Origin of the sequence: Pseudomonas sp. EL_65y_Pfl2_R96 (assembly GCF_963970905.1) — a bacterium.
In the GTDB taxonomy this organism is placed as follows: domain Bacteria; phylum Pseudomonadota; class Gammaproteobacteria; order Pseudomonadales; family Pseudomonadaceae; genus Aquipseudomonas.
This window is the reverse complement of the sequence record NZ_CAXAQH010000019.1, coordinates 1-115,343: the sequence shown is the minus strand read 5'-3', so window position 1 is coordinate 115,343 and position 115,343 is coordinate 1. Positions and strand designations below refer to the sequence as shown.

The 115,343-nt window shown below is 59.8% G+C and carries 99 protein-coding genes, 1 tRNA gene and 1 pseudogene (1 of these 101 running past the window's edge); 51 read left to right on the top strand and 50 right to left on the bottom strand.

Annotation, left to right across the window (positions count from 1 at the left end):
- The 5 genes from AACY49_RS19345 to coq7 all read left to right on the top strand — a co-directional run.
- A protein-coding gene (locus tag AACY49_RS19345; RefSeq protein WP_258698821.1) for an NAD(P)H-dependent flavin oxidoreductase crosses the window boundary here: on the top strand, nucleotides 1-117 show its end. It extends 852 nt beyond the left edge of the window; only the last 117 of its 969 coding nucleotides appear in the window; the start codon falls outside the window, past its left edge; it ends in the stop codon at nucleotides 115-117.
- Between the two features lie 92 nt (nucleotides 118-209).
- Entirely contained in the window at nucleotides 210-1,166 is a 957-nt protein-coding gene (locus tag AACY49_RS19340) for a DUF805 domain-containing protein (RefSeq protein WP_258698820.1), read from the top strand.
- Between the two features lie 62 nt (nucleotides 1,167-1,228).
- The gene (locus AACY49_RS19335) at nucleotides 1,229-2,017 is read left to right on the top strand and encodes an SDR family NAD(P)-dependent oxidoreductase (protein ID WP_258698819.1); all 789 of its coding nucleotides are present in this window, start codon (nucleotides 1,229-1,231) and stop codon (nucleotides 2,015-2,017) included.
- Between the two features lie 79 nt (nucleotides 2,018-2,096).
- Entirely contained in the window at nucleotides 2,097-2,435 is a 339-nt protein-coding gene (locus tag AACY49_RS19330; RefSeq protein ID WP_007906873.1) for a histidine triad nucleotide-binding protein, read from the top strand.
- Nucleotides 2,436-2,637: 202 nt separating this feature from the next.
- On the top strand, nucleotides 2,638-3,285 hold the full coding sequence (gene coq7 / locus AACY49_RS19325) for a 2-polyprenyl-3-methyl-6-methoxy-1,4-benzoquinone monooxygenase (protein WP_258698818.1): 648 nt from the start codon (nucleotides 2,638-2,640) through the stop codon (nucleotides 3,283-3,285).
- 104 nt (nucleotides 3,286-3,389) lie between these two features.
- On the opposite strand, the gene speD is transcribed toward coq7, so the two are convergent.
- Nucleotides 3,390-4,184: an adenosylmethionine decarboxylase gene (gene speD / locus AACY49_RS19320; RefSeq protein ID WP_258698817.1), complete on the bottom strand. Its 795-nt coding sequence runs from the start codon at nucleotides 4,182-4,184 to the stop codon at nucleotides 3,390-3,392.
- 237 nt (nucleotides 4,185-4,421) lie between these two features.
- A complete protein-coding gene (locus tag AACY49_RS19315; protein WP_007941657.1) occupies nucleotides 4,422-4,844 on the bottom strand; it encodes an OsmC family protein in 423 nt (140 codons plus the stop codon).
- Between the two features lie 221 nt (nucleotides 4,845-5,065).
- Between AACY49_RS19315 and crp the strand changes: the two genes are divergently transcribed.
- Complete coding sequence (gene crp / locus AACY49_RS19310) at nucleotides 5,066-5,710, top strand: cAMP-activated global transcriptional regulator CRP (protein WP_258698816.1); 645 nt, start codon at nucleotides 5,066-5,068, stop codon at nucleotides 5,708-5,710.
- A 48-nt stretch (nucleotides 5,711-5,758) separates the two neighbouring features.
- On the opposite strand, the gene AACY49_RS19305 is transcribed toward crp, so the two are convergent.
- The 4 genes from AACY49_RS19305 to AACY49_RS19290 form a co-directional block, all read right to left on the bottom strand.
- Nucleotides 5,759-6,457, bottom strand: coding sequence for a lipoate--protein ligase family protein (locus AACY49_RS19305; RefSeq protein WP_258698815.1), 699 nt, complete (start codon nucleotides 6,455-6,457; stop codon nucleotides 5,759-5,761).
- Between the two features lie 145 nt (nucleotides 6,458-6,602).
- Nucleotides 6,603-7,439, bottom strand: coding sequence for an indole-3-glycerol phosphate synthase TrpC (gene trpC, locus AACY49_RS19300; protein WP_258698814.1), 837 nt, complete (start codon nucleotides 7,437-7,439; stop codon nucleotides 6,603-6,605).
- Complete coding sequence (gene trpD, locus AACY49_RS19295; RefSeq protein WP_258698813.1) at nucleotides 7,436-8,485, bottom strand: anthranilate phosphoribosyltransferase; 1,050 nt, start codon at nucleotides 8,483-8,485, stop codon at nucleotides 7,436-7,438. The genes trpC and trpD overlap by 4 nt, the downstream gene beginning before the upstream one ends.
- A gap of 9 nt (nucleotides 8,486-8,494) precedes the next feature.
- A complete protein-coding gene (locus AACY49_RS19290) occupies nucleotides 8,495-9,088 on the bottom strand; it encodes an aminodeoxychorismate/anthranilate synthase component II (protein ID WP_008067458.1) in 594 nt (197 codons plus the stop codon).
- Between the two features lie 409 nt (nucleotides 9,089-9,497).
- On the opposite strand from AACY49_RS19290, the gene estP reads away from it, so the two are divergent.
- Nucleotides 9,498-11,405: an esterase EstP gene (gene estP, locus AACY49_RS19285; RefSeq protein ID WP_258698812.1), complete on the top strand. Its 1,908-nt coding sequence runs from the start codon at nucleotides 9,498-9,500 to the stop codon at nucleotides 11,403-11,405.
- Between the two features lie 183 nt (nucleotides 11,406-11,588).
- On the opposite strand, the gene trpE is transcribed toward estP, so the two are convergent.
- The 10 genes from trpE to AACY49_RS19235 all read right to left on the bottom strand — a co-directional run bounded on the left by trpE (nucleotide 11,589) and on the right by AACY49_RS19235 (nucleotide 24,067).
- Complete coding sequence (trpE, locus tag AACY49_RS19280; RefSeq protein WP_258698811.1) at nucleotides 11,589-13,070, bottom strand: anthranilate synthase component I; 1,482 nt, start codon at nucleotides 13,068-13,070, stop codon at nucleotides 11,589-11,591.
- A 70-nt stretch (nucleotides 13,071-13,140) separates the two neighbouring features.
- A complete protein-coding gene (locus AACY49_RS19275; RefSeq protein WP_258698810.1) occupies nucleotides 13,141-13,959 on the bottom strand; it encodes a phosphoglycolate phosphatase in 819 nt (272 codons plus the stop codon).
- Complete coding sequence (gene rpe / locus AACY49_RS19270) at nucleotides 13,956-14,630, bottom strand: ribulose-phosphate 3-epimerase (RefSeq protein ID WP_007941649.1); 675 nt, start codon at nucleotides 14,628-14,630, stop codon at nucleotides 13,956-13,958. Before rpe ends, AACY49_RS19275 begins: the two co-directional genes overlap by 4 nt.
- 79 nt (nucleotides 14,631-14,709) lie before the next feature.
- Nucleotides 14,710-15,858 (bottom strand): iron-containing alcohol dehydrogenase, encoded by a 1,149-nt coding sequence (locus AACY49_RS19265; protein ID WP_339525763.1) that lies wholly within the window; start codon nucleotides 15,856-15,858, stop codon nucleotides 14,710-14,712.
- Between the two features lie 220 nt (nucleotides 15,859-16,078).
- Complete coding sequence (locus tag AACY49_RS19260; RefSeq protein WP_258698808.1) at nucleotides 16,079-16,903, bottom strand: ABC transporter permease; 825 nt, start codon at nucleotides 16,901-16,903, stop codon at nucleotides 16,079-16,081.
- 12 nt (nucleotides 16,904-16,915) lie between these two features.
- Complete coding sequence (locus AACY49_RS19255; protein ID WP_258698807.1) at nucleotides 16,916-18,163, bottom strand: ABC transporter permease; 1,248 nt, start codon at nucleotides 18,161-18,163, stop codon at nucleotides 16,916-16,918.
- Between the two features lie 139 nt (nucleotides 18,164-18,302).
- Nucleotides 18,303-19,346, bottom strand: a complete 1,044-nt coding sequence (locus AACY49_RS19250) for an ABC transporter substrate-binding protein (protein ID WP_258698806.1) — start codon at nucleotides 19,344-19,346, stop codon at nucleotides 18,303-18,305.
- Nucleotides 19,347-19,392: 46 nt separating this feature from the next.
- Complete coding sequence (locus tag AACY49_RS19245) at nucleotides 19,393-20,517, bottom strand: ABC transporter ATP-binding protein (RefSeq protein WP_339525760.1); 1,125 nt, start codon at nucleotides 20,515-20,517, stop codon at nucleotides 19,393-19,395.
- 369 nt (nucleotides 20,518-20,886) lie between these two features.
- Nucleotides 20,887-21,528 (bottom strand): response regulator, encoded by a 642-nt coding sequence (locus AACY49_RS19240; protein ID WP_258698804.1) that lies wholly within the window; start codon nucleotides 21,526-21,528, stop codon nucleotides 20,887-20,889.
- Between the two features lie 142 nt (nucleotides 21,529-21,670).
- On the bottom strand, nucleotides 21,671-24,067 hold the full coding sequence (locus AACY49_RS19235; protein ID WP_339525758.1) for a PAS domain-containing sensor histidine kinase: 2,397 nt from the start codon (nucleotides 24,065-24,067) through the stop codon (nucleotides 21,671-21,673).
- Nucleotides 24,068-24,140: 73 nt separating this feature from the next.
- On the opposite strand from AACY49_RS19235, the gene AACY49_RS19230 reads away from it, so the two are divergent.
- Entirely contained in the window at nucleotides 24,141-25,133 is a 993-nt protein-coding gene (locus AACY49_RS19230) for an alpha/beta hydrolase family protein (RefSeq protein ID WP_258698802.1), read from the top strand.
- A gap of 141 nt (nucleotides 25,134-25,274) precedes the next feature.
- On the opposite strand, the gene AACY49_RS19225 is transcribed toward AACY49_RS19230, so the two are convergent.
- From AACY49_RS19225 to AACY49_RS19215, 3 genes are read right to left on the bottom strand one after another with little or no spacing between them, the layout of a single operon-like run.
- The gene (locus AACY49_RS19225) at nucleotides 25,275-26,042 is read right to left on the bottom strand and encodes a TerB family tellurite resistance protein (protein ID WP_258698801.1); all 768 of its coding nucleotides are present in this window, start codon (nucleotides 26,040-26,042) and stop codon (nucleotides 25,275-25,277) included.
- Between the two features lies 1 nt (nucleotide 26,043).
- The gene (gene murU / locus AACY49_RS19220) at nucleotides 26,044-26,715 is read right to left on the bottom strand and encodes an N-acetylmuramate alpha-1-phosphate uridylyltransferase MurU (protein WP_258698800.1); all 672 of its coding nucleotides are present in this window, start codon (nucleotides 26,713-26,715) and stop codon (nucleotides 26,044-26,046) included.
- Nucleotides 26,712-27,731 (bottom strand): aminoglycoside phosphotransferase family protein, encoded by a 1,020-nt coding sequence (locus AACY49_RS19215; RefSeq protein ID WP_320393134.1) that lies wholly within the window; start codon nucleotides 27,729-27,731, stop codon nucleotides 26,712-26,714. Before AACY49_RS19215 ends, murU begins: the two co-directional genes overlap by 4 nt.
- A gap of 130 nt (nucleotides 27,732-27,861) precedes the next feature.
- Between AACY49_RS19215 and AACY49_RS19210 the strand changes: the two genes are divergently transcribed.
- From AACY49_RS19210 to AACY49_RS19160, 11 genes are all read left to right on the top strand, one after another.
- Nucleotides 27,862-30,636, top strand: a complete 2,775-nt coding sequence (locus AACY49_RS19210) for an LPS-assembly protein LptD (RefSeq protein ID WP_258698798.1) — start codon at nucleotides 27,862-27,864, stop codon at nucleotides 30,634-30,636.
- Nucleotides 30,617-31,933, top strand: a complete 1,317-nt coding sequence (surA, locus tag AACY49_RS19205) for a peptidylprolyl isomerase SurA (protein ID WP_258698797.1) — start codon at nucleotides 30,617-30,619, stop codon at nucleotides 31,931-31,933. Before AACY49_RS19210 ends, surA begins: the two co-directional genes overlap by 20 nt.
- Nucleotides 31,930-32,919 carry a 4-hydroxythreonine-4-phosphate dehydrogenase PdxA gene (gene pdxA / locus AACY49_RS19200; RefSeq protein WP_258698796.1) on the top strand — a complete coding sequence of 330 codons (990 nt, stop codon included), beginning with the start codon at nucleotides 31,930-31,932 and terminating at the stop codon, nucleotides 32,917-32,919. Before surA ends, pdxA begins: the two co-directional genes overlap by 4 nt.
- Nucleotides 32,916-33,734: a 16S rRNA (adenine(1518)-N(6)/adenine(1519)-N(6))-dimethyltransferase RsmA gene (gene rsmA, locus AACY49_RS19195; protein WP_258698795.1), complete on the top strand. Its 819-nt coding sequence runs from the start codon at nucleotides 32,916-32,918 to the stop codon at nucleotides 33,732-33,734. The genes pdxA and rsmA overlap by 4 nt, the downstream gene beginning before the upstream one ends.
- A gap of 115 nt (nucleotides 33,735-33,849) precedes the next feature.
- Nucleotides 33,850-34,230, top strand: a complete 381-nt coding sequence (gene apaG / locus AACY49_RS19190; protein WP_339525752.1) for a Co2+/Mg2+ efflux protein ApaG — start codon at nucleotides 33,850-33,852, stop codon at nucleotides 34,228-34,230.
- Entirely contained in the window at nucleotides 34,230-35,111 is an 882-nt protein-coding gene (locus AACY49_RS19185; protein ID WP_339525749.1) for a symmetrical bis(5'-nucleosyl)-tetraphosphatase, read from the top strand. Before apaG ends, AACY49_RS19185 begins: the two co-directional genes overlap by 1 nt.
- A 33-nt stretch (nucleotides 35,112-35,144) precedes the next feature.
- Nucleotides 35,145-35,474 (top strand): thiosulfate sulfurtransferase GlpE, encoded by a 330-nt coding sequence (gene glpE, locus AACY49_RS19180; protein ID WP_258698792.1) that lies wholly within the window; start codon nucleotides 35,145-35,147, stop codon nucleotides 35,472-35,474.
- 296 nt (nucleotides 35,475-35,770) lie between these two features.
- Complete coding sequence (locus AACY49_RS19175; protein ID WP_007904259.1) at nucleotides 35,771-37,693, top strand: PrkA family serine protein kinase; 1,923 nt, start codon at nucleotides 35,771-35,773, stop codon at nucleotides 37,691-37,693.
- Nucleotides 37,694-37,895: 202 nt separating this feature from the next.
- Nucleotides 37,896-39,167, top strand: coding sequence for a YeaH/YhbH family protein (locus AACY49_RS19170; RefSeq protein WP_258698791.1), 1,272 nt, complete (start codon nucleotides 37,896-37,898; stop codon nucleotides 39,165-39,167).
- Nucleotides 39,164-40,726, top strand: coding sequence for a SpoVR family protein (locus AACY49_RS19165; RefSeq protein WP_258698790.1), 1,563 nt, complete (start codon nucleotides 39,164-39,166; stop codon nucleotides 40,724-40,726). Before AACY49_RS19170 ends, AACY49_RS19165 begins: the two co-directional genes overlap by 4 nt.
- A 63-nt stretch (nucleotides 40,727-40,789) precedes the next feature.
- On the top strand, nucleotides 40,790-42,013 hold the full coding sequence (locus AACY49_RS19160; protein ID WP_339525746.1) for a multifunctional CCA addition/repair protein: 1,224 nt from the start codon (nucleotides 40,790-40,792) through the stop codon (nucleotides 42,011-42,013).
- A gap of 80 nt (nucleotides 42,014-42,093) precedes the next feature.
- Here the strand turns inward: AACY49_RS19160 and folK are convergent, their stop codons facing one another.
- Both folK and folB read right to left on the bottom strand, forming a co-directional pair.
- Entirely contained in the window at nucleotides 42,094-42,612 is a 519-nt protein-coding gene (gene folK / locus AACY49_RS19155) for a 2-amino-4-hydroxy-6-hydroxymethyldihydropteridine diphosphokinase (RefSeq protein ID WP_339525744.1), read from the bottom strand.
- Nucleotides 42,603-42,956 (bottom strand): dihydroneopterin aldolase, encoded by a 354-nt coding sequence (folB, locus tag AACY49_RS19150; protein ID WP_258698787.1) that lies wholly within the window; start codon nucleotides 42,954-42,956, stop codon nucleotides 42,603-42,605. The genes folK and folB overlap by 10 nt, the downstream gene beginning before the upstream one ends.
- 74 nt (nucleotides 42,957-43,030) lie before the next feature.
- Between folB and plsY the strand changes: the two genes are divergently transcribed.
- The gene (gene plsY / locus AACY49_RS19145; protein WP_339525742.1) at nucleotides 43,031-43,600 is read left to right on the top strand and encodes a glycerol-3-phosphate 1-O-acyltransferase PlsY; all 570 of its coding nucleotides are present in this window, start codon (nucleotides 43,031-43,033) and stop codon (nucleotides 43,598-43,600) included.
- Between the two features lie 23 nt (nucleotides 43,601-43,623).
- Here the strand turns inward: plsY and tsaD are convergent, their stop codons facing one another.
- A complete protein-coding gene (gene tsaD / locus AACY49_RS19140; protein ID WP_019650330.1) occupies nucleotides 43,624-44,649 on the bottom strand; it encodes a tRNA (adenosine(37)-N6)-threonylcarbamoyltransferase complex transferase subunit TsaD in 1,026 nt (341 codons plus the stop codon).
- A gap of 199 nt (nucleotides 44,650-44,848) precedes the next feature.
- Here tsaD and rpsU point away from each other — a divergent pair, with 199 nt between their 5' ends.
- From rpsU to AACY49_RS19115, 5 genes are all read left to right on the top strand, one after another.
- Nucleotides 44,849-45,064 (top strand): 30S ribosomal protein S21, encoded by a 216-nt coding sequence (gene rpsU / locus AACY49_RS19135; protein WP_002551877.1) that lies wholly within the window; start codon nucleotides 44,849-44,851, stop codon nucleotides 45,062-45,064.
- 482 nt (nucleotides 45,065-45,546) lie between these two features.
- Nucleotides 45,547-47,514, top strand: a complete 1,968-nt coding sequence (gene dnaG / locus AACY49_RS19130; protein ID WP_339525738.1) for a DNA primase — start codon at nucleotides 45,547-45,549, stop codon at nucleotides 47,512-47,514.
- Between the two features lie 67 nt (nucleotides 47,515-47,581).
- Nucleotides 47,582-49,429: an RNA polymerase sigma factor RpoD gene (rpoD, locus tag AACY49_RS19125; protein WP_258698783.1), complete on the top strand. Its 1,848-nt coding sequence runs from the start codon at nucleotides 47,582-47,584 to the stop codon at nucleotides 49,427-49,429.
- Between the two features lie 122 nt (nucleotides 49,430-49,551).
- Complete coding sequence (locus AACY49_RS19120; RefSeq protein ID WP_339525737.1) at nucleotides 49,552-53,298, top strand: bifunctional diguanylate cyclase/phosphodiesterase; 3,747 nt, start codon at nucleotides 49,552-49,554, stop codon at nucleotides 53,296-53,298.
- 15 nt (nucleotides 53,299-53,313) lie between these two features.
- Nucleotides 53,314-53,390 (top strand) — tRNA-Ile (locus AACY49_RS19115).
- A 63-nt stretch (nucleotides 53,391-53,453) separates the two neighbouring features.
- On the opposite strand, the gene AACY49_RS19110 is transcribed toward AACY49_RS19115, so the two are convergent.
- On the bottom strand, nucleotides 53,454-53,639 hold the full coding sequence (locus tag AACY49_RS19110; RefSeq protein ID WP_320393124.1) for a hypothetical protein: 186 nt from the start codon (nucleotides 53,637-53,639) through the stop codon (nucleotides 53,454-53,456).
- Between the two features lie 454 nt (nucleotides 53,640-54,093).
- Here AACY49_RS19110 and AACY49_RS19105 point away from each other — a divergent pair, with 454 nt between their 5' ends.
- The 3 genes from AACY49_RS19105 to AACY49_RS19095 all read left to right on the top strand — a co-directional run bounded on the left by AACY49_RS19105 (nucleotide 54,094) and on the right by AACY49_RS19095 (nucleotide 56,222).
- Nucleotides 54,094-54,390: a DUF3077 domain-containing protein gene (locus tag AACY49_RS19105; RefSeq protein ID WP_339525736.1), complete on the top strand. Its 297-nt coding sequence runs from the start codon at nucleotides 54,094-54,096 to the stop codon at nucleotides 54,388-54,390.
- 282 nt (nucleotides 54,391-54,672) lie between these two features.
- Entirely contained in the window at nucleotides 54,673-55,416 is a 744-nt protein-coding gene (locus tag AACY49_RS19100) for a HipA family kinase (protein WP_258698777.1), read from the top strand.
- Nucleotides 55,413-56,222 carry a DUF3037 domain-containing protein gene (locus tag AACY49_RS19095; protein ID WP_339525735.1) on the top strand — a complete coding sequence of 270 codons (810 nt, stop codon included), beginning with the start codon at nucleotides 55,413-55,415 and terminating at the stop codon, nucleotides 56,220-56,222. Before AACY49_RS19100 ends, AACY49_RS19095 begins: the two co-directional genes overlap by 4 nt.
- A gap of 98 nt (nucleotides 56,223-56,320) precedes the next feature.
- Here AACY49_RS19095 and AACY49_RS19090 read toward each other — a convergent pair whose 3' ends face one another.
- On the bottom strand, nucleotides 56,321-56,965 hold the full coding sequence (locus tag AACY49_RS19090; RefSeq protein WP_258698775.1) for a peptidase M41: 645 nt from the start codon (nucleotides 56,963-56,965) through the stop codon (nucleotides 56,321-56,323).
- A 126-nt stretch (nucleotides 56,966-57,091) separates the two neighbouring features.
- Between AACY49_RS19090 and AACY49_RS19085 the strand changes: the two genes are divergently transcribed.
- From AACY49_RS19085 to AACY49_RS19040, 10 genes are all read left to right on the top strand, one after another.
- Nucleotides 57,092-57,553, top strand: coding sequence for an Lrp/AsnC family transcriptional regulator (locus AACY49_RS19085; RefSeq protein WP_258698774.1), 462 nt, complete (start codon nucleotides 57,092-57,094; stop codon nucleotides 57,551-57,553).
- Nucleotides 57,554-57,774: 221 nt separating this feature from the next.
- Nucleotides 57,775-59,457 (top strand): flavin monoamine oxidase family protein, encoded by a 1,683-nt coding sequence (locus AACY49_RS19080; RefSeq protein WP_095052657.1) that lies wholly within the window; start codon nucleotides 57,775-57,777, stop codon nucleotides 59,455-59,457.
- Nucleotides 59,458-59,469: 12 nt separating this feature from the next.
- Nucleotides 59,470-60,264, top strand: a complete 795-nt coding sequence (locus tag AACY49_RS19075; RefSeq protein ID WP_339525732.1) for a carbon-nitrogen hydrolase family protein — start codon at nucleotides 59,470-59,472, stop codon at nucleotides 60,262-60,264.
- A 38-nt stretch (nucleotides 60,265-60,302) separates the two neighbouring features.
- Nucleotides 60,303-62,741: a pyrroloquinoline quinone biosynthesis protein PqqF gene (gene pqqF / locus AACY49_RS19070; protein ID WP_339525729.1), complete on the top strand. Its 2,439-nt coding sequence runs from the start codon at nucleotides 60,303-60,305 to the stop codon at nucleotides 62,739-62,741.
- Between the two features lie 156 nt (nucleotides 62,742-62,897).
- Nucleotides 62,898-62,972, top strand: coding sequence for a pyrroloquinoline quinone precursor peptide PqqA (gene pqqA / locus AACY49_RS19065; protein WP_009045898.1), 75 nt, complete (start codon nucleotides 62,898-62,900; stop codon nucleotides 62,970-62,972).
- Nucleotides 62,973-63,056: 84 nt separating this feature from the next.
- Complete coding sequence (gene pqqB, locus AACY49_RS19060; protein ID WP_258698770.1) at nucleotides 63,057-63,968, top strand: pyrroloquinoline quinone biosynthesis protein PqqB; 912 nt, start codon at nucleotides 63,057-63,059, stop codon at nucleotides 63,966-63,968.
- Nucleotides 63,969-64,099: 131 nt separating this feature from the next.
- Entirely contained in the window at nucleotides 64,100-64,852 is a 753-nt protein-coding gene (gene pqqC, locus AACY49_RS19055; protein ID WP_339525726.1) for a pyrroloquinoline-quinone synthase PqqC, read from the top strand.
- Nucleotides 64,849-65,124: a pyrroloquinoline quinone biosynthesis peptide chaperone PqqD gene (gene pqqD / locus AACY49_RS19050; RefSeq protein WP_052967135.1), complete on the top strand. Its 276-nt coding sequence runs from the start codon at nucleotides 64,849-64,851 to the stop codon at nucleotides 65,122-65,124. The genes pqqC and pqqD overlap by 4 nt, the downstream gene beginning before the upstream one ends.
- Complete coding sequence (gene pqqE / locus AACY49_RS19045; protein WP_339525723.1) at nucleotides 65,096-66,271, top strand: pyrroloquinoline quinone biosynthesis protein PqqE; 1,176 nt, start codon at nucleotides 65,096-65,098, stop codon at nucleotides 66,269-66,271. Before pqqD ends, pqqE begins: the two co-directional genes overlap by 29 nt.
- Nucleotides 66,237-68,069 carry a S9 family peptidase gene (locus AACY49_RS19040; RefSeq protein ID WP_339525721.1) on the top strand — a complete coding sequence of 611 codons (1,833 nt, stop codon included), beginning with the start codon at nucleotides 66,237-66,239 and terminating at the stop codon, nucleotides 68,067-68,069. The genes pqqE and AACY49_RS19040 overlap by 35 nt, the downstream gene beginning before the upstream one ends.
- Nucleotides 68,070-68,370: 301 nt before the next feature.
- Here the strand turns inward: AACY49_RS19040 and AACY49_RS19035 are convergent, their stop codons facing one another.
- Nucleotides 68,371-69,654, bottom strand: a complete 1,284-nt coding sequence (locus tag AACY49_RS19035; RefSeq protein WP_339525720.1) for an aspartate aminotransferase family protein — start codon at nucleotides 69,652-69,654, stop codon at nucleotides 68,371-68,373.
- A 169-nt stretch (nucleotides 69,655-69,823) separates the two neighbouring features.
- Between AACY49_RS19035 and AACY49_RS19030 the strand changes: the two genes are divergently transcribed.
- Nucleotides 69,824-70,744, top strand: a complete 921-nt coding sequence (locus tag AACY49_RS19030) for a LysR family transcriptional regulator (RefSeq protein ID WP_258698765.1) — start codon at nucleotides 69,824-69,826, stop codon at nucleotides 70,742-70,744.
- Between the two features lie 225 nt (nucleotides 70,745-70,969).
- Here the strand turns inward: AACY49_RS19030 and AACY49_RS19025 are convergent, their stop codons facing one another.
- The 10 genes from AACY49_RS19025 to bioB form a co-directional block, all read right to left on the bottom strand.
- Nucleotides 70,970-72,748, bottom strand: coding sequence for an acyl-CoA dehydrogenase C-terminal domain-containing protein (locus AACY49_RS19025; RefSeq protein ID WP_339525719.1), 1,779 nt, complete (start codon nucleotides 72,746-72,748; stop codon nucleotides 70,970-70,972).
- Nucleotides 72,749-73,017: 269 nt separating this feature from the next.
- On the bottom strand, nucleotides 73,018-74,814 hold the full coding sequence (locus tag AACY49_RS19020) for an acyl-CoA dehydrogenase C-terminal domain-containing protein (protein WP_339525718.1): 1,797 nt from the start codon (nucleotides 74,812-74,814) through the stop codon (nucleotides 73,018-73,020).
- A gap of 90 nt (nucleotides 74,815-74,904) precedes the next feature.
- Complete coding sequence (locus AACY49_RS19015; protein ID WP_258698762.1) at nucleotides 74,905-76,194, bottom strand: GGDEF domain-containing protein; 1,290 nt, start codon at nucleotides 76,192-76,194, stop codon at nucleotides 74,905-74,907.
- 226 nt (nucleotides 76,195-76,420) lie between these two features.
- The gene (locus tag AACY49_RS19010) at nucleotides 76,421-78,226 is read right to left on the bottom strand and encodes a phenylacyl-CoA dehydrogenase (protein WP_007936490.1); all 1,806 of its coding nucleotides are present in this window, start codon (nucleotides 78,224-78,226) and stop codon (nucleotides 76,421-76,423) included.
- Nucleotides 78,227-78,503: 277 nt separating this feature from the next.
- The gene (locus tag AACY49_RS19005; RefSeq protein ID WP_339525714.1) at nucleotides 78,504-78,800 is read right to left on the bottom strand and encodes a pyrroloquinoline quinone biosynthesis protein PqqE; all 297 of its coding nucleotides are present in this window, start codon (nucleotides 78,798-78,800) and stop codon (nucleotides 78,504-78,506) included.
- A gap of 120 nt (nucleotides 78,801-78,920) precedes the next feature.
- Complete coding sequence (gene bioD / locus AACY49_RS19000) at nucleotides 78,921-79,601, bottom strand: dethiobiotin synthase (RefSeq protein ID WP_258698761.1); 681 nt, start codon at nucleotides 79,599-79,601, stop codon at nucleotides 78,921-78,923.
- Nucleotides 79,598-80,410, bottom strand: a complete 813-nt coding sequence (gene bioC, locus AACY49_RS18995) for a malonyl-ACP O-methyltransferase BioC (RefSeq protein WP_320393109.1) — start codon at nucleotides 80,408-80,410, stop codon at nucleotides 79,598-79,600. The genes bioD and bioC overlap by 4 nt, the downstream gene beginning before the upstream one ends.
- Entirely contained in the window at nucleotides 80,403-81,134 is a 732-nt protein-coding gene (locus AACY49_RS18990) for an alpha/beta fold hydrolase (protein WP_258698759.1), read from the bottom strand. Before AACY49_RS18990 ends, bioC begins: the two co-directional genes overlap by 8 nt.
- Nucleotides 81,127-82,305 carry an 8-amino-7-oxononanoate synthase gene (gene bioF / locus AACY49_RS18985; protein WP_339525710.1) on the bottom strand — a complete coding sequence of 393 codons (1,179 nt, stop codon included), beginning with the start codon at nucleotides 82,303-82,305 and terminating at the stop codon, nucleotides 81,127-81,129. Before bioF ends, AACY49_RS18990 begins: the two co-directional genes overlap by 8 nt.
- A 239-nt stretch (nucleotides 82,306-82,544) precedes the next feature.
- Nucleotides 82,545-83,600, bottom strand: a complete 1,056-nt coding sequence (gene bioB, locus AACY49_RS18980) for a biotin synthase BioB (protein ID WP_008008198.1) — start codon at nucleotides 83,598-83,600, stop codon at nucleotides 82,545-82,547.
- A 90-nt stretch (nucleotides 83,601-83,690) separates the two neighbouring features.
- Between bioB and AACY49_RS18975 the strand changes: the two genes are divergently transcribed.
- The 5 genes from AACY49_RS18975 (at nucleotide 83,691) to rarD (ending at nucleotide 89,545) form a co-directional block, all read left to right on the top strand.
- A complete protein-coding gene (locus AACY49_RS18975; protein ID WP_258698757.1) occupies nucleotides 83,691-84,431 on the top strand; it encodes a ComF family protein in 741 nt (246 codons plus the stop codon).
- Nucleotides 84,432-84,494: 63 nt separating this feature from the next.
- The gene (locus AACY49_RS18970) at nucleotides 84,495-85,259 is read left to right on the top strand and encodes a TOBE domain-containing protein (RefSeq protein WP_258698756.1); all 765 of its coding nucleotides are present in this window, start codon (nucleotides 84,495-84,497) and stop codon (nucleotides 85,257-85,259) included.
- Nucleotides 85,260-85,400: 141 nt separating this feature from the next.
- Nucleotides 85,401-87,302, top strand: coding sequence for a PhoX family protein (locus AACY49_RS18965; RefSeq protein ID WP_339525707.1), 1,902 nt, complete (start codon nucleotides 85,401-85,403; stop codon nucleotides 87,300-87,302).
- 206 nt (nucleotides 87,303-87,508) lie between these two features.
- Nucleotides 87,509-88,483 carry a serine/threonine protein kinase gene (locus AACY49_RS18960; RefSeq protein WP_258698754.1) on the top strand — a complete coding sequence of 325 codons (975 nt, stop codon included), beginning with the start codon at nucleotides 87,509-87,511 and terminating at the stop codon, nucleotides 88,481-88,483.
- Between the two features lie 174 nt (nucleotides 88,484-88,657).
- On the top strand, nucleotides 88,658-89,545 hold the full coding sequence (gene rarD / locus AACY49_RS18955; RefSeq protein WP_339525704.1) for an EamA family transporter RarD: 888 nt from the start codon (nucleotides 88,658-88,660) through the stop codon (nucleotides 89,543-89,545).
- A 215-nt stretch (nucleotides 89,546-89,760) separates the two neighbouring features.
- On the opposite strand, the gene AACY49_RS18950 is transcribed toward rarD, so the two are convergent.
- Nucleotides 89,761-90,279, bottom strand: coding sequence for a glycine cleavage system protein R (locus AACY49_RS18950; RefSeq protein ID WP_007936467.1), 519 nt, complete (start codon nucleotides 90,277-90,279; stop codon nucleotides 89,761-89,763).
- Between the two features lie 485 nt (nucleotides 90,280-90,764).
- Here AACY49_RS18950 and AACY49_RS18945 point away from each other — a divergent pair, with 485 nt between their 5' ends.
- Nucleotides 90,765-92,957, top strand: coding sequence for a malate synthase G (locus AACY49_RS18945; RefSeq protein WP_339525699.1), 2,193 nt, complete (start codon nucleotides 90,765-90,767; stop codon nucleotides 92,955-92,957).
- Between the two features lie 220 nt (nucleotides 92,958-93,177).
- Here AACY49_RS18945 and AACY49_RS18940 read toward each other — a convergent pair whose 3' ends face one another.
- Nucleotides 93,178-93,624, bottom strand: a complete 447-nt coding sequence (locus AACY49_RS18940; protein WP_258698751.1) for a response regulator — start codon at nucleotides 93,622-93,624, stop codon at nucleotides 93,178-93,180.
- Between the two features lie 252 nt (nucleotides 93,625-93,876).
- On the opposite strand from AACY49_RS18940, the gene AACY49_RS18935 reads away from it, so the two are divergent.
- The 3 genes from AACY49_RS18935 (at nucleotide 93,877) to AACY49_RS18925 (ending at nucleotide 97,352) form a co-directional block, all read left to right on the top strand.
- Nucleotides 93,877-95,817 (top strand): putative nucleotidyltransferase substrate binding domain-containing protein, encoded by a 1,941-nt coding sequence (locus tag AACY49_RS18935; protein ID WP_339525697.1) that lies wholly within the window; start codon nucleotides 93,877-93,879, stop codon nucleotides 95,815-95,817.
- Complete coding sequence (locus AACY49_RS18930; protein ID WP_339525695.1) at nucleotides 95,814-96,521, top strand: 3'-5' exonuclease; 708 nt, start codon at nucleotides 95,814-95,816, stop codon at nucleotides 96,519-96,521. The genes AACY49_RS18935 and AACY49_RS18930 overlap by 4 nt, the downstream gene beginning before the upstream one ends.
- Nucleotides 96,522-96,722: 201 nt before the next feature.
- Nucleotides 96,723-97,352, top strand: a complete 630-nt coding sequence (locus AACY49_RS18925; RefSeq protein ID WP_258698748.1) for a glutathione S-transferase — start codon at nucleotides 96,723-96,725, stop codon at nucleotides 97,350-97,352.
- A gap of 210 nt (nucleotides 97,353-97,562) precedes the next feature.
- Here the strand turns inward: AACY49_RS18925 and creD are convergent, their stop codons facing one another.
- The 4 genes from creD to rloA2 all read right to left on the bottom strand — a co-directional run bounded on the left by creD (nucleotide 97,563) and on the right by rloA2 (nucleotide 101,719).
- Nucleotides 97,563-98,933 (bottom strand): cell envelope integrity protein CreD, encoded by a 1,371-nt coding sequence (creD, locus tag AACY49_RS18920; protein WP_339525692.1) that lies wholly within the window; start codon nucleotides 98,931-98,933, stop codon nucleotides 97,563-97,565.
- Between the two features lie 112 nt (nucleotides 98,934-99,045).
- Nucleotides 99,046-100,473, bottom strand: a complete 1,428-nt coding sequence (gene creC / locus AACY49_RS18915) for a two-component system sensor histidine kinase CreC (protein ID WP_339525691.1) — start codon at nucleotides 100,471-100,473, stop codon at nucleotides 99,046-99,048.
- Nucleotides 100,473-101,153 (bottom strand): two-component system response regulator CreB, encoded by a 681-nt coding sequence (gene creB / locus AACY49_RS18910; protein ID WP_258698745.1) that lies wholly within the window; start codon nucleotides 101,151-101,153, stop codon nucleotides 100,473-100,475. The genes creC and creB overlap by 1 nt, the downstream gene beginning before the upstream one ends.
- A gap of 59 nt (nucleotides 101,154-101,212) precedes the next feature.
- Complete coding sequence (gene rloA2, locus AACY49_RS18905; protein WP_339525690.1) at nucleotides 101,213-101,719, bottom strand: retropepsin-like aspartic peptidase RloA2; 507 nt, start codon at nucleotides 101,717-101,719, stop codon at nucleotides 101,213-101,215.
- A gap of 187 nt (nucleotides 101,720-101,906) precedes the next feature.
- Between rloA2 and AACY49_RS18900 the strand changes: the two genes are divergently transcribed.
- On the top strand, nucleotides 101,907-102,791 hold the full coding sequence (locus AACY49_RS18900) for an acyltransferase (protein ID WP_339525688.1): 885 nt from the start codon (nucleotides 101,907-101,909) through the stop codon (nucleotides 102,789-102,791).
- A gap of 1 nt (nucleotide 102,792) precedes the next feature.
- Here the strand turns inward: AACY49_RS18900 and AACY49_RS18895 are convergent, their stop codons facing one another.
- The 9 genes from AACY49_RS18895 to AACY49_RS18855 form a co-directional block, all read right to left on the bottom strand.
- Nucleotides 102,793-103,407 (bottom strand): DUF2780 domain-containing protein, encoded by a 615-nt coding sequence (locus tag AACY49_RS18895; protein WP_258698743.1) that lies wholly within the window; start codon nucleotides 103,405-103,407, stop codon nucleotides 102,793-102,795.
- A 248-nt stretch (nucleotides 103,408-103,655) separates the two neighbouring features.
- Nucleotides 103,656-104,855, bottom strand: coding sequence for a formaldehyde dehydrogenase, glutathione-independent (gene fdhA / locus AACY49_RS18890; protein ID WP_320393095.1), 1,200 nt, complete (start codon nucleotides 104,853-104,855; stop codon nucleotides 103,656-103,658).
- Between the two features lie 207 nt (nucleotides 104,856-105,062).
- The gene (gene purU / locus AACY49_RS18885; RefSeq protein WP_339525686.1) at nucleotides 105,063-105,920 is read right to left on the bottom strand and encodes a formyltetrahydrofolate deformylase; all 858 of its coding nucleotides are present in this window, start codon (nucleotides 105,918-105,920) and stop codon (nucleotides 105,063-105,065) included.
- Nucleotides 105,921-106,071: 151 nt separating this feature from the next.
- On the bottom strand, nucleotides 106,072-106,704 hold the full coding sequence (locus AACY49_RS18880) for a sarcosine oxidase subunit gamma (RefSeq protein WP_320393094.1): 633 nt from the start codon (nucleotides 106,702-106,704) through the stop codon (nucleotides 106,072-106,074).
- 155 nt (nucleotides 106,705-106,859) lie between these two features.
- A complete protein-coding gene (locus AACY49_RS18875; protein WP_339525685.1) occupies nucleotides 106,860-109,877 on the bottom strand; it encodes a sarcosine oxidase subunit alpha in 3,018 nt (1,005 codons plus the stop codon).
- A complete protein-coding gene (locus tag AACY49_RS18870) occupies nucleotides 109,874-110,203 on the bottom strand; it encodes a sarcosine oxidase subunit delta (protein ID WP_007907563.1) in 330 nt (109 codons plus the stop codon). Before AACY49_RS18870 ends, AACY49_RS18875 begins: the two co-directional genes overlap by 4 nt.
- 14 nt (nucleotides 110,204-110,217) lie before the next feature.
- Nucleotides 110,218-111,468, bottom strand: a complete 1,251-nt coding sequence (locus AACY49_RS18865) for a sarcosine oxidase subunit beta (protein ID WP_007947735.1) — start codon at nucleotides 111,466-111,468, stop codon at nucleotides 110,218-110,220.
- 23 nt (nucleotides 111,469-111,491) lie between these two features.
- A complete protein-coding gene (gene glyA, locus AACY49_RS18860; RefSeq protein WP_223485487.1) occupies nucleotides 111,492-112,745 on the bottom strand; it encodes a serine hydroxymethyltransferase in 1,254 nt (417 codons plus the stop codon).
- 312 nt (nucleotides 112,746-113,057) lie between these two features.
- The gene (locus tag AACY49_RS18855) at nucleotides 113,058-113,774 is read right to left on the bottom strand and encodes a TraX family protein (RefSeq protein WP_339525781.1); all 717 of its coding nucleotides are present in this window, start codon (nucleotides 113,772-113,774) and stop codon (nucleotides 113,058-113,060) included.
- 132 nt (nucleotides 113,775-113,906) lie between these two features.
- Here AACY49_RS18855 and AACY49_RS18850 point away from each other — a divergent pair, with 132 nt between their 5' ends.
- Together AACY49_RS18850 and AACY49_RS18845 are read left to right on the top strand one after the other, a co-directional pair.
- On the top strand, nucleotides 113,907-114,947 hold the full coding sequence (locus AACY49_RS18850) for a threonine aldolase family protein (RefSeq protein ID WP_258698738.1): 1,041 nt from the start codon (nucleotides 113,907-113,909) through the stop codon (nucleotides 114,945-114,947).
- Nucleotides 114,948-115,096: 149 nt separating this feature from the next.
- Nucleotides 115,097-115,255 (top strand): annotated as a pseudogene (locus AACY49_RS18845) (threonine aldolase); the annotation flags it as partial.
- Nucleotides 115,256-115,343 lie beyond the last annotated feature (88 nt).

The following is a 115,343-nucleotide window of genomic DNA, read 5'->3' as shown; positions in this document are numbered from 1 at the left end:
GGCGTCGGAGAAATCGATGATTTGCCGAGTGTCGATCAACTGGTCGCACGTCTCGAAGCCGAATACCGCAAGGCGCTGGAACTGGCAGCTGCACTGCCAAAGCGCTGGCCGCGTTGACAGGAAAACTTGGCCAGTCCCTCCCGGCTGGCCCTACACCGCCCCTTGCAACATCTTCTATTACAAACTCTCGCGACAAGGATGCCTCGGCCATGAGCGAAAACCGTTTCAAGATCGTCTTCGATGGCGCTCTGCTGCCAGGTGTTGACGCCACCACCGCGAAGCTCAATCTCGCCGAGCTGTTCAAAAGCGATGTCGCAGCCATCGAACGCCTGTTCAGCGGCCGCACGGTTGCACTCAAACGCGACCTGTCACACGCCGACGCGCAGACTTACCTTCAGGCGCTGACGAAAACCGGCATCGATGCACGAATCGAAACCGAACCCTCGATCGAGCTGAACCTGGCCGACGTTCATGCCAGCCCCCTATCGGCAGAACCAGAGTCCCCCTACGCGCCACCCCGCGCCGCTGTCGGCGAAGCACTGCCGGAGTTCGCCGCACTCAAGGCATTCAGCTTCGATGGCCGCATCGGCCGGCTGCGCTTTCTGGCCTGGACGATGGCGCTGACGCTGGTGACACTGGGCATTGGTTCCGTGCTCGCCGTTTTCGGCTTCGCCCTCATCAGCACCGACTCGACTGCCGGCCTGATTCTCGCGGGTCTGCTGGCCGTTATCCTGGTCGTGGTACTTGCGTTCATCAGCATCCAGTTCAGTGTGCAACGCCTGCACGATATCGGTTGGTCCGGCTGGCTCTGGCTGCTGAACCTTGTACCGTTCGTGGGCAGCGCTTTTCCGTTCGTCATCATGATCGTACCGGGGAACAACACTGCCAACCGGTATGGCGCACCACCACCGCCCAACAGCAACGCGGTCAGGGTACTGGCTTCGCTGTGGCTGGTGTTTATCGCGATCATGTTCGTTGGCGGGCTGACCGGAGGTCTCACGGCGATTCAGGATGAGTATGAAAGCGCCACTGATAGCGCCTACCAAAGCAGCTCCGTGACCACCGATGGAGTCGAAGCTGTGCCCGTCGAGGTCGACTCGGCAGCGGATTCAACCGATGATGCAGCCGAAGCAGCCAAGCCCCCTGTAGACTCTGCGAAAGAATGAACAGCGCTCCCCGCCCGTGACACCTGCGTCGCCGGCGCGGAGCCGTTGCGATGGAGAACTGCATGACCCGTTACGCTCTGATCACTGGCGCTTCCAGCGGCATCGGCCTGGCGATGGCCGAAGCGCTGGCCCGGCGCGGCCGCAGCCTGATTCTGGTGGCCCGACAGCGTGATCAGCTGGAAAGCATTGCGATTGAACTGACTCAACGTTTTGGTGTGGAAGTGTTGTTTCGTGCCTGTGACCTGGGCGAGCCGTTGCGCCTGTCCGGGTTTCTGCTGGAACTGGAGGAAGGCGACCGACAGATCGATTTGCTGGTCAACTGTGCCGGCATCGGCACCTGCGGCCCATTCCTGGCCCAGGACTGGATGACCGAGCAGGACTTGATCGAAGTGAATATCCTGGCCCTCACTCGCTTGTGCCATGCCATTGGTAACAGCATGGCCTTGCAGGGCGGTGGGCAGATTCTGAACGTCGCCTCGGTCGCGGCGTTCCATCCCGGCCCCTGGATGAGCACTTACTACGCCAGCAAGGCTTATGTGCTGCATTTTTCCGAAGGTTTGCGTGTTGAACTGAAAAAATGCGCGGTCAAGGTGTCGGTGCTCTGCCCTGGTCCGACACGCACAGCGTTTTTCCGCACCGCGCAACTGGACGCCGACAAACTGGGCGAGAGCAAACGGCTAATGAGTCCAGAAGAAGTCGCGCTCTATACCGTACGGGCCCTGGAGAAAAATCGCGCCATTATCATTCCCGGCCGCCTGAATCGCTGGTTCGCCTTCCTGCCGCGGCTCGGCTCGCGCTGGCTGACCCGGACAATCGCGGGCATGGTCAACAAGGCGTACTGCCCGCGCTGACCGCCCTCAAGGTAAAAAACTGGGCTCAGGCAGGGCCCATGCGTACACTCAAGCCAGCCAAACAACGGAGAAAACAGCTGTGGATACTCTGTTCACCAAGATCATCAACCGGGAAATCCCGGCGAAGATCATTTACGAGGACGACCAGGTACTGGCCTTCCACGACATCGCGCCACAGGCCCCCGTGCACTTCCTGGTGGTCCCGAAGAAACCGGTTCGCACCCTGAACGACCTCACCGAGGACGATAAGGCACTGGCCGGGCATATTCTGTTCACCGCGCAGCGCCTGGCTCTGGAATTGGGCTGTGAAGAAGGTTTCCGGGTGGTCATGAACTGCAATGAATTGGGCGGGCAGACCGTTTATCACATTCATATGCACGTGCTGGGGCAGCGCCAGATGCACTGGCCGCCGGGCTGATGTGGCGAGGGAGCTTGCTCCCGCTGGGCTGTGCAGCAGCCCCAATCCATGAGTCGTATTTTTCAGCCCGACCGATGGGCTGAATTTACGACCGCTTCGCGGTCGAGCGGGAGCAAGCTCCCTCGCTACAGATGACCCAGCGAAAACCCTCCCCCCGCCGATTGGGTTAAACTGGCCGCCGAGATTCTTCCCGGAGGTCAGCATGACTACCCAACGTCACTACTCGCCAATTGACCGTCTTCTGCTGCAAGCCGATGCCGCGATGCGTACTTTGCTGCCCTTCAGCGGTCAGCCCTACCGTCCGTCGCCTGCCATCGTGCAGCCGGATGCGCAAATGAGCGACGAGGACACCCGGCACGTCGCCGGTTTGATGCGCATCAACCATACCGGCGAAGTCTGCGCCCAGGCGCTGTATCAAGGTCAGGCCCTGACCGCCAGGCTGCCGCAAGTGCGCGCCGCCATGGAACATGCCGCCGAAGAAGAAATCGATCACCTGGTCTGGTGCGAACAACGCATTCACCAGTTGGGCAGCCACACCAGCATCCTCAATCCGCTGTTCTATGGAATGTCATTCGGGATTGGCGCGGTGGCCGGGTTGATCAGCGATAAAGTCAGCCTGGGCTTCGTTGCCGCCACCGAGCATCAGGTCTGCAAACACCTGAACGAACACCTTGAGCAACTGCCCGCCGAGGACGAAAAATCCCGTGCGATCCTTGAGCAAATGCGCATCGATGAAGAACACCACGCTGAAAGCGCGCTCGATGCTGGGGGGTTCCGCTTCCCGACACCGGTGAAGTTCGGGATGAGCCTGTTGGCCAAGGTCATGACCAAGAGCACTTATCGGATCTGACGCAGCGTCGTCAGATCGCGAAGGCCATCACACGGTCTATCTGACAGACAGCAATAAAAAAGGCGACTGCCGCAAGGTAGTCGCCTTTTTCGTACCCGAAAATCTTAGCTCGGCATGTTACGTGCGTAGAAGATTTCAAGCATTTCGTGTTTCACACGCTCAGTCACCTGGGCACGTTGCTCAGAGGACAGGTTGTTGGTAGCGTCGCCGAACAGGTAGTTATCCAGTTCGAAGTTCTTCAACAGCATTTTGGTGTGGAACAGGTTTTCCTGGTACACATTCACGTCGGTCATCTGGTACGCGTCGCGGGTGTCTTCGGACAAGTAGTTCTGGATCGAGTTGATCTCGTGGTCGATGAAGTGTTTCTTGCCTTCAACGTCACGGGTGAAGCCGCGCACGCGGTAATCCACAGTCACGATGTCGGAATCGAACTGGTGAATCAGGAAGTTGAGCGCCTTGAGCGGTGAAATGACGCCACAGGTCGACACGTCGATGTCCACACGGAACGTCGCGATACCGTCCACCGGATGGATTTCCGGGTAGGTGTGCACCGTGATGTGGCTCTTGTCGAGGTGGGCCAGGATGATTTCGGGCAACGGGCCCGGAGACTCTTCGATCTGACTGTCGGTCGGGGTCACCGGCTCTTCAGAGATCAGAATCGTGACGCTGGCGCCTTGGGGTTCATAGTCCTGACTGGCGATGTTCAGGATGTTGGCACCAATGATATCGACAACTTCTGTGAGGATCTGCGTCAGGCGCTTGGCGTTGTACTCTTTATTGATGTACTCGACGTAAGCCTGTTGGTCTTGCGGGGTTTCCGCGTAGCAGATGTCATAGATGTTGAAGCTCAAGGTCTTTGTCAGGTTATTGAACCCGTGGAGCTTGAGTTTGCTTTTCACCGTTAAAAACTCTCTATGTATGCGGGCTGGCCGCGTGATCAAGCATGCCCGTCAGATGCGAACGACGCACCTGCGTAGGACGGTTAACACCTCTTCGCGATGGCGATTTTGGTTGTCTGTTCAGGCAAGCGACCTGTCGGTTGACCGATCACTGCCCTGAAAAAAGTGGCGCATTATGCAGACGTCAGCTATGGATCGCCAGAGTCTGCACCGCTTTTATGATAGTTGAATGTCGACTCAACCGAGTTCAATGATCTCGTAGTCGTGGGTAATCGCCACGCCGGCCGCGCCGAGCATGATCGAGGCCGAGCAATACTTCTCGGCCGACAGCTCGATGGCGCGCTTGACCTGAGCTTCTTTCAGCCCACGGCCCTTGACCACGAAATGCATGTGGATCTTGGTGAACACCTTCGGATCTTCGGTCGCACGCTCGGCTTCGAGAAAGGCTTCGCAGCTTTCGACGGCCTGACGGGACTTCTTGAGGATGCTGACCACATCGAAATTGCTGCAACCGCCAACACCCAGCAGGAGCATCTCCATCGGCCGAACGCCCAGATTACGACCGCCGGCATCGGGCGGACCGTCCATGACCACGACATGACCGCTGCCGGATTCACCGAGGAACATGGCTTCGCCAGCCCATTGGATGCGTGCCTTCATCGCCAAGACTCCACTGTATAAAAAAGGGTCGCCAGCTTAGCACAGGGCCCTTGATTGGCAGCGCTTCGCCTTCCTAAGACATAACCATCTGCGGCGTAGGGCAAATTCTCGAATCCTGAAGGAATGCGTCTGTTAAGCTGGCGTCAATTCACTGGCGCACAGTGCTGCGCCAACCCCTACAAAAAAACAAACACACCGTGCAGTCTTTTCGGGATACAACCATGGTTGCTATTACCCCCACACCCAGAATCAAGAACCTCGACAAGCTGTTGATGCACTGCCAGCGTCGTCGCTATGCCGCCAAGAGCAACATCATCTGTGCCGGCGACCGCTCGGACACGCTGTTCTTCATCATCAAAGGCTCGGTGACCATCCTGATTGAGGATGACGACGGCCGTGAAATGATCATTGCCTACCTCAATTCCGGCGACTTTTTCGGCGAGTTGGGCCTGTTTGAGCAAGCCGGACTGGAACAGGAGCGCAGCGCCTGGGTACGCGCCAAAGTCGAATGTGAAGTCGCGGAAATCAGCTACGCGAAATTCCGCGAGCTGTCCCAACAGGATCCGGACATTCTTTACGTGCTCAGCGGACAAATCGCACAACGACTGCGCAATACCACGCGTAAGGTCGGCGACCTGGCGTTCTTCGACGTGACCGGGCGCGTTGCGCGCTGCCTGCTGGAGCTGTGCAAACAGCCAGACGCCATGACTCACCCGGACGGCATGCAGATCAAAGTGACCCGTCAGGAAATCGGCCGGATTGTCGGTTGTTCCCGTGAGATGGTCGGCCGCGTGCTCAAGGATCTGGAGGAACGCAACCTGGTCGACGTCAAAGGCAAGACCATGGTGGTCTTCGGTACGCGCTAAGCTCGGAAACTTAAGTTCGAAAAGCTCAGAAAGCTTAAGCTCCGAAACTTAGGCCCCGAGCATTTCCGCCAACTGGCGATACAACGCATCGAGCCGTTCCAGCGCATCAGGAGCGGCAAACTTTTCGTGCAGGGCGATGTGGCTTTCAGCGCGAACCCGCTGGTCCAGGCCGCAGGCTTCGTTAAAGCGATTGACTGCCGCGACCATCGAGTCTCGTTCGTTATCGATCAACATCGCCCCATGCACCAGGCCGACCGGACGCTGACCGCCTTTGCTCTGGCGCCAGCGTTGAGCCGTGCCGACCATCTTGCGACCATCGAGGTTGACATTGAAACGGCCGTCGCAGAACGCGCCCTCAATTTCGCCCAAGGACGACACGCCGCCCAACTCATCAAGCAGCTGACAAATCGGGTCGCAGAGTCGGCGATAGGCGGTTTCGATCCGATTCTGGTCACCTTCGCTGCGCGGTGGCGCATAGACCAGAGCGATGTTGAGGGTGGACGCCGATTGCGGCACCGGCTCACCGCCGGTTTCGCGCAGCAGTACCGGCCAACCGGCGGCCGCGGATATTTCGCATGCGGCGTCGAACTGTGGCAGACGATTCAAGCGCCGGGGCATGACCAGCGCGCGGTCAGTGGGTTGCCAGAACAGCAGGCCGAACTCCGACTCACCGGCGCACACATGGGCCAACAGGTCCTGTTCGGCGAGCAGGCCGGCTTCGATGGTCAGTAGGGTTGGTGAGGTCATAAGGTATTCCGTTGGGCATGAAGTCCGTGGCGCTACTTATGCCGCCATCGCGAGCAGGCTCGCTCCCACATTGGATCTCTGATGTTAGTAGATCTCTTGTGGGAGCGAGCCTGCTCGCGATGGGGTCGACTCTGTCTGCGTGTAATCAGTCGAGCGTAGAACCGCTCACTGGAGTGCCCCGCTCGGGAAAGAACAAGCGCTGCAGTTCGGAACCCGGGCTTTCGGCGCGCATGAACGCTTCGCCGACCAGGAACGCATACACATCGCTGATTTCCATCAACTCGACATCGGCCCGGTTAAGAATGCCGCTTTCGGTAACCACCAGACGATCGCGGGGAATACGTGGCAACAGGTCGAGGGTGGTTTCCAGGCTGACATCGAAGGTGTGCAGGTTGCGGTTGTTCACGCCCACCAGCGGCGTGTCGAGGGTTTTCAAGGCCCGCTCCAGCTCGTCGCCATCGTGGACTTCCACCAGCACATCGAGGCCGACGCTTTTGGCCACGGCCGCCAGCTCGGCCATTTTCACGTCGTCCAGAGCAGAGACAATCAACAGCACGCAGTCAGCACCCAAGGCACGAGACTCGACGATCTGGTACGGATCGATCATGAAATCCTTGCGGATCACCGGCAGCTTGCACGCCGCCCGGGCCTGTTGCAGATACACATCGGCGCCCTGGAAGAAATCGATGTCGGTGAGCACCGACAGGCAAGTGGCACCGCCCTTTTCGTAACTTCTGGCAATGTCCGCAGGCATGAAGTTCTCGCGAATCACGCCCTTGCTCGGTGAAGCTTTCTTGATTTCAGCAATGACCGCCGGCTGCTTGAGCTTGGCCTGAGCGATCATTGCCTTGGCGAACCCCCGGGTTGCATCGGCTGCCTTGGCCAAGGTTTCCAGTTCGGCCAGGCTTACGCGGGCGCTACGCTCGGCGACTTCCTGAACTTTGCGGGCCAGAATTTTTTCCAGAACCGTCGGTATACTCATCCCTCATTCTCCACTTTGAATACCGCGGTAAATGCACCCAATTCCTCAAGCTTTTCCCGAGCGAGGCCTGTGTGCAGCGCATCGTGCGCCAGGGCAACGCCTTCTTTCAAACTGCTGGCATGGTCGGCGGCGTACAGCGCGGCACCGGCATTGAGCACGATCATCTCGGCCGCTTTCTGACCGCTCTCGGTCTTGCGCTTGCCCAGGGCATCGCGAATCAGCTCAAGGGAGGCCGCCGGGCTTTCCACCGCCAGACCGTGCAGGCTCTGGCTCTTCATCCCCAGATCTTCGGGTTCGACCCAATACTCGGTGATCTGATCATTCTTCAATTCAGCCACAAAGGTCGGTGCCGCCAGACTGAATTCATCCAGGCCATCCTTCGAGTGCACCACCAGCACGTGCTTACTGCCCAGGCGCTGCAAGACCTCGGCCAATGGCCGGCACAACGCCTGACTGAACACCCCCACCACCTGATGTTTCACACCGGCCGGATTCGTAAGCGGGCCGAGCATGTTGAACAAGGTGCGCAGGCCCAGCTCGCGGCGCGGGCCGGCAGCGTGCTTCATGGCGCTGTGGTGGGTCTGGGCAAACATGAAACCGATGCCGACGTTATCAATGCAGCGCGCCACCTGGACCGGGGTCAGGTTCAAGTAGATACCCGCAGCCTCCAGCAGATCCGCGCTGCCGCTTTTGCCCGACACCGCACGGTTACCGTGCTTGGCCACGGTGCAACCGGCCGCGGCGACGACAAACGACGACGCAGTGGAGACGTTGAAAATGTTCGCCCCGTCGCCGCCGGTACCGACCACATCGACCACGCCATCGAGGGTGTTGAGTTCAACCTTGTCCGCCAGCTCGCGCATCGCCGTCACGGCACCGACGATCTCGTCGATGCTTTCGCTCTTCATGCGCATGGCCATCATGAACGCGCCGATCTGCGCATCCGTGCATTGCCCGGTCATGATTTCGCGCATGACATCGCGCATCTCATCGGTACTGAGGTCGAGGTGGCCGACAATACGGCTCAGGGCTGTCTTGATATCCATGGAAAGTCCTTAGCGCGTGCCGCCGGTTTGTTTGAGGAAGTTGGCGAACAGCTCGTGGCCCTGCTCGGTGAGGATAGACTCAGGGTGGAATTGCACACCTTCAATATTCAGTGTCTTGTGGCGCAGCCCCATGATCTCGTCCACCGAGCCGTCTTCGAGCTGGGTCCAGGCGGTCAGCTCCAGGCAATCGGGCAGGGTCTCGCGCTTGACGATCAGCGAGTGATAGCGGGTGACCGTCAGCGGGCGATTCAGGCCTTCGAACACACCCTTGTCCTCGTGAAACACCGGACTGGTCTTACCGTGCATGACTTGACGGGCACGGACCACATCGCCACCAAAGGCTTGGCCGATGGACTGGTGCCCCAGGCAAACGCCGAGAATCGGCAGCTTGCCGGCAAAGTGCTTGATCGCTTCGATGGATATACCGGCTTCGGTCGGGGTGCAAGGACCGGGAGACACGACGATGCGCTCAGGGTTGAGGGCTTCGATTTCGGCAATGGTGAGCTCATCGTTGCGCACGACTTTGACCTCGGAGCCCAGCTCACCAAGGTATTGCACAACGTTGTAAGTAAAAGAGTCGTAGTTATCGATCATCAGCAACATGGCGTTAAGAACCTCTTGAATTCACTGACTTTTAATACGGCCTTCGAATGATTTACCCGCAGCGCACTGCGCTTTGTCAGGTGCTGGAGTGGCGCCAGCAAAGCGGCATTTCATACAGGTAAAGAAGGCAAAGCGGTACAGGTCCGGCCAGGCCGGCAGAAAAGATTCAGACGCGCCAACGCCAACGGGCGTGTGCCTTGATGACTTGATCCAGGAGTTTGCTGACGATCAACACGGGGAAGGTCTCATTCATACGTCTGGGCACAGTAACTTAGCTGGGCAGAGCGTGCAATAAGGCCGGGGCGACAGCTCGTGAAACAATCGAAGGGTTCGCGACGGATGGCAAAAGGCCGAAAGTTTTTGGTACTGTCGTTTCGTTTACCACAACAATAAATAAATGGACTTGCTCATGATCAAACAGAGATTGTTTGTACCGCTTGCCGGCTGCCTGCTCACCATGGCCTGCGCCCAGGCGATTGCCGCGCCCAATCCTTATTCGAATTTCGTTGTTTTCGGCGACAGCCTCAACGATGCCGGGCAGCTTACCGACTCGGGTGGCCCTGCCGGCGCGACAGAGCGTTTTACCAACCGGACCGGGCCGCTCTACCTGGATGGCAGTGGTGAATTACGCTCGCTGAACTCCACGCAACTGCTGGGTGGACGATTCGGATTTACCTCTGACCAGACAGCCGCTTCAACCTCGGCTGCGCGAGCCAACCAAGGGCTGGCGGACGGCAACAACTGGGCCGTCGGCGGTTACCGTACCGACCAGATTCTGGACTCGATCACCAGCGAATCCGCCACGGGCGAACGTACTCGGGCAGGTTATTTGCCAACGAACAACTTCCGCGCCGATCCAAATGCGCTGTATTACATTTCCGGGGGCGGCAACGATTTCCTTCAGGGCCTCGTGCTCAATACCACCCAGGCTAACGCCGCGGCGAATCGACTGGCCGACAGCGTGCAGACTCTGCAAAGCGCCGGCGCCAAATACATCGTGGTCTGGCTGCTGCCCGATCTGGGACTGACTCCCGCCGTCAATGGCACCTCATTACAAGCCTCGATCTCACAGCTGAGTACCGACTTTAATCAGCAGTTGGTCACCCGCCTCGCGGGGATCAACGCCGAAATCATTCCGCTGAACATTCCACTGCTGTTGCAGGAAGCAGTCGCCGACCCGACGCGCTTCGGCCTCGCCGCTGGCCAGAACCTGACAGCCACCTGCTTCAGCGGTAACAGCTGTACGGAAAATGCTGTCTATGGCATCAACAGCGCTACCCCGGACCCGAGCAAGCTGATTTACAACGACTCGGTCCACCCCACTGAAGCCGGGCAAAAACTGATATCCGATTACGCCTATTCCTTGCTGTCAGCACCTTGGGAGCTGACGCTGTTGCCGGAAATGGCCCACGCCACCTTACGCGCCCACCAGGATGAACTGCGTAGCCAGTGGCAATCCGACTGGGAGAACTGGCAGGCCGTCGGCCAATGGCGCGCGATTGTCGCCGGCGGCGGTCAGCATCTGGATGTCGATAGCCAAAGCAGCGGCGCCAGTGCCGATGGCAGCGGCTACAACCTGAATATCGGTGGCAGCTATCGCCTGAATGAAGCCTGGCGCGTCGGCGTGGCAGCCGGCTTCTATCGTCAGAACCTCGAAGCGGGCAACAACGATTCGGACTACAAACTCAACAGCTACCTGGCGACCGCCTTCGCCCAGTTCCAGCAAAATCGCTGGTGGGCCGATGCCGCATTGACCGGTGGCAAGCTGGATTACGACAACCTCAAGCGCAAATTCGACCTGGGTGTCAGCGAAGGGGCGGAAAAAGGTGATACCGACGGCCATCTCTGGGCCTTCAGCACTCGCCTTGGCTACGACATTGCCCAACCGGGCAGCGAATGGCACCTGTCACCGTTCATCAGCGCCGATTACGCAAAGGTGGAAGTCGACGGTTACTCGGAGAACAGCAACCGCTCCACCGCGCTGACCTTTGATGATCAGACCCGAGACTCGAAACGTCTGGGCATCGGTTTGCAAGGCAAATACAACTTCACCCGTCAGACCCAGGTGTTTGGCGAATATGCCCATGAGCGCGAGTACGAAGATGACGCTCAGAAGGTCAACATCGCCCTCAACAGCCTGCCGTCCCTGGACTTCAATCTCCAGGGCTACACGCCGCAAAGCCATCTCAACCGCTTAAGCCTGGGGGTCAGCCACAAATTGACTGCCGACCTGGCGCTGCGTGGCGGCTATACCTTGCGCAAGGATGATGACTTTACCCAGCAGGGCATCAACGCTGGGGTAACGCTGGACTTCTGACCCTTCACACGCCAAAGGACGCATCGGCTCGTGTAGGAGCTGGCGCAGCCTGCGATCTTTTGGCGGCATTGGGAGCGACCGAGGTACAAGATCAAAAGATCGCAGCCTTCGGCAGCTCCTACGGGGGAAATGGCAGGCACAAAAAAACGCGGCGCCCTCACAGGCGCCGCGTTTTTTTATGGATCACTGGTCCGGCGTCTGCTCGGCCAGGGCCACGGCGCGGAACATGGCGCGACGCTTGTTCAGGGTTTCTTCCCATTCCAGTGCCGGCACCGAGTCGGCGACGATGCCGCCACCGGCCTGTACGTGCAGTTCGCCGTTCTTGATCACCGCGGTACGGATCGCAATCGCGGTGTCCATGTTGCCGTTCCAGGCGAAGTAACCGACCGCGCCGCCGTAGACGCCACGCTTGACCGGTTCCAGCTCGTCGATGATCTCCATCGCGCGAATCTTCGGCGCGCCAGACAAGGTGCCGGCCGGCAGGATCGCCCGCAGTGCGTCCATCGCTGTCAGCCCGGCCTTCAATTGGCCGGTGACGTTGGACACGATGTGCATCACGTTGGAATAACGCTCGATGACCATCTTCTCGGTGAGTTTCACCGAACCGATTTCCGAGACACGCCCCGTATCGTTGCGGCCCAGATCGATCAGCATCAAGTGCTCGGCGATTTCCTTGTCGTCCGACAGCAGGTCTTTTTCCAGCGCCAGATCAGCCTCTTCATTGGCGCCCCGTGGACGGGTGCCGGCAATCGGGCGCACGGTGATCAGGTTGTCTTCGACCCGCACCAGCACTTCCGGCGAACTGCCGACGACATGGAAGTCGCCGAAATTGAAGAAGTACATGTAAGGCGTCGGGTTGAAGCAGCGCAGCGCCCGGTACAGGTCGATAGGCGCAGCCTTGAAGTCGATCGACATACGCTGCGACGGCACGACCTGCATGCAGTCACCGGCCAGGATGTATTCCTTGATGGTGTCGACGGCTTTTTCGTAATCGCTCTGGGTGAAACTCGAACGGAACACCGGATCAGCCGATTGCTGCTTGCTGAAGTCCAGGCCACGGCGTGGGGTGATCGGCTGACGGAGTTGTTCCAGCAGCGCTTGCAGACGCGCTTGCCCTTGCTCGAAGGCGTCTTCCTGCGACGGATCGGCCAGGACAATCGCGTGCATCTTGCCGGCGAGGTTGTCGAACACCACTACCGCGTCGGAGACCATCAGCAGAATGTCCGGCACGCCCAGCGGATCCGGGTTCGGGCATTTGCCCAGACGCTTCTCCACATAACGTACGCAGTCATAACCGAAGTAACCCACCAGACCGCCATTGAAGCGTGGCAGACCGGCGATGGTCGGCACGTTATAGCGCGCCTTGAAGGCTTCGACGAAGGCCAGCGGGTCTTCAACATCGTGACTTTCGATCTCGACGCCGTCGTGGGTCACGCTGACGTGGTGATCATGAACCCGCAGCACGGTACGGCACGGCAGGCCGATGATCGAATAACGGCCCCACTTCTCGCCGCCCTGCACCGATTCCAGCAGATAGGAGTTGGGCTCGTCGGCCAGTTTCAGGTAGATCGACAGTGGCGTGTCGAAGTCGGCCAGGGTTTCGCAGGCAAGCGGTATGCGGTTGTAGCCGGCAGCGGCCAAACGCAGGAATTCTTCGCGGATCATGAGGTGCCTCGTGGCTTGAGGGTCTAACGGTCAGGTATGCAAACGCGCCGGTACGCCGGCCAGGAACAAGTCAGGCGCGCCAACGCCAGCGGGCCAGGGCCTTGATGACTTTCATCCAGAGTTTGCGAGTGACCACCACGATGGCGTTTCCAGGAGGGGATTGAACAGCGTCGGGCAACGTTATCCCAGCGGCCGGATCCAGGCAACCGGGAATTAGTTTGCGTAGATCATCGATGACCAGCGTCGGCGACTCTTCGGCAATCGGCCGGCCGTGGTTATAGCCATAACTGAGGGCCACGCATTTGACCCCCGCCGCTTTCGCCGCCAGCACATCGCTGCGCGAGTCGCCGACGAACAACGATTGCGACGCCGGAATGTTGGTCATTTTCATCACGAAAAACAGCGCGGCCGGGTCCGGTTTTTTCTGCGGCAGGGTGTCACCGCCGATGATCAGGCGGAAATAACGACCGATCTTCATCTGATCCAGCAGCGGCGCGACGAAGCGCTCCGGTTTGTTGGTGATCAGCGCCATCTCGACACCCTGCTTGTGCAGCCATTTCAGGGTATCGCGCACGCCGGGGTAAACCACGGTCAGCTCGTGACCGTCCTCATAAAAGCCGTTGAACAACTCCAGGGCATGTTCGGCCTCGACCTCATCGACACCCTCGGCATCGATGTGATTGGCCAAGGCCCGGCGCACCAGCATCTGCACGCCGTTGCCCACCCACTCACGCACCGATTCGATGCCGGCAGGTTGGCGCCCGAGTTTGAGCAGCATGTTATCCACAGCCGCCGCGAGGTCGGGGACCGAATCGACCAGCGTGCCATCCAGATCGAACATCACCAGCCGCGGCAGACGCCCGGGGAACAGCTGCTCAAAACCACTCATGGGCGAGCCAGCGCCAGTTCGGAGCGCATTTTTTCAATCACTTCCTGGTAGTTCGGCGCATTGAAGATCGCCGAACCGGCCACGAAGGTGTCAGCGCCGGCAGCCGCGATTTCACGAATGTTGTTCACGTTCACGCCACCGTCGATTTCCAGGCGGATGTCACGACCGGAGGCATCGATCAATGCCCGCGCTTCACGCAGCTTGTCGAGGGTGGCGGGAATGAACTTCTGCCCGCCGAAGCCCGGGTTGACGCTCATCAGCAGGATCATGTCGACCTTGTCCATCACGTACTTGAGCACGTCCAGCGGGGTCGCCGGGTTGAACACCAGACCGGCCTTGCAGCCGCCTTCGCGGATCAGTTGCAGGGAACGGTCGACGTGCAGCGTGGCTTCCGGGTGGAAGGTGATGTAGGTCGCGCCGGCCTCGATGAAGTCACCGACGATGCGATCCACCGGGCTGACCATCAGGTGCGCGTCGATCGGCGCAGTCACGCCGTACTTGCGCAGCGCGGAGCACACCATCGGGCCGATGGTCAGGTTGGGCACGTAATGGTTGTCCATGACATCGAAGTGCACGAAGTCGGCGCCGGCGGCCAGGACGTTGTCCACTTCCTCACCCAGGCGGGCGAAATCGGCGGAGAGAATCGACGGAGCAATAACGAAGGGCTGCATGACGCACCTTTTTTGAGCAGAATCACGATGGCGCGCATTGTATACCTCATGCTTTGACGCGCGCACCGTGCTGCGATGATCAGTAGGCCGCTCGGTAGATCTTCTCGATATCGACGGCCGTCAATTTGCGCGGATTGTTGCGCATCAGCCGTTCGATGCCGGCGGCTTCCACGGCCATGGCCGGGATCGCATCCTGGGGCACTCCGAAACTGCGCAACCCCAGCGGGATTTCCACCACCGCACACAGCTCGGTCATCGCCTCCACGGCTTTGTCCGCCGCTTCGTTGGCGCTCAGATGAGCGGTCTTCACCCCCATGGCCTCGGCAATATCCTGCATGCGTTCAACGCAGGCCATCTTGTTCCAGGTCATGACATACGGCAGCAACAAGGCATTGCTGACGCCATGGGCAATGTTGAAACGCCCACCCAGGGGATACGCCAACGCATGCACCGCGCCAACCCCGGCATTACCGAACGCCATGCCGGCCATCAGGCTGGCGGTGGCCATGTCTTCGCGGGCTTGCAGATGGGAAGGATTGGCGTAGGCCTTGGGCAGCGCCTTGGTAATCAGCTTGATCGCGCCAATGGCCAGGGCATCGGTGATGGGCGAGGCACTGAGCGACAGGTAGGACTCGATGGCATGCACCAGCGCATCGACGCCACTGGCGGCGGTGACACTGCGCGGGCAGGTCAGGGTCATTTGCGGGCTGACCAGCGCCACGTCCGGCAACAGGTAATCGCTGATAATGCCCTTCTTCAGCTGCGCGAGCCTGTCGGAAAGAATCGCCACATTGGTCACTTCCGAACCGGTGCCGGCAGTGGTCGGAATGGCGATCAGCGGCGGGCCTTTGCGCGGCACCTGATCGACGCCGAACAAATCCTCCAGTGCGCCGTGATAACCGGCGTAGGCCGCAACACTCTTGGCGATGTCGATGGCACTGCCGCCACCGAGGCCGATCAGCCCGTCATGCCCGCCTTCGCGGTAAACCCGCATGCAATCTTCGACGATGGCAATTTCCGGGTCCGGCAGCACCCGGTCGAAAATCTCGTAACTGCGCTCACCCAACTGCGCCAGCGCCAACTCTACCGTGCCCGACTTGACCAGTGCGGCGTCGGTGACGATCAGTGGGTTGTCGATGTCCAGACGCGTGAGCTCAGCCGCCAGTTGCTCGATGGCCCCTGCACCAGTGATCAGTTTGTGAGCGATTTTGAAAGAGGAAAGACTCATGTGCGCAGCCTCTTATAGATAGGGGAGCTGGGCACAATAGTAGCTGGGGATTGGGGTTTGTCTGTTATTCAAATCATGAATCACCGCAGATTCCGAAATCACCCTAAATCCCTGTGGGAGCGGGCTTGCCCGCGATGGCGTCATGACATCCAACATCAGTGCTGACTGATGCACCGTCATCGCGGGCAAGCCCGCTCCCACATTTTCACCGCCTATGGCTTCAGACCTGCGCGGTGCGCAGTTTTTCGCTGCGCCCACGCAGCCATTCCAGCGTCAGCAACAGGATCACCGAGAATGCGATCAGCAACGTCGCGGCAGCGGCGATCGTCGGGCTGAGGTTTTCGCGGATGCCGCTGAACATCTGCCGAGGCAAGGTCGCTTGTTCGGGGCCGGCGAGGAACAGCGTCACCACCACTTCATCAAACGAGGTGGCGAAGGCAAACAGCGCACCAGAGATCACGCCCGGCGCAATCAACGGCAAAGTCACCCGACGGAACGTCGTCAGTGGCGAAGCGCCCAGGCTTGCAGCGGCTCGCACCAGATTCTGGTTAAACCCCTGCAAGGTCGCCGATACCGTGATGATCACGAACGGCACGCCCAGCACGGCGTGCACAACGATCAACGAGATATAGCTGTTGCCGAACCCCAGTGGAGCGAAGGTCAGGTAACTGGCCACACCAATGATCACCACCGGCACTACCATCGGCGAAATCACCAGCGCCATCACCAGCGCCTTGCCCGGGAAGTCCCCCCGGGTCAGGCCGATGGCCGCCAGCGTACCGAAGATCATCGCCAGTACCGTCGCTGCCGGGGCGACGATCATGCTGTTCTTCAACGAACGCATCCATTCGGCCGAAGCAAAGAAGTCCTGGTACCAGTGCAGCGAGAAGCCTTGCAGCGGATAGACCAGAAAACTCCCCGAGTTGAACGACAACGGAATGATCACCAGCACCGGCAGGATCAGGAACAACAAAATCAAGCCGCAGAGAATCCGCAAGCTGTAGAACCACACCCGTTCGATGGGCGACATATAAGGACTCAGCATTTCACTCTCCCCTTAGCTCAGGCGCAGGCGACTGGCGCCCACCAGCCAGCTGTAAATCAGATAAAGCACCACGGTCGCCAGCAGCAACAGCCCACCGAGTGCGGTCGCCATGCCCCAGTTGATGCTGGTGTTGGTGTAGAAGGCGACGAAATAGCTGACCATCTGATCGTTCGGGCTGCCCAGCAACGCCGGGGTGATGTAGTAGCCGATGGCGAGGATGAACACCAACAGGCAACCGGCGCCGACACCGGCATAGGTTTGCGGGAAGTACACCCGCCAGAAACTGGCGAACGGGTGGCAGCCGAGGGAAATCGCTGCTCGCATGTAGGTCGGCGAAATGCCTTTCATCACGCTGTAGATCGGCAGAATCATGAATGGCAGCAGGATGTGCACCATCGAGATATAAACCCCGGTGCGGTTGAATACCAGCTCCAGCGGCTTATCGATGACACCCATGGCCATCAGACCACTGTTGATGAGGCCACCCGATTGCAGTAGCACGATCCACGCCGCGACCCGCACCAGAATCGAGGTCCAGAATGGCAACAGCACCAGAATCATCAACAGGTTGCTTTGCCGCGATGGCAGGTTCGCCAGCAGGTAGGCCAACGGGTAGGCCAGCACCAGGCAGATCATGGTAATGATCAGGCCCATCCAGAAGGTCCGGGCAAAGATATCGAGGTAGATCGCCTGATCGGGAGTGGCCCGGGCCAGTTCGCCGAGGTCGTCGATACGGTGGTCGACGGCGGCCAGCAGGTAATAAGGCGTCACGCCACTGGTGTTGCGACGCACGACCTGCCAATAGGCCGGATCGCCCCAGCGCTCGTCGAGCCCTTCCAGCGCAGCTTTATAAGAAGCCGGCTCCGTGGCGAACGGCAAGGCGCGTGCGGTTTTGGTCAACAGGCTGCGGTAGCCGGCCAACTCCATGTTCAAGCGCTTGGACAAGTCGCCCAAGGTCTGATTCTTGCGGGCTTCGGCAAGGTCTTCGCTGGCTGCCTTATAGACTGGCTCAGCGGGCAGGCCGCGGCCATCCCAGCTGGCGATGGCCGCCACGGTGCGCGGCATGACGCCGACCACTTCCGGGTTGCCGACGCTTTTGAAGAGCAGCGCCACGATCGGCACCAGGAACACCAGCAACAGAAACAGCACCAACGGCGCGATCAAGGCTTGTGCTTTCCAGCGGTTGACACGCTCGGCGTGCTTGAGCCGCTGCTTCAAGGTGGGGTCGGTGCCCGCGTTCACGGGAACGGCGATAGCCATGGCGTACTCCGGAAATCGATCTTTCTAATTCGAACAACCTGTGGGGGCGAGCTTGCCCGCGATGACGATGTATCAGTCAACATGAATGCTGAATGTGATGACGCCATCGCGGGCAAGCCCGCTCCCACATTAGTTGTGGTTACTTCGCAGCCCAGGAATTGAAGCGCTGCTCCAGTTGCTCGCCGTTGTCAGCCCAGAAGCTGACGTCGATCTGCACCTGGTTGGCGATGTTTTCCGGGGTGGTCGGCATGTCTTTCAGGACATCCTTGGCCAGCAACGGCACGGCTTGGATGTTGGCCGGGCCGTAGGCGATGTTTTCCGAGTAGGTCTTCTGTTGCTGCGGTTGCACCGAGAATGCGATGAATTTTTTCGCCGCTTCGGCACGGGTCTTATCCAGACCTTTTGGAATCGCCCACGCGTCGAAGTCGTAGATGCCGCCGTTCCACACCACTTTCAGGTTGCTTTCTTTCTGTACCGCCGCGATCCGGCCGTTGTAGGCCGAGCTCATGACCACGTCACCGGAGGCGAGGTATTGCGGCGGTTGTGCGCCGGCTTCCCACCACTGAATGTTTGGTTTGAGCTCATCGAGTTTCTTGAACGCACGATCCTGACCGTCCTTGCCGGCCAGCACTTTGTAGACGTCTTTCGGCGCCACACCATCGGCCATCAAGGCGAATTCCAGGGTGTACTTGGCGCCTTTACGCAGGCCGCGCTTGCCCGGGAATTTCTTGGTGTCCCAGAAGTCGACCCAACTGGTCGGTGCGGATGCCAGCTTGTCGGCGTTGTAGGCCAACACTGTCGACCACACGAAGAAGCCTACGCCGCAAGGCTGGATAGCACCTTTGACGTAGTCTTCGGACTTGCCGAACAGCTTCGGATCCAGCTGCTCGAACATGTCTTCGTCGCAACCACGGGACAGTTCTGGCGATTCAACTTCCACCAGGTCCCAGGACACGCTCTTGGTATCGACCATGGCTTTGACCTTGGCCATCTCGCCGTTGTATTCGCCAGCGACGATTTTGCCGTGGCCAGCCGCTTCCCACGGTGCGTAGAAGGCTTTGACCTGCGCCGCCTTGTTCGCCCCGCCAAAGGAAACCACAGTCAGGTCCGGACCCGCCGCCATCGCGTGCGCCGCACCCATCATGCCCACGACCAGGGCGGTGAATTTCAGGGATCTCAACATTTATTGTTCTCCAACTGCAGGGTTAGTGTTGGTGAAGCGGGGGCGATCAGTGCGCCTCTAGAAGCGGGTCGAGCGCGCGAACGTGTTCGACCTGCCAGCCAAGCGGTACCACGTCGCCGACAGCCAGCGCGGGATCGAGCTCGGCAATCGGTTGTTTCACGAAGAAGTCGGTCTTGCCGCAGACTTCCAGGCGAACCCGGACGTGGTCGCCCAGATAGATGAATTCCGCCACCCTCCCTGAGAAGCGGTTGACACAGGACTCGCTCGAGCCATTAAGGCTCACGCGCTCCGGACGAATCGACAGCGTGACGGGTTCGCCGGTCTTGCCGACGTTGACCGCCAGCGCCTCGACCTTTTCACCGCGACCGAGCTCGACCACGCAGCGGTCGCCGGTATGGCTGTGCAAGCGACCGTTGAGGCGGTTGTTCTCGCCGATGAAGTTGGCGACGAAGGTATTTTTCGGCTCTTCGTAGAGCGTGCGCGGCGGTGCAATTTGCTGAATCTCGCCCTGGTGGAACACGGCGACGCGGTCGGACATGGTCAGGGCTTCGCCCTGGTCGTGGGTCACGTAGACCACGGTCACGCCGAGGCGCTGGTGCAGGTGCTTGATTTCCATCTGCATGTGTTCGCGCAGTTGTTTGTCCAGTGCGCCGAGGGGTTCGTCCATCAGCACCAATTGCGGTTCGAACACCAGGGCGCGAGCCAGGGCCACACGCTGCTGCTGACCGCCGGACAGTTGCGCCGGATAGCGCTGGGCGAAGGCGTCGAGCTGAACCATGCTCAGCACACGTTTGACCCGGTCACTGACGTCGCTTTTGTTCAAGCCGCGTACGGTCAGCGGGAACGCCAGGTTCTCGGCCACAGTCATGTGCGGAAACAACGCATAGTTCTGGAACACCATGCCGATATCGCGTTTATGCGGCGGCACGTTGTTGATGGAACGCCCGGCCAGTTGAATCTCCCCGGCAGTCGGCGTTTCGAAGCCGGCGAGCATCATCAGACTGGTGGTCTTGCCGGAGCCGGACGGCCCGAGCAAGGTCAGAAATTCGCCTTTGCGAATATCCAGGTTGAGGTCTTTGACGATCAGGTTCTCGCCGTCGTAGCTCTTTTGCACTCCACGAAAGCTGACCAGAATGTCGCTGGCCCCTGCGCTTGAATCAACCTGGCTCATACCCACACCTTTGTTATTGATGACTGCTGTGGACTAAGCCTAGTGGACGCTGGGAGCCGCGCAAATCGGGGCGCAGGAGAGAATCGCCTCAGCCGGATGGAAGGTTGGGGGTAGGGATTGCCCTACAAGGATGGCGGGGATGGATATGTCGATTCGTGATGGCGACAGGCGGTGAGCTGCAAGCCTCAATAACCGGTAAAAGTGTTCAGTAGCGCTTGTCGTTATCGGATATGTCCACGACTGGACGGTTGATGGAAATACCTGTGGGAGCGAGCTTGCTCGCGATAGCGGATTGTCTGCCAACATCAATGTTGACTGATACGGCCTCATCGCGAGCAAGCTCGCTCCCACAGGGGACGGCGGTGTTCTTTAGAGGAGTTTGTGTTCCATCGCGTACTTCACCAGTTCGGCCAGGGAGGTGATGTTGAGCTTCTGCATCAGCCGCGCCTTGTGGGTACTGATGGTTTTGCTGCTCAGGGCCAGTTGCTGGGCGATGTCGTTGACGTTGGCGCCCTGGGCCAGGCGTTCGAACACCGAGAATTCACGTTCCGACAGCAACGAGTGCAACGGCCGCGCATCGGTCAGGCCGACTTCGAAGACCATGCGGTCGGCCAGGTCCGGGTCGATGTAGCGCCCGCCCGCCGCCACCTTGCGGATCGCCGTCAGCAGCAATGCCGGATCGCTGTCCTTGGTGGCGTAGCCAGCGGCACCGACCTTCAATGCCCGGGCGGCCATCTGCGCCTCGTCGTGCATCGACAGCACCAGAATCGCCGGCGGGTTGTTCAAGGCGCGAATCCGCGGAATCGCTTCCAGACCGTTGACCCCAGGCATGGAGATGTCCAGCAACACCACTTCGCAGGGAACATGGCGCAAGGTCTCGAGTAACTGCTCGCCATTGCTCGCCTCCCCTACCACTAGCAAGTCCTTGGCCAGGCCGATCAATTGCTTGATGCCTTCGCGAACGATGGTGTGGTCTTCGGCTACCAGTACACGGATCACGTTCTTCTCCATTCTTCTTATGTCAGAGCCAAGATCATCGCGAGCAGGCTCGCTCCCACATTGGATTTCGGTGTGTCAAAGATCTGTGTAATTACCCCATCCCCGTGGGAGCGAGCCTGCTCGCGAAGGCGTCAGCACAGACACCACAAACTCTTCAGGCTTCATCCAGCGGCACTCGCACACTCAGGGTCGTCCCCTCCCCCGGCTCACTCTCGAGTGACAACTGCCCGCCCATGATCAACACCCGCTCACGCATACCGACCACGCCAAACGATGTCGGCCTGCCAGGGGCAGCGACAAATCCTACGCCATCATCGCTGACCGTCAGGCAGAGTTCATCGCCCTCGAGGGCCAGCGTCAGTTCAACAGTATGCGCCTGGGCGTGGCGCATGACATTGGTCAGCGCCTCCTGAAGGATCCGGAACAGCCCGATGGCCTTGGCGTCGCTGAGCACCGGCAAGTTATCCGGCACCTGCACCAGGCACGGGATCTGCGTGCGCGCCTCGAACCGCCGCGCCTGCCACTCGATGGCCGAGGCGATCCCGGCATCGAGAATCGGCGGCCGCAGCGCCGTGGCCACATCGCGCACCAGTTGAAACAGCTGAGCGATCAAACGCTTCATGCTGTTCAAGCGCTCGTGCAGGCCCGGATCGAGCTGGGCGTAAGCCAGTTCGCACATTGACGTTTCCAGCTTGAGCACGGTCAGCATCTGCCCCAGCTCGTCATGAACTTCCCGGGCAATCCGGGCCTTTTCCTCTTCCCGCACGCTCTCAAGGTGCGCGGACAACTCGCGCAACTGCTCGCGGGAGCTGGCCAGTTCCAGTTCGATGCGTTTGCTCTCGGTGATGTCCCAGACAATCCCGTCCCAGACATAGGTGCCGTCTTCAAGTCGACGGGTGATGGCCTTGATCTCGGCCCAGCGCTGTTCGCCCTGACGGGTCAGAATCCGCCCCTGCCACGACCAGTCGCTGTCGGTATCCAGCGCATGATCCTGAGTCTGGTGGTAACTGGCCTTGTCATCCGGATGCACCAGGCTGCGCAGGCCTTTGTCCCGATGGGCCAGGGTGGCCGGCGAGTACCCCACCAGGCTCTCGCTGCCTTCACTGATGTAGGCAAAGTCGATCTGCCCTGTCACCGGCGCGCGCTCCAGACGAAAGACCAGTCCGGGGACATTGGCGGCGATCCCTTGCAGCCGCGCTTCGCTTTCCTGCAAGGCGGCCAGGGCACGCCGACGCTCGGTGACGTCATTGAGGTAAACCACCAGGTATTCGCCCTCACGAAAACGCAAGAAGCTCAACGAAACATCCGCCGGCAGAACACTGCCATCGGCCCGCACGCAATTGGTTTCGAAACTTAGCGGCCCTTCCTCGCTGGCTCGGGCGCGCTTCCACAGGTTCAGCCAGCGGTCCATGTGCAAGCCGGGCTCGAAATCGATCAATGGCCGATCAATGATCCCGCCCACCGGGTAGCCGAGCATGGTTTCGGCTGCGCGGTTGGCGTAGCGCACATGGCTGTCCCAGTTGACCCAAAGGATGCCGACGGTGCTTTGGTCGATGGAAAACTGCGTGAGGCGCAAGGCCTCTTCACTGGCCTCGCGCAGGGCAATGTCTTCGCGCGCCGCCAGCAGTCGTTGCTCCAGACTGTGTTGCTGACGACGCTGCCAGAACACAATGGCCATGCTGCTCAGCAACAACACCAGCAAGAGCAGGCAGAGGTTTTTCCAGAATCCCGGCGACTCGGACAGCCGCGGGTACTTGGGTTGCAGCCACTGATTGTGCAGGTGCTCCAGGTCCTTGGCCGGGATCGCCCGCAGCGCGCTCTCGACGATGCCGGCCAGTTCCGGCCAGTCCCGGCGCGTGGCCACTCGCAGCAGTTGCGGGAAACCTATATCGCCTACCACGACCAGCCCGGAGAACTCAGTCTCGGCAGACAGGCGCCCGAACTGCGCTTCATCGACCACCGCGTAACCGGCCTGCTGACTCAACAACAGTTGCAGCGCCTGGCGCTCCAGGGGCACGCCTTGCAGGTTCAGATGGGGATAGTTGCTGCGCAAATAATCGGCAGTGGCGCTGGGCATGCGCACGGCGACGCGGGTCTGGCTGTCGAGTTTTTCCAGTTCCACCGTGCCGGTGCTCTTCTGGTCGCTGACGACCAGTTGCGATACCCGCATATAGGGATCGGAAAACTGCCAGAACCGCAAACCGGCAGGGGTTTGCGTCAGCCCCGGCGCGATATCGATATCGCCTTCACGGGCGGCGGTTTCCAGTTGCGCAAGATCAGGATAATTACGCCAGCTCAGCTCGACCTTGAGCGCCTTGGCCAGCCATTTCATCAACTCGACGTTAACCCCGGACAGTCGCTGCAAGCGGCGATCGTATTGGGCATAGGGCGCTTGCAACACCACCCCGACCCGCAATTCGCCATGCTGCGCCAGCCATTGCTGTTGCGCTGGCGACAGTTGCGCGACATGCGCCGGTGGCGCGGGCGCCGCCCAGCCCATCAAGGGAAACCACAAACAGCCGATAACCCACAGGCAGCGAAAATGCATCATCGAAGTCTCACACACTGACAAATACTGACCAACCCATTAGGCTGCCGGAATAACTTCTGGCCTGGAATATCCGATGCCCCCTGTCTACCGCCTGGCGCTGCCAGCATTGTGCCTGTCGCTGATCCTGCCGTGCGCCTTTTCCGTCGAGGCGGCCGACCCCGCACCTGCCGCTGCGGAAAAGCCCGCCGAAGAAAAACCGGTCGAACGCCAGCCGCTGCTTGAGCGTAGTCAGGAAGAAGCGACAGCACTTGAGCGAAAAATCCCTGCTCAGGAACAGCAACAACTGCAAGCCGGCACCGATAGCTTTCTCGCCTTGTGGAAACCGGCCAATACCGCCGAACCCAAAGGCGCGGTGATTATCATCCCGGGCGCTGGCGAAACCGTTGACTGGCCGCAAGCGATCAGCCCATTGCGCCGCCAATTGCCAGACGCCGAGTGGAGCAGCCTGAGTATCACCTTGCCAGACCTGCAAGGCGAAGCCATTGCGCCACGTATCGTCGAAGTGGCGCCAGCACCCAAATCGCCTGATGCCGGCAGCAAAGACTCCACGACCGCGGCACCCATCGAACAGGCGGCCGGCGGCGAAGCGGAGGTGGCCGACAAGGCCATCGCCGAAACCACCGAAGAACAGGCCAAAGCCAACGCCGAGCGAATCTTCGCTCGCATCGATGCCGCCATCGCCTACGCCGAACAGCAAAGCGCTCGCAGTATCGTTGTGCTGGGCCATGGTACCGGCGCTTACTGGGCCGCGCGTTATCTGAGCGAAAAGCAGCCATCGCAAGTCGGTAAATTCGTGATGGTCGCCGCCCAGACACCCATTACGGCGAAGCCCGGGCTGGCCGAATTGACGCCGACGATCAAGCTGCCCGTCGCCGACATGTTCTACATCGACAAACCGCTGGATCGAAACGCGGCACTGGAACGCTTGCAGGCCAACAAACGCTTGAAGACTTCGGCGTTCAGCCAGGTATCGCTCAAGGCCCTGCCGGGGAACGCCAAGGCAGAGCAAGAGCAGTTGGTTCGCCGGGTGCGGGGATGGTTGAATCCGCAGCCTGCGGCGAACTGACAGATCGCGTCGCCCCAATCGCGAGCAGGCTCGCTCCCACATTGATCTCGGTCGTACACAAATTCTGTGTCCCCTAAAGATTTAATGTGGGAGCGAGCCTGCTCGCGATGGCGGCATCACAAACAACCCATACCTATCCTGCTACCGGAAATCCCGCCGCTCACGAATCAACGTGTAGGCATTGTGCAGTTCACGAGTCTTGTCCGTCGCCTCACGAACCTGCAACGCCGTCGCGCCACTGCCGGCAATCTTGTCCGGGTGATGGCGACTGAGCAGGCGTCGATAGGCGCGTTTGATTTGCGCAGGCTCGCTGGTCGCCGAGACCCCCAATAACCGCAAGGCATCCTGGTAAGTCAGGGCGGCGTTGACCAATGGGCGTTTCTGCGGCTCATAGTCTGCCGCCAAGGCCTGCACCTGTTGTGACGTCCAGCCCAACCACTTGCCCCACTGGGCAATCAGTTCGCGCTCACTGCTACCAGCACGGCCATCGGCCCAGACCATCCGCCAACAGGCACGCAACACGCCTTCCGCCGCATGGGGTTGAGCACTCAAGCGTCGCAGATAACTACGCAACCGGTCGTGTCCCGACTTACCGCGGTTGAAGGCGGCAATGGCGCGACGTTGCGCCGATTCGGTCATCTCCAACGAACGCATTTCCTGCCGCGCCTGCTGGATGTGCCCATCCACTACCCGCCCATCGCTTTTGGCCAATCGGCCCAGCAGCACGAACAGCAGTTCATCGTTGCGCAGCACCGAGCGGCCACCGAATTTTTCCCATAAATGCGCCCAGCTCTGCAGGTGCAAGCGCCGATCCAGCGCCTGTCCCAACAAAGCGCCGAGCATGGCCCCCGGAATGCTGGCTATGGCAAAGCCCGCTCCGGCTCCAATCAGAGTCCCTGGCCACAACATGTCAGCGTCTCGCTTCTATCAGAGTGTCTACTTCAGCCAGGCGCTCATGCGTGCCGACATCCACCCAATGCCCTCTCAGGCGTTCGCCGGTCACCTGCCCCTCAGCCATGGCTTTGCGCAGCAGCGGCGCAAGCTTGAAGGCCCCGGCCGAGCAACCGTCAAACAGCTGCGGGTGCAGCACGGCGATGCCACTGTAGGTCAGGGTTGATGTATCCGGCTGACCATCCCGCACATGGCCATCGACCAGGGTGAAATCTCCGCTCGGGTGATGCGCCGGGTTATCCGCCAGTACCAAATGAGCGAGCCCGACGATAGGCTGGTGCAACACGCTGAAGTCGTAGTCGGTCCAGATATCGCCGTTGACCACCACGAAGGCCTCGCCCCCCAACAATGGTAATGCGCGGAATATTCCGCCGCCGGTTTCCAGCGGTTCACCTTCCGGCGAGTACTGAATGCTCACGCCATATTGCGAGCCATCCCCCAGATAATCTTCTATCTGCTGACCGAGCCAGGCATGGTTGATCACGATCTCGGTAAACCCTGCTGCTGCCAAAGCGCGCAGGTGATACTCGATCAGGGGCACTCCGCCGGCACGAACCAGCGGTTTTGGCGTGGTCAGGGTCAGCGGGCGCATGCGTTCGCCCTTACCCGCTGCCAGAATCATTGCCTTCATGCCTTTGCTCCGGCACGCAGACTGGCCAGCAACACATCCAGCTCCGCCAGTTCAGGGCGACGGGCGATGACCGCGTCTATATAAGCGAAGAAGCGCGGCACATCGCCGAGATAGCGTGGCTTGCCATCGCGATGACAGATGCGGGCGAAGATGCCGATGACTTTCAAGTGACGCTGCACGCCCATCAGGTCGCTGGCGCGCAGGAAGTCTTCGAAGTCAGGCTGGACCGGGATGTCGAGCGCGCCGGCTTGCTGCCAGTAATCAGCCAGCCAACCGCGCACGCGCTCTTCAGGCCAACTGAGGAACGCGTCCTTGAACAGGCAAGTCACGTCGTAGGTCACAGGGCCGTAAACCGCGTCCTGGAAATCCAGCACGCCGGGATTCGGCTCGCTGATCATCAGGTTGCGCGGCATGTAGTCGCGATGCACCAGCACTTTTGGCTGAGCCAGGGCGCTGTCGATCAGCAGGTCGCTGACCTGCTGCCAGAGCACTTGCTGCGCCGGGTCGAACTCGATGCCCAACTCACGTTTCACGTACCACTCGGGAAACAGCTCCAGCTCGCGACGCAGCAACGCCACGTCATAACTCGGCAACGGCGCCACCATCGGCAACTGCTGAAAAGCCAGCAGCGCTTGCAGGGCATCCTTGAACAAATCGTCGGCATTTTCGCTGTCGATCACGTCCAGGTAAGTCTTGTTGCCCAGGTCATTGAGCAAAAGAAAACCACGCTCGAGGTCTTCGGCATAAATTTTTGGCACATTTATTCCGGATTTCGCCAGCAGAAAAGCAATATCCACGAAGGGCTTGCAGTTTTCCTGGGGGGGCGGCGCGTCCATCACGACGAAGCTTCTGCCTGCGCCGTCCCAGCGGAAATAGCGCCGAAAACTCGCGTCGCTACTGGCCGCGGTCAACGTGGCCGGGGGTACGGCACCCCAGCCCTGTTCTGCAAAGAGGATAGCCAACTGTTCATCGAGCCAAACTTTCAGGTGTTGCAAGCGTACATCTTGGTCAGGCATTACAAGGGTCTCCGACGGCGCTAGCCGTCAAGCGGGTCATGCTTTATTATCCAGCATCTTTTTCAGACCATCGAGAGGCGTGCGGCCCACACCGCGGGCAGATGGCACGCAGGAAGCCCGGACTAATAAGATGGCATTGAAATCCCCCGCGTTTCGTAAAAAATTTCCGTTGTTGGTCACCGGCAGTCTGCTGGCCCTCCAACCCTTGGCCACGTCGTTCGTGGTCGCCGCGGAACAGTATGACTGCTCAGTCTCTGCTTCGGGTGCCTGGGACTGTGCGCCAAAAGCGCCGGCAGCCGCATTGCCACCGCGTCCTGTCCATGATGGCAGCGCAGTTTCCGCCACTGGCGAAACCCCGGCAGGCACCGGCTCCAGTGAAGACACCGGCGCCAAGCCTGTGCTGGTTACCGAGTCCAAGGGCCGCGGCCTGAAGTCGCGTAGTGAAGACTACAGCCACCTCGACTGGGTTCCACGCGAGAAGCTCACTGCAGCGCAATTGGCCGAAACCGGTCCTTACTGCTCTGGTTCCTATATCGAACCGATTCGTCCTGGCATGAATGACAAGACGAATAAAAGTGACGCTCCGACCTTTATCGGTGCCAAGGCCTCCCGCTATAAGCAGGAAGAGCAGGTCGCTGCCCTGGCCGGTGACGTGGTCATGCGTCAGGGCAGCATGCAGGTCGAAGCCGACGAAGCGAACCTGTACCAGGCCGAGAGCCGTGGCGAATTGAGCGGCAACGTGCGCATTCGCGACAATGGCGCACTGATCGTGGGCGACCACGCCGACGTGCAGCTCGACACCGGTGAAGCCAAGGTCGACAACGCCGAATACGTGATGCACAAGTCGCGTATCCGCGGTAACGCGCTGTACGCCAAACGTGCCGAGAACGCGATCATCCGTCTCAAGGATGGTACGTACACCACGTGCGAACCGAACAGCAATGCCTGGCAGCTCAAGGGCAACAACATCACCTTGAACCCGGCGACCGGTTTCGGTACCGCGACCAACGTGACGCTGCGGGTCAAGGACATTCCGGTTCTGTACACGCCGTACATCTATTTCCCGATCGACGACCGTCGCCAGTCCGGCTTCCTGCCGCCGACCATCGGCACCGGCAGCGATACCGGCTTCATGCTGGTCACTCCGTACTACTTCAACCTGGCACCGAACTACGATGCCACGTTGTACCCGCGCTACATGAGCAAGCACGGGCTGTTGATGGAAGGCGAATTCCGCTACCTGACCAAGTCCAGCGAAGGTCAGTTCGGCGCAGCGTACCTCAACGACGAAGACACCGATCGCAGCAAGCAAACCGACTACCAGAAAAACCGCTACATGTATAACTGGCAGCACAAGGGCGGGTTGGATTCGCGGGTCTTCACACAGGTCGACTACACCAAGATCAGCGATCCGTATTACTTCCAGGATCTGCAGACCGACCAGATTGGTGTGAAAAGCGCTGATTACGTAAACCAGCAGGGTTCTGTCACCTATCGTGGCGACAGCTACACCGCTCGCTTGAACGCCCAGGCTTATCAGCTGGCGACCGTTTCGAACATCACGCCGTATGATCGTTTGCCGCAGATCACCTTCAATGGTCAGCTGCCGTATCATCCGGAAGGCCTGAATTTCGATTACGAGACAGAGGCCGTCCGGTTCGACCGTGATTTGAAGAACGGTAACTTCGTAAACGAAGATGGCACTGTCGAATCGCGCCTTGATAACAACGTACAGGGCCTGGCACGCGCCAATGGCAACCGCTTGAACCTCAAGCCGGGTGTCAGCCTGCCGTTGAACTGGACTTATGGTTTCTTGAAACCGTCCCTGAAGTACCAGTACACCCAGTACGATCTGGACCTGGATCAGCGGGGCAAAAACACTCTACTTGCAGATGAGAGCTACAGCCGTAATCAGAACCGTGGCGTACCGATTGCCAGTATCGACAGCGGCCTGTATTTCGATCGCAACACTCAATGGTTCGGCAAGAATTATCGCCAAACCCTGGAGCCGCGCCTGTTCTATCTCTATGTTCCAGAGAAGGATCAGACCGATATTCCAGTCTTTGACACCGGCGAATACACCTTCAACTACGCGTCGCTGTTCCGTGACAACCGTTTCTCCGGCTCCGACCGTGTCGGCGACGAGAACAAACTGTCGCTGGGCGTGACCAACCGCTGGATTGAAGACAACGGTTTCGAACGTCAACGCATCAGTGTCGGCCAGGCCTTGTACTTCAAGGACCGTAAAGTCCAACTGCCGGGTGTCGCTTTCGATGACCGGGATGACGCCAAGGCCAACGTTTCGCCGTATGCACTGGAATACGAATACCGCTGGAACCGCGACTGGCGCACCACTGCCGACTACAACTGGGACCCGGACAGCCGCAGCCCTCGCTCGGGCAGCGCGATGTTCCACTACCAGCCTGAAGACAACCCGAACAAGGTTATCAACGCCGGTTATCGCTATCGCAATGACCAGGTCCGTTATGACCAGAACACCGGTAGATGGTCGGTGGGCGGTGGCGACTACGGTTCTCCGGGCGACGCGAACTATGTGAAGGACTACTACAAGATCAAACAGCACGACTTCTCGGTGATCTGGCCGATCGTGCCGCAGTGGAACGCCATCAGCCGCTGGCAGTATGACTACAACCGTAACCGTACCCTGGAAGCCTTCGGTGGTTTCGAGTACGACAACTGCTGCTGGAAACTGCGCCTGATCAACCGTTACTGGGTTGCTTATGACGAAAACAGTCAAAACGCTCCGGAAAACGAAAAAGGCGACCACGGCGTCTTCCTCCAAATTGTTCTGAAGGGACTCGGCGGCCTCACCGGCGCCAAAGTAGAGAGCTTCCTCGACAAAGGCATCCAAGGTTATCGTGAACGTGAAGACCAAGCTTTCTGATTGTCTGCGCCCGCTGATGCTGGGCGCGCTGTTCCTGGGTACCGCGGCCAACGCCGCGGTACAGTCCATCGATAAAGTGGTGGCCATCGTCGATAACGACGTGGTCATGCAGAGCCAGCTGGACCAGCGTGTCCATGAAGTTCAGCAAACCATCGCCAAACGCGGCGCTGCCGTACCGCCTGCCGGCGTACTGGATCAGCAGGTGCTTGAGCGTCTGATCGTCGAAAACCTGCAATTGCAGATTGGCGAGCGTTCTGGCATCCGCATTACCGATGAAGAACTGAACCAGGCTGTCGGCACCATTGCCCAGCGCAACAACATGTCTTTGGATCAATTCCGCGCCGCCTTGACTCGCGACGGCCTGTCTTATGAAGACGCCCGTGACCAGATTCGTCGCGAGATGATCATCAGCCGCGTGCGTCAGCGTCGTGTGGCCGAGCGCATCCAGGTTTCCGAACAGGAAGTGAAGAACTTCCTGGCATCCGATCTGGGCAAAATGCAGCTGTCCGAAGAGTTTCGTCTGGCCAACATCCTGATTCCTACGCCGGAAAGCGCTAACTCCGACGCCATTCAGAATGCCGCCAAACAAGCCGACGCGGTTTACCAGCAACTCAAGCAAGGCGCTGACTTCGGTCAGTTGGCAATCGCCAAATCCGCCAGCGAAACCGCGCTGGAAGGCGGCGACATGGGCTGGCGTAAAGCCGCTCAACTGCCACCTCCGTTCGATCGCCTGCTAAGCACCATGGCGGTTGGCGATGTGACCCAGCCAATGCGCACCCCGGGCGGCTTCATTATCCTGAAGATCCTCGACAAGCGTGGCGGCGAAGCCCAGGTGCGTGACGAAGTGCATGTGCGTCACATCCTGGTCAAACCAAGCCCGATCCGCGACGAAGAAAAAACCAAAGCCCTGGCTCAATCGCTCTACTCCCGTATCGAAGCGGGCGAAGATTTCGGCGAACTGGCGAAAAGCTTCTCGGAAGATCCGGGTTCCGCCCTCAACGGTGGCGACCTGAACTGGATCGACCCGAATGCCCTGGTACCTGAGTTCCGCGAAGTGATGGCCAAGACCCCACAAGGTCAGTTGTCCAAACCATTCAAGACCCAATATGGCTGGCACGTTCTGGAAGTCCTTGGCCGTCGCGCCACTGACAGCACCACCCAGGCCCGCGAGCAACAAGCGATGACCGTACTGCGTAACCGCAAATACGATGAAGAGCTGCAAACCTGGCTGCGTCAGATCCGTGACGAAGCGTACGTAGAGATCAAACTCCCTGGTGCAGACCAGGCAACGCAGTGAAACCCAAGCGTTTCGCGCTGACCCCCGGCGAGCCGGCCGGCATAGGTCCTGACCTGTGCCTGCTGCTCGCCTCGCAAGCCCAGCCACACCCTCTGATTGCCATTACCAGCCGCGACCTGCTCATCGAGCGGGCCGCGCAGCTGGGCGTGGTTGTCGATCTGCTGCCGGTAGCGCCGGACAGCTGGCCGGATGTTCCTGCACCGGCCAACAGCCTGTATGTATGGGATACGCCGCTCAACGCCAGGGTCACCGCCGGGCAACTGGACAAGGCCAATGCGGCTTTCGTCCTGGAAACCCTGACCCGCGCAGGCCAAGGCTGCCTTGATGGGCATTTCGCCGGCATGATCACCGCCCCTGTCCATAAGGGCGTGATCAATGAATCCGGGATCGCCTTTTCCGGGCACACCGAATTTCTTGCTGACCTGACCCACACCGAGCAAGTGGTGATGATGCTTGCCACCCGCGGCTTGCGCGTGGCGCTGGTCACCACTCACCTGCCCCTGCGCGAGATCGCCGACGCAATCACGCCGGAGCGCCTGGAGCGGGTCACGCGGATTCTGCATACCGACCTGCAAGAAAAATTCGGCATCGCCCAGCCACGCATCCTGGTCTGCGGGCTTAACCCGCACGCCGGTGAAGGCGGCCACCTGGGCCATGAAGAAATCGACATCATCGAACCTACGTTAGAGCGCCTGCGCGGCGAGGGCATGGACCTTCGCGGCCCCCTGCCCGCCGACACTCTGTTTACCCCCAAATATCTGGAGCACTGCGACGCAGTGCTGGCGATGTACCACGACCAGGGCCTGCCCGTGCTGAAATACAAAGGCTTCGGCGCGGCAGTCAACGTGACCCTCGGCTTGCCGATCATCCGCACGTCGGTCGACCACGGCACCGCCCTGGATCTGGCCGGTAGCGGCAACATCGACACCGGCAGCCTGCAAGTCGCCCTGGAAACCGCCTACCAGATGGCCGAGACCCATTTATGACCGAGCATTACCAGCACCGGGCGCGCAAGCGCTTCGGCCAGAATTTCCTGCACGATGCCGGCGTTATCGACCGCATCCTGCGCTCCATTCACGCCAAACCCGAAGACCGCCTGCTGGAAATCGGCCCGGGCCAGGGTGCATTGACCGCAGGCCTGCTCAACAGCGGCGCCCAACTGGACGTCGTAGAGCTGGACAAGGACCTGATCCCGATCCTCAACCAGCAGTTCGCCAGCAAGAGCAACTTCAACCTGCATCAGGGCGACGCGCTGAAGTTTGACTTCAACAGCCTGAACGCCGCGCCGAACAGCCTGCGAGTGGTCGGCAACCTGCCGTACAACATCTCTACCCCGCTGATCTTTCACCTGTTGCACAACGCCAACCTGATACGCGACATGCACTTCATGCTGCAAAAGGAAGTGGTCGAGCGCCTGGCGGCGGGGCCTGGCGGCGGTGACTGGGGTCGCCTGTCGATCATGGTTCAGTACCATTGTCGGGTCGAGCATCTGTTCAATGTCGGCCCGGGCGCGTTCAATCCTCCGCCCAAAGTCGACTCCGCGATCGTGCGCCTGGTGCCCCACGCGGTGCTGCCTCACCCGGCCAAGGATCATCGTCTGCTGGAGCGCGTTGTGCGCGAAGCCTTCAACCAGCGCCGTAAAACCCTGCGCAATACGCTGAAACTGCTGCTGAGCAATGACGAAATCGAAGCCGCCGGCGTCGATGGCAGCCTGCGCCCCGAGCAGCTCGACCTGGCTGCCTTCGTGCGGCTGGCCGACAAGCTCAGCGAACAAGCCCTACAAAAGCCTGCCACCGACTGACAGGCGATGAGCGCTATCGGGTAGGACGCTACTCTGGTTTACTACCCGATACTTGGCCTAGACTGAGTTCTATCAGTTACGCCCCGCGTCCCGCTTCGTTTCTAAGGCCTTTTGCATGTCCGATCCTCATTATCAGGTCGACGTCAGCGTCGTCACCCGCTATCTGGCAGAACAATCGCAACCCGAGCACAACCGCTTTGCCTTCGCCTACACCATCACCGTGCAGAACAATGGCCTGCTACCCGCCAAGCTGCTTTCACGGCATTGGGTGATCACCGATGGCGACGGGCATGTCGAGGAGGTTCGCGGCGCAGGCGTTGTCGGCCAACAACCATTGATCGATGTGGGCCAGAGCCACACTTACAGCAGCGGTACCGTCATGACATCCAAGGTCGGCACCATGCAGGGCACCTACCAGATGGTCGCCGACGATGGTAAACACTTCGACGCCATCATCGCACCGTTCCGTCTGGCGGTACCCGGAGCCCTGCACTGATGGCGACGTATGCCGTCGGCGATGTGCAAGGTTGCCTTGAACCGCTGCAATGCCTGCTCAAGCAAGTCGCCTTCGACCCTGCCCGGGACCGTTTGTGGCTGGTGGGCGATCTGGTCAACCGAGGCCCACAGTCGCTGGAAACCTTGCGTTTCCTCTATAGCATCCGCGAATCGCTGATCTGCGTACTCGGCAACCATGACCTGCACTTGCTGGCAGTCGGGCAAAACATCGAACGCCTGAAGAAAGCCGACACTTTGCGTGAGATCCTCGAAGCGCCCGATAGCGCGGATCTGTTGGAGTGGGTTCGCCAGCAAAAGCTCATGCACTACGATGAACAACGCGAAATCGCCCTGGTCCATGCCGGCATCCCGCCACAATGGTCGCTGCGCAAAGCCTTGAAATGCGCCGCCGAAGTCGAAGAAGCCCTGCGCGACGACAACCGCTTCGCGCCTTACCTTGACGGTATGTACGGCAACGAACCGGTGAAATGGGACAACGACCTCAAAGGCGCGGCCCGCCTGCGAGTCATCACCAACTATTTAACCCGGATGCGTTTTTGCACCAGCGACGGCAAACTCGATCTCAAAGGCAAGGAAGGCATCGACACTGCACCGCCGGGTTATGCGCCGTGGTTCAGCCACAAGGAGCGCAAGACCAAAGGCCTGAAGATCATCTTCGGCCATTGGGCTGCACTCGAAGGCCAGTGCAACGAGCCCGGTCTGTTTGCACTCGATACCGGATGCGTCTGGGGCGGTGCCATGACCCTGATGAACGTCGACACCTTTGAGCGCCTGCAATGCAAATGCGACGCCCATGGCCACGTTCGACCGCCAGTCGCCACCTCTATTCCCGAACAAACGTCAGCCAGCGCCCCGCGCTAGACTGCGCTTTCAGCCGAGCCACAGGAGCCCGCCATGAGCGAATTCAAACGCATCCCCCCAGAACAGGCCCAGACCCTGCGCGAACAAGGCGCGGTGGTAGTCGATATCCGCGACCCGGCAACTTTTGCCGCGCTGCACATCGCCGGCTCGAAGCATCTGGACAACCATTCCATCGCGGATTTCATCCGTGCCGCCGACCTCGACGCGCCGACTGTGGTGGTCTGCTACCACGGTAATTCCAGCCAAAGTGCCGCCGCTTACCTGATCAGCCAGGGCTTCTCCGACGTCTACAGCATGGACGGCGGTTTTGAGCTGTGGCGTACGACTTATCCTTCGGAAACGGCGCAAGGCACTTCCGAATAATTTTTTTGTAACGCGCAAGCCCCGGCTACTGTGGGCTCGCGCGGTGGCAGACGAACGGTCTGCCACAACTAATTACGTATCTCGCCTTTACCTCCCGAATTCCCAACTATCCTTAAGCGCAGGCCATCCAAAACAGGGGAGAGCCGGTACACCGGCGCACGGGTCATCGGGAGTAGCTTTCGGGGTTTATACCCCGGAGGTGTTCTGGGGGGTAAACAGCAACTGCATATTCAGTTGCTTGCCAGCATCGACTGACTGATCCGGCGTCGGCTCCACGTATCGAGCGAGGTGACGTCATGAGTATCTTTAGCCACTTCCAACAACGCTTCGAGTCCACGCGCCAGGAAGAACTCTCGCTGCAAGAGTACCTGGAGCTGTGCAAAAAGGACCGCAGCGCCTACGTTTCCGCGGCCGAGCGTCTCTTGCTGGCCATCGGTGAACCGGAGCTGCTCGACACCTCCACCAACTCGAGGCTGTCACGAATCTTTTCCAACAAGGTGATCCGCCGCTATCCGGCCTTTGAAGACTTCCACGGGATGGAAGAATGCATCGACCAGATCGTGTCGTATTTCCGCCATGCCGCTCAGGGCCTGGAAGAAAAGAAACAGATCCTCTATCTGCTCGGCCCTGTCGGTGGCGGTAAGTCGTCCCTGGCCGAAAAGCTCAAACAGCTGATCGAGAAAGTGCCCTTCTACGCAATCAAGGGCTCGCCGGTTTTCGAATCGCCTCTGGGTTTGTTCAACGCCACGGAAGATGGCGCGATCCTCGAGGAAGACTTCGGCATTCCCCGGCGCTATCTCAATACCATCATGTCGCCATGGGCCACCAAGCGCCTGGCCGAATTCGGCGGCGACATCAGTCAGTTCCGCGTGGTGAAACTCTATCCGTCGATCCTCAACCAGATTGCGGTCGCGAAAACCGAGCCGGGAGATGAAAACAACCAGGACATCTCGGCACTGGTGGGCAAGGTCGATATTCGCAAACTGGAAGAGTTCCCGCAGAACGATGCCGATGCCTACAGCTACTCGGGGGCACTGTGCCGGGCCAACCAGGGCCTGATGGAGTTCGTCGAAATGTTCAAGGCACCGATCAAGGTGCTGCACCCATTGCTGACCGCCACCCAGGAGGGTAACTACAACAGTACCGAAGGCCTGGGGGCGATTCCGTTTACCGGGATCCTGCTGGCCCACTCCAACGAATCGGAATGGCACACCTTCCGGAACAACAAGAACAACGAAGCGTTCATCGACCGGATCTATATCGTCAAAGTGCCGTACTGCCTGCGCGTCAGCGACGAAGTGAAGATCTACGACAAACTTCTGTTCAACAGTTCGCTGGCCAAGGCCCATTGCGCGCCCGACACCCTGAAAATGCTCGCTCAGTTCACGGTGCTCTCGCGCCTCAAAGAGCCGGAAAACTCCAACATCTACTCCAAGATGCGCGTGTATGACGGCGAAAACCTCAAGGATACCGATCCGAAGGCCAAGTCGATCCAGGAATACCGTGACGCCGCGGGTGTCGATGAAGGCATGAACGGCCTGTCGACCCGCTTCGCCTTCAAGATTCTGTCGAAGGTCTTCAACTTCGATCCGCACGAAATCGCCGCCAACCCGGTGCATCTGCTCTACGTGCTGGAACAGCAGATCGAACAGGAACAATTCCAGGCCGAGACCCGCGAACGCTATCTGCGCTTCCTGAAAGAGTACCTGGCGCCGCGTTATATCGAATTCATCGGCAAGGAGATCCAGACTGCCTACCTCGAGTCTTACAGCGAGTACGGCCAGAACATCTTCGATCGCTACGTGCTGTACGCCGACTTCTGGATTCAGGATCAGGAATACCGCGACCCGGAAACCGGCGAGATCCTCAACCGCGTGGCACTGAACGAGGAACTGGAGAAAATCGAGAAACCGGCCGGCATCAGCAATCCGAAGGATTTCCGCAACGAAATCGTCAACTTCGTACTGCGCGCCCGTGCCAACAACAACGGCAAAAACCCAACCTGGCTCAGCTACGAAAAACTGCGGGTGGTCATCGAGAAGAAAATGTTCTCCAACACCGAGGACCTGCTGCCAGTCATCAGTTTCAATGCCAAGGCCAGCAAAGAAGACCAGCAGAAACACAACGACTTCGTCACACGGATGGTCGAACGGGGCTACACCGACAAACAGGTACGACTGCTGTCCGAGTGGTATCTGCGAGTCAGAAAATCACAGTAACCCGCTGCCGGTCAGACCGGTTGTCGTTAGCCAGAGGCCTGTGTACGCTTTTTCTGTTACACAGACCTCTGGGAGGTGTTCGAAAGTCGGTAACGAGGTTCAGGCAGCATCCAGAAGCGCTTGGGGGAGCGTGAACATCCCCCGGCACAGTCGATGCTGCATAACCGCTCGCCCCTTTCAGGACATCTTCTAAGGAGCAGTCATGAGCTATGTGATCGACCGACGTCTCAATGGCAAGAACAAGAGCACGGTAAACCGCCAGCGGTTTCTGCGGCGCTACCGTGATCACATCAAAAAGGCCGTCGAAGAGGCGGTCAGCCGGCGTTCCATTACCGATATGGAACACGGCGAGCAGATCAGCATTCCCGGTCGCGACATTGATGAGCCGGTGCTTCACCACGGCCGTGGCGGCAAGCAGACCATCGTGCACCCGGGCAACAAGGAGTTCACCAGCGGCGAGCACATTGCCCGTCCGCCCGGAGGTGGCGGCGGCAGAGGCCCCGGCAAGGCCGGCAACTCGGGTGAAGGGATGGACGAGTTCGTCTTCCAGATCACCCAGGAGGAATTTCTCGAATTCATGTTCGAGGACCTTGAACTGCCTAACCTGGTCAAACGCCACCTGACCGGCACCGACACCTTCAAGACCGTACGCGCGGGCATCAGCAACGAGGGCAACCCGTCACGGATCAACATTATCCGCACGCTGCGTTCGGCCCATGCCCGGCGAATCGCCCTGTCCGGCAGCAGCCGGGCAAAATTGCGTGAAGTCAAAGAGGAACTGGCGCGACTTAAACGGGAAGAGCCGGATAACTTCGGCGATATTCAGGAACTCGAAGCAGAAATCGAGAAGCTCAGCGCGCGCATCCACCGGGTGCCATTTCTCGACACCTTCGACCTCAAGTACAACCTGCTCATCAAGCAGCCGAACCCCAGCTCCAAAGCAGTGATGTTCTGCCTGATGGACGTGTCCGGCTCCATGACCCAGGCGACCAAGGACATCGCCAAACGCTTCTTCATCCTGCTGTACCTGTTCCTCAAGCGGAACTACGACAAAATCGACGTCGTGTTCATCCGCCACCACACCAGCGCCCGTGAAGTGGATGAGGAGGAGTTTTTCTACTCCCGGGAAACCGGCGGCACCATCGTCTCCAGCGCCCTGAAACTGATGCAGGAGATCATGGCCGAGCGTTATTCGAGCAACGAGTGGAACATCTATGCCGCCCAGGCATCCGACGGTGACAACTGGAACGACGACTCGCCGATCTGCCGCGACATCCTGATCAACCAGATCATGCCGTTCGTGCAGTACTACACTTATGTTGAGATTACTCCGCGCGAACACCAGGCCCTGTGGTTCGAGTACGAACGCATCGCCGAAGCCTTCTCTGACACGTTTGCCCAGCAGCAACTGGTTTCGGCCGGAGATATCTACCCGGTCTTCCGTGAACTCTTCCAGCGCAGGTTAGTGACATGACCGCCAAAGAGCAGAAGCGCCAACCCATTTCCACCGGCTCCGAATGGACGTTCGAGCTGATCCAGGCCTACGACCGCGAAATCAGTCGTCTCGCGGCCCGCTACGCGCTGGATACGTACCCCAACCAGATCGAAGTGATCACCGCCGAGCAGATGATGGACGCCTACGCCTCTGTCGGCATGCCCTTGGGTTATCACCATTGGTCCTACGGCAAGCACTTCCTCAGCACCGAAAAATCCTACAGCCGTGGCCAGATGGGGCTGGCCTACGAGATTGTGATCAACTCGGACCCCTGCATCGCCTATCTGATGGAAGAAAACACCATCTGCATGCAGGCCCTGGTGGTGGCACACGCCTGCTATGGCCATAACAGCTTCTTCAAGGGCAACTACCTGTTCCGCACCTGGACCGACGCCAGTTCGATCATCGATTACCTGGTGTTCGCCAAGCAGTACATCATGCAGTGCGAAGAACGCCATGGCATCGACGCGGTGGAGGACCTGCTTGACTCCTGCCATGCACTGATGAATTACGGGGTCGACCGTTACAAACGCCCTTATCCGATTTCCGCCGAAGAAGAACGCCGTCGGCAGAAAGATCGGGAAGAGCATTTGCAGAAGCAGATCAACGATTTGTGGCGGACCATTCCAAAAGGCGCGGATAAATACAGCGACAAGGACAACGCGCGCTTCCCAGCCGAACCTCAGGAAAACATTCTGTACTTCATCGAAAAACACGCCCCGCTGCTGGAGCCCTGGCAGCGCGAAATCGTGCGGATCGTGCGCAAGATCGCCCAGTATTTTTACCCACAGCGCCAGACCCAGGTAATGAACGAAGGCTGGGCCACGTTCTGGCACTACACCTTGATGAACGACTTGTATGACGAAGGCCTGGTCACCGACGGTTTCATGATGGAATTCCTGACTTCTCATACCAGCGTGGTCTTTCAACCTGGCTTCGACAGCCCCTACTACAACGGCATCAACCCCTACACCCTGGGTTTTGCCATGTATCGCGATATCCGGCGGATATGCGAACAGCCCACCGAAGAGGACTACCGCTGGTTCCCGGAAATCGCCGGCACCGACTGGCTGTCCAGCATCAAATTCGCCATGAGCAGCTTCAAGGACGAAAGCTTCATCCTGCAGTACCTGTCACCCAAGGTGATCCGCGACCTGAAGCTGTTCAGCATCCTCGATGACGATCAGAAAGACGATCTGCTGGTTCCGGCGATACACGACGAAGACGGCTATCGAACCATTCGCGAAACCCTGGCGGCGCAATACAACCTGGGCAATCGCGAACCCAACATTCAGATCTACAGCATCGATCGGCGTGGCGACCGCTCCCTGACCTTGCGTCACCAGCAGCACGACCGCAAACCACTGGGCGACTCCACCGAGGAAGTGCTCAAGCACCTGCACCGGCTCTGGGGCTTCGACATTCACCTGGAAACCCTGCAAGGGGATCAGGTGGTGAAAACCCACCATGTTCCGCCCAGAAGCGAACACGGCGAGGGGGACTACGGCCGGCTAGACCTGGCTGTCATTCATCTTTGATCCTGTTTCTGCCTCCGGAAGTTCGACGCAAAGGTTATTCTGTCGGGCTAACGGAGGTTTTTTATGCAGATTTATAAAGTCGGTGGGGCGGTACGCGATCGCCTGCTGGGCAAGCCTGTCACCGATATCGACTGGGTCGTGGTAGGCGCCACCACCGAAGAAATGCTCGCCAAGGGCTTTCGCCCCGTGGGCGCGGACTTCCCGGTGTTCCTTCATCCCAAAAGCGGTGAGGAATACGCCCTCGCCCGCACCGAGCGCAAAAGCGGACGCGGTTACGGCGGGTTCACCTTCCACGCCAGCCCTGAAGTCACGCTCGAAGAAGACCTGATTCGTCGCGACCTGACGATCAACGCCATGGCCGAAGACGATCAGCAAAACCTGACTGATCCCTATCATGGCCAGCGGGATCTCGAAGCTCGCCTGCTTCGTCACGTTTCCCCCGCGTTCGCCGAAGATCCACTCCGTGTTCTACGCGTTGCCCGCTTCGCCGCGCGTTATGCGGGACTGGGTTTCACCGTCGCTCCCGAGACACTGGAGCTGATGCGACAACTCAGCGAGTCGGGCGAATTGGAGGCCCTGACCGCGGAGCGCAGCTGGAAAGAAATCTCCCGTGCACTGATGGAAGACCAGCCCCAGGTGTTCATCCAGGTGCTGCGCGAGTGCGGCGCACTCAAGGTGCTGATGCCAGAAGTCGATGCGTTGTTCGGCGTACCACAACCCGAAGCCCATCACCCGGAAATCGATACGGGCGTACATACCCTGAGCGTGCTGGAGCAAGCGGCGCTGCACAAACAACCGCTGACCGTACGCTGGGCGTGCCTGCTGCATGACCTGGGCAAAGGATTGACGCCCAAAGAAGAGTGGCCCCGCCATATCGCCCACGAGCACAAAGGCCTGAAGTTGATCAAAGCGGTCAACGAGCGCTTCAAGGCACCGAAAGACTGTCAGGAACTGGCGCTGCTGGTGGGCGAGTATCACACCCACGGGCATCGCGCCCTGGAGCTGAAGCCCTCGACCTTGCTGGAGTTGCTGCAGAGTTTCGACGTTTATCGTCGACCACAGCGCTTTGAAGAGTTTATTGCAGCGTGCGAGATGGACGCTCGGGGGCGCAAAGGCCTGGAACAGAGAAGTTATCCACAGGCGGATTATTTGCGCGGAGCGGCGACTGCGGCGCGAAGTATTGCCGTGCAGCCGTTGCTGGAGAAGGGATTCAAGGGACCGGAATTGGGCGAGGCGATCAAGCGCGAACGGCTCAAGGCGTTGAAGACTTACAAAGAACAAGCGTAAGCAAGAGCGAAAGATCGCAGCCTGCGGCAGCCCCCTACAGAGATCAGCGCAGGAGCTGCCGAAGGCTGCGATCTTTTGCTTTAAAGCATATCGGAGGGGGTCAACTGCTGGCCGCGCCATTCAAAAGCCACGGGTGCCAACACCTGATCGATATGCGCCTCACGCCACAGGGTCGCAAAGCTCTTGCCTACGCCTGGATGCACTCTGTCCGGCGCAATCAGCGACAACGGCCACAGTACGAAGGCATTTTTCAGAATCTCTGCTCGCGGCAAGATCAAACCATCGAAGTTGCCCGCCAGATCGCCGAACAGCAGCACGTCGATATCCAGTGGCAAGCCTTTGCGGTCGGGCGCATAACGACCGTTATCCGCCTCGATGAATTTCAGCCGTCGATCCAGCTCCATCAGCGACAGATCGGTGAAGGCAGAGACCACAAAATTGAAAAACGGCCCGCTCTTGATCCCCACCGGCTGGCTTTCGAACACCGCCGAGCAGCGCATATCCACCAGGAAAGCCGCCACGGCGTCCAGGCCAGCCTGCAAATGGGATTCGCGCTCGATATTGCTACCGAACCCGAGATACACCTGAGTCAGCGACATCCGCGCTCGATCTCCACACCCACGCCCTTGGCCGCCGGGATGGCACCTGGCTTGGTCAACTTGAGGTGCATCCAGGTGATCTTGAATTCACTCATCAGGACTTCAGCCAGACGCTCGGCAAAGGTCTCGACCAGTTGGAACTGCGCCTGCTCGGCGAACGCCTGGATGCGTGACGAAACGCTCGCGTAGTCGAGCGCCAGGGTCAGGTCATCACCGGCGGCGGCCGGCCGATTGTCCCAGGCGAAACTCAGATCAAGTCGCAGACACTGTCGGATGCCTCGTTCCCAGTCGTAGGCACCAATCACGGTGTCGACTTCCAGGCCCTCGATAAACACTCTGTCCAAGCACTTCTCTCCGCTGCACGACAAGGGCGCAATGCGCCGTTAGAATCAGGGCGTCCTCGCCCGGAATAGTTAGCATGTTTTGGTCACTGGCGATCTTCGCCTACCTGCTCGGCTCGCTGTCCTTCGCCATCTTGCTCAGCCGCATGACCGGTAACCCCGATCCGCGAATGAGTGGCTCGGGCAATGCCGGTGCCACCAACATGTTGCGCCTGGCCGGCAAGAAACTCGCCATCCTGACCTTGCTCGGCGACCTCTGCAAAGGCCTGCTGCCAGTACTGATCGCAGGCGTGGCAGGTCTTTCGTTGCAGGAACAAGCCTGGATCGGCGTCTGTGCCGTCATCGGCCACCTGTTTCCGCTGTACTTCCGCTTTCGCGGTGGCAAGGGTGTCGCCACCGCCGCCGGCATGCTGCTGGGGCTCTACCCGCCCGCCGCGCTGCTGGCGGTCTGCGCCTGGCTGCTGACGTTCTACCTGACCCGCACCAGCTCCCTCGCTGCCCTGATCGCCACCCCCCTGACCCTGCCGCTGCTGGCCTGGCAAGAACCGGCGGCACTGCTGCCCATGAGCGCGCTCACGGGGCTGATCGTCTGGCGCCATCGCGGCAATCTACGCGACCTGTTTGCCGGGCGCGAACGGCATTTTTAAATACCGCACGTGAGCGCCGCTCATCACAGCGCCGACAACTGCTCCATCGGCCAGCGCGCCTGCACGCTGATCGCCAAGCTTTCGTGCTGACCGGCCTGCAAGCGCTGACAGCCGGCAAACGCAATCATCGCGCCGTTGTCGGTGCAGAACTCCGGACGGGCATAAAACACATCGCCCTTCATGTCGCCGAGCATTTTTTCCAGTGACGTGCGCAACGCCTTGTTGGCGCTGACGCCGCCAGCGATCACCAGACGCTTCATGCCGGCTTGTTTCAGGGCACGCTTGCACTTGATGGTCAAAGTCTCCACCACGGCCTGCTGGAACGCCAGCGAGATGTCGCAACGGGCTTGCTCACCGTCGTCCCCGGCGCTGACGCATTGCTGCCAGGTGTTCAAGGCGAATGTTTTCAAACCGCTGAAGCTAAACGCCAGGCCCGGACGATCACACATCGGACGCGGGAAGACGAAACGCCCGTCAACGCCTTGCGCCGCCAGACGAGCGATCTCCGGACCGCCCGGATAATTGAGGCCCATCATTTTCGCGGTCTTGTCGAAAGCTTCGCCGGCGGCATCGTCGAGGGTCTCGCCCAAGAGCGTGTATTGACCGATGCCGTCGACCTGAACCAGTTGCGTATGACCACCCGACACCAACAAAGCGACGAACGGGAACTCCGGTGGTTGCGGCTCCAGCATCGGCGCCAGCAAGTGACCTTCCATATGGTGCACGCCCAACGCCGGGATACCCCAGGCAAAAGCCAGCGCCTGGGCGCAGGAGGCCCCCACCAGCAAGGCTCCGACCAGGCCAGGACCCGCGGTATAAGCGATGGCATCGATCTCGGTCGGCACGCAATCGGCCTCGGCCAGCACCTGACGGATCAAGGGCAGCATGCGTTTGACGTGATCGCGCGAAGCAAGCTCCGGCACCACACCGCCATAGGCACGATGCAGGTCGATCTGACTGAACAGCGCGTCGGCCAACAACCCGCGTTCACTGTCGTAAAGTGCGACACCGGTTTCGTCGCAGGAGGTTTCTAATCCCAGTACTAGCATGGGTTTGCGCCTTGTAGAGGCTGAATTCGAAGGCGCGCATAATAGTCGTCGCGTGATGCCCCGACCAGCGGTTTTCGATCAGAGGCTTTGCATTCCGAGCGATGAGGGGTTAACATCCGCAACCCTTAAAAACCGACGTCTTCAAGTGCTCTTTTGCCGCGAGGATGTTGACCCCGGTAATGAATGAAGGTAGCTCTGGATGCCAGCCGTCAAAGTTAAAGAGAACGAACCCTTCGACGTAGCTCTGCGTCGTTTCAAGCGCTCCTGCGAAAAAGCCGGTGTACTGGCTGAAGTTCGTAGCCGCGAATTTTACGAGAAGCCTACTTCTGAGCGTAAGCGCAAAGCAGCAGCCGCTGTTAAGCGTCACGCCAAGAAAGTACAGCGCGAACAGCGCCGCGCCGTTCGTCTGTACTAATACACAGACGATCGTAGCAAGCTTCTGCCAAGCCCGGCCCTCAGCCGGGCTAATGGCATTTGCGGACAACGCTTGATGCTTCACCGTCAAAGCCGCAGACGCGACCGAGACAAACCTGCTTCACAGCGTCAGACCTGGCTCTTTTGCCAGCGGTGCACGTCTTTTCTGACGAGCCTTCCAAGGCTACTGACGAGCACACCCACTGATTCCTCTCACGACGATCAGCCCAAGGCACCCGCTTGCGTGCCCGCTTATGAGCTATCCGTGGCCATTGATTGGCCGTCGCCGGATTCAGCGAAACACTTTCAAATAGTCGAATACTGATTGTTACTAACGTCAGTGGATTTTCGGCAGATACACTTCCCGACAGCGATTACGCAGACGACACCGGTCGAGCCGCACACCTTGTGCACCTCAAACAACGACCCGCGTTCGGCCGCCCTTCGTTTTGGGTCCATTTCAGCGCAGATGACGAGAACGCCATGGCCGGGCTAATTCCCCAGAGCTTCATTGACGACCTTCTGAACCGCACCGACATCGTCGACGTGGTCAGCTCGCGCCTGCAAATGAAAAAAGCCGGCAAGAACTACACCGCTTGCTGCCCGTTTCATAAAGAGAAAACCCCTTCCTTCAGCGTCAGCCCCGACAAACAGTTCTATTACTGCTTCGGCTGCGGCGCTGGCGGCAATGCCCTCGGCTTCATCATGGACCACGACAACCTGGACTTCCCCCAGGCTGTCGAAGAGCTGGCCAAAGCCGCCGGCATGGAAATTCCCCGCGAAGAAAGCGGCCGACCGCACAAGCCGCGGCAGCCCACCGATTCGCCGCTGTATCCGCTGCTCACCGCCGCTGCCGACTTTTACCGCCAGGCCCTGAAAAGCCATCCAGCGCGCAAAGCCGCTGTGGATTACTTGAAAGGTCGCGGCCTGACCGGCGAGATCGCCCGGGACTTCGGCCTCGGCTTTGCCCCGCCCGGCTGGGACAATCTGTTCAAACATCTGAGCAGCGACACCCTGCAACAAAAAGCCATGATCGATGCCGGCCTGCTGATCGAGAACGCCGAAACCGGCAAGCGTTATGACCGTTTCCGCGATCGCGTGATGTTCCCGATCCGCGACAGTCGCGGGCGCATCATTGCCTTCGGCGGCCGGGTATTGGGCGATGACAAGCCGAAATACCTGAACTCACCGGAAACCCCGGTTTTTCATAAAGGCCAGGAACTTTACGGCCTTTATGAGGCGCGCAAGAACAATCGCAACCTCGACGAAATCATCGTCGTCGAAGGCTATATGGACGTCATCGCCCTCGCCCAGCAAGGCCTGCGCAATGCCGTCGCCACCCTGGGCACCGCCACCAGCGAAGAGCACTTGAAGCGCCTGTTTCGCGTCGTGCCCAGCGTGTTGTTCTGCTTCGACGGCGACCAGGCCGGCCGAAATGCCGCCTGGCGAGCACTGGAAGCTGCCCTGCCGTGCCTGCAGGACGGGCGCCGGGCGCGCTTTCTGTTTCTGCCCGAGGGTGAAGACCCGGACACCCTGGTCCGCTCCGAGGGCACTGACGCCTTCCGCGCGCGAATCAATCAGCACGCCCAGCCGCTGGCCGATTATTTTTTCCAACAGCTTACCGAGGAATCGGACCCGCGCTCGCTTGAAGGCAAGGCCCACATGGCCACCCTCGCCTCGCCGCTGATCGACAAAGTCCCAGGAGCCAACCTGCGCATCCTGATGCGTCAGCGCCTGACCGAAATTACCGGTCTAAGCGGCGAAGCCGTGAGCCAGCTGGTGCACAGCGCGCCCCAGGAAGCGCCGCCGGCGTACGACCCGGGCATCGATTACGATGCCATGCCGGATTACAGCGACTACCATCAGCCGCAGGCGCAAGAGATGTATGTGCCGCAGCAGGAATGGACGCCGAAGAAACCCGGCGCAGGCGGCAAAAAATGGGACAAGAAGCCCTGGGACAAGAATGGCAAGCGCGGCGGCGATCGCGATCAGCCTCGCGCGCCACGGGTACCGGCCGCTGTAGAGCCACCCACCCTGGCGGCCTTGCGCACGTTGCTGCATCACCCGCAACTGGCCGAAAAAGTCGAAGACGCCGGGCACTTCGCAGCCGAAGACCATACCAACACGCAACTGCTGGTCGCCCTGCTCGAAGCCGTACAGAAGAATCCCAAGCTAAACTCATTTCAGTTAATTGCGCGCTGGCACGGCACCGAACAGGGCCGACTGCTCAGAGCGCTGGCAGAAAAGGAATGGCTGATTGATGGAGATAACCTTGAACAACAGTTTTTCGACACCATTACTAGCTTGTCAGCCCGCCAACGCGAGCGAAACCTGGAACAACTTCTTCGAAAAGCGCGTCAAAGCGAATTGAGTACCGAAGAGAAAAACCAACTGCGCGACCTTTTAAGTCGCAATGTTTCCGCATCAAGCCCGACCTCAACTGGCGCGTGAGGTCATAGCTCAGGTATAATCCTCGGCTTGTTTTTTGCCCGCCAAGACCTTCAGTGGATAGGGTGTTATGTCCGGAAAAGCGCAACAGCAGTCTCGTATCAAAGAGTTGATCACACTTGGTCGTGAGCAGGGCTACCTGACTTACGCGGAGGTCAACGACCACCTGCCGGAGGATATTTCAGATCCGGAACAGGTGGAAGACATCATCCGCATGATCAATGACATGGGGATCAACGTATTCGAGGTTGCGCCAGATAAGGATTCCCTTATGCTGGCCGACGCCGATACCGACGAAGCCGCGGCCGAAGAGGCAGCAGCAGCGTTGGCAGCGGTCGAGACCGACATTGGTCGCACCACCGACCCAGTGCGCATGTACATGCGTGAAATGGGTACGGTAGAGCTCCTCACACGCGAAGGCGAAATTGAAATCGCCAAGCGTATTGAAGAGGGCATCCGCGAAGTGATGGGCGCAATCGCGCACTTCCCTGGCACGGTTGACCATATTCTCTCCGAGTACACTCGCGTCACCACCGAAGGTGGCCGCCTGTCCGACGTCCTGAGCGGTTATATCGACCCGGACGACGGCATTGCGCCGCCTGCAGCCGAAGTGCCACCGCCTGTCGACCCGAAAGCCGCTCCAGCTGCCGACGACACCGACGACGATGACGCCGAAGCAAGCGATGACGAAGAAGAAGCCGAAAGCGGTCCGGATCCGGTCATCGCCGCACAGCGCTTTGGCGCTGTCGCCGACCAGATGGAAATCACCCGCAAGGCGCTGAAAAAGCACGGTCGCCACAACAAGGCAGCGATTGCCGAGCTGTTGGCCCTGGCTGAGCTGTTCATGCCGATCAAACTGGTGCCGAAGCAATTCGAAGGCCTGGTCGAGCGTGTTCGCAGTGCCCTGGATCGTCTGCGTCAGCAAGAGCGCGCGATCATGCAACTGTGCGTTCGTGATGCCCGCATGCCGCGTGCCGACTTCCTGCGCCAGTTCCCGGGTAACGAAGTCGACGAAAGCTGGAGCGATGCACTGGCCAAAGGCAAAAGCAAATACGCTGAAGCCATTGGTCGCCTGCAGCCGGACATCATTCGTTGCCAGCAGAAGCTGACCGCGCTGGAAACCGAAACCGGTTTGACGATCGCCGAGATCAAGGACATCAACCGTCGCATGTCGATCGGTGAGGCCAAGGCCCGCCGCGCGAAGAAAGAGATGGTCGAAGCGAACTTGCGTCTGGTGATCTCCATCGCCAAGAAGTACACCAACCGTGGCCTGCAGTTCCTCGATCTGATCCAGGAAGGCAACATCGGTCTGATGAAAGCGGTAGACAAGTTCGAATACCGCCGCGGCTACAAGTTCTCGACTTATGCCACCTGGTGGATCCGTCAGGCGATCACTCGCTCGATCGCCGACCAGGCCCGCACCATCCGTATTCCGGTGCACATGATCGAGACGATCAACAAGCTCAACCGTATTTCCCGGCAGATGTTGCAGGAAATGGGTCGCGAACCGACCCCGGAAGAGCTGGGCGAACGCATGGAAATGCCTGAGGACAAGATCCGCAAGGTATTGAAGATCGCTAAAGAGCCGATCTCCATGGAAACCCCGATCGGTGATGACGAAGACTCCCATCTGGGTGACTTCATCGAAGACTCGACCATGCAGTCGCCAATCGATGTCGCCACTGTTGAGAGCCTTAAAGAAGCGACTCGCGAAGTCCTGTCTGGCCTCACTGCCCGTGAAGCCAAGGTTCTGCGCATGCGTTTCGGTATCGACATGAATACTGACCACACCCTCGAGGAGGTTGGTAAGCAGTTCGACGTGACCCGTGAACGGATTCGTCAGATCGAAGCCAAGGCGCTGCGCAAGCTGCGCCACCCGACGAGAAGCGAGCATTTGCGCTCCTTCCTCGACGAGTGATTACAAAACCCCCGGCCCAGGCCGGGGGTTTTGCTTTATGCAGATTAAATGCCCCGCGACCCCCTCCCGCCGAATAGCCCGTCTACACTCGAAACATTCCCCCAAGCCATAACGAGACCGTTATGCCCAGATGGTCGACCGTGCTTTTTTTGCTGTCGCTGATGACCTGGACCGCAACGGCTGGCGCGCTGACTCTGACCGACGAAGAACGTGGTTGGCTGGCGGCTCACCCGGAATTGCGCCTGGGTGTCGACGCGTCCTGGCCGCCGTTTGAATTTCGTGACGAACAGGGGCGTTATCAGGGCCTGGCAGCGGACTATATCAACGTCATCCGGCAACGGCTGGCCATCAAACTCACCCCCATCGAACCGGTCAGCTGGACTGAAGTCTTGCAGCAGGCCAAACAAGGCAAGCTAGACATCTTGCCGGGCATCATGTCGACCCCCGAGCGCCAGACGTATCTGTCGTTCACCCGCCCCTACCTGGACTTTCCGATTGTCATTCTGGCTCATATCGGAGGCCCCCAACCGCGCAAACTCGACGACCTGTACGGGTTGAAGATCGCTGTGGTGGAAAACTACGCCCCCCATGAACTGTTGCGCACCCACCATCCCGACCTGAATCTGGTGGCGATGCCCAACGTCAGCTCGGCGCTGCAGGCACTGGCCACCGACGAAGTGGACGCGGTCGTGGGCGATCTCGCCTCCAGCGTCTGGAGCCTGCGTCAGCTCAAGCTCGACGGGCTCTACGTCAGCGGTGAAACACCCTATCGCTATCAATTGGCGATGGCCGTGCCCCCGAACAACAAGCTGTTGGTCAGTATCCTGGACAAAGTCCTGGCAGACATGAGCCCGAGTGAAATCAGTGCCATCCAGGAACATTGGGTCGGTAGCGTCCTGGATCATCGGACCTTCTGGTCCGATGTGCTGATTTACGGCCTGCCAGGATTACTGCTTCTGATGATCGTGCTGGCAGTGGTTATCCGGATCAACCGCCGACTGAGTTCGGAAATTGCCCGCAGGGTCGATCTGGAACAGGAACTGCGCAGCAGCGAATACCATTACCGCGGGCTGGTGGAGAGCCTTTCAGCCATCGCCTGGGAAGCGCAGATCAGCGATTACACCTACAGCTACGTGTCACCCCATGCCCAGGACCTCCTCGGTTATCCCCTGTCCCATTGGCTGATTCCGGGCTTCTGGCGCAACATCATCCACCCCGCGGACCTGACTCGGGCCCAGACCTTCTGCGACCGTGAAGTGGCGGCCGGGCGCGACCACAGTGTCGATTACCGGGTCATCACCGCTGACGGCCGCTGCCTGTGGGTACGCGATATCGTCAGCCTGATCGAGCACGGCCATGAGCCGGTATTGCGTGGGCTGATGATCGACATCAGCGAAGCCAAGCGCACCGAAGAGGCGCTGCGCCTGTCGGAACAGAAATTCGCCTCGGTGTTCCAGCAATGCCCGGATATTCTGGTCATTGCGCGGCTTTCCGACGGCTGCCTGCTGGAGGTCAACGAAGCGTTCGAAGAACAGATCGGCCTCAAGGCCGAAGAGGTCATAGGCCACACCGCCACCGACCTGAACATCTGGGGCGTGCATGACGTGGGGCCGGGTTTGTTGCAGCGGCTGCAGGCCGGCAGCATCCGCAACCTGGAGATGCCCTTTCGCCGCAGCAATGGCCAAGTGTTTACCGGCCTGATTTCCGCCGAACCTTTCGATCTCGATACGACCCCGGCCCTGGTGGTCGTCGTGCGCGACATCAGTCAGCTCAAGGAAACCCAGCAACAACTGCAAACCTCCGAAGAGAAATTCGCCAAGGCCTTTCATGCCTCCCCCGACGGCTTGCTGCTGTCCCGGCAGAGCGACGGCCTGCTGCTGGAGGTCAACGAAGGCTTCAGTCGCATTACCGGCTTCAACAGCGCGATGTCCGTGGATCGCTCAGCCCTGGACCTGGGAATCTGGGTCAATCTCAACGAACGCAAACAGATGCTCGAGCTGCTGCACCGGGATGGTTTTGTCCGCGACTTCAGTTGCCACATCCGCCGCAACGACGGGCAGATCCGGCTCTGCGAGGTCTCAAGCCGTCCGCTGCCCATCGGCGATGAAGACTGCATGTTGACCATTGCCCGGGACATTACCGAACGGCACTTGATGCAGGAGAAGCTGCAACAGGCCGCGACGGTGTTCGAAAGCACCGCCGAGGGTGTATTGATCACCGACACCCAACAACACATCAGCGCGGTCAATCGTGCCTTCACCGAAATCACCGGCTACAGCGAGACAGAAGCACTGGGCCACACCCCTCGCCTGCTCGCCTCGGGCCTGCACGACAGCGCATTTTATGCGGCGATGTGGCATCAACTGACGGCCGAAGGTCATTGGCAAGGCGAAATTTCCAACCGGCGCAAGAATGGCGAGCTCTACCCGAGCTGGCTGACCATCAGCGCGGTGCGCAACCGGGACAAATCCATCACCCACTTTGTTGCGGTGTTCGCGGACATTTCCAGTCTCAAGCACGCGCAGGCCAAACTCGACTACCAGGCGCACCACGACCCGCTGACCGGCCTGCCAAACCGCACGCTGTTCGAAAGTCGATTGCTGACCGCGTTGAACAGCCAGCAGGATAACGGCGGCCAGGGCGCGGTGCTGTTCCTGGACCTGGACCGCTTCAAACACATCAACGACAGCCTCGGCCACCCGGTCGGCGATCTGCTGCTCAAAGGCATCGCCGTGCGCCTCAAGGAGCAGTTGCGCGATATCGATACCGTGGCGCGCCTGGGTGGCGACGAATTCATCATCCTGCTCCCCGGCCTGCAACAGTCCAGCGATGCCGATAACATTGCCACCAAGCTGCTGAATTGCTTCGCCGCCCCCTTCCAGGCCGGCGAACACGAGTTTTTCATCAGCGCGAGCATCGGCACCAGCCTGTATCCCAAGGACGGCGGCGACGTTGCCACACTGATCAAAAACGCCGACGCCGCCATGTATCGCTCCAAGGCCAAGGGTCGTAACCGGGTTGAAAGCTACACCCGCGACCTTACCGCCCAGGCCAGCGAGCGCGTGGCGCTGGAACATGAACTGCGGCGGGCCATCGAGCGCAATGAGCTGTTTCTGTACTACCAGCCCAAAATCAGTCTCGACGATCATCGACTGGTCGGCGCCGAAGCCCTCATTCGCTGGCATCACCCCACCTTCGGCGATGTGCCACCCGAGCACTTCATTCCCCTGGCCGAAGAAAACGGCATGATCCTGCAAATCGGCGATTGGGTCCTAGAGACCGCCTGCCGGCAGATGTACGAATGGAATCAGGTCTATGAGTGCCTCGGCCCGCTCTCGGTCAACCTCGCGGGTGCTCAATTGCGCCAACCGAACCTGCTTGGCCGGATCGAGCAATTGCTCAAGGACAACCGCCTCAAACCCGACCTCCTGCAACTGGAGATCACTGAAAACTTCATCATGAGCCAGGCCGAAGAAGCACTGGCGGTGCTGCACCAACTCAAACGCCTGGGCGTGCAACTGGCAATCGACGACTTCGGCACCGGCTATTCGTCCCTGAGCTACCTCAAACGCCTGCCGCTGGACATCCTCAAGATCGACCAGTCCTTCGTCCGCGGCCTGCCGGACGACCCGCACGACGCGGCGATTGTGCGCGCGATCATCGCCCTGGGCCGCAGCATGCAATTCACCGTCATCGCCGAGGGCGTCGAAACCCAGGCCCAGCAACAATTCCTCACCGCCGAAGGCTGCGAACAGATCCAGGGCTACATCGTCAGCCTGCCGCTTTGCCCCGACGAATTCGCCGCGACGTTTCTTCGTATAGCTATTTCAGACTTTTCGGATAGCACAGCTGAGAAACCGTCGCTATAATCCGCGGCCTACTGAGGGCCTATAGCTCAGTTGGTTAGAGCAGAGGACTCATAATCCTTTGGTCCACGGTTCAAGTCCGTGTGGGCCCACCAAACAAAAAAGCCGCGTAAATACGCGGCTTTTGGCTTTCTGAGATTGATGTTTGGGCAAAGAGATCAGACCAACCGAGCCACTAAGGCGACGACAACAAAAGCCACCAGAGCCAGCGCAGCGCCGAGTCCAAACGGCAACAGGATCGCTCGGGTCACGGTGGGGGCCGGGATACGCATGTCTTCGGCCAAGGCGACCATGTCTCGGTGCAACTGCTCAATATTGGCTTGAGTTGTGGGAGGTATGGACATACTGCGTCACCCTGTCGGAGCTCGGGTCGCGCCTTGTGCACTGCTCCGAGGCGGGTCGTGCGTCATTTTTCCTGTCTGCCGTCCAGGTTATATTTTGCGCGGACGGTGGGTTATCGGATGACGCCCGCCAAGGTTGTAGGCAAACTCCGAGAATTGCGTAATGGGCGCATTTGGGCACTTTGCCGCCTTGTTGGGCTTTTCTTCGACGGGATACTCTCCGGACGTCGCTGCCAATGTAGCGATTGGGTGTGGTAACCCGGCGAGGCTAAGCGCAACAGCGCCCCCATCACGACTTCAGGCGTTTTTTACGCCTGCAATCCTGTGTTATGGCGGCTGTGCGTGGGAGACCTTCGGGTCTGCCGGTTCCTTGACTCCCGGTTTACCACCCTGCGTACAGCTGCCACCCATTCGTGTGGTAACGAATGCGGCAGCTCCTCGAGTTAAGGAGCGCACAATGAGCAAAACAACTGCAGAACTGAAAACCATCGGCTTCACGCCGCTCATATACCACTCGGATCAGCCACTGTTTCACGTCAGTGCTGGCGTCCCCATCGTCGACGCATTGACTCAAGCTTCCGACCTGCTATCCCTCGCCAAATCATTTGCCGAAGACGCAGCCTACGCAAAAGACACCGACCGCCACGCGTGGACCGCACACTACCTGACGGCGATGAGCAAAGCGGTGATTGATGATGTGGTGAAGGTGCTGACACCGCGACCTGTCCGGACGGCGACGGAGTCCGAGGAATAGCGGTTGATAAGCTGTGAAATACACCGGTGCATGCGGTACAAAGCCCTGGGTGCGCTAGATCCTAAAAATGTTAACGCGGGCAAATCCGTTTGAGAGACAACAAAAAGCCCCGATGCTTTCGCATCAGGGCTTCTTGTAAATGCAGCAGAGTATTCCGAATGTGTTACCGATTTCACGTACGGATCTTACCTACGCAATTCTCCTAAAAAAACATTGCGGGGCGTGGTGCAGCACAATGTAGACCAGTATCGTCTGGCAAGCTGATTTATAAGGGAACCGGTAATGGCCGTGGGTAACTACATCGAAGCGGTTGAGATCATCCGGCGACTGGAGGGAGGCATCACGCGCCCCTTTCTGTGCCGAGCCAGCAATGACAAGCACTATGTGGCCAAGGGATTGGAATTACCGCCCACCGAGCGGATTGCCGAGCTGCTCTGCGCCCGGCTGGCAGCTCAATTCGGCTTACCGATCCCCGAGCATGGCTATATCTATATTGACCCAGCCCTACTGCGCTACAACCTGGAAGCACGAAACGATCTTGGGCCTGGAGATAGCTACGCCCTAGCCTATGTCGCGGACGCTGCAGATATGTTGTATTCGCAAGTACAGCAGGTTCCAAGCGACCTGCAAAAAGCCGTCTTCATCTTTGATTACTGGGTAGGTAACGGTGATCGTCAGTTAGGGCCATTCGGCGGCCGACCCAACCTACTGATGTGCGGCCTCGACAATCAGCTGCAGCTGATCGATCACAATCAAGCGTTCAAATGGCCGCTGGATGCTCAAAAATTCGCACAAAGCCATGTGTTTGGCCCAAGCAATCGGACATGGCAGCTGGATCTGGTCGACAAAGTTGAATACGGCCAGCGGATGCACGACACTGCTATGCGGTTTCGTGACCTATGCTTGGACATTCCCGATGAATGGTGTGAATCCATCGGCAAACCGGGGCTCGACATTCTGCTCGAAGAAATCAAAAGTAACCTGATGCTCTGCCAATCGGACGAATTCTGGAGCGTCCTGCAATGAAATACACCTGCCTTTACAGCATCGTGCGCTTCGCGCCTTTTGCCGAAACCGAAGAATTTGCCAATGTCGGCATCGTTCTCTCGGCTCCAGCCATAGGGCGCATGGAGTACAGGCTCGCCCGTAAAAACCTGAAACGGGTCAATCATTTCTTCGAGTGCAGCAACCTATTCGCCAAGGCCATGGAAATTGCCCAGAATGAATTGGATAACGTTCGCCTCATGACAACAGAAGCCCAAGAGTCGCAGATCGTTAACCACTTTCGTTTCCTGACCGAGCCGAAGGAGTCACTGATTCGCTTTAGCCCCATGCGCTCAATATTGGTGGAAAACTTCGACGCGGCCCTCGGAATGCTATATAGCCGCTATATCGAACGCCAAGGCATAGGGCGTGATCGTCGCGAAGAGCTCATGGTTCGAGAAATTCGAACCATGTTCTCGGAAGCATCGATCCGCAATTTCCGTGATGACACCCTGATCGGCGACTTGACCAAACTGCACCTGCCCTTGGTTCACCGAAACGAGGTAGTGGCCGCTATCAAACCATTGGCTTTTGATCAGGCCGAACCAAGCGCGATACTCGACCACTGCGATCAGTGGCTGATGAAGTTCGTACGCGCCGAACAAGAAGGGATTATTCAACTAAAAAACGTACTAATCCCTGTCAGCACTCCCGCCGAGAATGAATCGCCCCGCCACCGTAAAGCGGTGCAGCTTGCCAAGACCAGCATCCAGGAGCGCGGTCTGCAGTTGGTCGACTTCCAGGCTACGCAGGCAATTGCCGCTTTCGCGCAGAACTACGCTCAGTAGTCTCATCTGGCGGCGATAGGCAAAGCGGCGATTGATGATGTGGTGAAGGTGCTTGCACCGCGACCTGCCCGAAACGCATCCGATGGCGTTCTGGGTGTTTACGCCCAAACACTCAACGCGGGAATGGCCTGCACCGGCTGCGACCGCTCAAGCATTTCCCCCGTCAACACAACCTCATACGTATCCGCCGGCCTACCCCACTGCTCCGCGATGACCATGCGCTCTACCAAAAGCCCTGCCAATCCAGTAATCGTATCGGCCAATGCCTCTACGATTTTTTGAGTGCGTAACCACAAGCGATCATTAATTTCTGTCAGCTCAGCAATGATGCTCTCGGACGACGCTGGATCCGTATCGGGGTAGGAGATATTTCGAAGCAGGTACCGCAACTCTCTTATTTTTGCGTAATCCTGTTCCGCTCCAAACTCTCCTTTCAGGATGGCTCCCGCTTTCGGCTCATCGACGTGTTTCTCGGGCGAATGCTTTGGAGGTAATGTCTGCCCCATCGCTCCGGCGAAGAGGACCATCATCCGGGCTTCCAAATGTTCCTTCATGGCTTCGATCGACGAAATTGACCGCGTCAAGGTAATGGAGCTCCCACCATGGTGGGTCAAGGCCACGGTGACTTTCAGGGTCACATCACCGGTTTCAAAGCCCAGGGCTCGGGCTACGACGTAGTGCGCCATTTCGTGATTCGCAATCTGCAGTGCATAGTCTCGCAGAGCAGCAGGCATGCTCTTCATTTCGATCCTCTCGCTTCACAGTCCCTGGTTGCGCATTCGACTACGAGTGACCGTTTGTGTCCATCCAATTGAGGTGGAGTGCCTGTAACATGCTTGGCCCTTGCTCTGTGCCGCTGGAGACGACCTTTGCCTGACACTCGCCCGCCCGTTCTCGACGAAATCGACCGCCAATTGATCGCGGCCTTGCAGATCAATGCCCGTGAAAGCGTGGCCATGCTCGCCCGGCAATTGGGGATTGCCCGCACGACCGTCACTTCGCGCCTGGCGCGGCTGGAAAAGGCCAGGGTGATCACCGGTTACGGTGTGCGCCTGGGTCAGCGCGTGATAGATGGCGGGTTGCAGGCGTACGTGGGGATTACGGTGCAACCGAGGTCTGGCAAGGAAGTGCTGCGGCGTCTTGGCGCCATGGCTCAGGTGCAGCAGCTGTGCGCGGTGAGTGGCGAGTTTGACTATGTGGCGTGGTTGCGCACCGATTCGCCAGAGCAGCTGGATCAGTTGCTGGATCAGATTGGCAGTGTGGATGGGGTGGAGAAGACGACGACGTCGATCATCTTGAGTAGCAAGATTGATCGGGGGCAGCCGGTTTGAGTTTCAACCGATAACTCTTGATTGTCTGATCGGGCCTCATCGCGAGCAGGCTCGCTCCCACACCGGGCAGTGTGTAGCGATGTATCGTCATATTGCTCATACAATTAGCAAAACGACGACACATTGCGTCTTATTAACGTGTTCTACGCTCTCTAGAATGGCTGCCATCTTTTCCTATACTCAGACGCGCATCCTGCGTCGGGTCGCCAGCAAGGTCAGCCATGAACAAGAACAATCGCCATCCTGCAGACGGTAAAAAACCGGTCACCGTTTTCGGCCCGGACTTTCCTTTCGCCTTCGACGACTGGATCGAACACCCGGCCGGGCTGGGCAGCATTCCGGCGCACAATCACGGCGCCGAAGTGGCGATTGTCGGGGCTGGCATTGCGGGCCTCGTGGCCGCCTACGAATTGATGAAGCTGGGTCTCAAACCCGTCGTCTACGAAGCCTCGAAGATGGGCGGTCGCCTGCGCTCCCAGGCATTCAACGGCGCAGAAGGCATCATCGCCGAGCTCGGCGGTATGCGTTTCCCGGTATCGTCGACCGCGTTTTATCACTACGTCGACAAGCTCGGCCTCCAGACCAAACCCTTCCCGAACCCGCTGACGCCTGCGTCGGGCAGCACGGTAATCGATCTGGAAGGCAAAACTCATTACGCACAGAAACTGGCGGATCTTCCTGCACTGTTCCAGGAAGTCGCTGACGCCTGGGCGGATGCTCTGGAAGCCGGCTCGCAGTTCTCCGATATCCAGCAAGCGATCCGGGACCGCGACGTGCCGCGCCTCAAGGAACTATGGAACACCTTGGTGCCGCTGTGGGACGACCGCACGTTCTATGATTTCGTCGCCACCTCCGAAGCCTTCGCCAAGCTCTCGTTCCATCATCGTGAAGTGTTCGGCCAGGTTGGTTTCGGTACTGGCGGCTGGGACTCGGACTTCCCCAACTCGATGCTGGAAATCTTCCGCGTGGTGATGACCAACTGCGACGATCACCAGCACTTGGTAGTCGGCGGCGTGGAGCAGGTGCCGCTGGGCATCTGGCGCCATGTGCCGGAGCGTTGCGTGCATTGGCCTGAAGGCACCAGCCTCAGCTCGCTGCACAGCGGTGCGCCGCGTTCCGGCGTGAAAAAAATTGCCCATGCACCGAACGGGCGTTTTACCGTTACCGATAACTACGGCGACACACGTGAATACGCGGCAGTACTAACCACCTGCCAGAGCTGGCTGCTGACTACCCAGATCGAATGCGACGAAAGCCTGTTCTCGCAAAAGATGTGGATGGCCCTGGACCGCACCCGCTACATGCAATCATCGAAGACTTTCGTGATGGTCGATCGCCCATTCTGGAAGGACAAGGACCCGGAAACCGGCCGCGACCTGATGAGCATGACCCTCACCGATCGCCTGACCCGCGGCACCTACCTCTTCGACAACGGCGACGACAAGCCCGGTGTCATCTGCCTGTCGTACTCGTGGATGAGCGACGCGCTGAAAATGCTCCCGCACCCGGTGGAAAAACGCGTGAAGCTGGCCTTGGACGCGTTAAAGAAGATCTACCCGAAAGTCGACATCGCCGCGCGGATCATCGGCGATCCGATCACCGTGTCGTGGGAAGCCGACCCGCATTTCCTCGGGGCCTTCAAAGGCGCCCTGCCCGGCCACTACCGCTACAACCAGCGCATGTACGCGCACTTCATGCAGGACGACATGCCACCCGAGCAGCGCGGGATTTTCATCGCCGGCGACGACGTTTCGTGGACGCCGGCCTGGGTCGAAGGCGCGGTGCAGACGTCGCTCAACGCGGTGTGGGGGATCATGAAACACTTCGGTGGTGAAACTCACGCCGAAAACCCGGGCCCAGGAGATGTGTTCAACGAGATCGGTCCGATCGCCCTGCCCGAGTAAGAGGAATCCGAAATGCGCGTAGCCCTTTACCAATGTCCACCGCTGCCCCTGGATGTCGCAGGTAATCTGCAACGCTTGCATCAACTGGCGCTGGAGGCCAAGGACGCAGACTTGCTGGTACTGCCAGAGATGTTCCTGACCGGCTACAACATCGGCATCGATGCGGTCAGTGTGCTGGCGGAGGTGCATAACGGTGAATCGGCACAGCAAATCGCGCGTATTGCCAAGACGACGGGGATCGCCATTTTGTATGGCTACCCGGAGCGCACCGAAGACGGGCAGATCTACAACGCCGTGCAGTTGATCGACGCCAATGGCGAGCGGTTGTGCAACTACCGCAAGACTCACTTGTTCGGCGACCTCGATCACTCGATGTTCAGCGCCGGGCCGGATGAGTTTCCGCTGGTTGAACTCAACGGCTGGAAGCTTGGCTTTTTGATCTGCTACGACCTGGAGTTCCCGGAAAACGCCCGACGTCTGGCCTTGGCCGGTGCCGAGCTGATTCTGGTGCCAACGGCGAACATGATTCCCTACGATTTCATCGCCGACGTCACCGTCCGCGCACGGGCCTTCGAAAACCAGTGTTATGTGGCCTACGCCAACTACTGCGGGCACGAAGGCGAGATCCAGTATTGCGGCCAAAGCAGCATCGCCGCGCCGGATGGCAGCCGCATCGCCCAGGCCGGACTTGATGAAGCGCTGATTGTCGGTGAACTGGATCGTCAGTTGATGATCGATTCCCGCGCCGCCAATCGCTACTTCCTCGATCGCCGTCCCGAGCTATACGGCGAGCTGAACAAGGCCTAATCCGCTAGCATTAGCGCTTCTCTGTTCTGGAAGTGCTCATGCCTGCGCTGAATCACCCTCGCCTTCATACTGAAACCCTCGCCAACGGCCTGCGGGTGACGCTGCGTCATGCTCCCGATTTGAAGCGCTGCGCCGCCGCGTTGCGGGTCGCTGCCGGCAGTCATGACGTGCCACTGGCCTGGCCGGGGCTGGCGCACTTTCTTGAGCATTTGCTGTTCCTGGGTACAGAGCGCTTTCCCGCAGAGCAAGGGCTGATGGCCTACGTACAGAGTCATGGCGGGCAGGTGAATGCGCGAACCAGCGAACGCACGACGGACTTCTTTTTCGAGCTGCCACCTCAGGCGTTTAGGGATGGCCTGGAGCGTCTGTCAGACATGCTCGCTCATCCGCGTATGAATCCGGACGATCAGCGGCGGGAACGGGAAGTGCTGCACGCCGAATTTGTCGCCTGGTCGCGGGATGCGACGGCCCAGCAGCAATTTGCTTTGTTTGACGGGCTCTCGGCGGCTCATCCGTTACGGGCGTTTCATGCTGGAAACCGCTACAGCCTGCCGGTACCGCAGCCCGAATTTCAACAAGCGTTGAAGGACTTCTATCAGCGGTTTTACCAGACCGGGCAGATGACGCTGAGCCTGGCCGGGCCACAGAGTCTCGATGAGTTGAAGGAGATGGCGCAGGCGTTTGCCGTTGCTATTACCCCCGGCGAAAAAGTCCCTCAGACAAAGCCCACCCTGTTGATGGATTCTTCAGACAATAGTTATCAACAGGCTGGAGATCGTCGGCTGGATCTGCTGTTCGCCTTCGAAGCACTGCCCAACTCATCGCCCGAAGCGCTGGCGTTCCTGTGCCACTGGCTGAACGCCGAAAAACCCGGTGGCCTGTTGGCGCAGCTGCGAGAGCATGGGCTGGCGGACAACCTGAAAGCCGCGCCGCTCTATCACTATGCCGGCCAAGCCTTGCTGCACATCGAATTCACACGGCCCGCCCACGCCCCGCAACCGGACAACATGATCCGCGAACGGCTCCTGGATTGGCTGGGCTTTTTTGCCTCTCATCAGGATTGGGTCGAGTTGCGCGAAGAATATGCAGCTCTGCTGCAGCGCCAACAGCAAGTCAGCAGCGCCTTGCAACTGGCCCGACGAGACAGCGAACAGCTTGAACCCGGATTATCCGAACAGGGCGTTGTCGCCCTCAAGGCAATCCTCAAACGAATTGGCGCTGTGGATAACTTCACCGGCCAGTGGCAACTGCCGACCCCCAACCCGTTTTTGCGCGCCGAGACTCCAGCCCCGAATGCCGGATTGATTCGCGGCCAAACCAGCGCTCATCGCGGCCTGCGGACTTTTGCCCAGGATCGCTCACGCAGTCGCCGCGAACGATCGCCGATGCAGTTCAGCCAGGCGCTGCCGGATAACACGGATGAAGGTGCGGTTTATCTGCGCTGGCGTCTGGAGTTCGCACCTCACGATCGCCTTCAGTCGAATCTGGAGAGCCGCCTGCGAATGCTGCGCGAAGATGCGCGTCAGGCCGGCGTCGACTTTTCCTTCAGCGCTTCGGGCAATGAATGGCTGCTGAAGATGACGGGGCTGCAGGAACCGATGCCGACAGTCCTCGAACATGCGCTGAAAGAACTGACAAAACCTGATGCCGATCTCTCACAGGAAGAGCCGGCGTCCATTGCGTTGATGCCGATTCGACAATTGCTCAAGGCACTGCCCGATCTATGCCTTGAGCACACCGTAGTCTCAGATGACCTGCAGCAACTCTGGTCGAGCGCACGCTGGGATGGCCTGGCGACAGGCCTGTCTGCCCAGACACAAGCGGCGATGGGGCTTGCCTTGAGTCGTATTCCCGGCACTGCGGACAGTCAACTGACGCCGCCTCCGTCGATTCGCTCGCAGCATCTCTGGAACGCCGTCGATACCGGCTCCAGCGAACCCGCACTGTTACTCTTTTGTCCGACAGCAACCCATGACATTGCCGATGAGGCCGCCTGGCGTTTGCTCGCACACGTATGCCAGACGCCGTTCTACCAGCGCCTGCGGGTGGAGCTGCAGCTCGGTTACGCCGTATTCAGCGGACTACGCCAGTTAAACGGTCAGACCGGGCTGCTGTTTGGCGTGCAATCACCGAGCGTCGCGCCTCTGGATTTGCTGGAGCAAATCAAACAGTTCCTCAGCAAACTGGAAGGGATGATCGAAAGCATCGATGACGCGACCTACATCGATCAGCGCCAAGCTCTGGCCGATCAATTCGACAACACCGCCCTGCCCAACGCCCAGGCCGCCGAACTGCTCTGGCAAGGCAAACTGGCCGGCCATTCGTCTGACTACCTGAATCGTCTGCCTCAGGCAATTCTGATGATCGACCGTGAAGCCTTGCTGGCGGCGGCACAACGACTGAATCGGGCCGACGGCGGATGGCGCTGTCTGGCCAGCGGGCCTTGTTCCGGGGCGCCTTGGCAAGTGGCAAAATGATCATTACCGGTGCTGCAATTAGCTTTCTCAAAGATTCGTGGCCAATCGCTGTGTAATTTTGAGTAACATAGCCGCCTAACTATCTGAACATCTCCGACTGGAGGTGGACTATATGTATAGGTCTCGACTGTCCCATCCACCTGAAGGAGCGCTTCTATGTCCTGGTCCAAACCTGCTTACACCGACCTGCGTATCGGCTTCGAAGTCACCATGTACTTCGCAAGCCGCTAAGCTCTGCCGTCTGGTAGAGAATGCAGTGCTACGCCTCGGCTCGCCGGGGCGTTTTTATTTTCAGCTTTCAATGATGGAGCGGCCATGTTTGTCCAGATTCTAGGTTCTGCCGCCGGCGGCGGTTTCCCCCAGTGGAACTGCAACTGCGTGAACTGCGCAGGTTTTCGCGACGGCAGCCTGCGGGCCGAGGCACGTACTCAATCGTCCATCGCGATTTCCGATGACGGTGTGAACTGGGTACTGTGCAATGCTTCGCCGGACATCCGCGCCCAGCTCCAGAGTTTCGCGCCAATGCAGCCGGGCCGCGCGCTGCGTGATACCGGCATCAGCGCAATCATCCTGATGGACAGCCAGATCGACCACACCACCGGCCTGCTCAGCCTGCGCGAAGGCTGCCCGCATCAGGTCTGGTGCACCGACATGGTCCACGAAGACCTGAGCACCGGTTTCCCGTTGTTCACCATGCTGACCCACTGGAACGGCGGGTTGAACTGGAACCGTATCGAACTCGATCAGAGCTTCACCGTCCCGGCCTGCCCCAACCTGCGCTTCACCCCGCTGCCCCTGCGTAGTGCCGCCCCGCCGTACTCGCCACATCGCTTTGACCCGCACCCGGGCGACAACATCGGTCTGATCGTCGAAGACCTGGGCACCGGCGGCAAACTGTTCTATGCACCGGGCCTGGGCAAGGTCGACGCATCGCTGATGACGATCATGGCCAGCAGCGATTGCCTGTTGGTGGATGGCACGATGTGGGATGACGACGAGATGCAGCGCCGTGGCGTCGGCACGCGCACTGGCCGGGAAATGGGCCACCTGGCGCAGAACGGCCCCGGCGGCATGCTCGAAGTGCTGGAACAGTTGCCCAAACAGCGCAAAGTGCTTATCCACATCAACAACACCAACCCGATTCTCGACGAGGATTCGCCGGAGCGTGCGGAGTTGGTTCGGCGCGAGGTTGAAGTGGCGTATGACGGCATGAGTATTGTTTTGTAGCGGATGGCCTCTTCGCGAGCAAGCCTCGCTCCTACAGAGATAGCGCTACCCCTTGTAGGAGCGAGGCTTGCCCGCGAAGACGTCCGACCAGACACCAAAGAATCCACCGGTTGTTCCCCCGGAGAACCGCAATGACTGACACCGCAATGTCCCCCACCGAATTCGAAGCGGCCCTGCGCGCCAAGGGTGCCTACTACCATATCTATCACCCGTATCACGTGGCGATGTATGAAGGCCGGGCAACCCGCGAGCAGATTCAGGGTTGGGTCGCCAACCGTTTCTATTACCAGGTGAACATCCCGCTCAAGGACGCCGCTATCCTGGCCAACTGCCCGGACCGCGAGATTCGTCGCGAGTGGATTCAGCGCCTGCTGGACCATGACGGTGCCCCTGGCGAAGACGGCGGTATCGAAGCCTGGTTGCGTCTAGGGCAAGCGGTCGGCCTCGACCCGGATCAGCTGCGTTCTCAGGAACTGGTACTGCCTGGCGTTCGGTTCGCCGTGGACGCCTACGTCAACTTTGCTCGCCGGGCCCGTTGGCAGGAAGCCGCCAGCAGTTCGCTGACCGAGTTGTTCGCGCCGCAGATCCACCAATCGCGCCTCGACAGCTGGCCGCAGCATTACCCGTGGATCGACCCGGCCGGTTACGAATATTTCCGCACGCGTCTGGGGCAAGCGCGCCGGGATGTGGAGCACGGTCTGGCGATCACGTTGCAGCACTACACCACGCGAGAAGGCCAGGAGCGCATGCTGGAAATTCTCCAGTTCAAACTGGACATTCTTTGGAGCATGCTCGATGCCATGAGCATGGCCTACGAACTGAACCGCCCGCCGTACCACAGCGTGACCGGGCAGCGGGTCTGGCACAAAGGAATCACCTTATGAGTTTCGATCGCAGCAAAACCCCGACATGGCGCACCGGCTACCGCTTCCAGTACGAACCGGCGCAGAAAGGCCATGTGCTGCTCTACCCGGAAGGCATGATCAAACTCAACGACAGCGCCGCGCTGATCGGCGGCTTGATTGATGGTCAGCGGGATGTCGCGGCGATCATCGCCGAACTGGGCGCGCAGTTTCCCGACGTGCCTGAGCTCGGTGATGACATCGAGCAATTCATGGAGGTCGCCCGTGCTCAGCACTGGATCGAACTTGCCTGATTCCGTGTCAGACAAGTTACCGCCCAAGCCTGAAATCGGCCTGCCACTGTGGTTGCTGGCCGAGCTGACCTATCGCTGTCCGCTGCAATGCCCGTACTGCTCCAATCCGCTGGATTTCGCCGAGCAGGGCAAAGAGTTGTCCACCGAGCAGTGGATCAAAGTCTTTCGCGAAGCCCGGGAGATGGGCGCGGCGCAGTTGGGTTTTTCCGGCGGTGAGCCGCTGGTGCGCCAAGACCTCGCCGAGCTGATTGCCGAGGCGCGCAAGCTGGGTTTCTACACCAACCTGATCACCTCCGGTATCGGCCTCACCGAACAGAAAATCAGCGACTTCAAGAAGGCCGGACTGGACCACATCCAGATCAGTTTTCAGGCCAGCGACGAGCAGGTGAACAACCTCTTGGCCGGCTCAAAAAAGGCCTTCGCGCAAAAACTCGAAATGGCCCGCGCGGTGAAGGCGCACGGTTATCCGATGGTGCTGAACTTCGTCACCCATCGGCACAACATCGACAAGATCGACCGGATCATCGAGCTGTGCATCGCCCTTGAAGCGGACTTCGTCGAACTCGCGACGTGCCAGTTCTATGGTTGGGCGCAGCTCAATCGGGTCGGCCTGTTGCCGACCAAGGAACAACTGGTTCGCGCTGAACGCATCACCAATGAATACCGCGCAAAACTTGAAGCCGAAGGGCATCCCTGCAAGCTGATTTTCGTCACGCCGGACTATTACGAAGAACGCCCGAAAGCCTGCATGAACGGCTGGGGCAGTATCTTTCTGACGGTCACACCGGACGGAACCGCCCTACCCTGTCACGGCGCCCGACAACTGCCGGTGCAGTTTCCCAACGTGCGCGACCACAGCATGCAGCACATCTGGTACGACTCGTTCGGCTTCAACCGCTTTCGCGGTTACGACTGGATGCCCGAGCCGTGCCGTTCCTGCGACGAGAAGGAAAAAGACTTCGGCGGCTGTCGTTGCCAGGCATTCATGCTCACGGGTGACGCGAGCAATGCCGACCCGGTGTGCAGCAAGTCGGAACATCACGGCGTGATTCTCAAGGCCCGCGAAGAAGCCGAGCACGCGACCCAGACCATCGAACAACTGGCCTTTCGCAATGAACGAAACTCACGCCTCATCGCCAAAAGCTGAACCCTTAAGCGCCGCCAGGGCTGTCGCGGCCGGCATCGACTTCGCCGAGTTGCAAATCGGCAAGCATGGCCTGTTCTGGAACGAATACCGCCCCGAGGATGCCGCCTGCCGAATCTGGCAGTGGCGCGACGGCCAGGCTCATTGCCTGACACCGCCCACCTTCAGTGTGCGCAGCCGGGTGTACGAATATGGCGGCGGTGCATTTTGCCTGACCGACGACGGGCTGGTTTTCGTCAACGAGGCCGATCAGCAGCTGTATCGGCAATCGCTGACAGATGAGACGCCTGAGGTGCTGACTTCAAGTGAATGCCGTTACGGCGATCTGCAATTCGCCAACGGGCAGGTGCTGGCGGTTGAAGAGAACCGCGATCGACATCGCCTGGTGGCTATCGATCTGGCTGACGGCAGACGCCATCTGCTGGCCGAGGGTGCCGATTTCTACGCGGCACCGACCCTGAGTCCTGACGGTCGGCGGCTGGCCTGGATCGAGTGGAACCGCCCGCATCAGCCCTGGACCGCGACTCGCCTGATGGTTGCCGAACGCCAGAGCGATCACACCTTTGCGCAACCACGCTGTGTGGCCGGCGACGATGCTCAGGAGTCACTGCAACAACCGAGATTCGATGACAGCGGCCGTCTGTTTTGCCTGACCGATCGCGGCGGTTTCTGGCAGCCGTGGGTGGAGTCGGCCAACGGTCTGAGCCCACTCCCGAGTGCTGCTGCCGACCATGGACCGGCACCTTGGCAACTGGGTGGTTGCACTTGGTTGCCGTTGAGCGACAACACTTATCTGGCGAGTTGGAGCGAAGGCGGTTTTGGTCGACTGGGGCTTCGTCACGGCGAGGGTTCCTGTGACGATTTCACGGGCGACTACAGTCGTTTCCGCCATCTCGCACAGGATGAGCAGTTCATCTACTGCATCGCCGCTTCGCCGCTCAGTTCGGCGGCGGTGATTGCCATTGACCGCAAAACCCGGCAGGTGAAGACACTCGCCGGTGGCGTTGCACCGCTCCCCGCCGAACAGATCAGCCGCCCGCAAACCCTGCGCTATCCGAGTGATTCGGGCGAGGCCCATGGGTACTTCTACCCGGCGATGACCGGCGACACGCAACCGCCCTTGGTGGTGTTCATCCACGGCGGCCCGACGTCGGCCTGCTACCCGATGTTCGACCCGCGAATCCAGTATTGGGCACAACGTGGCTTCGCCGTGGCCGACCTCAATTACCGAGGCAGCAGCGGCTACGGCCGCGCTTATCGCCAGGCGCTGCATTTGAGCTGGGGCGAGGTGGATGTGCAAGATGCCTGCGCGGTGGTCGGCTACCTGGCCGAACGCGGACTGATCGACGGCAACAAGGCGTTTATCCGTGGCGGCAGCGCCGGTGGGTACACCACGTTATGCGCCCTGGCCTTTCACAAAGTTTTTCGCGCAGGCGCCAGCCTGTATGGCGTCAGCGATCCTGTCGCGCTGGGCCGTGTCACCCACAAGTTCGAAGGCGATTATCTGGACTGGTTGATCGGCGACCCGGTACAGGACGCTGAACGCTACGCCGCACGCACGCCGTTGCTGCACGCGAACAACATCAGCGTTCCGATGATCTTCTTTCAGGGTGAACTGGACGCCGTGGTGGTGCCGCAACAGACCCGCGATATGGTCAAGGCGCTACAGGACAACGGCATTCTGGTCGAAGCCCATTACTACGCCGACGAACGCCATGGCTTTCGCAAGGCTGGCAATCAGGCCCATGCGCTGGAGCAGGAGTGGTTGTTTTATCGGCGGGTGATGGCGTTGGCGGACTGAAGCCTGCGCTCGGCACAAAAATGTGGCGCCCCATTCGCGAGCAGGCTCGCTCCCACAAGGGAAACGCATTCCAATGTGGGAGCGAGCCTGCTCGCGATGGCGATCTACCTGATGCTGAAAAACTCAGCGCTTGGCGATGATCTACACCGCATGCACGATCCCCGGAACATGTGGAGTCGGATCGCGCCCCTCTCCAAGCACCGTGATAAAGACAAAAAAACGCCCCACGCCAAAAGATTCAGGCGTAGGGCGCTGCGTTATACCGCGAGACGGTTCGGGAACTCGTGTAAGGCGGGTCTGATCAGACTGCAATCCCTTTGCGGCACTGCAGTTGCGCGGTGCGTACGCGGGAGAAGGCGCGGGCCAAGCGCAGGAGCATTTCGTCGATAGTGGCCTTGCTGACAGTGAGGGCCGGGGTAAAGCGCAGGCAATCGGGTTGCGGGGCGTTGAGCAGCAAGCCTTCGTACAACGCCGCTTTGACTACGGCGTCAGCCGAGTCGTCGGACAGACCAAGGCCCCAGAGCAGCCCTTGGCCGCGCAATTCGCCGTGACCGTAGCGATGAGCCAGACGACTCAAGCCTTCGCACAGATGCTGACCAGATTCCCGCACATGATCGAGGAAACCCTTGTCCTGCACGTTGTCGAGCACGACAAGACCGGCCGCACTCATCAACACGTTGCCGTGATGAGTACCGGTCATTTCGCCGGTCTCGAAACAACAGGCCTTGCCTCGCGCCAGCAACGCCGCCAATGGCACGCCACCGCCGAGCCCTTTGCCGAGCACGACGATATCTGCCCGCACGCCGTAGGACTGTTCGGCGAGCAAGGTGCCGCAGCGGCCGACGCCGCTTTGCACTTCGTCGAGTATCAGCAAGATGCCAAGCTCACGACACAGGCGCTCGACCTCTTTGAGGTAGTGCTCGGTGGCCGGAATCACCCCGGCCTCGCTCTGGATCGGTTCGAGCATGATCGCAACAGTCTGAGCGTCCACGGCTGCATGCAAGGCTGGCAGGTCATTGAACGGGACATGACTGAAGCCCGGCAGCTGCGGCTCGAATCGGTTGACCAGATTCGAACTGTCCGACGCCGAAATCGTCCCGAGACTACGGCCATGACAACCTTTACTGGCGACGATAATCCGTGAAGCACCGCCACGATGTCGCTGGCCCCATTTGCGCGCCAGTTTGATAGCCGCTTCACAGGCCTCGCTGCCACTGTTGAGCAGGTACGCCTGATCACTACCGGTACTGGTGCAGAGCCGCTCGGCGAGGTTGTGCATGCCACGGTTGTGCAAACCGAAACCTGGGTTGATCAGCGACTGAGCCTGTTCCGAAAGCACTTTGACCAGTACTGAAGGGCTGTGTCCGAGGCTATTGGCGCCGCTACCCTGTGAGAAATCGAGATAAGCACGATCATCGCTGTCCCACAACCAGGACCCTTGGCCCCGCACGAAAATCTGTTCCGGCCGTTCGACGCTGGGCATCAGGCACTCGCTGGAAAAGTTGTCGCTTCCGGGCGGCAGGGAGGCGCCCATCGCCAGGTCGTCAAGGCTCGGAGCCTTGCGTCGCAGGTTGAACAGATTCATCGGATAAAACCTCGTCCGAGGTTTTTTGCCTTGCCTATGTAAACACCATCGTCGTAACCGGTATTCATCGTGCTTTCTGGCCCTGTAAGCCCTGTGAATGCGGTTAGACTAGGCGCAGGCAAGGCACTGGGCCATTTCGATTTCTCAGCATTTTCGATAAGTATTAGTTATGGATTTCAAGCAACTGCGTTATTTCGTCGCGGTCTACGAAGAAGGCCACGTCGGTCGGGCCGCCGAGCGGCTTTCAATCTCCCAACCGGCGTTGTCCCAGCAGATCCGTCAACTCGAACAAAACCTCGATGTGAGCCTGTTCGAACGCAGCAGCAAACGTCTGCTGCCCACCCTGGCGGCCCACACGCTTTACAACCATGCCCTGCCCTTGCTCGATGGCCTGCAACGCGCGCGCGAAGCCTTGGGCAACTTTAAAGGCAAGGCGCTGCGAACCTTGGCCATCGGCGTGCTGCAGACCGTCCATTCCAGCCTGGTGCCGCAGATGCTCGAACGCGTGCGCAAGGCGCAGCCGCATTTGGTGGTGCAGATCTATGAATTGACGGGCCTGGAAATCGAGCGGCGGCTACTCAATGGCTCTCTGGACATCGGCATCAGCTACCTGCCGCCCCGTCAGCCGGGTTTGCACGGCGTGCAGTTGTACGAAGATGAACTGACGCTCGTCATCCCGGCGGACCACCCGTTGCGGGAATTCAAGAAAGTCTCCATGAGCCAGGCCGCCGAGTTACCCATGTTGCTACTGGGTGAAGAGTTCCAGGTGCGGCAGATCTGGCAGGCCCAATTAGCCAATCTGGGACGTCGCCCGCAGGTACAGGCTGAACTGAACAACATGGCGGGGATTCTCGACAGCCTGCCGCACACGCGACTGGCGACCGTGCTGCCCGGACGCTCGAAAAATACCCATGGCGACCAGGCACTGTTGTGGAAACCACTGAGCGAACCGCGGGTGCCACTGAAAGTCGGGTTGGTGTGTCGTGATGTGCAGCGGCAACAGGCTTCGCTGACATTGTTGCGGACATTGCTGGAAGAGGTGATGGATGAGCACTTGCGCAGCCCGACAGCCCTGGATGGGTTGAGCTGAACTTTTTTGCAGGCAAAAGAAAACCCCGCCGAAGCGGGGCTTTGCAGACTGTTTCCCTGACATCCATTTCACTCCGCCGTCCTGGCAGAATCCTACGTGTCCGTGTTATTGCTTTGCGCTTCCTGCGCGACGTCCATGTGAAGTAGATTAGCTCTGGATCCAATCTGCGCCTATGGGAAAACAGCAGCACGTCATGTAAGAGAATGCTTACATAACGCTACAGGGTCAGAATTGTCCTGCATCCAGCAGGAACAGCGACTCGCTACCCGCCTTCACCGACGCGCTCAACGAGTGAATACGCGGCAGCAAACGTGCGAAATAGAACCGTGCCGTACCGAGTTTGCTCGCGTAGAAATCGTCCTGCGCTTCTTTACCGAAAGCTGCCTTGGCCATCAGAGCCCACATGTAGGCGTAAGCCGTGTAACCGAATGCTTGTAGATACTCGACCGAAGCAGCGCCGATTTCGTTCGGGTTGTTTTTTGCACGGTCCAGCAACCACGCAGTCAGTTCGTCGAGAGTGTCCACCGCGTCATTCAGCGGCTTGGTGAACTCCGCCAGGTCAGCACTGGCCGTCGCGGTGAAATGACGAATCTCGTCAGCGAACAGTTTGTAGAACGCCCCGCCGCTGCCAACGATCTTGCGTCCTACAAGGTCCAGCGCCTGAATGCCGTTGGTGCCTTCGTAGATCTGGGTAATGCGCACGTCTCGAACCAGTTGTTCCTGGCCCCACTCACGGATGTAGCCGTGGCCGCCAAAAATCTGCTGGCCGTGAACAGTGGTTTCCAGCCCCAGGTCGGTCAGGAATGCCTTGGCCACAGGGGTCAGCAGTGCGACCAGATCTTCTGCGCGCTTGCGGGTAGTGGCGTCTTCGCTGAACTTGGCGGTGTCCAGTTGCATTGCCACATAAGTGGAGAAGGCACGACCGCCTTCGTTCGAGGCTTTCATGGTCAGCAGCATGCGACGTACATCCGGGTGGACGATGATCGGGTCAGCCACTTTGTCCTTGTTCTGCGCGCCGGTCGGCGAACGGCTCTGCAGACGTTCACGAGCGTATTCGATCGCGTTCTGGTAGGAGCGCTCGCCAGTGGCCAGGCCCTGGATGCCGACACCCAGACGCTCGTAGTTCATCATGGTGAACATCGCCGCCAAACCTTTATTCGGCTCGCCGACCAGGTAACCCAAGGCTTCGTCGAAGTTCATCACGCAGGTCGCGGACGCCTGGATGCCCATCTTGTGTTCGATCGAACCACAGGTCGCCGGGTTGCGCGCACCGAGGCTGCCATCGGCATTGACCAGGAACTTCGGCACCAGGAACAGCGAAATACCCTTCGGTCCCGCTGGCGCATCCGGCAGTTTGGCCAGTACCAGGTGGATGATGTTCTCGGTCAGGTCGTGCTCGCCGCCGGTGATGAAGATTTTGGTGCCGCTGACTTTGTAGGAGCCGTCGGCCTGGGGCTCGGCCCTGGTGCGGATAATCCCAAGGTCTGTACCGGCGTGCGGCTCGGTCAGGCACATGGAACCGGCCCAGACACCGGCGTACATGTTTGGCAGGTACGCCGCTTTCAGCTCTTCGCTGGCGTGGGCGTTGATCGACAGGCAAGCGCCGGCAGTCAACATCGGGTACAGACCGAACGACAGGCTCGCGGAGTTGACCATTTCTTCGACCTGCGCCGAAACAGCCTTGGGCATGCCCATGCCGCCGTAGGTCGGATCGCCACCGACACCGACCCAACCGCCTTCAGCGTAGGTCTGATACGCCTGCGGGAAACCGGCCGGGGTGGTGACGGCACCGTCGGCCCAGTGACAACCTTCTTCGTCAGCTGCACGGCTCAGGGGCGCGATGCTTTTGCTGGTGACCTTGCCGGCTTCTTCCAGAATGGCTTCGACAGTTTCAGCATCGACAGTCTCGGCCAGCGCAGGCAATTCGGCCCAGAGTTTGGCGACCTCGAAAACTTCATTGAGGACGAAGCGCATATCGCGCAGGGGCGCTTTGTAGTCAGCCATGGCAAACCTCGCAGGATCTAAACAGGTGGTTCGTAGAATAGTGATTTCGTTGTGTCCGAGTGTACCCCAACAACTTTTACGACACATAGGGTCAACTCATGACTGTTTTGTTATTTTTAGTCATTAGCATTTCAGCTGAGACTGTTCTCGCCTTCCAGAACGCATTCGCGGGCAAGCCTCGCTCCTACAGGTCGTGTCGCACGCATTTCACATGAACGACAACAAAACTGTAGGAGCGAGGCTTGCCCGCGAAGCTTTTCAAATATTCTTCAGAGCGCAAACAACTCCGCCGGTAACGTCATCAGGCAATCACTGCCCGCCTCGATGGCCGCCCGATGAGCGCAAGTACGCGGCAGCAAACGCTTGAAGTAAAACTCGCTGGTCGCCAACTTGCCCCGGCAGTAATCGGCATCACCGCTGCCCGCCTCCAACTGCGCCTGAGCCACCAATGCCATGCGTAGCCACAGGTAGCCGAGGATGATGTAGCCGCTGTACATCAAGTAATCCACCGACGCGGCGCCGACTTCATCCGGATTTTTCATCGCCGCCATGCCGACCTTGGTGGTCAACTCGCCCCACTGCTGATTCAGACCGTTGAGTTGCGCCACATAGCTGCCGAGTTGCGGATGCTCAGCATTGGCCACACAGAGCTTGTGGACGATTTTGGTGAACCCGCGCAGCAGTTTTCCCTGACTGCCAAGGACTTTGCGCCCAAGCAGATCCAGCGCCTGAATGCCGTTGGTGCCTTCGTAGATCGGCGCGATCCGACAGTCACGAACCAACTGCTCCATGCCCCACTCACGAATGAAACCGTGGCCGCCAAACACCTGCATGCCGAGGTTGGTCACCTCCAATCCGGTGTCGGTCATGAAGGCTTTGCAGATCGGCGTCAGGAATGCCAGCAAATCCTCGGCGTCCTGGCGCGCCGTTTCATCCCGGCTCAGATGCGCAGCGTCCAGCAACTGTGCGGTGAAATAAGTCAGCGCCCGGTTGCCTTCGTTGAAGGCCTTCATGATCAGCAACATCCTGCGCACATCGGGATGAACGATGATCGGGTCAGCGGGTTTTTCCGGTGCTTTCGGTCCGGTGAGTGAGCGCATTTGCAGACGGTCGTTGGCGTACCTGATCGCGCCCTGGAAGCTCGCCTCCCCCAGACACAAACCTTGCATCCCGGTGCCAAGCCGCGCGTGGTTCATCATGGTGAACATACAGTTCAGGCCCTTGTTCGGTTCACCGATCAAGAAACCCTTGGCGTCGTCGAAATTCAGCACGCAGGTGGCCGAGGCCTTGATGCCCATTTTGTGCTCGATCGAGCCGCAGAAAACACCATTGCGCTCGCCCGCTTCACCTTCGGCATTGGGTAGGAATTTAGGAACGATAAACAGCGAAATACCCTTGGTCCCTGCCGGCGCGTCCGGCAGTTTGGCCAGCACCAGATGAATGATGTTGTCACTCATGTCGTGTTCGCCGGCGGAGATGAAGATCTTGCTGCCGGAGATCGCGTAACTGCCGTCGGCCTGAGGCACGGCGCGGGTCTTGATGATGCCCAGGTCGGTGCCGCAATGGGCTTCGGTCAGGCACATGGTGCCGGTCCATTGGCCAGCGGTGAGCTTGCTCAGATAGGTCTGTTTCTGTTCTTCGGTGCCATGGGCATGAATGGCTGACATCGCGCCGTGAGTCAGGCCGGGGTACATGCCCCAGGAGGTGTTGCTGGAGCCAACCATCTCACTGATGACCAGCCCCAGAGAACTAGGCAATCCCTGGCCACCGTAAGCCGGATCCGCCGCCAGACCATGCCAGCCACCTTCCACATACTGCGCGAATGCTTGCTTGAAGCCTGTAGGCGTTATAACCACGCCGTTGTCGAAATGGCAGCCTTCTTCGTCGCCACTGCGGTTCAGCGGTGCGAGAACGTTCTCACAGAATTTCGCGCCTTCTTCGAGGATCGCATTGACCATGTCCGGGCTGGCATCGGTGGCCCCCAGCGCGGCGTAGTTGCTGTGAAAATCGAAGACATGGTCGATCAGAAAGCGCATGTCGCGCAGGGGAGCTTTGTACTCGGGCATGGTCATTTCTCCGGCAGCAGATGGCTCAAACCTACTGCCGTGCACCACGCCTCACAATCACAGTCCAGACGCTGAATGCGCCATCATCACTCAACCCGCAGCGGCGTCCATGCGCACTGCGCCACGGCGGTTCTGACCGAAGGCCATCACACAGTTTCGCCCCGCACCCTTGGCACTGTAGAGCGCCTGGTCAGCGGATTTGAGCACTTCTTCGGGGGTGCGCTGCTCCAGCCGTTCGGCGACGCCGATGCTGACAGTGACCGATACACTCGAGGTGCCCGAGCCGGCGCGGCGCTGGCGTCCCTGCTGATCATCCTGGGGACGGCTGTCCTGATTACGCAGCTGGATGTTGTAAGTGGCGATGGATTCGCGGATGACCTCCAGGTGCGGCATGCACTCTTCGAGGGTTTTACCTGCGAACACCAGAGCAAATTCTTCACCGCCATAGCGATACGCCCTACCGCCGCCGCTGATTTTCGACAACTTGCTGGCCACCAGTCGCAACACCTGATCGCCGACATCGTGGCCATGGGTGTCGTTGAATTTCTTGAAGTGATCGACATCACTCATGGCCAGCACGTAATTGCGCCCCAGCCGTTGCATGCGTTCGTTCAGGGCGCGGCGCCCCGGCAGCCCCGTGAGTTCATCGCGGAAGGCCATCTGATAGGCCTCATGGGCAACCGCGGCGGCAATCATCAACATCACCTGGCTGCACATGATGTTCAGGGTGAAGGGCAGGATGAAGGTTTTCGGCAACATCCAGAACAACCCCAACAGCCCCACTAGCTGCGCAGCGTGCAAAGGTCTTGGATTGCGCCAGTATTGCCAGCTCAGTAATAGAAACGAGGCGATGAACACGGGATAAGACAACTGGATCAGGCTCATCCAGGCGCCATGCAGGGCTGGCCAACGGATCTCCGACAGCCACATCAACAGCGCCTGTGGGTAACTTTGCTCCAGCCCCAGCGCCACGCTGCCGAACGCCAGCAACACGGCGAAGCGCGCCACCATGTCCTGGAACAGGTGGGTGCGCTCCTGCCAGGCGGCGAACAAGCCAAAGAGCAACGGCAGCAACAGACAGCACAGATGGAACACCACCGCGGCGTCTTCACGAACTTTGCCATTGTCACGGTAGTAGTCGGTCTGGGTGTCGAGCAGGAAGTAGGCGATGTACACCGTGACCATCAGAAACAGTTCACGCTGACGTCGGTAAACCGCGCAATACGCGCCGCCGAGCAACAACACCAGCGTGGGCAGCACGTTGAACAGCGAAGTGAAGAAGACGTTGAGATCCTTGACGTAAGCAGCCGCAAGCCCTGCGAGCAACAACAGCAGTGATGGCAAGAAATGGCTGAAACGTACAGCGGAAGAACGCGGCAAGGGTAAAGCTCCGACCCGGCAAACAAGGATGGCATTGTGCCTGCATTTGGAGCAGCCAAGCACGTGCAACGAGACGTGTGTCACATCGCAGCCTCTTTAACGGCAGCAAAGTCGTTCTTCTTAGCGTTTTAGTCAGGAATATTTACAGACGTGATCGTTTGCGTCAGGCATAAAAAAGCCGCTGCTCCCGAGGAAGCAGCGGCTTTGAGAATGGACTGCGCAGGTCTTAGTAACCCAGTGCGAAGTCTTCTTCTTTCATGTCCATCAGGTTGTTGGCGCCCGACAGCATGGTTGCAACGTGAGTGCGGGTACGCGGCAGGATGCGCTGGAAGTAAAAGCGCGCAGTCTGCAGCTTGGCGGTGTAGAACGCCTCTTCGGTGGTACCGGCAGCCAGTTTCTCGGCCGCCAGACGCGCCATGTCAGCCCAGAAGTAGGCCAGACAGGCGTAACCGGAGTACATCAGGTAGTCCACCGACGCCGCGCCAACTTCTTCGCGGTCTTTCATGGCGGCCATACCGACCTTCATGGTCAACTCGCCCCACTCTTTGTTCAGCGCAGCCAATGGCTCGACGAACTCTTTGACCGCGTCATTGCCTTCGTTGCTCTGGCAGAACTTGTGGACGATCTTGGTGAAGCCTTTGAGCGCTTCGCCTTGAGTCATCAGCACTTTACGGCCCAGCAGGTCCAGTGCCTGGATGCCGGTGGTGCCTTCGTACAGCATCGAAATGCGGCTGTCGCGAACGTTCTGTTCCATGCCCCACTCGGCGATGAAGCCGTGACCGCCGTAGATCTGCACGCCGTGGTTAGCGGATTCGAAACCGACTTCAGTCATGAAGGCTTTGGCGATCGGCGTCATGAAGGCCAGCAGCGCGTCGGCTTTCTTCTTCTCTTCTTCATCGACGCCGTACTTGACGATGTCGACTTGCTTGGCGGTGAAGTAAACCATCGCACGGTTGCCTTCGGCGAAAGCCTTCATGGTCAACAGCATGCGACGTACGTCAGGGTGAACGATGATCGGGTCAGCGGCTTTGTCCGGCGCTTTCGGGCCAGTCAGGGAGCGCATTTGCAGACGATCGCGAGCGTATTTCAGACCGCCCTGGAAGCCGATCTCGGCGTGCGCCAGACCTTGCAGCGCAGTACCCAGACGTGCGGTGTTCATAAAGGTGAACATACAGTTCAGGCCTTTGTTCGCCGGGCCGATCAGGTAACCGGTGGCCGCGTCGAAGTTCATCACACAGGTGGCGTTACCGTGGATGCCCATTTTGTGTTCCAGGGAACCGCAGCTCACAGCGTTGCGTGCGCCGATCGAGCCGTCTGCGTTCGGCAGGAATTTCGGAACGATGAACAGGGAAATGCCTTTGGTGCCGGCCGGTGCATCCGGCAGACGTGCCAGAACGATGTGGACGATGTTGTCGGCCATGTCGTGTTCGCCGGCCGAGATGAAGATCTTGGTGCCGGACACTTTGTAGGAACCGTCGGCCTGAGGCTCGGCCTTGGTGCGCAGCATACCCAGGTCGGTGCCGCAGTGCGGTTCGGTCAGGCACATGGTGCCGGTCCATTCGCCGGAGACCAGTTTGGTCAGGTAAGCCTCTTGTTGCTCAGGCGTGCCGTGCTCGGAAATGGTGTTCATCGCGCCATGGGACAGGCCTGGGTACATGCCCCACGACCAGTTGGCCTCGCCGACCATTTCGCTGACGGCCAGACCCAAAGACTCCGGCAGGCCCTGGCCGCCGTGCTCTACGTCGTGAGCCAGGCTTGGCCAGCCACCTTCGACGAATTGCTTGTAGGCTTCTTTGAAACCGGTCGGGGTTTTAACGCCGGACTCGCTCCAGGTGCAGCCTTCGGTGTCACCCACGCGGTTCAGCGGCGCCAGCACTTGCTCACAAAACTTGGCGCCTTCTTCGAGAATGGCGTCAACCATGTCCGGAGTTGCGTCCTGGCAAGCCGGAAGGCTCTGATAGTGCGCTTCGTAGCCGAGCAGTTCGTCACGAACGAAGCGAATATCACGCAAGGGGGCCTTGTAGTCAGGCATAGCGATAAACCTCTGCTGATGTAACCGGGAATGAACGACCGTGTCGATTTGTTGTGACGGTCAAACAGTTGTTTGAAACATACGTTTACGCCCAAATCTTGTCAAGCGTCGATCTTTTGCCATTCGTCATCGCCCCCTGAAAACGTCGCCCACACCGTTACGCATCGCCGTTGAATGAGCAACACGTCATGTTGGAGAGATTAGTTGAGGCAGAAGGACTTACGCAGAAAAACGCCGCGAACAGGCGCGGCGTTGGAGTAGCGGACTAAGCGAGAAATCAGGCGTAGGTATCGATCAACGTAACGAGCATTTCATCGGATGCCTTGGCGACTTTGACGCCAAGTTCCACCTGGAACTTGCCCTGGGACATCTCGACCATATTGCTGGCCAAGTCCGATTGCTGGCTGCGATCTACCGAGCGCAGACGATCCACCTGAACCTCGGAAGACTGACTGGTGACCGAACGCTCGATGGTGTTGTTGGCGATCTGGCCCGAAGCCTGATCGACGCGGTTCTGCCCTGTCTGAATAGTGCTCAGACCGGCATAAAAAGCGGTGTTTCCTGAGATTTCCATGGGGGAACTCGTCCGACAAAGGATCAACAGCGGCCATTGAACCAGACACGCCGACAAAAGGCCCGACAAAAACACTAATGGCACAGTGCCTTGTCATAGGTAACACCTAACCCAGAAACCTCAGTCCAGCAGATCCAGCTGTAGAAACTCGGCCACCGCTTCGGCTGTCACTGACTTGAGTTTCGGCACCCGACCCAGGCACGGCGCGGGAATGCGCTCGGCCAGCGTCGCGAGGTTCTCTTCCAGGCGCGAGGTCTTGGGATCGATGATGTTGGCCACCCACCCTGCCAGCTGCAAACCATCCCGAGCAATCGCCTCAGCCGTCAGCAGCGCATGGTTGATACAGCCCAGGCGCACGCCGACCACAAGAATCACCGGCAGATCCAGCGCCATCGCCAGGTCCGACAGATTGTCCTGATCCGCCAACGGCACTCGCCAGCCGCCAGCGCCTTCGATCAAGGTGAAGTCCGCCTGCATGTCGAGAATCTGCCGCATCGGGGTCAACAGCGATTGCACGGTCAACGCCACACCAGCCTCCCGCGCCGCCAGATGCGGGGCGATCGCCGGTTCGAACGCGACCGGATTGACCTGTTCATAAGTCAAAGGCACCGAACACTCGGCAAACAATGCCAGCGCATCGGCGTTGCGCAATCCCTTGGGCGTCAGCTCGCAACCGGAGGCCACCGGTTTGCCCGCCGCCGTGCTCAAACCCGCCAATCGCGCGGCATGCAGCAAACCGGCGGCGATGGTGGTCTTGCCGACATCGGTGTCAGTGCCGGCGATGAAATAGGCTGCGCTCATAAGGGTTTCTCCAACACGGCGTAAACCACTTGATAAGTCGCCGGCAGTCCCTGTGCCTGACGAAACTGCTCATAAGCCTCGATCAAGCCGAGGATCCGCGCCCTGCCGGTCAAACCGCCCGGCCGACCGGGGTTCAGGTTGTGCGCCCCGAGTGCCTTCAGCTCATGGGTCAGGCTGCGGACATCGGGGTAATGCAGCACATGCGGCTGAGTTTCGAGGCTGACGACCTTCAAGCCGCTGCCCGCGCAAAGCTGTTGGTAAACACCGAACTCGCGGAAGCGGTTGACATGCACCATGCCATCCACCTGACGCCAGCTGTCGCGCAATTCGTACAGCGTGCCTACACACAGACTAGCAAACGCGAAAATGCCGCCCGGTTTCAGCACCCGATACGCGTCATTGAGCACCGAGGCGAAATCCGCGCACCATTGCACCGCCAGGCTGGAGAAGATCAGGTCGCAGGTCGAATCCTGCAACGGCAAGCGCTCGGCGTCACCCGCGATGAAATGGGTGGCGCCACCCAAGGGACGGGCGTGATTGAGCATGCCTTCTGCAATATCAAGGGCCAGTCCGTGACCGGCAGGAAAACGCTCACCGAGCGCACGGCTGAAATACCCGGTGCCGCAGCCCATATCCAGCCAACGAGCAGGGACAAAATCCTCCGGCAACCGACGCAACAACTCGCTGCCCACGTCGCGTTGCAATTCGGCCACGCTATCGTAACTTGCCGCAGCACGGGAAAAGGACGCCGCCACCTGGCGTTTGTCGGGCAAGCCGCCGGGCAGGTTGGGAAGGGATAAATCAGTCATCACCGAACTCATGCAAAAAGGCCTGAATCGCCCCCGCCACACCGTGGGGGTCTTCCAGAAGAAACGCGTGACTGGCCTGTTCAATCAGACCGATTTCAACATCCGGCAGTAACGTCAGCAGATCCCCCGCCGCTTCGGCCGGAACCAGCCCGTCGAGGCCGCCAAACAAGTGCAATTGCGGACCACGAAACGCCTGCAACGCTCGCAGGGTGTCCAGTTGTGCGAGCAACTCCAGGCCGCTTATCAGCACCGGCGAAGACGTATGCGGTGCACCAGCAAGCAAGAGTCGCGATATCCCGCGTGGGTCTGCGGCGCCTTGTGCGCACAACAGCGAGAAGCGTTTCAACGTCATGCGCAGGTCAGCCTTGCAGCCGGCCAGAAACGCATCGAAGGTCTCGCCGGGCATCGCGCTCGGCCACTGCTCATGGGCGACAAAAGAAGAGTTACTCGCCAGGGTTACCAGGCCGCAGCAGCGGTCACCGCGTCGCGCCGCCAATTCGGACGCCAGCATGCCGCCCAACGACCAGCCACCGAGCCAGGCATCCTGTGGCAACGTGGAGTCCAACTCATCAAGCCATTCTTCAAGGTCGCTCGATTCCAGTTCCGGCAATGGCTCGATCTCGACGCGCAGGTGCTCATCCAGGCCCTGCAAGGCAGCCGCCAAGGGTTCCAGCGGCGAAATCCCGAGACCCCAACCCGGCAGCAGAATCAGACGATCACGCATGGCTTGGCTCCGGTCCCAGTTGTTGAAAACAATCGGCCAGTCCATCTAACAATAGCTGTACCTGCGCCTCGCTGTGAGCGGCGGTCAGGGTTACGCGCAAGCGTGCGCTGCCCGCGGGCACAGTCGGTGGACGAATCGCTGTCACCATCAGGCCGCGTTCGCGCAGCATCTGCGACAGTCGAACCGCACGCCCGGCGTCGCCGATCATGATCGGCTGGATCGGCGTGAAGCTGTCCATCAACTCCAGACCAATCTGTTCGGCGCCTTGGCGGAACTGGCGAATCAGCGTCTGCAGATGCTCACGTCGCCAGTGTTCACTGCGTAGCAGCTCCAGGCTTTTCAGCGTCGCGCAGGCCAGCGCCGGCGGTTGGCTGGTGGTGTAGATGTAAGGGCGAGCGAACTGGATCAGGCTTTCGATCAGCTCTTCACTGCCAGCCACAAAAGCACCGGCCGTACCGAAAGCCTTGCCGAGGGTGCCGACCAAGACCGGCACGTCTTCCTGACTCAGACCGAAATGCTCGACGATCCCGCCGCCATTGGCGCCCAGCGGACCAAAACCGTGCGCGTCATCGACCATCAGCCAAGCGCCTTTGGCCCTGGCTTCCCGCGCCAGCGCCGGCAGGTCGGCGATGTCGCCGTCCATGCTGAACACGCCATCGGTAACCACCAGCGTATTGCCGGTGGCCTTCTCAAGGCGCTTGGCCAAGCTGGCCGCGTCGTTATGCAGATAACGATTAAAACGCGCACCGGACAACAACCCTGCATCCAGCAACGACGCATGATTGAGTCGGTCTTCCAGCACTGTATCGCCCTGCCCGACCAATGCGGTGACCGCGCCAAGGTTGGCCATGTAACCGGTGGTGAACAGCAGCGCTCGTGGGCGCCCGGTGAACTCGGCAAGAGCTTCTTCCAACGCGTGATGCGGACCGCTGTGGCCGATCACCAGATGCGAAGCACCACCGCCCACGCCCCAACGCGACGCGCCGGCGCGCCAGGCTTCGATCACTTGCGGGTGATTGGCCAGGCCCAGGTAGTCGTTGTTACAGAACGCCAGCAACGGCTGACCATCAACCACCACTTCCGGGCCTTGGGGGCTTTCGAGCAATGGGCGCTGGCGATAAAGGTTTTCGGCACGACGGGCAGCAAGGCGCGCGCTGAGATCGAAAGACATGCAGGCCTCGAAGGTCATTTCACAATCTGATGCAGGAACAATGGACTTGGCTGGAAACCGAGTCGCGGCCATCGCGGGCAAGCCACGCTCCCACAGGTTCTACGCAGTTCCTTGTGGGAGCGAGCCTTCTCGCGATGAGGCCATGACATCCAACATCTATGTTGAATATCTAATTGCTATCGCGAGCAGGCTCGCTCCCACAGGGGTTTTGCATTCCTTCAGAGGAATCGGTGAAGGTTTCAGACAGCAGCGTTATAGAACTGCTCGCTGCTCTTCTGCTCCACCAGTGCCTGTTCGATGGCGGCCTGGTGCACTTCGTCGGCGTGCTCTTCGCGAGCTTCCGGCAGGATGCCCAGACGCGAGAACAGCTGCATGTCCTTGTCCGCCTGCGGGTTGGCGGTGGTCAGCAGTTTTTCGCCGTAGAAAATCGAGTTGGCGCCGGCAAAGAAGGCCAGGGCCTGCATCTGTTCATTCATCGCTTCGCGGCCGGCGGACAGGCGCACGTGGGATTTTGGCATCAGGATGCGGGCGACCGCGAGCATGCGGATGAAATCGAACGGATCGACGTCGTCGGCATTTTCCAGCGGCGTGCCGGCGACTTTCACCAGCATGTTGATCGGCACCGATTCCGGATGCTCTGGCAGGTTGGCCAGCTGGATCAGCAGGTTGGCGCGATCGTCGAGGGACTCGCCCATGCCGAGAATGCCGCCGGAGCAGATCTTCATCCCCGAATCACGCACGTAGGCCAGGGTTTGCAGGCGCTCGCTGTAAGTGCGGGTGGTGATGATGCTGCCGTAGAACTCCGGCGAGGTGTCGAGGTTGTGGTTGTAGTAGTCCAGGCCGGCTTCGGCCAGGGCGACGGTCTGGTCCTGATCGAGACGGCCGAGGGTCATGCAGGTTTCCAGGCCCATGGCCTTCACGCCTTTGACCATCTCCAGCACGTAAGGCATGTCTTTGGCCGACGGGTGTTTCCACGCCGCGCCCATGCAGAAACGGGTCGAACCGATGGCCTTGGCGCGAGCGGCCTCTTCGAGGACCTTCTGCACTTCCATCAGTTTTTCTTTTTCAAGGCCAGTGTTGTAGTGGCCCGACTGCGGACAATATTTGCAATCTTCCGGGCACGCGCCGGTCTTGATCGACAGCAGGGTGGAAACCTGGACGCGATTGGCGTCGAAATGCGCGCGGTGCACCGTTTGCGCCTGGAACAGCAGGTCGTTGAATGGCTGAACGAAGAGTGCTTTGACTTCGGCCAAAGACCAGTCATGACGCAGGGTTGCAGTGGTGCTGGCGCTCATGGGCGTTTCCTTGTTTATGCTTGGCAAGCGGCTGGGGAATGGAATACCCACAGACGCGACACGGATGTTCGGCATATTTAAGGAAGACTCATGCACTGTCAACCACGATACGAAGGACCGGTTTACATCTGGTTAAAAAACAAACAATTCTGTTTGCTCTGCGCAGAAGCCGCAGACGACACCACGCCGATCTGCATGGCCTGTGAAACCGAGTTGCCCTGGCTGGGCGATCACTGCCAAACCTGCGCCCTGCCCTTGCCCGCCACGGGCCTGACGTGCAGCCAATGCCTGAAACAACCGCCCGCCTTCGAGCGGGTCGCCGCGCCCTGGACTTACAGCTTTCCCGTCGACAGTTTGATCACCCGTTTCAAGCACAACGCAAAGTGGCCGTTCGGCCGCCTGCTCGGCGAACTGCTCGCTCAGTTCCTGCAACATCGCCTCGATGAGGACCTGGATCGGCCCGACGCGCTGATACCGGTGCCGCTGGCCTCCAAACGTCTGCGCCAGCGGGGTTTCAACCAGGCGGCGATGCTCGCCCGCTGGCTCAGCACCAACCTCGACATTCCTTGCGATGAAACGCTGTTGCTGAGGATTCAGGACACCAGCGCGCAACAAGAGCTGAATGCCGACGCCCGTAAAAAGAACCTGCGCCACGCCTTTGCCCTGGCGCCCGCGGCCTCGATCAAGGGTCGTCACTTCGCGTTGGTCGACGACGTGCTGACCACCGGCGCCACCGCCCAGGCCCTGGCTCGCCTGTTGATGGAGGCGGGTGCCACGCGGGTCGACGTCTATTGCCTGGCCCGTACCCCAAAACCTGGCGATGGGGCCTGACTTGACTCTCGTGCGCCAAGCCGCCAACGTCCTCCCCATCGCCACAGCCCAAAGCGTCTCGCCATGTCCTTGCCTACGTTGTTGTCCCAACACATTGTCCGTCGCCCGCAGCGCATCGCGTTGCTGCAACACATCGCCGAACAAGGCTCGATCACCCGCGCCGCGAAAAGCGCGGGCCTGAGCTACAAGGCGGCGTGGGATGCCATCGACGAACTGAACAACCTCGCGCAGAAACCGCTGGTGGAGCGCAGCGTCGGCGGCAAGGGTGGCGGTGGCGCCAAGTTGTCCAGCGAAGGCGAACGCGTGTTGCGCCTGTATCAAAAGTTGCAGGCCTTGCAGGCTCAGGTGCTGGAAGCCGCCGAAGAGGCCAGTGACCTGGACCTGCTCGGTCGGCTGATGCTCAGAACCAGCGCGCGCAACCAACTGCACGGCAAGGTCGTGGCGATCGATACACAGGGGCGCAACGACCGGATCCGCCTTGAACTGGCTGAAGGTTTGCTTATCGATACGCAGATCACTCACGACAGCACTCTGCGCCTGGAACTGGAAACCGGCACCGAAGTGGTGGCACTGATCAAGGCCGGCTGGCTGGAACTGCTGAGCGTCGATCAAACCACAACACCCGGCGACAACTCCCTGAAGGGCACGGTCGAAGAAATCCTCGACGCCGAAGACGGCCCCAGCGAAGTGCGCATCAGCCTGCCCAATGGCCAGACACTTTGCGCCCTGGCCGAGCCGCTGCACCTGAAAACCCTCGGGCTTGCCGCCGGTAAACCGGTGCAGGTGCAGTTCGCGCCGTCCAACGTGTTGCTCGGCACACCGCTGTAGGAGCTGCCGAAGGCTGCGATCTTCTGATCCTGATTTTAAGATCAAAAGATCGCAGCCTTCGGCAGCTCCTACGAGGCGACTGCAACAAAAGCTTCATCGATCACCATTAAGGTGGCTGCAAAAACCCGCAGGGAGCCTGATGTGAGCCTATTAGAAGACAACCAACCCACCGACCTCGAAAAAATGGTCGGCCTCAGCCGTCGTGGCTTCATCAGCGCTGGTGCCCTCTGCGGTGCAGCGATGTTTCTCGGTGGCAACCTGCTGAGTCGTAGCGTGCTGGCCGCCAGCGTCAGCGCCGGCTCCAGCAAATTGTTGGGCTTCGACAGCATCGCCGCCGCCACCACCGATACCATCACCCTGCCGCCGGGCTACAAATCCTCGGTGCTGATCAGCTGGGGCCAGCCTCTGCAGAAGAATGGCCCGGTGTTCGACCCGAGCGGCAACGGCACGGCCGAGCACCAGGAAGTCCAGTTCGGCGACAACAACGACGGCATGAGCCTGTTCGAATTCCCCGGTGACAGAGACCGGGCGTTGATGGCGATCAACAACGAATACACCAACTACCGCTACCTCTATCCCCACGGCGGCATGCCGCAATCAGCGGCAGAGGTGCGCAAGGCCCTGGCCTGCGAAGGCGTGTCGGTGATCGAGGTACAGCGCAAGAACGGCCAATGGCAATTCGTCCAGGGCTCGCGCTACAACCGGCGTATTCACGGTAACGCGCCGATCAGCCTGAGTGGCCCGGCCGCCGGTCACGAGCTGCTGAAAACCAGCGCCGACAAACACGGCAAGAACGTCCTCGGCACCTTCCAGAACTGCGCCAACGGCAAGACGCCGTGGGGCACTTATCTGACCTGCGAAGAGAACTTCACCGACTGCTTCGGCAGCAGCAATGCCGAGCAAAAATTCGACGCCGCGCAGAAGCGCTATGGCGCAGTGGCGGCCAGCAAAGAGATCAACTGGCACCAGCACGATGAACGCTTTGACCTGGCGAAGAACCCCAACGAGCTCAACCGCCACGGCTGGGTGGTGGAAATCGACCCGTTCGATCCGCAATCGACGCCGGTCAAACGCACCGCGCTGGGCCGCTTCAAACATGAAAACGCAGCCCTGGCCGAAACCAACGACGGTCGCGCCGTGGTGTACATGGGCGACGACGAACGTGGCGAGTTCATCTACAAATTCGTCAGCCGCGACAAGATCAACCACAAAAACCCCAAGGCCAACCGCGATCTGCTGGATCACGGCACCTTGTACGTGGCGCGCTTCGACGCGGGCGACGGCAGTGCCGACCACCCGAAAGGCCAGGGCCAGTGGATCGAACTGACCCACGGCAAGAACGGCATCGACGCCAGCAGCGGTTTTGCCGACCAGGCCGAAGTGCTGATTCACGCACGCCTCGCAGCCAGCGTGGTGAATGCAACGCGCATGGACCGCCCGGAATGGATCGTCGTCAGCCCCAAGGACGGCCAGGTCTACTGCACCCTGACCAACAACGCCAAGCGCGGCGAAGAAGGCCAGCCGGTGGGCGGTCCGAACCCGCGCGAGAAGAACGTCTATGGGCAGATCCTGCGCTGGCGCACCGACCGCGACGATCACGGTTCGAATAGCTTTGCCTGGGACCTGTTTGTGGTCGCCGGCAACCCGGGCGTCCACGCCGGTACACCGAAGGCCGGTTCGTCGAACATCACCCCGCAGAACATGTTCAACAGCCCGGATGGCCTGGGCTTCGACAAGGCCGGGCGCTTGTGGATTCTCACCGATGGCGATTCAAGCAATACAGGCGACTTCGCGGGCATGGGCAATAACCAGATGCTCTGTGCCGACCCGGTGACTGGCGAGATCCGCCGCTTCATGGTCGGGCCGGTAGGTTGTGAGGTGACGGGGATCAGCTTCTCACCGGATCAGAAAACCTTGTTTGTCGGGATTCAGCATCCGGGTGAAAGCGGTGGGTCGACGTTCCCTGAGCATCTGCCCAACGGTAAGCCGCGGTCTTCGGTGATGGCTATTTCCCGTGAGGATGGCGGGATCGTCGGCGCCTGATAGGGCCTCTTCGCGGGCAAGCCCGCTCCCACAGGGATCTCCTGCGTGTGACAAATAGTGTGCACACCCAAGATCCATGTGGGAGCGGGCTTGCCCGCGAAGGCGTCGGTGCGAACAACACTTACCTCAACCCAACCACTAAAGAAGCCCCGTCTGCGCTACCATGCTTGGCCGGACGCGGCAGCCTGCCGCGCGCAGGAGTCAGCATGGCCCACCCGTTTGCAACCCTCACCCCAGACCTCGTGCTCGATGCCGTCGAAAGCATCGGCTTTCTCAGCGACGCGCGCATTCTGGCGCTCAACAGCTACGAGAACCGCGTCTATCAGGTCGGCATCGAAGACTCCGAGCCACTGATTGCCAAGTTCTACCGCCCGCAGCGCTGGACCAACGAAGCGATCCTCGAAGAGCATCAGTTCACCTTCGAACTCGCCGAGTGCGACGTGCCGGTGGTCGCGCCGATGATCCACAACGGTGCCAGCCTGCACGAACACAACGGTTTCCGTTTCACCCTGTTCCCCCGCCGTGGCGGCCGCGCACCGGAGCCGGGCAATCTCGATCAGCTGTATCGACTGGGCCAGTTGCTCGGTCGTCTGCACGCGGTCGGTGCTACCAAACCGTTCGCACACCGAGAAGCGCTGGGGGTGAAGAACTTCGGTCATGACTCGCTGACCACATTGCTCGAAGGCAATTTCGTTCCCAAAAGCCTGCTGCCCGCCTACGAGTCCGTGGCCCGCGACCTGCTCAAGCGCGTGGAAGAGGTCTACCAGGCCACGCCGCACCAGAACATCCGCATGCACGGCGATTGCCACCCCGGCAACATGATGTGTCGCGACGAGATGTTCCACATCGTCGATCTCGACGACTGCCGCATGGGCCCGGCGGTGCAGGATATCTGGATGATGCTGGCGGGTGATCGTCAGGAATGTCTGGGGCAGTTGTCGGAATTGATGGATGGCTACAATGAATTCCACGACTTCGATCCACGAGAACTGGCGCTGATCGAACCGCTGCGCGCCTTGCGGCTGATGCACTACAGCGCCTGGCTCGCCCGTCGCTGGGACGACCCGGCCTTCCCTCGCAGCTTTCCATGGTTCGGCACCGAGCGCTATTGGGGCGATCAGGTGTTGGCGTTGCGTGAGCAATTGGCAGCACTCAATGAAGAGCCACTGAAGTTGTTCTGACGAACACAAATCCAATGTGTGCGGGCTTGCTCGCGAATACGGTTTCACACTCAACAGAGATGCTGACTAAATGACCGCATTCGCGAGCAAGCCCGCTCCCACAAACGTTCACAACACATTAAGGCAAATCTCCTTACAATCCCCTCTTTGTTAGCTGCCTAAGCAAGGATTCTCATGCAAGCCGCCAACCCGCGTCGCGGGTACATCCTGGGCCTGAGCGCCTACATCATCTGGGGACTGTTCCCGCTCTACTTCAAAGCCATCGCCAGCGTGCCCGCCGTGGAGATCATCATCCACCGAGTGCTTTGGTCCGCGCTGTTCGGCGCGTTGCTGCTGCTCGTCTGGAAGCATCCCGGCTGGTGGCGCGAGCTGCGCGAGAATCCGCGACGGCTGGCGATCCTGGCGCTGAGCGGCACACTGATCGCGGCCAACTGGCTGACTTACGTCTGGTCGGTGAACAATGGACGCATGCTTGAGGCCAGCCTTGGCTACTACATCAACCCGCTGGTGAACGTGCTGTTGGGGATGCTGATTCTCGGCGAACGGCTACGGCGCATGCAGTGGATCGCGGTGGGGCTGGCGGCAGTCGGTGTCGCGCAGCAAGTGTGGCAAGTCGGCAGTCTGCCGTGGGTGTCGCTGGTGCTGGCATTGACCTTCGGCTTCTACGGCCTGATCCGCAAGCAGGCACCGGTCAAGGCATTACCGGGGCTGGTGGTGGAAACCTGGATGCTGGTGCCGATTGCCGTCGCCTGGCTGCTGTTCAATCCGACGGCCACCAGCGCGCAAGCCGAATTCTGGACCTCCTCCGAAGCCTGGTGGCTGGTGGCCGCCGGCCCGGTAACGCTGGTGCCACTGGTGTGTTTCAACGCCGCTGCACGGCACTTGCCCTACACCACTCTCGGATTTCTCCAATACCTGGCGCCGACGCTGGTGTTGCTGCAAGCCGTTCTGCTGTTTGGCGAGCACTTGTCGTCCAGCACGTTGGTGGCGTTCATCTTTATCTGGGCAGGTCTGGCGGTTTACAGCATCGACGCGTGGATAAGTCTGCGCCGTCGCCGCTGATCAGAAAACGTACAAACATCTACAGGCCACGTCCGACGTGGCCTGCATCCATCCTTCCCAAGGTTATCCACAGTGTGATCCCCGGTGTCTGTGCGCAAGTCACTGAAACTGCTGGTTTTTTGATCAGAGCCCGAAGAGTCCCGGCCGACGTGGCCTGGCGGGGTGTCTCTACAGGTTATCCACAGGCAGGTGCACGTATAACTTGGATAACCTGTTCAAGGTTCGCTGCGCAGCACCAATTCGACCATCAGATCGTCCGCCAGGGTTTCCAGGCGCGATTGCAGCACCTCCAGCGACAAGGTCAGTGGTACCGCGAGAATTGCTTCGGCATGGAACAACGGCTCGCTGCTCATCGGCGCCGGCCGCACTTCGGTCACCAGCCGCTCCAGGCTCACCCCCTGCTCACTCAGCAGACGCGTAATGTCTCGCACAATGCCCGGACGATCATTGCCCACCAGTTCCATGGCAATCGGCTTCCAGGTGCAGGATTGTTCGATGCTGCTTTCGGCGATCATCACGCGGATGCCCTGGGTCGACAGTCCCTGTAGGGCGTCTACCAGTTCATCGTAGGCCTCGGCCGGCACACCCACCCGCAGAATCCCGGCGAACTGCCCGGCCATGCGCGACATGCGGCTCTCCAGCCAGTTGCCGCCGTGCTCGGCAATGCATTGGGCAATACGCTCGACCTGCCCGGGCTTGTCCGGGGCGAATACGGTGAGTACGAGATGGTCCATGGCGCAGCCCTCTTGTCATGACTTTTGTTATAGAACAGCAAGTATAGGCAAGGGCTGGCTCTGCGTGGACGGGGCTTGCTCGCGAATGAAGGCACCGCCGATTCAGTTGAAGAAACAAATCGTGTACAAGTTTTTAGATTTAACTGGAACAATCCAATAGTTTTTTGAGAACATCCCGTGCCCCGACGTGACTGCACGACGTCGGCGAGTCGCAGAACGACGTAATTAGTCTAATTTTCACAACCGCAATTCATCATGTAGTATGCCGCAGCGCGCACTACATAACGTTGGATCGATGTCTGCCGCAGGCGCCGTCGCAACCCTGAAAGCCCCGTCAGCAAGGCCGCAAGGCCGTTGATCGGACCGAACCCAGCCGCCCGCAATGGCATGTACTGGTAGAAGGGTTTGTGGTTTAAATGGCCAGAGGCTTCATTGTTAAATTGAAGAGCTGAAAAGCGAAATAGCTGAGCAGAGTGAGGCAAGCAATGACTGAACACGTTCAAGTCGGTGGCCTGCAGGTCGCCAAAGTCCTGTTCGACTTCGTGAACAACGAAGCCATTCCCGGTACCGGCCTCACCGCCGACAAGTTCTGGGCCGGTGCCGACAAGGTCATTCATGACCTGGCGCCGAAGAACAAAGCCCTACTCGCCAAACGCGATGATTTCCAGGCTCGCATTGATGCCTGGCACCAGGCTCGTGCAGGTGTTGCGCACGATGCGGTGGCCTACAAAGCCTTCTTGCAAGACATCGGGTATCTGCTGCCAGAAGCGGCCGATTTCCAGGCAACGACGCAAAACGTCGATGACGAAATCGCCCGCATGGCCGGCCCGCAGCTGGTGGTGCCGGTGATGAACGCGCGCTTCGCGCTCAACGCCTCGAACGCCCGCTGGGGTTCGTTGTATGACGCGCTCTACGGCACCGACGCCATCAGCGAAGCGGGTGGCGCGGAAAAAGGCAAAGGCTATAACAAGGTGCGCGGTGACAAGGTCATCGCCTTCGCCCGCGCCTTCCTCAACGAAGCCGCGCCATTGGCTGCCGGCTCCCACGTCGACTCCACCGGCTACAAAATCGTTGACGGCAAACTGGTCGTCGCCCTCAAAGGCGGCAGCAACTCGGTTTTGAAGAGCTCTGGCCTGCGCAACGATGCCCAACTGATCGGTTTCCACGGCGATGCAGCGGCTCCGACCGCAATCCTGTTGAAAAACAATGGCCTGCACTTCGAAATCCAGATCGATGCCAGCACCCCGGTCGGCCAGACCGATGCCGCCGGTGTCAAAGACATCCTGATGGAAGCCGCGCTGACCACCATCATGGACTGCGAAGACTCGGTCGCCGCGGTCGATGCCGATGACAAAGTGGTGATCTACCGCAACTGGCTCGGCCTGATGAAGGGCGATCTGTCGGAAGAAGTCTCCAAGGGCGGTCAGACCTTTACCCGCACCATGAACGCCGACCGCACTTATACCGGTGTCGACGGTAAAGAACTGAGCCTGCATGGTCGTTCGTTGTTGTTCGTGCGCAACGTCGGTCACCTGATGACCATTGACGCGATCCTCGACAAAGACGGCAACGATGTGCCGGAAGGCATTCTCGACGGTCTGGTGACCTGCCTGGCAGCGATCCACAGCCTGAACGGCAACAGCGCGCGCAAGAACAGCCGCACTGGCTCGGTCTATATCGTGAAGCCGAAGATGCACGGCCCGGAAGAAGCGGCGTTCACCAACGAGCTGTTCGGGCGCATCGAAGACGTACTGGGCCTGACACGCAATACCCTGAAAGTCGGGATCATGGACGAGGAGCGCCGTACCACGGTCAACCTCAAGGCCTGCATCAAGGCCGCCAGCGAGCGTGTAGTGTTCATCAATACCGGTTTCCTCGACCGCACGGGCGATGAAATCCACACCTCCATGGAAGCCGGCCCGATGGTGCGCAAGGCCGACATGAAGGCCGAGAAGTGGATCGGCGCCTACGAGAACTGGAACGTCGACATCGGTTTGAGCACCGGCCTGCAAGGTCGCGCCCAGATCGGTAAAGGCATGTGGGCCATGCCCGACCTGATGGCGGCGATGCTGGAACAGAAGATCGCTCACCCGATGGCCGGTGCCAACACGGCCTGGGTTCCATCGCCGACTGCTGCTGCACTGCACGCATTGCACTATCACAAGGTCGATGTGTTCGCCCGTCAGGTCGAACTGGCCAAACGTGCGCGCGCTTCGGTGGACGACATCCTGACCATCCCGTTGGCTGTGAATCCGAGCTGGACCGCGGAGCAGATCAAGAATGAACTGGACAACAACGCCCAGGGCATTCTCGGTTACGTGGTGCGCTGGATCGACCAAGGCGTGGGTTGCTCGAAAGTGCCGGATATCAATGACGTCGGCCTGATGGAAGACCGTGCGACGCTGCGCATTTCCAGCCAGCACATCGCCAACTGGCTGCGCCACGGCATCGTCACTGAAGATCAGGTGATGGAAAGCCTCAAGCGCATGGCGCCAGTGGTTGATCGTCAGAACGCCAACGACCCGCTGTACCGCCCGCTGGCACCGAACTTCGACAGCAATATCGCCTTCCAGGCGGCAGTCGAACTGGTCGTCGAAGGCACCAAGCAGCCGAACGGCTACACCGAGCCGGTTCTGCACCGTCGTCGTCGCGAGTTCAAGGCCGCCAACGGCCTTTGAGTAAACGCTGACGCCGGACGTGAAAAAGCCCTGATCGAGAGATCGGGGCTTTTTTTTACGCCGCGGTCCCTTGTGGCGAGGGAGCTTGCTCCCGCTCGACTGCGCAGCAGTCGTAAACCCTGTGTATGCGGTGTATCAGATCGCTGGTTTTGGGGCGGCTGCGCAACCCAGCGGGAGCAAGCTCCCTCGCCACAAAAAGCTGCCAGCCTGGAGGTCCGCGCTACACATCCATCCCCAGCTCATGCTTGACCAATTCAAGCAATTTTTCGCTATCGATAGGCTTGAGCAGAAAGTCCACTACGTGCAAATGCATGGCTTCGATCGCATCCTTCACGTCGGCATCGCCGGAAACGATGATGATCGGCAACGCCGCACGCGCCGACTCCCGCACCTGACGAATCAGTTCCAGGCCATCGACGTGCCCCATCCGCAGGTCAGTAATCACCAGACCAATCGACGGCTTCGCCTCCAGCAATTTGAGCGCCGTTTCGCCGCTGGCCGCCGTCATGCAGTGAATGCCATCCAGCCCCAGAATTTCCGACAGCAGCTCCCTGGCATCCTTATCGTCATCGACGATCAGCACCCGCTGCGGCGGCAAATCTGGTTCCAACATGACGGCACTGAGCGCTTCGCGCTCGGCATCACTCAAAATATCGTGGTCGGACATGGCGTTCTCAACGTTTTCGGCTCGATCCCTGGCACAGTGGTCAGACATCGCGCGGCAGAGCTTCAATGTGCACTTCGTCGGAAATCTTTCCAATAGACAATGTAGGAGGTTTTTCCCACAGTTGTGTCAGACATTTCCCATATTCAGACCACAGCCCTGCCTACCTAGACTTACGTCCAATGGGCACCCCGCCCGCAGGGGTCGACCATGGCTGGAACAATCCGACACAACAATTCGAAAAAGACTGCGGTAATGGTTATGAGTAAAGCGGACGCCTTCACCCAGGCAGGGAAAACCGCGGTGTTGCAGAACATCCAGGGTACTTTGCAATTCCTCCAGCGCTTCCCGCCCTTCAATCAGATGGAAAACGCCCACCTGGCTTATCTGGTGGAGCAATGTCAGCTGCGTTTTTATGCCCCCGGCGAAAGCATCATCAAACCCGCCGATGGCCCGATTGAGCATTTCTACATCGTCAAACAGGGCCGGGTCGTGGGTGAACGCCCGCACACGGCCAAGGGCGAGACCGAAACCACCTTCGAAATCACCACCGGCGAGTGTTTCCCCCTCGCCGCGCTACTGGGGGAACGAGCGACTCGCACCGAACATCTGGCGGCCGAAGACACCTTTTGCCTACAGCTGAACAAGCTGGCGTTCATCAAACTGTTCGCACTGTCCAGCCCGTTTCGCGACTTTGCCCTGCGTGGTGTCAGCAGTTTGCTGGATCAGGTCAACCAGCAAGTCCAGCAAAAAGCTGTGGAAACCCTCGGCACCCAGTATTCGCTCAATACCCGGTTGGGCGAATTGGCCATGCGCCACCCGGTAACCTGCAGCCCGATTACCCCCCTGCGTGAAGCCGTGACGCTGATGCACGATCAGCAAGTCGGGAGCATTGTGGTGGTCGATGAGCAAAAAGCGCCGCTGGGCATTTTCACCCTGCGCGACTTGCGACATGTGGTGGCCAACGGCACCAGCGACTTCAATGAAGCGATCGAAGGGCACATGACCCGGGCGCCGTTTTACCTGACGCCGGACCACAGCGCCTTCGATGCCGCGATTGCCATGACCGAGCGGCACATCGCCCACGTCTGCCTGGTCAAGGACCAGCGCCTGTGCGGCGTGGTCTCGGAACGCGACCTGTTCTCCCTGCAACGGGTCGATCTGGTGCACCTGGCACGAACCATTCGCAGCGCCCAAAAGCTGGAAAACCTGGTGGCGATGCGCGGCGAAATCGGCCAATTGGTGGAGCGGATGCTGGCCCACGGCGCATCCTCGACCCAGATCACCCACATCATCACCTTGCTCAACGACCATACCGTGTGCCGGGTGATCGAACTGGTGCTCGCCGAGAAAGGCGACCCCGGCGTGCCGTTCAGTTGGCTGTGTTTCGGCAGTGAAGGCCGCCGCGAGCAGACGCTGCACACCGATCAGGACAACGGCATTCTGTTCGAAGCCCGCGACGCGGCCCACGCCGCCGAGATTCGCGGCAAGTTGCTGCCCATCGCCCAGCAGATCAATCAGAACCTGGCGCTGTGTGGTTTCACTTTGTGCAAGGGCAACATCATGGCCGGCAACCCCGAGCTGTGTTTGTCCCGGGCCGAATGGGCGCGACGGTTTGCGGCGTTTATCCGCGAGGCGACACCGGAGAATCTGCTGGGGTCGAGCATCTATTTCGACCTGCGCGTGGTCTGGGGCGACGAGCGAGGCTGCGAACAGCTGCGCCAGGGCATTCTCGATCAGGTCGGCGACAACCGGTTGTTCCAGCGCATGATGGCCGAGAATGCCCTGCGCAACCGTCCGCCCGTAGGGCGTTTCCGCGAATTCGTGCTGGCACGCAAGAATGGCGAGAAAGCCACGCTCGACCTGAAGCTTCAGGGCCTGACCCCTTTCGTCGACGGTGCTCGAGTGCTGGCCCTGGCCCACGGCATCGACGCCAACAATACCCTGGAGCGCTTTCGCCAATTGGTGGACAAAGAGGTCATCGAACGGTTGGACGGCGCCGCCTATGAAGAGGCGTATCACTTCATCCAGCAAACCCGCATGCAGCAACATCAGCTGCAGACCCGGGAGAATTTGCCCTACTCCAACCGCGTCGATCCGGACAGCCTCAATCATCTGGACCGACGCATCCTGCGTGAATCCCTGCGCCAGGCTCAACGCCTGCAAAGCAGCCTGACCCTGCGGTATCAGTTATGAGCCTGTTTTCATGGCTGCGTCCGGCCAGTCCCGTTTTGCCCGGCGAACTGCAACAACGTCTGGAGCGCTTGCCGGCCGTGGCCGAGCTGGGCGACTGCAGCCTGCGCGAGCAACGCTGGGTGGTACTCGACCTGGAAACCACCGGGCTGAACCTGAATAAAGACCGGCTGTTGTCCATCGGCGCGGTGGTGATCGAGGACGGGGCGATCGATTTCAGCCAGCAGTTCGAACGCACGTTGCAATGCACCGAACTCAAACTCGGCCCTAGCGTATTGATTCATGGGTTGGGCCCGAGCGCCATCGCCGCCGGCAGTGACCCTGCACAGGCCTTACTCGAGTTCATGGAGTTTGTCGGCGACAGTCCGGTGTTGGCCTTTCATGCACCGTTCGACCAGCACATGCTGGGGCGCGCGCTGAAAGAACATCTGGGCTACAAGTTGCAGCATCCGTTTCTGGACGTGGCAGACATCGCCCCGCTGCTCTGCCCACAGGCGCATTTTCGCGAGGCCGGGCTGGACGAGTGGATCGACTGGTTCAAGCTGGAGGTCTTCGAGCGGCATAACGCCAGTGCCGATGCCTTGGCGACGGCGGAGCTGGTGCTGATTTTGTTCAGCCGGGCACGACAGCAGCAGATTCATAGCCCGTTGAATTTGCAGCAGCGGCTGAGTCAGTGGAAGCGACGGCGGCAGGCTCCGTCTTTTTGAGTTTTATGACGCCTGTTCTGGCGCCTTCGCGGGCAAGCCACGCTCCCACAGGTATTGCGTCGTGCGCCGATTTCGCGAACGACGCAATACCTGTGGGAGCAAACTCCTACACTTCGTTCCATGTTCAGCCGTGAGCTTGCGCTTGAGCTCAAGCATTAAAGCGCTATGCTGCCGACACTGCCCACGATCGAGATCGTCGCCATGTCCGTCCCCAGCATGACCTTGTTCCACAACCCCGCGTCGCCTTTTGTTCGTAAAGTCATGGTGCTGCTGCACGAAACCGGGCAAACGAACCGTGTGGCACTGCAAGCCAGCCAGCTCACGCCCGTCAGCCCGGATCCGGCCCTCAACGAAGACAACCCGTTGGGCAAGATTCCGGCGCTGCGCCTGGCCGACGGCAATGTGTTGTACGACAGCCGGGTGATCCTCGACTACCTCGATCACCAGCACGTCGGCAATCCTCTGATTCCTCGTGAAGGCTCGGCGCGCTGGCGGCGTTTGACCCTGGCTTCTCTGGCTGACGGGATCATGGATGCCGCAGTGATGATTCGCTATGAAGTAGCCCTGCGCTCGCCGGAAAAACATTGGGACACATGGCTCGACAGTCAGCGCGACAAGATTCGTCGCGCCCTGGCGCTGCTGGAGGCCGATGCGATTGCCGAGCTGACCAGCCATTTCGATGTGGCGGCGATCAGTGTTGCCTGTGCCTTGGGTTATCTGGATCTGCGCCATCCGGATCTGGAATGGCGCAAAGAGAATCCGAAGCTGGCGGAGTGGTATTTCGAGGTGAGTCAGCGGCCTTCGATGATCGCGACGATGCCCAAGGTTTAGATTCTCGGCAACTGTGTCGGCCTCATCGCGAGCAGGCTCGCTCCCACATTTGATCTTTGGTATGCACAACCTTTGTGTTCACTGGAGATCTTTTGTGGGAGCGAGCCTGCTCGCGATGGCACCACGCCGGATCCAACGGAAACAACCCGGCAATCCGCGTCGCCAACACCTCGCCCACCCGCTGATCTTCGCGCAACCCCAACGACCGGCTCATTCCACCGCCCCAATATCAAACGCCAGCGGCTTGGCGGACTTTTGCCCGATCCCGTACCAGTCCAGCTTGCGAGTCAGCACCATAAACACGCCCAGCAACCCGAACAGCAGCAGCGAGCCCATCAACAGCGCGTAATCCTCGGCACTCAATAGGCCGTAGAGCAAGCCATACAACGCCGCCAACCCCGCCGAAAAGCTCAAGCCGTGAAGCACGCTGCGCAGCACATGGCAGACATAGAACCCGATCAACGCCACACAGCCACTCGCCGACAACAGATACGCCAAGGCAAAGCCGATGTGTTCGGACAGCGACAGCAGCAACAGGTAGAAGAACGCCAGCGCCACGCCCACCAACGCGTATTGCACCGGGTGTACCGCCAGGCTTTTCAGCACTTCGAAGAGGAAGAAACCCGCGAAGGTCAGGACGATGAATAGCAACGCGTATTTGATTGCCCGGTCGCTTTTCAGGTACTGGTCCACCGGGTCGATGAAACTCACGCCGAAACTGCGACCGCTGAACGCCTCACACTGGCCGCCAGACACGCAACTGTTCAACGCTTCTTGCAGGTTGGTGGAGAAAAACGAGGTCTGCCAATTGGCGGTGAAGCCCTGATCGGTGATTTCACGCTGGGCCGGCAGGTAGTTACCGATGAAGCTGGGATGAGGCCAGTTGGCGGCCAGTGAAACCTTGCTGGTCTTGCCCACCGGGAGAATCTGCAACTGGCCGGTGCCTTGCAGGCGCAAGTCGAAACCGAATGCCAATTCCGTGGCCTGCCTGGTGTCCAGCGCTGGCAGCGTGACGTGCACACCCTCGCCCAACCAGCCCACTTGGCTACCCGGTACAAAGTCCAGGCTCTGGCCATTGAGTTCGAGTTTCAGGGCATTTTCGATGCCGCGAATGTCGCTGATGCCGACAGCCAGGAACGGCTGATCGAAGCGGTAATCGGCGAAGTCTTCCTTGATGCCCAGTTGTGCCGGGACCGAGAAATGCCCGCTGATGCGGTTGTCGGCGTGAAACAACCGCGCCTCGTAGATACCCCGGGCACGCAGTTCAGTCTGGACCTGGCCGTCCAGTTCAAAGCGCTCCGGCAGGAAATACAAACGCCCGCGCTCCTCGCCGACATCCTGGTAACGCTGGTTGGTTTTTTCATTGGTTTTCCAGGTGCGCACCGTTTTGCGATAGGGCACCACCATCAGCGGACCGCTCAGTTGCTGGCTATAGCTGGAACTGCGGGCGATGTCTTCGAGCACACCGTCGCGCAGTTGTTGCCGATCCTGGATCACGCCGTTGATCATCAGCAACGGGATCAGCAACAACAGAATCAAAAGGGCAATCGCCCCGAGTTTTAGGGTCAGGCTACGGTTCATGGGACTCTCCCTGTTTGGATGGGGAGAGTCTGGGATTCGTATATGGAGGATGTATGTGGGGAATGTGGGAATTGTGTGGAGTTGAACAAAGATCGTCCGAAGGCTGCGATCTTTAGCGGTCTGAAGGCAGGCGTAAACTCACCTGCACACCGCCGTCAACATTACCGATGCTCATCATGCCGCCATGCAACTTGACCACCTCTTCAACGAAGTTAAGCCCCAACCCCGTACTTTTACGCCCACTGTCCGGACGCGGCAGTGAGTAGAAGCGCTCACTCAAGCGCGGCAATGCATAGTCGGGAATCGCCTCGGCCTGGTTGAACAGCCTGAACTCAATCTGCTCACCGACTCGTTCGGCGCAAAATCGCAACACACCGTACGCCGGGGTGAAATCCAACGCATTCTCCAGCAGATTGCCCAGTGCCTGACGCAACAGAAACGGCTCGCCGAGCAGATTCAGATCCGCTGCAATGTGCAGTTCCACACGCAATTGCTTGCCTTCGATTCGCGCAGCCTGCGCGCTCAGCAGCTCATCGACCAAATCCGCCAACGGCACGGCCACCCGCTCTTCCAGCCCTTGGCGCTGTTCCACCTGCGCCAGGTTCAACAGTCGTTCGATCAACTGCTGCATGCGTGCACTTTCGCTATCAATGTTGCTGACGAAACGCTGCTGCTGGGCCGGCGGCATCTCGCCTTGCAGCAACTCCGCCGCGCCACGAATCGCCGCCAGCGGGCTTTTCAATTCATGGGTCAGGGTGTGTACATAACGCTCGACGTAGGCTTTGCCTTCGAGCTGGGTGCGCATCTGCTCCACCGCCGTGGCCAGTTGTTCCAGCTCGCCGCCACGATAATGCGGCACCTCGACCCGACGACCTTCGCTGACTGCCTGGGCATACGCCGTCAACCGCCGCAGCGCCGCGCTCAACCACCAGGACAACAGCGCGCCGAACAGCAAACCGAGGCCGATCAGGCCGGCACCATACGCCAGCAATCGCCGCTCGGTGCGATCAACGTAAGGCTGCAGCGAGCTGTTGGGCTTGGCCACCGTCACCACGCCGATGATCTGGCCGTTGTCGCGAATCGGCGCCCCCACGTGCATCACCGACGAGGTTGAGTCATCCGGGTTGCTGCGAGTCGAACGAGCGCCGTATTCGCCACGCAGGGTCAGATAGACGTCGTTCCAGCGCGAGAAGTCCTGGCCCACCGCGATGCCGCTGGAATCCAGCACCACAATGCCCTTGGCATCGGTGACGTAAATGCGGTGGTTGACCTGATTCTTCGGCAGCCCCCAGATTTTCGCCTTCGGTTGCCGTTCGCCATAAGCCTTGAGCAACTCGGGCCAGCGGTTCTGGCTGAGGGTGCCGGCCTTGAAGTCGTCACGCAGGATCTCGGCCATCAGGTTGGCGGTGTCCACCAGGGTTTCTTCGGTGGACTGGCGCACACCAGGGCGGATTTCCTCCATCACGGTGTTGAGCACAAAGTAGCCAGTCAGGCCGATGAACAGCACGTAGACCAGAAAAATCCGGATCCCCAGTGGCATCAGCTGTGCCCCGGGCTGTAGCTGTAACCGAGGCCGCGGTGGGTCTGGATTGGCTCGGCGTCGGCCTTCACCAGACGCAATTTGGCGCGCACGCTCTTGATGTGGCTGTCGATGCTGCGGTCGTAACCGGCATCGGCGGCCACGCCCAGCGCATCAAGCAGTTGTTCGCGGCTGAAGACTCGCTCGGGCTGTTCCAGCAGGCATTGCAGCAAACGAAACTCATGGCGAGTCAGGCTCAGGGGCTGACTGCGATAGCTGATCTGCACCCGTTCGCTGTCGATGCGAAACAGCGCTGAAGCCACCTCCGCTACCGGTCGTGGCGCCATGCGCTTGAGAATCGCCCTGACCCGCGCCGCCACTTCCCGAGGGCTGAACGGTTTGACCACGTAGTCGTCGGCGCCGATCTCCAGGCCCACCACGCGGTCGATTTCGGCGTCACGGGCGCTGAGGAAGATCACCGGCACGTCGCTGAAACGCCGCAACTGCTTGCAGGTCTCGAAGCCGCTGATGTCTGGTAGGCCAATGTCGAGAATGATCAGGTCGGCCGGCGTGGCGCGCTGATGTTCAAGCGCCGCCACACCAAGGCTCAACCAGGCGGTGGTGAAGCCGTCGCCCTGCAAGGCGAAAATCAGGGTGTCGGCAATCGCCGCTTCGTCTTCGACAATCAGGATATGAGGCATGGCATCCGAGCCCGGAAGTTAAGTGGGCGAACGGTGCCCCAAGGCTGATTCGCCGTCAATCAGCAGTCGGGTTTGTCGGCCGTGAAGCGACGCGCCGGGTTCACCGCCGCACCGAACTCACGCAGGGCTTTGGCGCCGATCAACAACGGGTAGTTGAAACTGCTGCGGTCGGTGAGGTTGACCTCGACGGTGCGCTTGACGTTGCCCAGGCACAGTTCCAGATCGACCACCGGACGCTTGGTCGGCTCGATCACTTCCTTGTCATCCTCGTCTTCTTCGGAGCGGGTCTTGATCTTGCTGATCCGCGCGACCTTGTGTTCGTAGACCTTGTTGCTCGCGCCTTTGGTGGCAAGGCGGAAGCGCACCCACTCATCACCGTCGCGGGTGAAGGTTTCGATGTCTTTGGCCGACAGCGACGCGGTCAGGGCGCCGGTGTCCATTTTGGCCTTGAGGACTTCGCCGCCGATTTCCGGCAGCGCGATGTATTCGTAACGCCCGTACAGGGTCGGCTCGGCGGCCAGAACCGGCAGGGCCACGAGGGTAAGCAGTGCAAGGAGAGATTTCACGTAAGGGGCTTCCTTGGAGAGTGGGCAGCGGGATTTTAGACCGTTGCCTTTGAATTCGTTCGATGTCGTTGTAGGTGCGATCGTTTCCAGCATACTGCCGCAAACGTGAAACATTCGTCACCACCGATTTGGCCTGCCATGCGAAGCTGCTTATCATGGCGCGCCCAAACGCTTTCAAGAGTTACTTATGCGCCGCCTGCTCACCGGCTATTTCGTTACCCTGCTGCTGTTGCTTAACACCCTGGTCCTGTTCGGGCCTTTGATGGTATTCGCGCTGCTCAAACTGCTCCTGCCCGGGCGCTTTCGCGATTACGCCTCGTGGGCGGTGATGTGGATTGCCGAAACCTGGGCCGAAATCGACAAGCTGATCTTCCGTCTGTGCATTCCCACCCAATGGGACATTCGCGGCGGTGATGATCTGCGCCGCGACACATCGTATCTGGTGATCAGCAACCATCAGTCCTGGGTCGATATCCCGGCGCTGATCCAGACGCTTAACCGACACACGCCGTTCTTCAAGTTCTTCCTCAAGAAAGAACTGATCTGGGTGCCGTTCCTGGGCCTGGCCTGGTGGGCGTTGGACTATCCGTTCATGAAGCGCTACAGCAAGGCGTTCCTGGAGAAGCACCCGGAGCTGGCCGGCAAGGACCTGGAGATCACCAAACAAGCCTGCAAGTTGTACAAACGCCAGTCAGTGACGGTGGTCAATTATCTGGAAGGCACCCGCTACACAGCAGCGAAAAGCAACCAACAACAGTCACCCTTCACCTACTTGCTCAAGCCCAAGGCGGGCGGCGTGGCGTTCGTGCTGGCAGCGATGGGCGAACAGCTGGATGCCATTCTCGACGTGACGGTGGTGTATCCGCAGCAGAAGATTCCGGGGTTCTGGGATTTGATCAGCGGCAACGTGCCCAGGGTGATCATCGACATCCACACTCGCGAACTGGACCCGGCACTGTGGCAAGGCGATTACGAAAACGATCCGGCGTTTCGCGAAACGATCCAGAACTGGGTCAACCAGCTCTGGATCGAGAAGGACCGGCGCATCAAGGCACTACGCGCCGAGGGCTGACTCAGCTACCGGCGCCTGTGCCCCAGATCCCGCCAAGATTTTGCAGCAGCGAACCGGCAACGCCTTGTTGACCGAGGTATTGCAGGATCACCGGGGCAAACAGGCCGACCATCCCGGTGTCCATGCCCAAAGCGCTGAAGGCGTTGTTCAGGTCCTTGGTGTCCTTGACGTTACCCAGCAAGCCATCGAGCAACGCATTCTTATCCGAACCGGCGCCAAGCAGCCCGCCCAATCCATTCAGACCACTGATCGCGCTGTTGCCGGCGATCTGAGCGAGGCCCGGCACATTTTTGCTCAGTTCGGAGAAGTCCTGACCGCTGAGCTGATTCCTCGCCAGCCCCAACATCGCGCCGGCACCGCCGATAGCCTGCTCCGGGGTGATGTCGAGCTGCGAACCCAGGGTATTGAGCAAACCGGCCGCCTTGGGCGCCGCCGCCACGATGCCATCGGCATCATCGCCCTCGTCGGCATCATCCCCCTCGTCGCCCTGCATCGCCGAAACCGCTTTGGCCGCATCAACGAGGCTGAACTGTGCAAAGGCCGGGCTGGCGGCCAGCGTCGTCAACGAAGCGACAGCCATGAGCGATGCCAGTGCAAAACCGCGTGAAACGTTCATCCAGACATCCTCTTGTGCCACACGAAGACCGCCCAATAACGAGGACGGCAAAACTGCCGATTTGACCGGGTATCCGCTGGCATGTTCCTCGTCTGCGCGAGCATTTTTACCCAGGTGGCGTTCGCGCGATGAATGGCACGCCCGCTCCCGCTGAACGGCCGCAGGGCGGTTCCTTGTGGCGAGGGGGTGGTGTGTTCCCCATAAAAAACGGCGACCCGAAGGCCGCCGCTTTTGTTTTGCATGAAGCTTTACGCCGCACTAAACAACTTGTGCGGATCGATCACAAACTTCTTCGGCACGCCCGCATCGAACTCGCCGTAGCCCCGTGGTGCGTCGTCCAGGCTGATGACTTCCACCCCCACGATGTCGGCAATCTTGATGCGGTCCCACATGATCGCCTGCATCAACTGGCGGTTGTACTTCATCACTGGCGTCTGGCCGGTGTGGAAGCTATGGGATTTAGCCCAGCCCAGACCGAAGCGGATGCTCAGGCTGCCCATTTTCGCGGCCGCATCCACCGCACCTGGATCTTCGGTCACGTACAGGCCAGGGATACCGATTTTGCCAGCCACGCGAACTACGCCCATCAGGGAGTTGAGCACGGTGGCCGGGGCTTCGTGTTTCACGCCAGAATGGCCATGACCGCGGGCTTCGAAGCCCACCGCATCGACGGCGCAATCGACTTCTGGCTCGCCCAACAGCGCAGCGATCTGCTCGTGCAGCGGAGTGTCTGTCGACAGGTCGGCGATTTCGAAACCCTGAGCCTTGGCGTGTGCCAAGCGGATCGGGTTGACGTCACCGATGATCACCACCGCCGCGCCCAACAGGCGAGCGGAAGCGGCAGCCGCCAGACCAACCGGGCCGGCGCCCGCGATGTACACCGTGCTGCCTGGGCCAACACCGGCGGTCACTGCGCCGTGGTAGCCGGTTGGCAGGATGTCGGAGAGGCAGGTCAGGTCGCGGATTTTCTCCATGGCCCGATCGCGATCCGGCAGTTTCAGCAGGTTGAAGTCGGCATACGGCACCATGGCGTATTCGGCCTGGCCACCGGTCCAGTCACCCATGTCGACATAACCATAGGCACCGCCCGGACGCGCCGGGTTGACGCTCAGGCAGACACCGGTGTGCATCTCTTTGCAGGAACGGCAGCGCCCGCAAGCGACGTTGAATGGTACCGATACCAGATCGCCGATCTTCAGGTTCTCGACATCGCTGCCCTTCTCGATCACTTCACCGGTGATCTCGTGGCCCAGTACCAGACCGGTCTGAGCGGTGGTACGACCGCGCACCATGTGCTGATCGGAACCACAGATGTTGGTGGAAACTACGCGCAGGATGACACCGTGCTCGATCTTCCTGCCGCGCGGGTCCTGCATTTTGGGATAGTCGATTTTCTGTACTTCGACCTTGCCAGCGCCGAGATACACCACACCACGATTACCAGACATGCTTTCACCTCGCTGTTGTTTTTATGTAGCGGTCGCGTCGCCAAGGATCGGCGGCGCGTTGATTGCTCGGGTTATTGCCTGTGTCTTTTTGCGTTGCCTGTCAGGGCCTCATCGCGGGCAAGCCCGCTCCCACAGGGTTTTGTGTCGCCCACAGATCTCGGGCACACCGCAGCCCACTGTGGGAGCGGGCTTGCTCGCGATGGCGATCTAAAGAACAACAGTGCGATTGGCGTTCAAAAACACGCGTCGTTCAATGTGATAACCAACGGCCCGCGCCAGGGTCAGCCCTTCAATATCCCGCCCCTTGGCAATCAAGTCTTCGGGATAGTGGCTGTGATCCACTGCCTCCACGCCCTGGGCGATGATCGGGCCTTCGTCCAGGTCGTTGTTGATGTAATGCGCCGTGGCGCCAACCAGTTTCACGCCCTTGTTGTAGGCCTGGTGATAGGGCTTGGCCCCCTTGAAACCCGGCAGCAGGGAGTGGTGAATATTGATCGCCTTGCCGTCGAGTTTGCGGCACAGCTCTGGCGACAGGACCTGCATGTAACGGGCAAGAATCACCAGTTCGGCGCCGGACTCTTCGATCACCTGCCAGACCTGACGCTCCTGGGACGGCTTGTCGTTGGGGTCCAGCGGAAAATGGTAGTACGGAATCTGGTGCCAGTCGGCCAACGGCTTGAGGTCCGGGTGGTTGGAAACCACGGCGGCCACGTCCATCGACAATTGGCCGATGCGCTGGCGGTAGAGCAAATCGTTGAGGCAGTGATCGGCCTTGGAGACCATGATCACCACTTTTGGCCGGTAATTCGGCGGGATCAGCTCGAAGATCATCCCGAAGGCGTTACCACGCTCTGCCAGACCCGCGCGAAAGGCTTGTTCGTCGAAACCGTCGGGCTGACGGAATTCCACACGAATGAAGAAACGGCCCGAGAGCCGGTCATCGAATGAATGGTGCTCGGTAACGTAGCAGCCCTGCTCGAACAGAAAGCGGGTCACCGCATCCACGGTGCCGAGGACGCTAGGGCAATCGGCGGTCAGAATCCATGTGTCTGGGGCGCGGCTCATAGTGCGGTGACTCCTATCTGATCGTTCCCACGCTCTGCGTGGGAACGCCGCCATGGACGCTCTGCGTCCGGCTGTAAAAGGGACGCAGAGCGTCCCGGGATGCATTCCCACGCTGAGCGTGGGAACGATCAGCGGAGCGTGGGAACGATCATTACGCCTGGACGCTAAGCCCGTACTCAGCGGCAGCATCCTGCAACCACAACCACCAGTAATCCGAGAAGCTACGGCGGATCAGCAGTTCCCAGGTGTCTTCAGCGGTATGGCGGATCACTAGTTGCGACTTGGCAAACACGGTGCCAACAGCTTTGCCCACCGGGAAGTTGTTGGGGTGCACGTCGTAGCTGGTGGATTTCATCAGCACCTGGCGCACATTCGGGCCGCTCAGTTCGAGGATCTGCTGGCCACCACTGACGTTGACGATCTGGATGTGCAGGTCGCCCAGCGCTTCACGCAGTTTTTTCTCGGCGGCGAATTCTTCACCGGTCGGCACGATCAGCAGCCATTCATCCGGCCCCATCCATTGCAGGCTGGTTTCGCCTTTGATCACCACGGTCAGCGCGGACGGCAGTTCCAGGCCGAGGGCCTTGTGCACGCCAGCGGCGAACGCGGCATCGTGGCCATCGCCACGGATGGTCAGGTGACCGAGGAGTTTTTTCTCACGCACGGTCACGCCGGCGTTCTTGCGACCCTTGCCCACCAGGCTGGCGAGGTCGGCATGATGCAACGACGACTCGGCCTTGGCCCCAGTGGTTGGGCGTTGTTGGTAAACATTGGCTGCGGTCATAAAGCACCTTTCTTTTGTTGATCGTTCCCACGCTCTGCGTGGGAATGCCGCCATGGACGCTCTGCGTCCGGCTGTTAAAGAGGGACGCGGAGCGTCCCGGGATGCATTCCCACGCTGAGCGTGGGAACGATCAGCAGAGCGTGGGAACGATCGACTTACACGTTCTGGCGATCGCCTTTCGGATCGAAGAACACCGAAGAAACGATTTCCGCCTCGATCACGCTACCGTCGGCCAGCGGCGCGAACACCCGCTCACCCATGCGCTTCAGGCCGCCCTTGACCACACCCATGGCAAACGAATAGCCGAGGGAGTTGTGCAGGTAGCTGGAAGTCACGTGACCCACCATCGTCATCGGGATGGTTTGCTTGGTGTTGAACACCAGTTGCGCACCTTCCGGCAGCCATTTGGTCGGATCGATCGGCTTCAGACCAACCAGCTGTTTGCGCTGATCACGCACGCAGTCTTCGCGGTTCATGCCACGCCAGCCGATCCACGAGAACGGTTTGGTGCGACCAACACACCAGCCCATGTTCAGGTCGTCCGGGGTCATCGAGCTGTCAGTGTCCTGGCCAACGATGATGAAGCCCTTCTCGGCCCGCAGTACGTGCATGGTTTCAGTGCCATATGGCGTCAGGTTGTACTGCTTGCCGGCCTCGACGATTTTTTCGAGCACGCCCATGGCGTAGTCGGCCTGCACGTTGACTTCGTACGACAGCTCACCGGTGAACGAAATCCGGAACACCCGCGCTGGTACACCGCCGACCAGACCTTCTTTCCAGGTCATGAACGGGAACGCTTCGTTGCTCAGGTCGATGTCGGTGACTTCGCTGAGCAGCTTGCGGCTGTTCGGCCCCGACAGGGTCATGGTCGCCCAGTGATCCGTCACGGAAGTGAAGTACACCTTCAGGTCTGGCCATTCGGTCTGGTGGTAGATTTCCAGCCATTGCAGCACGCGTGCGGCGCCGCCGGTGGTGGTGGTCATCACGAAGTGGTTATCGGCCAGGCATGCAGTCACGCCGTCGTCGAACACCATGCCGTCTTCTTTGCACATCAGGCCGTAACGCGCCTTACCCACATCGAGCTTGGTCCAGGCGTTGGTGTAGATGCGGTTGAGGAACTCACGCGTGTCCGGGCCCTGGATGTCGATCTTGCCCAGGGTCGAAGCGTCCAGCAGGCCGACGCTGTCGCGCACGGCTTTGCATTCGCGTTTGACCGCGGCGTGCAGGTCTTCACCGTTTTTCGGGAAGTACCAAGGACGTTTCCACTGACCGACGTCTTCGAATTCGGCACCGTTTTTTACGTGCCAGGCGTGCAGCGCGGTGTAGCGAACCGGCTCGAAGATGTGCCCACAGTGACGACCGGCCACGGCGCCGAAAGTCACCGGCGTGTAGTTCGGGCGGAACATGGTGGTGCCCATCTGCGGGATGGTCACGTTCAGCGAGCGGGCGGCGATGGCCAGACCGTTGACGTTGCCGAGCTTGCCCTGATCGGTGCCGAAGCCCAGTGCGGTGTAGCGTTTGACGTGCTCGACCGACTCGAAGCCTTCGCGGGTCGCCAGTTCGATGGCGGCAGCGGTGACGTCGTTCTGCAGGTCGACGAATTGCTTCGGCGCACGGGCAGTGGCTTTCTCGTGAGGCACCTGGAACAGCGCCAGCGTCGGCTCTTCCAGACGGCTCAAGGCTTTGGGCAATACGCCTTCGACCTTGCTGAAACCGGCTTCGCTGGCCGCGCGAGCACCACCTTCAAAACCATCGGCCAACGAATCGCCGAGGCCGTAGACGCCGTTGATGCCACCGACGCACACGCGTTTTTGCGGTGCTTCGCCCGGTACGAAGCCGAGGATATCTTCACGCCAGATCGGCTTGCCACCCAAGTGCGACGCCAGGTGAACCACCGGGCTGTAACCGCCGGAACTGGCGACCAGGTCGCAATCGAGCCACTCGCCCGGGCTGGTCACGGTGTGTGCTTTTACATCAATCGCGGCAACGCGAGCGGCGGTGACGTGCTTGCTGCCACGGGCCTCGATCACGGCGCTGCCGGTCAGGATGCGGATGCCTTTGGCGCGGGCTTCTTCCACCAGCGCACCGCGAGGGTTGCTGCGGGCATCGGCGATCGCCACCACTTGCAGACTGGCATCGAGCCAATCCAGCGCTACGCGGTAAGCGTGGTCGTTGTTGGTCGACAGCACGAGTTTTTTGCCCGGTGCCACGCCGTAACGACGCACATAAGTCGACACAGCGCCGGCGAGCATGTTGCCCGGTACGTCGTTGTTGCCATAAACCAGTGGACGCTCGTGAGTACCGGTCGCCAGCACTACACGCTTGGCGCGAACCCGGTGGATGCGCTGACGCACCTGGCCAATCGGGGCACGGTCGCCGAGGTGATCGGTGAGGCGCTCGTGAATGGTCAGGAAGTTATGGTCGTGGTAGCCGTTGACCGTGGCGCGCGGCAACAGCAGCACGTCCGGGGTGTTTTTCAGCTCGGCGATGACGCTGGCGACCCACTCGGTAGCAGGCTTGCCATCAAGGCTTTCGCGGGAATCGAGCAGGCTGCCGCCGAACTCTTCCTGCTCATCGGCCAGGATCACACGCGCACCGCTACGGGCAGCCGCCAGTGCAGCCGCCAGACCCGCAGGGCCAGCGCCGACGATCAGCACGTCGCAGTGCTGGTTCATGTAGTCGTAGGTGTCCGGATCGTTCTCGGTCGGCGAGCGGCCAAGGCCGGCAGCCTTACGAATGTACTTCTCGTAGGTCATCCAGAACGATTGCGGGTACATGAAGGTTTTGTAGTAGAAGCCCGGCGGCATCAGCTTGCCGCCGACCTTGCCGAGAATCCCCATCATGTCGTTGTTCACGCTCGGCCAGCCGTTGGTGCTGGTGGCGACCAGGCCTTGATACAGCGCTTGTTGCGTGGCGCGCACATTCGGGATCTGCGTGGCTTCGGTCGCACCGATCTGCAGCACAGCGTTCGGCTCTTCGGCACCGGCGGCGAAGATGCCGCGCGGGCGGGAGTACTTGAAGCTGCGGCCGATGATGTCGACACCGTTGGCCAGCAATGCAGCGGCCAGGGAGTCGCCTTCAAAGCCTTTGTAGATCTGGCCGTTGAAGGTGAAGCTCAGCACTTTGTTGCGGTCGATGCGTCCGCCGTTGGACAGGCGATTGATCTGGCTCATACCTTCTCTCCCAGAGCCGTGGCGGCCGCTTTCGGGCTGTCGGTCTTGTCGGTGAACTGCGGCTTGGTGCCGATCTTGTAGGTTTCGAGAATCTCGTAGGTCACGGTGTCACGGGTGACGTTGAAGTACTGACGGCAACCGGCGACGTGATCCCACAGCTCGTGGTGCAGACCGCGAGGGTTATCGCGGAAGAACATGTAGTCGCCCCACTCCTCGTCGGTGCAGCTGTTCGGATCCAGTGGACGCGGTATGTGCGCCTGGCCGGATGCATGGAATTCCTCTTCGGAGCGCAGTTCGCCGCAGTGAGGACAGAAGATATGCAACATGGGGATTTCTCCTGTTAGTGGGCAACCGCAGCAGCGCCGTGTTCGTCGATCAACGCACCGTTGTGGAAACGGTCGATGGAGAAAGGTGCGGCCAATGGGTGCATTTCACCCTTGGCCAGGCTTGCGGCAAACACGTTGCCCGAGCCAGGTGTTGCCTTGAAGCCACCGGTGCCCCAACCGCAGTTGAAGAACATGTTCGGTACCGGGGTTTTCGAGATGATCGGGCACGCATCCGGCGTGGTGTCGACGATGCCGCCCCACTGACGGTTCATGCGTACGCGGGACAGCACCGGGAACATCTCGACGATGGCCTGGATGGTGTGCTCGATCACCGGGTACGAACCACGCTGGCCGTAGCCGTTGTAGCCGTCGATACCGGCGCCGATCACCAGGTCGCCCTTGTCGGACTGACTGATGTAACCGTGTACGGCGTTGGACATGATCACGCTGTCGATAATCGGCTTGATCGGCTCGGACACCAGCGCTTGCAGCGGGTGCGATTCGATCGGCAGACGGAAACCGGCGAGTTTGGCCATGTGCCCGGAGTTACCGGCAGTGACCACACCAACGCGCTTGGCGCCGATGAAGCCCTTGTTGGTTTCAACGCCGATGCACACACCGTTTTCCTTACGGAAACCGATCACTTCGGTCTGTTGAATCAGGTCCACACCCAATGCGTCAGCGGCACGGGCAAAGCCCCACGCCACGGCATCGTGACGGGCCACGCCGCCGCGACGCTGGACGGTTGCGCCCATCACCGGGTAGCGAGTGTTCTTGGAGCAGTCGAGGTACGGGATCTCGTCCGCCACTTGCTTGGCATCGAGCAGTTCACCGTCCACGCCGTTGAGGCGGTTGGCGCTGACCCGACGCTCGGAATCACGAATGTCCTGCAGGGTGTGGCACAAGTTGTAAACGCCACGCTGGGAGAACATCACGTTGTAGTTCAGGTCCTGGGACAGGCCTTCCCACAATTTCATCGCGTGTTCGTACAGGTGCGCCGACTCGTCCCACAGGTAGTTGGAGCGAACGATGGTGGTGTTGCGCGCGGTGTTACCGCCGCCCAGCCAGCCTTTCTCGACCACGGCCACGTTGGTGATGCCGTGCTCCTTGGCCAGGTAGTAGGCGGTCGCCAGACCATGCCCGCCACCGCCGACGATGACCACGTCATAGACCTTTTTCGGGGTCGGCGTGCGCCACATCTTCTGCCAGTTTTCGTGATGGCTGAGGGAGTGTTTGAAGAGGCCGAAGCCCGAATAGCGTTGCATAGTCATTTACTCCAAAACCGCGCTCAGCGATAAACCGGGAAGTCCGCGCACAGGGCTGCCACTTGCTGCGCGACATTGGCCTCGACATCGGCATCGCCGAGGTTGTCGAGGATGTCGCAGATCCAGCCGGCCAGCGTGACGCACTGGGTGACCTTGAAGCCGCGAGTCGTCACCGCCGGGGTGCCGATACGCAGGCCGGAGGTCACGAACGGCGACTGTGGATCATTCGGGACAGCGTTCTTGTTCACGGTGATGTGGGCGCGACCGAGTGCTGCGTCCGCCTCTTTGCCGGTGAGGCCCTGACGGATCAGGCTGACCAGGAACAGGTGGTTATCGGTGCCGCCGGACACTACATCGTAGCCGCGTTTGATAAATACGCCGGCCATGGCCTGGGCGTTGTCGATCACTTGTTGCTGGTAGGCCTTGAAGCCAGGCTCCAGTGCTTCCTTGAAGCACACCGCCTTACCGGCGATGACGTGCATCAGCGGGCCGCCCTGGGCACCCGGGAACACCGCGGCGTTGAGCTTCTTCTCGATTTCTTCGTTGGCCTTGGCCAGGATCAGGCCGCCACGCGGACCGCGCAGGGTCTTGTGGGTGGTGGTGGTCACCACGTCGGCGTAAGGCAGCGGGTTCGGGTACAGGCCGGCAGCGACCAGACCGGCAACGTGGGCCATGTCGACGAACAACAGCGCACCGACCTTGTCGGCGATCTGGCGGAAACGTGGGAAGTCGAGGGTCTTGGAGTAGGCCGAGAACCCGGCAACGATCATTTTCGGCTTGCACTCGACGGCCAGGCGCTCGACTTCGTCGTAATCGATCAGCCCGGTCTTGGTGTCGATGCCGTACTGCACGGCGTTGTACAGCTTGCCCGAGGACGACACTTTGGCGCCGTGGGTCAGGTGACCACCGTGGGCCAGGCTCATGCCGAGAATGGTGTCGCCGGCTTGCAGCAGAGCCAGGTACACGGCGCTGTTGGCCGAGGAACCGGAGTGCGGCTGCACGTTGGCGTAGTCGGCGCCGAACAGTTGCTTGGCGCGTTCGATGGCCAGGGCTTCAACCTTGTCGACGTGCTCGCAGCCACCGTAGTAGCGCTTGCCCGGATAGCCTTCGGCGTACTTGTTGGTCAGGCCGCTGCCTTGCGCTTCCATGACGCGTTTGCTGGTGTAGTTCTCTGACGCGATCAGCTCGATGTGATCTTCCTGGCGTTGCTCCTCGGCATTCATCGCCGCCAGCAGTGCATCGTCGTAACCCTTGATCTGGTCTTGCTTGCTGAACATCGCGTCTCTCCCAGCGGCATCTATGCGCCATTCGTCTCGGTAAGGCACTGGCATTACGGCAGTGCCCTTTGGATGCGATGGTATGACCGGCGCAGACAGGTCAAATGCCTATGGACGCCACGCAAAGGTGCGTTTACGACATGAGCCGAAAAGCCTGACCGGACACAATCTTAAAATCAGAATGGATCCCTTGTGGGAGCGGGCTTGCCCGCGATAGCGGTGGGTCAGCTGACATCATGCTGGATGTGATGCCGCCATCGCGGGCAAGCCCGCTCCCACAGGGTTTTGCGCGCCCCTGTAGAAGGTCAGGAGTCAAGCGATGAGTGGGCGTAAGGTCAGAAGCACGAGGAAATGCGCGGGATAGAGCGTGTAAGCCCAGCGGCGCATCGGCAGTGGCCGGATGCCTTGGGCGTGTCGCAATAGCAGCAGCCCCAGCAACGGCGCAATCAGACACGCGGCAATGCCGAGGATCGCCGCACCGCTGCCGAACCGGGCAGCGGCATACAGCACCTGCCATTGATTGGCCGCCAGGCAGACCAGCCCCGGCAACAGGCTGAAATACCAGGGCCGGTGGATCACCAGCAACATCGACAGTGGCAACAGCACACCGAAGAAACCGAACATCAGTCGCTCCTGGAACAGTGCCGCCAGCATCAAGGCACCGACCGCCAACAGTCGCGATTGCAGCCTTCCGTACTGCCAGCCACGGGCCACCAACAACCCCAGAGCCAGCGTGGGCAACACGTTTAAGGTGTCGGAGTCAGGAATGTACATCCGGTAGGGGATTTCGCTCAGAGCACTAAACAGCAGCAACCAACCGAGGTAGCGCCACTGGCCGTCGGTCATGACTGCGCGGGCACGCGACAGGTTTGCCGCCATCGCCAGGCAGAACCATGGAAACGCCAATCGGCCCGGCACATACAGTAGATCGATGGAGTACCCGACATATCGCAGGTGATCGAGCACCATGCTCAGCAGCCCCAGCCACTTGAGCAGATCCAGTGCACCATCCCGTTGAGTCATGTGCATAATTGCCCGAGGCGTTTGTATTTTTTCTGACAGACTCATCCCGTGTGCTCCCCGGACGATCTTCGGTAGAGTGCGCACCATCATTGACCACGAAGCTCTTCACCATAAGAGTTTCGACCACGGAAGCCGGCCATGACCGATAAGAGCCAACAATTCGCCAGCGACAACTATTCCGGTATCTGCCCTGAAGCCTGGGCTGCCATGGAACAGGCCAACCACGGCCACCAGCGCGCATACGGCGACGATGAATGGACCGCACGCGCGGCCGATCAATTCCGCAAACTGTTCGAAACCGACTGCGAAGTGTTCTTCGCCTTCAACGGCACTGCGGCCAACTCGTTGGCCCTGTCGTCGCTGTGCCAGAGTTACCACAGCGTGATCTGTTCGGAAACCGCCCACGTCGAAACCGACGAATGCGGCGCGCCGGAGTTTTTCTCCAACGGTTCCAAGCTGCTCATCGCCCGTACCGAAAACGGCAAGCTGACGCCGGAATCGATCCGCGAAATCGCCCTCAAACGCCAGGACATCCACTACCCGAAACCCCGCGTCGTGACCCTGACCCAGGCCACCGAAGTCGGCAGCGTGTACACCCCGGAAGAAATCCGCGCCATCAGCGCCACCTGCAAAGAACTGGGCCTGAACCTGCACATGGACGGCGCGCGGTTCTCCAACGCTTGCGCATTTCTTGGCTGCTCACCAGCCGACCTGACCTGGAAGGCCGGCGTCGACGTGTTGTGCTTCGGCGGCACGAAAAACGGCATGGCGGTGGGCGAAGCGATTCTGTTCTTCAACCACAAACTGGCCGAAGACTTCGATTACCGCTGCAAACAGGCCGGGCAACTGGCGTCGAAGATGCGCTTCCTCTCGGCGCCGTGGGTCGGGATTCTGGAAAACGACGCCTGGCTCAAATACGCCCGCCACGCCAACCACTGCGCGCAGCTGCTGGCCGAACTGGTGAGCGACATTCCGGGCGTGGAACTGATGTTCCCGGTGCAGGCCAACGGCGTGTTCCTGCAACTGTCGGAACCGGCCATCGCCGCGCTGACCGCCAAGGGCTGGCGCTTCTACACCTTCATCGGCAACGGCGGTGCACGGTTCATGTGCTCGTGGGACACCGAAGAAGAACGCGTGCGCGAATTGGCGACGGATATTCGGGAAGTGATGGCAGCCTGAAGCCCCCTCCAGGCTGATCGTTCCCACGCTCTGCGTGGGAATGCCTCTCGGGACGCTCCGCGTTCCTGCCTCACCGCCGATGCAATGCCGAGCACCGTTGTGACGCAGAGCGTCATGGGCTGCATTCCCACGCAGAGCGTGGGAGCGATCAACTGTCGGAACCGGCCATCGCCGCACTGACCGCCAAGGGCTGGCGCTTCTACACCTTCATCGGCAACGGCGGTGCACGGTTCATGTGCTCGTGGGACACCGAAGAAGAACGCGTGCGGGAATTGGCGACGGATATTCGGGAAGTGATGGCAGCCTGAAGCCCCCTCCAGGCTGATCGTTCCCACGCTCTGCGTGGGAATGCCTCTCGGGACGCTCCGCGTTCCTGCCTCACCGCCGATGCAATGC

Bases quoted from the DNA above. Each gene is read 5' to 3' on its own strand.
- AACY49_RS19340 (WP_258698820.1), top strand. From the start codon at position 210: ATGAGCGAAAACCGTTTCAAGATCGTCTTCGATGGCGCTCTGCTGCCA.
- AACY49_RS19335 (WP_258698819.1), top strand. From the start codon at position 1,229: ATGACCCGTTACGCTCTGATCACTGGCGCTTCCAGCGGCATCGGCCTG.
- coq7 (WP_258698818.1), top strand. From the start codon at position 2,638: ATGACTACCCAACGTCACTACTCGCCAATTGACCGTCTTCTGCTGCAA.
- AACY49_RS19315 (WP_007941657.1), bottom strand. From the start codon at position 4,844: ATGAAGGCACGCATCCAATGGGCTGGCGAAGCCATGTTCCTCGGTGAA.
- crp (WP_258698816.1), top strand. From the start codon at position 5,066: ATGGTTGCTATTACCCCCACACCCAGAATCAAGAACCTCGACAAGCTG.
- AACY49_RS19305 (WP_258698815.1), bottom strand. From the start codon at position 6,457: ATGACCTCACCAACCCTACTGACCATCGAAGCCGGCCTGCTCGCCGAA.
- trpC (WP_258698814.1), bottom strand. From the start codon at position 7,439: ATGAGTATACCGACGGTTCTGGAAAAAATTCTGGCCCGCAAAGTTCAG.
- trpD (WP_258698813.1), bottom strand. From the start codon at position 8,485: ATGGATATCAAGACAGCCCTGAGCCGTATTGTCGGCCACCTCGACCTC.
- AACY49_RS19290 (WP_008067458.1), bottom strand. From the start codon at position 9,088: ATGTTGCTGATGATCGATAACTACGACTCTTTTACTTACAACGTTGTG.
- estP (WP_258698812.1), top strand. From the start codon at position 9,498: ATGATCAAACAGAGATTGTTTGTACCGCTTGCCGGCTGCCTGCTCACC.
- trpE (WP_258698811.1), bottom strand. From the start codon at position 13,070: ATGATCCGCGAAGAATTCCTGCGTTTGGCCGCTGCCGGCTACAACCGC.
- AACY49_RS19275 (WP_258698810.1), bottom strand. From the start codon at position 13,959: ATGAGTGGTTTTGAGCAGCTGTTCCCCGGGCGTCTGCCGCGGCTGGTG.
- rpe (WP_007941649.1), bottom strand. From the start codon at position 14,630: ATGCAGCCCTTCGTTATTGCTCCGTCGATTCTCTCCGCCGATTTCGCC.
- AACY49_RS19265 (WP_339525763.1), bottom strand. From the start codon at position 15,858: ATGAGTCTTTCCTCTTTCAAAATCGCTCACAAACTGATCACTGGTGCA.
- AACY49_RS19260 (WP_258698808.1), bottom strand. From the start codon at position 16,903: ATGCTGAGTCCTTATATGTCGCCCATCGAACGGGTGTGGTTCTACAGC.
- AACY49_RS19255 (WP_258698807.1), bottom strand. From the start codon at position 18,163: ATGGCTATCGCCGTTCCCGTGAACGCGGGCACCGACCCCACCTTGAAG.
- AACY49_RS19250 (WP_258698806.1), bottom strand. From the start codon at position 19,346: ATGTTGAGATCCCTGAAATTCACCGCCCTGGTCGTGGGCATGATGGGT.
- AACY49_RS19245 (WP_339525760.1), bottom strand. From the start codon at position 20,517: ATGAGCCAGGTTGATTCAAGCGCAGGGGCCAGCGACATTCTGGTCAGC.
- AACY49_RS19240 (WP_258698804.1), bottom strand. From the start codon at position 21,528: ATGGAGAAGAACGTGATCCGTGTACTGGTAGCCGAAGACCACACCATC.
- AACY49_RS19235 (WP_339525758.1), bottom strand. From the start codon at position 24,067: ATGATGCATTTTCGCTGCCTGTGGGTTATCGGCTGTTTGTGGTTTCCC.
- AACY49_RS19230 (WP_258698802.1), top strand. From the start codon at position 24,141: ATGCCCCCTGTCTACCGCCTGGCGCTGCCAGCATTGTGCCTGTCGCTG.
- AACY49_RS19225 (WP_258698801.1), bottom strand. From the start codon at position 26,042: ATGTTGTGGCCAGGGACTCTGATTGGAGCCGGAGCGGGCTTTGCCATA.
- murU (WP_258698800.1), bottom strand. From the start codon at position 26,715: ATGAAGGCAATGATTCTGGCAGCGGGTAAGGGCGAACGCATGCGCCCG.
- AACY49_RS19215 (WP_320393134.1), bottom strand. From the start codon at position 27,731: ATGCCTGACCAAGATGTACGCTTGCAACACCTGAAAGTTTGGCTCGAT.
- AACY49_RS19210 (WP_258698798.1), top strand. From the start codon at position 27,862: ATGGCATTGAAATCCCCCGCGTTTCGTAAAAAATTTCCGTTGTTGGTC.
- rsmA (WP_258698795.1), top strand. From the start codon at position 32,916: ATGACCGAGCATTACCAGCACCGGGCGCGCAAGCGCTTCGGCCAGAAT.
- apaG (WP_339525752.1), top strand. From the start codon at position 33,850: ATGTCCGATCCTCATTATCAGGTCGACGTCAGCGTCGTCACCCGCTAT.
- AACY49_RS19185 (WP_339525749.1), top strand. From the start codon at position 34,230: ATGGCGACGTATGCCGTCGGCGATGTGCAAGGTTGCCTTGAACCGCTG.
- glpE (WP_258698792.1), top strand. From the start codon at position 35,145: ATGAGCGAATTCAAACGCATCCCCCCAGAACAGGCCCAGACCCTGCGC.
- AACY49_RS19175 (WP_007904259.1), top strand. From the start codon at position 35,771: ATGAGTATCTTTAGCCACTTCCAACAACGCTTCGAGTCCACGCGCCAG.
- AACY49_RS19170 (WP_258698791.1), top strand. From the start codon at position 37,896: ATGAGCTATGTGATCGACCGACGTCTCAATGGCAAGAACAAGAGCACG.
- AACY49_RS19165 (WP_258698790.1), top strand. From the start codon at position 39,164: ATGACCGCCAAAGAGCAGAAGCGCCAACCCATTTCCACCGGCTCCGAA.
- AACY49_RS19160 (WP_339525746.1), top strand. From the start codon at position 40,790: ATGCAGATTTATAAAGTCGGTGGGGCGGTACGCGATCGCCTGCTGGGC.
- folK (WP_339525744.1), bottom strand. From the start codon at position 42,612: ATGTCGCTGACTCAGGTGTATCTCGGGTTCGGTAGCAATATCGAGCGC.
- plsY (WP_339525742.1), top strand. From the start codon at position 43,031: ATGTTTTGGTCACTGGCGATCTTCGCCTACCTGCTCGGCTCGCTGTCC.
- tsaD (WP_019650330.1), bottom strand. From the start codon at position 44,649: ATGCTAGTACTGGGATTAGAAACCTCCTGCGACGAAACCGGTGTCGCA.
- rpsU (WP_002551877.1), top strand. From the start codon at position 44,849: ATGCCAGCCGTCAAAGTTAAAGAGAACGAACCCTTCGACGTAGCTCTG.
- dnaG (WP_339525738.1), top strand. From the start codon at position 45,547: ATGGCCGGGCTAATTCCCCAGAGCTTCATTGACGACCTTCTGAACCGC.
- rpoD (WP_258698783.1), top strand. From the start codon at position 47,582: ATGTCCGGAAAAGCGCAACAGCAGTCTCGTATCAAAGAGTTGATCACA.
- AACY49_RS19120 (WP_339525737.1), top strand. From the start codon at position 49,552: ATGCCCAGATGGTCGACCGTGCTTTTTTTGCTGTCGCTGATGACCTGG.
- AACY49_RS19110 (WP_320393124.1), bottom strand. From the start codon at position 53,639: ATGTCCATACCTCCCACAACTCAAGCCAATATTGAGCAGTTGCACCGA.
- AACY49_RS19105 (WP_339525736.1), top strand. From the start codon at position 54,094: ATGAGCAAAACAACTGCAGAACTGAAAACCATCGGCTTCACGCCGCTC.
- AACY49_RS19100 (WP_258698777.1), top strand. From the start codon at position 54,673: ATGGCCGTGGGTAACTACATCGAAGCGGTTGAGATCATCCGGCGACTG.
- AACY49_RS19095 (WP_339525735.1), top strand. From the start codon at position 55,413: ATGAAATACACCTGCCTTTACAGCATCGTGCGCTTCGCGCCTTTTGCC.
- AACY49_RS19090 (WP_258698775.1), bottom strand. From the start codon at position 56,965: ATGAAGAGCATGCCTGCTGCTCTGCGAGACTATGCACTGCAGATTGCG.
- AACY49_RS19080 (WP_095052657.1), top strand. From the start codon at position 57,775: ATGAACAAGAACAATCGCCATCCTGCAGACGGTAAAAAACCGGTCACC.
- AACY49_RS19075 (WP_339525732.1), top strand. From the start codon at position 59,470: ATGCGCGTAGCCCTTTACCAATGTCCACCGCTGCCCCTGGATGTCGCA.
- pqqF (WP_339525729.1), top strand. From the start codon at position 60,303: ATGCCTGCGCTGAATCACCCTCGCCTTCATACTGAAACCCTCGCCAAC.
- pqqB (WP_258698770.1), top strand. From the start codon at position 63,057: ATGTTTGTCCAGATTCTAGGTTCTGCCGCCGGCGGCGGTTTCCCCCAG.
- pqqC (WP_339525726.1), top strand. From the start codon at position 64,100: ATGACTGACACCGCAATGTCCCCCACCGAATTCGAAGCGGCCCTGCGC.
- pqqD (WP_052967135.1), top strand. From the start codon at position 64,849: ATGAGTTTCGATCGCAGCAAAACCCCGACATGGCGCACCGGCTACCGC.
- AACY49_RS19040 (WP_339525721.1), top strand. From the start codon at position 66,237: ATGAACGAAACTCACGCCTCATCGCCAAAAGCTGAACCCTTAAGCGCC.
- AACY49_RS19035 (WP_339525720.1), bottom strand. From the start codon at position 69,654: ATGAATCTGTTCAACCTGCGACGCAAGGCTCCGAGCCTTGACGACCTG.
- AACY49_RS19030 (WP_258698765.1), top strand. From the start codon at position 69,824: ATGGATTTCAAGCAACTGCGTTATTTCGTCGCGGTCTACGAAGAAGGC.
- AACY49_RS19025 (WP_339525719.1), bottom strand. From the start codon at position 72,748: ATGGCTGACTACAAAGCGCCCCTGCGCGATATGCGCTTCGTCCTCAAT.
- AACY49_RS19020 (WP_339525718.1), bottom strand. From the start codon at position 74,814: ATGCCCGAGTACAAAGCTCCCCTGCGCGACATGCGCTTTCTGATCGAC.
- AACY49_RS19010 (WP_007936490.1), bottom strand. From the start codon at position 78,226: ATGCCTGACTACAAGGCCCCCTTGCGTGATATTCGCTTCGTTCGTGAC.
- AACY49_RS19005 (WP_339525714.1), bottom strand. From the start codon at position 78,800: ATGGAAATCTCAGGAAACACCGCTTTTTATGCCGGTCTGAGCACTATT.
- bioD (WP_258698761.1), bottom strand. From the start codon at position 79,601: ATGAGCGCAGCCTATTTCATCGCCGGCACTGACACCGATGTCGGCAAG.
- bioC (WP_320393109.1), bottom strand. From the start codon at position 80,410: ATGACTGATTTATCCCTTCCCAACCTGCCCGGCGGCTTGCCCGACAAA.
- AACY49_RS18990 (WP_258698759.1), bottom strand. From the start codon at position 81,134: ATGCGTGATCGTCTGATTCTGCTGCCGGGTTGGGGTCTCGGGATTTCG.
- bioF (WP_339525710.1), bottom strand. From the start codon at position 82,305: ATGTCTTTCGATCTCAGCGCGCGCCTTGCTGCCCGTCGTGCCGAAAAC.
- bioB (WP_008008198.1), bottom strand. From the start codon at position 83,600: ATGAGCGCCAGCACCACTGCAACCCTGCGTCATGACTGGTCTTTGGCC.
- AACY49_RS18975 (WP_258698757.1), top strand. From the start codon at position 83,691: ATGCACTGTCAACCACGATACGAAGGACCGGTTTACATCTGGTTAAAA.
- AACY49_RS18970 (WP_258698756.1), top strand. From the start codon at position 84,495: ATGTCCTTGCCTACGTTGTTGTCCCAACACATTGTCCGTCGCCCGCAG.
- AACY49_RS18960 (WP_258698754.1), top strand. From the start codon at position 87,509: ATGGCCCACCCGTTTGCAACCCTCACCCCAGACCTCGTGCTCGATGCC.
- rarD (WP_339525704.1), top strand. From the start codon at position 88,658: ATGCAAGCCGCCAACCCGCGTCGCGGGTACATCCTGGGCCTGAGCGCC.
- AACY49_RS18950 (WP_007936467.1), bottom strand. From the start codon at position 90,279: ATGGACCATCTCGTACTCACCGTATTCGCCCCGGACAAGCCCGGGCAG.
- AACY49_RS18945 (WP_339525699.1), top strand. From the start codon at position 90,765: ATGACTGAACACGTTCAAGTCGGTGGCCTGCAGGTCGCCAAAGTCCTG.
- AACY49_RS18940 (WP_258698751.1), bottom strand. From the start codon at position 93,624: ATGTCCGACCACGATATTTTGAGTGATGCCGAGCGCGAAGCGCTCAGT.
- AACY49_RS18935 (WP_339525697.1), top strand. From the start codon at position 93,877: ATGGTTATGAGTAAAGCGGACGCCTTCACCCAGGCAGGGAAAACCGCG.
- AACY49_RS18930 (WP_339525695.1), top strand. From the start codon at position 95,814: ATGAGCCTGTTTTCATGGCTGCGTCCGGCCAGTCCCGTTTTGCCCGGC.
- AACY49_RS18925 (WP_258698748.1), top strand. From the start codon at position 96,723: ATGTCCGTCCCCAGCATGACCTTGTTCCACAACCCCGCGTCGCCTTTT.
- creD (WP_339525692.1), bottom strand. From the start codon at position 98,933: ATGAACCGTAGCCTGACCCTAAAACTCGGGGCGATTGCCCTTTTGATT.
- creC (WP_339525691.1), bottom strand. From the start codon at position 100,473: ATGCCACTGGGGATCCGGATTTTTCTGGTCTACGTGCTGTTCATCGGC.
- creB (WP_258698745.1), bottom strand. From the start codon at position 101,153: ATGCCTCATATCCTGATTGTCGAAGACGAAGCGGCGATTGCCGACACC.
- AACY49_RS18900 (WP_339525688.1), top strand. From the start codon at position 101,907: ATGCGCCGCCTGCTCACCGGCTATTTCGTTACCCTGCTGCTGTTGCTT.
- AACY49_RS18895 (WP_258698743.1), bottom strand. From the start codon at position 103,407: ATGAACGTTTCACGCGGTTTTGCACTGGCATCGCTCATGGCTGTCGCT.
- fdhA (WP_320393095.1), bottom strand. From the start codon at position 104,855: ATGTCTGGTAATCGTGGTGTGGTGTATCTCGGCGCTGGCAAGGTCGAA.
- purU (WP_339525686.1), bottom strand. From the start codon at position 105,920: ATGAGCCGCGCCCCAGACACATGGATTCTGACCGCCGATTGCCCTAGC.
- AACY49_RS18880 (WP_320393094.1), bottom strand. From the start codon at position 106,704: ATGACCGCAGCCAATGTTTACCAACAACGCCCAACCACTGGGGCCAAG.
- AACY49_RS18875 (WP_339525685.1), bottom strand. From the start codon at position 109,877: ATGAGCCAGATCAATCGCCTGTCCAACGGCGGACGCATCGACCGCAAC.
- AACY49_RS18870 (WP_007907563.1), bottom strand. From the start codon at position 110,203: ATGTTGCATATCTTCTGTCCTCACTGCGGCGAACTGCGCTCCGAAGAG.
- AACY49_RS18865 (WP_007947735.1), bottom strand. From the start codon at position 111,468: ATGCAACGCTATTCGGGCTTCGGCCTCTTCAAACACTCCCTCAGCCAT.
- glyA (WP_223485487.1), bottom strand. From the start codon at position 112,745: ATGTTCAGCAAGCAAGACCAGATCAAGGGTTACGACGATGCACTGCTG.
- AACY49_RS18855 (WP_339525781.1), bottom strand. From the start codon at position 113,774: ATGCACATGACTCAACGGGATGGTGCACTGGATCTGCTCAAGTGGCTG.
- AACY49_RS18850 (WP_258698738.1), top strand. From the start codon at position 113,907: ATGACCGATAAGAGCCAACAATTCGCCAGCGACAACTATTCCGGTATC.